Consider the following 115,343-nt stretch of genomic DNA (forward strand, 5'->3'; position numbering starts at 1 on the left):
CCCCCCCCCCCCCCGCGCCCCCGGTGGGGGCCTTGTACCCACCCCCCCGGGGGGCCCCCCCGGTTGTAAAAATCCCCCCCCCCCCACACGGCCCCCCTCTTTTGCTACCACTGCAGCGGGACTAACATTCTCTTGCCCCAGAGCTTCGGTGAGCCTCACCATCATGCAGTCCGTCGGCATCGGCCCACTACGGCCGTAACAGTGCACGTCATTCATCAGAAAGCAGCCGCAGTGTTCTACACCAACGCTCTCATCGGTCTCCGCGAGGGTCTCGAAGCCACCATGGTGGTCATCATCCTCGCCGCGTACCTGAAAAAGACCGGTCAGCGCCGCTCCTACCCCTGGTTGTGGGGAGGTATCGTCGCCGCGCTCGCGGTGACAGTCAGCGTCTTCCTCATCATCCACTTCGGCACGAAGACCCTCACCACCACCGGCCAGGAACTCATCGGCGGCATCGCCTCCCTGGTCACCGTGGCACTGGTGGTCTGGATGCTGATCTGGATGAAGGGCGCGAGCAGGAACATGACCGCCGAGCTCGAGGGGAAGATGGAGAAGGCCGTGTCCGTGGGCCCGTTCGCCGTCGCCACCGTCGCCTTCATCGCCGTCGCCCGCGAAGGCATCGAGACCGCACTGCTGGTCTTCGACTCCTTCAGCCGCTCGCTGGGTGTCCCCTTCGCCGGGCTGATGACCGGCGTCGGCATCTCCATCGTCATCGGCGTCGCCCTGTACCTCGGCGCCGTGAAGATCAACCTGAAGATGTTCTTCCAGATCACCGGGGCGCTGCTGATTCTCGTCGCCGCCGGCATCCTGCGCTACGGCATCACCGACCTCCAGGAGGCCGACGTTCTGCCGGGCCTGTCGAACTACGCCTTCGACATCTCCGACGTCCTGGAGCGCGGTACCTGGTACGCCACCCTGCTGGAGGGCATGTTCAACATCGTCCCGAACCCGACGGTCCTCGCCTTCACCGGCTGGGCGGTCTTCCTCGTCATCGCTCTGCCTGCCTTCTTCCGGCCCACGAAAACCAAAGGATCCAAGTAATGAAGATCTCCCGTATCTCCCGCGCCGCACTCGCCGTTCCGGCGGTGATCGCTCTTCCGCTGGGAATGGTCGCCTGCGCCGACAAGGACGATGACGCCCCTGCGTTCGCCGTCACCGCCGACGACGAGAACTGCGACCTCGACGCCTACGACGCCACCACCGGCAACAACAGCTTCGAGGTGACCAACAACGGCAAGAAGATCACCGAGTTCTACGTCTACACCGACGGTGGACGCGTGGTCGGCGAGGTCGAGAACATCGGCCCGGGTGCCACCCGCAAGCTGCTGGTCTCCATCCCCGAAGCCGGCACCTACCAGGCCACCTGCAAGCCCGGCATGGTCGGTGACGGCATCAGCCACGACCTGAACGTCACCGGCGACGCGGTCGACCTCACCGAAGGCAGCGACACCCTCACCGCCGCCGTGGAGGGCTACCTGCGCTACGTGCGGTCCCAGACCACCGCACTGCAGGAGGCGACCGACACCTTCGTCCAGGCCATCCAGGACGATGACATCGAGACCGCGAAGTCCCTGTTCGCTCCGACCCGTATCTACTACGAGCGCATCGAGCCGATCGCCGAGTCCTTCCCGGATGACCTGGATCCGCGCATCGACCTGCGTGAGGCCGATCTCGAGGACGGCCAGGAATGGACCGGCTTCCACAAGATCGAGAAGGATCTGTGGGAGAAGGGCGAGATCACCGACGAGACCAGGGCGGACGCCGACCAGCTGGTCGAGGACATCGCCGAGCTCGTCGACGGCGTCAACGCCGACGACTTCACCGTCGCCCCAGACCTCATCGCCAACGGCGCCCACGGCCTGCTCGACGAGATCTCCACCTCGAAGATCACCGGCGAGGAGGACATCTTCTCCCACACCGACCTCTGGGACTTCCAGGCGAACCTGGACGGTTCCAGGGCCGCCGTCGCCTCCCTGGAGGACGCCATCGACGAGAAGGACGCCGACCTGCTGTCCGACATCAACGTCAAGTTCGACGCCGTCCAGGAGCGGCTGGACACCTTCCGTGACGGTGACGGCTTCGTCTACTACGACACGGTCGGCGAAGACGACCGTAAGAAGCTGTCCACCGTCCTCGACCAGCTCAATGAGCAGGTCTCCAAGGTCACCGGCGTCATCACGGCAGCGGAGAGCGGCAGGTAATGTCCGACCGGCCCGTTTCCCGCCGTCATTTCCTCACCGGGCTCGGTGTCACCGGGCTCGGTGCGGCCGCCCTCGGCACAGCAGGTGTCGCAGGTGTCGGTACACTGGCCGCCTGTTCCACCGACGATGACAGCCAGGTGGTCCCCTTCCGGGGTGTCCACCAGGCCGGCGTCACCACCGCGCAGCAGGAGCACCTGCACATCGTGGCGTTCACGGTGCTCACCGAAGACCGGGATGAACTGCGGGACATGCTGTCTACCTGGACTTCCATGGCTGAGCGGTTGACGACGGGCGAGCAGACCACCGAGGGCGGTGCCCTCACCGACTCCGACGCCGACATCACCGACGATCCGGACAATCTACTCAACCAGGTTCCGGAAGACACCGGTGAGGCGCTGGACCTGGCGTCCGGAAATCTCACCGTCACCGTGGGTTTCGGACCGTCGCTGTTCGACGACCGCTTCGGTCTGAAGGACCGGAAGCCGGAGGAACTGGAACCGTTGCCGAAGTTCCCCGGCGACCAGCTGCAGGACGCCCTGTGTGACGGGGACATCGTCATCCAGGCCTGCGCAGACGACCCCCAGGTCGCGGTCCACGCGGTGCGCAACCTCACCCGGGCCGGTACCGGCGTGGTCGCGGTGAAGTGGTCCCAGCTGGGCTACGGTGCCGCATCGAAGACCACGAAGGAGGAGGACACCCCCCGCAATCTCTTCGGGTTCAAGGACGGCACCCGCAACATCACCGCCGACGAGACCGACGACATCGAGAAGATGGTGTGGGTCTCCGATGACGGTTGGATGACCGGGGGCACCTACATGTGCGTCCGGCGGATCCGGATGCTGCTGGAGGTGTGGGACCGCCAGATCCTGGACGACCAGCAGCACACCTTCGCCCGCTACAAGGGGTCCGGAGCACCGATCGGGACGGATGCCGAGAACGCCGACGTCCCCTTCGACCTCTACCTCGGTACCGGTGGCCCGGCGATCCCGGAGGACTCGCACGTCTTCCTGGCCCACCCCGACCAGAACGACGGCCAGCGGATGCTGCGCCGGGCCTACAACTTCATCGAGGGCTCGGACTCGATGGGGCACCTGTCGGCGGGGTTGTTCTTCATCGCCTATGTCTCGGCACCGTCGGTGAACTTCACGCCGATCCAGATGCGGCTGTCGCACAGCGACAAGATGAACGAGTACGTCCGCTACGAGTCCAAGGCGGTCTTCGCCTGCCCGCCCGGCCTGGCCGAGGGCGAGGACTGGGGCACGGCGCTGTTCGGCTAGACCGGCTACACCGCGTGGGGGCCGTGTGCCTCCACCGCGTTGCGGGTGAGGAGCATGACCACCACGGCGATCACCGCAGCACCCGCGGCAACGTAGTACGGGGTGGAAAGGTCGGCATGCTCGGCGATCTTCGTGGAGGCGTACGGGGCGATGACGCCGCCCATCCACCGCACGAAGTTGTAGGCGGCGGACGCCACGGGCTGGGGGTGGTCAGAGACGCTCATGGCCATCTCGGTGTACACGGTGTTGTTGATGCCCATCATCGCACCGGAGACGATGACCAGGACGATGACGACGGCCTTGTTGTCGTGCCCGAGACCGAGCGCCACGTAGATGACGAGCAGGCCGATGAGCATGAGCATGGACGTGTCGGCCGCGCCGACCCGGTTCTGGAGCAGCGGGGCGACGAACACCGAGCAGACGGCGAGCGCGCAACCCCAGCCGAAGAAGATCAGACCGATGCCGTACTCCCCCGATTCCTTGATGACCGGGAGGAAGGGGCTGAAGGCCAGCACGGTGAAGAATCCGAAGTTGTAGAACAGGGCCGAGAACGAGACACCGAACAGTCCACCGTGACGCAGGGCCTTGAGGGAGTCGAGGAATCCGGTCTTCGTCGCCGGCTTCGGCACCTCAGGCAGCTTCCACAGCAGCACGACGAGGGCGATGAGCATGAGCACGGCGGTACCGAAGAACGGTCCGCGCCAGTTCATGTGGCCCAGCACGGCACCGACGAGCGGGCCACAGGCCATACCGAGACCGAGGGCTGCCTCGTAGAGGATGATCGCGACGGCACGTCCGCCGGTGGCCACGGCCACGATCACGGCGAGCGCGGTGGCGACGAACAGGGCGTTGCCCAGACCCCAGCCGGCACGGAAGCCGACCAGTTCACCGACGCTGTTCGAGGTACCTGCCAGGCCGGCGAAGATGACGATGAGGGCGAGTCCGGCGAGCAGCGTCTTCTTGCCGCCGATGCGGCTGGAGACCGCGCTGGTGACGAGCATCATCACGGCGGTCACCGCGAAGTAGCTGGTGAACAGCAGCGAGACCTCGGAGGGACCGGCGTCGAGGTTCTCGGCGATGGCCGGGAGGATGGGGTCGACCAGACCGATCCCCATGAAGGCGAACACACACGCCAGGGCGGTGGCCCAGACAGCGACCGGTTGGTGCAGCATGGACTGCTTCTCTGATTCGAGCGTTGCGGCATCCATGCTCGCCGGGCGTTGTTCCTTCACCTGATGTCCGCCCACGCGGTCATCGCCTCCTGTTGTCGTCTCCTGCTGTCAGATCCCGGACGACGTCCTCAGCCAGACTTCCCAGCGGGCTGAGTCCGTCCCGGATGCGTCGCACTTCCTCGTCGGAGAGCCTTTCCAGGTGGACGCCGAGGACGCGGTTGCGCTCCCGGTTGACCCGCTCGAGGGCACTACGCCCCTCGGCCGTGATCTCCACCAATGTGACCCTGGCGTCCTGGTCGGACCTCGTCCGCTGCACCAGCCCGGCACCTTCCAGGCGCGAGACCAGCTGACTCATCCCCGGCTGGGTGACACCGCCGAGAGCGGCGAGGTCACCGATCCTGGCGGGCTCCGAGGACAGCGTGTTGAGGACGCTGACCTGGGGTGTGGAGAGGTCACCGGGATACTCGAGAAGTCGGGTCATCTGGACTGCGGTACGGACGGTGTCACGCACCTGCTGGGCGAGTCCGATACTGGCGTCAGACGGCTCTTCGTCGTTGTGCGACACGATGTAGAATCCTATTATATAAGCGGGTTATTTACAACTCTGGCGGCGGATACGTCAGAACCCGGGCAGACGCTGCGGAAAGTGCGGCGCCCGTCCGGGTTCAGTACGGAACCGTTCAGTTCAGACTATGCCAGGTCCAGCTGGACAGCGCGGGAGGCGGAGAGCGCCTCGCCGATCTGGGAGACCAGCTCGGCCGGGATCTCCTTCTCGACGCGCAGGACGAGGGTGGCGGAATCCTCGTCGAGATCCTGGGACAGGGCGGCGGCGTTGATGTTGATACCCTCGCGACCCAGGAAGGTACCGACGGTACCCAGGGCACCCGGCTGGTCGCTGTAGGTGAGGAAGAGGTTCAGGCCGTCGGCACGCAGGTCGAGACCACGGTCATTGATCCGGACGATCTTCTCGACGTGCTCCAGGCCGGTCAGCGCTCCGATCACGGCGACGGATGTACCGTCACCGGCGACAGCCTTGACCTCGAGGACGGAACGGTGGGTGACGGACTCGTCAGCTGTGCTGACGGACAGCTCCACGCCGCGCTCCTCGGCGATCTGCGGGGTGTTGACGAAGGTGACCTGCTCGTCGACGACGCCGGCGAAGACGCCGCGCAGGGCGGACAGACCCAGGGCGTCGACCGACTCGCTGGACAGCTCGCCGCGGGCCTCGACGGAGACGCTGGTGACCGGGGCGTCCAGCAGGGCGGAGGCGACCTTGCCGAGCTTGGTGGCGAGGTTCAGCCACAGGGCGACCTCCTCGGAGACCTTGCCGCCGGTGACGTTGACGGCGTCCGGCACGAAGTCGCCGGCCAGGGCCTTGAGGACGGACGCAGCGACGTCGGTGCCGGCGCGGTCCTGGGCCTCGACGGTGGAGGCACCCAGGTGCGGGGTCACGACGACCTCGTCGAGCTCGTACAGCGGGGAGTCGGTGCAGGGCTCGGTGGAGTAGACGTCGAAGCCGGCGCCACGGATCTGACCGCCCCTGATGGCGTCCGCGAGAGCCTGCTCATCGACCAGACCGCCGCGGGCGGCGTTGATGATGATCTGACCCTTCTTGGACTTCGCCAGGAGCTCGGCGTTGAACATGCCCGCCGTCTCCTTGGTCTTCGGCAGGTGGATGGTGACGAAGTCGGCGCGGGCGACCAGCTCGTCGAGATCGACGAGCTCGACACCGAGCTGGGCGGCGCGGGCCGGGTTGGCGTAGGGGTCGTAGGCGACGATCTCGGTCTCGAACGCGGCGAGGCGCTGGGCGAACAGCTGGCCGATATGACCGAAGCCGACGATACCCACGGTCTTGCCGAAGATCTCGACACCCTTGAAGGAGGAACGCTTCCACTCGGCGTCACGCAGGGTCTTGTCGGCGGCCGGGATCTGGCGGGCGGCCGACAGCAGCAGGGCGATGGCGTGCTCGCAGGCGGAGTGGATGTTGGAGGTCGGCGCGTTGGCGACCATGACGCCCTTGGCGGTGGCGGTCTCGATGTCCACGTTGTCCAGGCCGACGCCGGCACGGCCGACGATCTGGAGCTTGGGAGCAGCGGCGAGGACCTCGGCGTCGACGGTCGTGGCGGAGCGGACGAGCAGGGCGTCAGCGTCCTTGACAGCCTCCAGCAGTTCCGGGCGGTTCGGACCGTCGACCCACCGCACCTCGACGGAGTCTCCGAGGGCATCCACGGTGGACTGGGCGAGCTTGTCGGCGATGAGAACGACGGGACGGGAATTCTGGCTCACAGGATCTCCTGAAAAGTGTGATGTTCCTGAACCACCCGGCACGACCGCGTCGGATGGCAGGGCCCACGCCTGGACAACCTCCCGGCAACGCGGCCGGGTGGCGGTGGCGTACGACTACGGACAGCTTAGTACGTCGTTCCCCGGCAATGGGATGCGGGCGGGAAAAAGTGACCATCCTGTGGGAATCGTCTCACCCTGACAGTCAGCCGCAGACCGAGTCCTCGTGGTTCTCGTGCCCGGGTACCTCGACCTGGACGGTCGCATGGTCGATGCCGTGGCCCCGGAAGATCTCCTGCACACGGTCCAGCACCGCACACTGTGCCGCGTCCTGCGGTTGCTGCTGCGAAGCACCGTCGGCGACGACGTGGACGGACGCGAGCGCAGACTCCCCGTCCACACTCCACACGTGGAGATCGTGGATCCGCTCCACCCCGTCGAGGCCGACCAGTTCCTCCTGGAGATCGGTCGGATCCACGGCGTCCGGCACCCGCTCCATGAGCACCGCGCCGGCGGTGCGCAGCAGCTGCCATGACCGCGGCAGGATGAGCAGGGCGATGACCAGGGACGCCACGGGATCGACCCAGTGCCAGTCGGTGACGCTGATGACCAGTGCCGCGATGATGACCGCCACCGAGCCGAGCAGATCGGCCAGCACGTGGAGATAGGCGCCGCGCATGTTGAGGGACTCCCCCTGTCCCCCGTTGAGGATGACGGCGGAGACGAGGTTCGCGACCAGACCGACGACCGCGACGACGAGCATCATGCCGGTCTCGACCTCGACCCCCTCCCCCATCCGACGGAATGCGGAGACCGCGATCCACACCGCGATGACGCAGACGGCGCCGGCGTTGACGGCGGCGGCCAGGACCTCGGCACGACGGAAACCGTAGGTGGAGCGGCGGGTGGCCGGGCGGGAACCGATGAGCATCGCCAGAGCGGCGACGATGAGGCCACCGGCGTCGGAGAGCATGTGTCCCGCGTCCGCCAGCAGTGCCAGCGAGCCGGAGATGACGCCGCCGACGACCTCGGCGATGAAGATGACCGAGGTGATGCCGATGACGATCCAGAGCCGCTTCCCCCGGACCTGCGAATGGTCGTGCGGATGATCGTGGGCGTGGTCGTGACCCATCAGGGCCCCTCTCATTTTCATTAACGGTACGAGTCCCAGGATAGATACATAAACGTCGCAGTTCAAGACCTATTTTAGGTAAGGGTAATCGTTTCCATTAGTCAGCTGTCACCGCACAGAAGAATCCCCCGGGCACTGCAGGTGCAGTGCCCGGGGGAAGATCCGCGGAGGGAGAAGACTACGCGGTGGCGTCGAGCGGATTCTTGACCCAGCTCATCATGTCGCGCAGCTTGGATCCGGTGACCTCGATCGGGTGCTTGGCGAAATCGGCGCGCAGACCCTCGAGCTCCTTGTTGCCACCCTCGACGTTGGCGATGAGGCGCTTGGTGAAGGTGCCGTCCTGGATGTCCGTCAGGATGTCCTTCATGCGGGACTTGGTGCCGGCGTCGACGACGCGCGGGCCGGAGAGGTAGCCACCGAACTCGGCGGTGTCGGAGACCGAGTAGTTCATGTTGGCGATGCCACCCTCGAACATGAGGTCGACGATGAGCTTCAGCTCGTGGAGGCACTCGAAGTAGGCCATCTCGGGCTCGTAGCCGGCCTCGGTGAGGACCTCGAAGCCGGTCTTGACGAGCTCCTCGGTGCCACCGCAGAGCACGGCCTGCTCACCGAAGAGGTCGGTGACGGTCTCCGCCTCGAAGGTGGTCGGGATGACACCGGCGCGGGCACCACCGATGGCGGCGGCGTAGGACAGGGCCAGGTCGCGGCCCTCGCCCTTCGGGTCCTGCTGGACGGCGATGAGGCAGGGCACGCCCTTGCCGTCGACGAACTGACGACGGACCAGGTGGCCCGGACCCTTCGGGGCGGCCATGGCGACGGTGATGTTCGCCTCCGGCTTGATCAGCTCGAAGTGGATGTTCAGGCCGTGGCCGAAGAAGATGGCGTTGCCGTCCTCGAGATTCGGGGCGACCTCCTCGGCGTAGACCTTGGCCTGGGTGGTGTCCGGGACCAGGATCATGATGACGTCGGCCCAGGCGGTGGCCTCGGCGTTAGAGAGGACCTTGAAGCCGGCTTCCTCGGCCTTGGGGGCGGACTTGGAGCCCTCACGCAGACCGATGACGACCTCGACACCGGAATCGCGCAGGTTCTGGGCGTGGGCGTGGCCCTGGGAGCCGTAACCGAGAACGGCGACCTTGTGACCCTGGATGATCGACAGGTCAGCGTCGGCGTCGTAGAAAACGTCAATTGCCATGGGAGAACAACCTTTCGTGGGATGTAACGGACTCTGCACTGGATCGTAGCAGAATGTGTACCAGACTGTGAGACGGGGTGTCTCACAAGATGAATACGGGGCGGGTCAGAGCTTGGCGGGGTACATGGCCTTCGGACCACGGCTCAGCGCCGTGAGGCTGGACTCGACGAGCTCACGGATGCCGTAGGGCTCGAGGACCTCCAGCATCGCCTGCAGCTTGGTCGGGGTACCGGTGGCCTCGATGACGAGGGACTCCGGTCCGACGTCCACGACGTGGGCGCGGAAGAGCTTGGCAGCCTCGACGACCTGGGTGCGGTTGGAGTTGTCCGCGCTGACCTTGACCAGCATCAGACTGCGGCAGACGATGCTCTCCGGGTCGTGGCGGGAAACCTTGATCACCGGGATCAGCTTGTTGAGCTGCTTTGTGATCTGCTCGATGACGTGGTCCTCGCCCTCCACCTGGATGGTGAAGCGGTTGACACCCTCGACCTCGGTGCGTCCCGAGGCGATGGAGATGATGCTGAAGGCCCGTCGGGTGAACATTCCCGTGATGCGGGACGCGATGCCGTCGACGTCCTCACACAGCACGCTGAGAGTGTGGATCTGCGACATTAGTTCTGCTCCCCTTCCTGGATGGTGGAGTGGATGGCCTCCGGCGTCTCGGCGGCGGAGTTCTCGTCGTCGAACAGCGGGCGGAGATCGCGGGCGTACTGGACCTCGTCATTGGAGGCGCCGGCGGCGATCATCGGCCACACCTGGGCGTCCTCACCGACGATGAAGTCGATGACGACCGGGCGGTCGTTGATCTCGCGTGCCTGGCGGATGACGTCGGCGACGTCGTCCTTCTCGGTGACGCGGAAGGCGGCACAGCCCATGGACTCGGCCAGACCCACGAAGTCGGGGAGGTAGTTCTCGCCCGGCTTGAGGTTGGTGTGCGAGTAGTGCTTGTCGAAGAACAGGGTCTGCCACTGGCGGACCATGCCCAGGTTGCCGTTGTTGATCAGCGCGACCTTGATCGGCAGACCCTCGACGGCACAGGTGACCAGTTCCTGGTTGGTCATCTGGAAGCAGCCGTCGCCGTCGATGGCCCAGACCTCGGTGTCCGGGCAGGCGGCCTTGGCGCCCATGGCGGCGGGCACGGAGTACCCCATGGTGCCGAGTCCGCCGGAGTTCAGCCAGGTACGCGGCTTCTCGTAGTCCACGAACTGGGCGGCCCACATCTGGTGCTGGCCGACGCCGGCGACGTAGATGGCGTCCGGACCGGCCTGCTGGGACAGGGACTCCAGGACGAACTGCGGGGCGAGCTTGCCGTCCGCCGGCCACTCGTAGCCGCGCGGGAAGTCGTTCTTCAGACCGTCGAGGTAGCTGCGCCAGTCGGTGAGCTTCGGGGACGGAAGGGACGCCATCGCGTCGGTCAGGGCGACGAGGACCTCGCGGGCGTCACCGACGATCGGCACCTGGGCCTCGCGGATCTTGCCGATCTCGGCGGGGTCGATGTCGGCGTGGATGACCTTGGCATTCGGGGCGAAGGAGTCCACGTCACCGGTGACGCGGTCGTCGAACCGGGCGCCCAGGGCCAGGATAAGGTCTGACCTCTGCAACGCCGCGACGGCGGGGACGGTGCCGTGCATGCCCGGCATGCCGAGGAACTGCGGGTGGGACTCCGGGAAGGTACCCAGCGCCATCAGCGTGGTGGTCACCGGGATGCCGGTGGCCTCCGCGAAGGCGAGGAGGGCCTCGGAAGCCTCCGCCTTGAGGACGCCGCCACCGGCGTAGATGACCGGACGCTTCGCCTCGGACAGCAGGCGGGCAGCCTCGTCGATCTGACGGGAGTGCGGTGTGGTGACCGGGTGGTAGCCGGGCAGGCGGTAGCTCGGCGGCCAGACGAAGTCGAGCTCCGCGTTCTGGACGTCCTTCGGGATGTCGACGAGCACGGCACCGGGGCGTCCGGTGCTGGCGACATGGAAGGCCTCCGCGATGGCCGCGGGGATGTCCTCGGGGCGGGTCACCATGAAGCTGTGCTTGGTGATCGGCATCGTGATGCCGCGGATGTCGGCCTCCTGGAAGCCGTCGGTGCCCAGCAGATGGGTACCGACCTGGCCGGTGATGGCGACAACCGGGACGGAGTCCATGTTGGCGTCGGCCAGCGGGGTCACCAGGTTGGTCGCACCGGGGCCGGAGGTGGCGATGCACACGCCGACCCGGCCGTTGGCCTGGGCGTAGCCGGTGGCTGCGTGGCCGGCCCCCTGCTCGTGGCGGACGAGGATGTGGTTGAGCTTCTCCGACCCGTAGATCGCGTCGTACAGCGGCAGGACAGCACCGCCGGGAAGTCCGAAGACCACGTCCGCTCCAAGCTCTTCGAGCGATCGGACGACAGCCTGGGCGCCGTTGATGCGCTCGGGCCGACGGCCGCGTCCGGTGGCGGCGACGGTGGCGGGACTGGGGTGTGAGCGTGAGGTGTCGGTCACAGTCCGTGCACTCCTTTTCGGGTCATGGGTCGTGGAAGTCAGATGCTCCGAAACTGACTGACGCCCCCTGACCCGGCGTGTCGTACGCCGGGCGGGGGCGCCAGAGTGTTCCGCGAAATTACCGCAGGGGCTCTAGCGCCCGGCGGGTACGAGAAGTCGGAACATCGTCATGCCGGTGAGGTTAGCCCACCGCACCCCTCCGGGTCAACGCGTTGGCCACATTGTTCCCACCCGCTGATACCCCTGTTCCCATTCTGTGGTCGCTCTGCGGCGGCTGACGGCGACCGGAACAGCGTCCTCCCAGATTCGACGACTACGGTCGGTGCCCATGAACTGGAAGTACCTTCTGCTCGATTTCTGGAGCTGGATTGTCGACCACGGACTGACGCTCGCAGCGGCGATCATCGTCGGTATCCTCATCCCCCGCATCGGTCGCCTCATCGTCCGCATCGTCACCGAGCGGATGACCCGGGGTGAGGAACAGACCAAGAGCCAGCTCGCGCTGGTGGGTGCACTGGTCTACATCCTCGAGGTCGTCGCCTACTTCTTCGTCGTCTACACGGTGCTCACCAATCTCGGCGTCTCGGCCGTCGGGGCGGCGGTCCCCGCCACCGTGGTCTCCGCCGCCATCGGTTTCGGTGCCCAGACAGTCATCGGGGACTTCCTCTCCGGTTTCTTCATCATCTCCGAACACCAGTACGGCGTCGGCGACACCGTCTCCTTCGACGGGGTCAGCGAGCAGGTCATGGGCACCGTCGTCCGGCTGACCCTGCGTTCCACCCAGATCCGCACCGCCAACGGCGAGCTGATCACCGTGCCGAACAGCCAGGCCAGTGTGACCATCAACTACTCACAGCAGTGGTCGTCCGCGGTTGTCGACCTGGATATCCCGATGACCGACGACGACACCATGACAACACTGTCCGACACGGTCGCAATCGTCTCTGAGCGGGCGATCGACACAGCCGGCGTCCGCGAGGACATCCTCGGAGAGGTCACGGTCATGCCGGCGATGAGCATCACCGCCCCCACTGCCGCAGGTGTGCCGTGGAGCGTGGGCATGCGCGTCACCGTCGATGTCGCCCCCGCCACCCAGTGGAAGGTACAGCGTGCGATCCGCGCCGCCCTCATCAACGAATTCTGGGACCGTTTCCAGGCCCCCGGCGACCGTCCGACCCCCTACGCCGGTCCGCCCACCCAGGAGTTCCCGCCGGTCACTCCCCCGTCCGACAAGGACGCGAAGACCACCACGGACGCCCCGCAGGCCGGCGATCCCCGACCGGCGGACTTCACACCGGCCGCCCTCGAGGACGCAAAGGACGCAGAGGACGCAAAGGACGCAGAGGACTCTGAGGGCACAGCGGAGACGTCGACGGGCGGTCCCGGGGCCACCGACTACGACGCAGTCGCCGCCGATGTCGCCGAGAACGGGATCTGGCGCAACATCGACACGAAGTCGAAGTTCGTCCGGGTGCTCAGTCTCGGCGGGCGGATCCGGCCGTCGTCGACCGTCCTCCTCATCGCCATCATCGTGCTGGCCATCCTCGCGGTGCTGTCCACGAACCCCTCGAGCGGAAGCTCCAACATCCTCTCCCCCGACCGTTGGGCGCCGGCGACGACGACGTCGACGACTGAACCCACCACAGAGGCCCCCGCACCCCAGACCGCGGTCACCACGCCGGAGACCGGGGACGCCACCCCGACCGAACAGGACGGGACCGTCACCGACGACAGCACCCGGGGAACCGGCACGGACACCGGCACGGACACCGGCACAGGCACCGGCGCAGGCACCGCGTCCCCCACCACCACGGGCGGTCAGTCCGGCGACCAGACCGACACCACCGGTGACAGTTCCCCACAGCCTGAGGAGCCCAGCAACCCGGCGTCCCGGTTCGGATTCAACCGCTCCGGCGGTACCGACAGCGGCGACACAGCGTCCCCGACCACCTAGGCCCGGCAGCTGGCCGGGTAGTCGGGAGCCGATGCAGTCGGGACCACCGCCTGCTGCTTAAATGGACGGTTATGAGTTCCACGCACGATGACAGGGAAGACGAGACCTCTCAGGACCGGCTTCCGTACCAGGTCCGGGTGGATCAGGGACATCTGATGGCTGCGGTCGTCATGCTGGTGATGAGCATCGTGGCCATCGCCTACGCACCGTCGGTCCTGTTCTGGCTCCCCGTTCTCCCACTGCTGTTCATCGTCTGGATCCTGCGGTGCCGTACGACCTTCTACGACAAGGGGATCACGGCGCGGTACCTTTTCCGTAAGTCGGCGTCGTTGGCATGGGAGGACTTCGACGCACTACGATTTACCCGAGGAGGCAAGGCCCTTGCCGTCCGGACCGACGGGACATCATTCCCGCTGCCGGGCGTCAGTTTCAACTCGCTGATTGACCTCAGCGAAGCGACGGAGGGCAGAATCCCCGACCCGGTGACCCCGAGTCTCACCGCCATCGACGAGTCGGTCAAGGTGGTCAACCGCGACGGCTACGCCGTGCTCATGGACAAAGACGAGTACGTCGAGTACGAGGCCGCACGGCGGACCGGCCAGATGGCCAGGGAAGAGCTTGAGCGTCGTGACGAGGCGCGACGGAAGAATGATTCCGGCTCCCCGGAAGACAACGACCCCCAGGGCCGTTGAACTGTACAACTGCATCCACTCTGTAAGGACCTGCCCACATGAACACAATCCCGTTCCGTTCCTCTGTCACCACCCAGGGACGCAACGCCTCCGGCGCCCGCTCCCTGTGGCGTGCCACGGGCATGACCGACGATGACTTCGACAAGCCGATCATCGCGATCGCGAACTCCTACACCCAGTTCGTCCCGGGTCACGTCCACCTGAAGAACGTCGGCGACATCGTCGCCGAGGCAGTCAAGGAGGCCGGCGGCGTCGCCCGCGAGTTCAACACGATCGCCGTGGACGACGGCATCGCCATGGGACACTCCGGCATGCTGTACTCCCTGCCGAGCCGTGAGATCATCTCCGATTCGGTCGAGTACATGGTCAACGCCCACCAGGCGGACGCCATCGTCTGTATCTCCAACTGCGACAAGATCACTCCGGGCATGCTCAATGCCGCGATGCGTCTGAACATCCCGGTGGTCTTCGTCTCCGGCGGTCCGATGGAGGCCGGCAAGGCCGTGGTCGTCGACGGTGTGGCCCACGCCCCCACCGACCTGATCACCACGATCTCCGCCTCGGCCAACGACCAGGTCACGCAGCAGGGTCTGCTCACCGTCGAGCAGGCCGCCTGCCCGACCTGCGGTTCCTGCTCCGGTATGTTCACCGCGAACTCGATGAACTGCCTCACCGAGGCTCTCGGTCTGTCCCTGCCGGGCAACGGTTCGACCCTGGCGACCCACGCCGCGCGCAGGAACCTCTTCAGCGAGGCCGGACGTCTCGTCGTCGACCTGTGCCGACGCTACTACGGCGAGGGTGACAACTCCGTGCTGCCGCGCTCCGTCGCGACCAAGGAGGCCTTCCAGAACGCGATGGCCCTCGACATGGCCATGGGTGGTTCCACCAACACTGTGCTGCACATCCTCGCCGCCGCCCAGGAGGGTGGCGTCGACTTCGACCTGCAGGACATCGACGACCTGTCCAAGACCGTCCCCTGCCTGTCCAAGGTCGCGCCGAACGCCGACTACCACATGGAGGACGTCCACCGGGCCGGTGGTATCCCCCGCATCCTCGGTGAACTGTGGCGTGGCGGCAAGCTCAACGAAGACGTCCACACCGTGCACTCCCCGTCCCTCAAGGACTGGCTGGAGCACTGGGACATCTCCGCGGAGAATCCGGCCCAGGAGGCCGTCGACCTGTACCACGCCGCTCCCGGTGGCGTCCGCACCACCGAACCTTTCTCCACGGAGAATGTGTGGGACAGCCTGGACCTCGACGACGAGAACGGCTGCATCCACTCCGTGGAGCACTCCATCACGGCCGACGGTGGTCTGGTCATCCTGCGCGGCAACCTCTCCCCCGACGGCGCGGTGATCAAGTCCGCCGGTATCGACGAGTCCCTGTGGCACTTCTCGGGTCCGGCGCTGGTCGTCGAGTCCCAGGAGGAGGCGGTGCAGGTGATCCTCAAGAAGAAGATCAAGGCCGGCAACGTCATCATCGTCCGCTACGAGGGTCCTGCCGGCGGCCCGGGTATGCAGGAGATGCTGCACCCCACCGCCTTCCTCAAGGGCTCCGGCATGGGCAAGAAGTGCGCCCTGGTCACCGACGGCCGGTTCTCCGGCGGTTCCTCCGGCATCTCGGTCGGCCATGTCTCCCCCGAGGCTGCCGCCGGTGGCCTGATCGGTCTGATCCGTGACGGCGACACGGTCACCATCGACGTCCACAACCGTCAGCTCAACGTGGAGATCTCCGACGAGGAGATCGCCTCCCGTCGCGCGGAGATGGAGGCCTCCGAGAACCCGTGGAAGCCGGCCACCCGCCAGCGCAAGGTCACCAAGGCCCTGCGTGCCTACGCGAAGATGGCCGCCAGCGCCGACAAGGGTGCTGTCCGCGTCGTCGAGGATTAGTTTTTCCCGCGTCATCACGGCCGACGCTGCTGACGAGGCCCGGGGCCGCCGCTCAGAACGTGCCCGGGTATGCCCCACCGTCGAGCAGCAGGTTCTGGCCGGTGATGTAGGACGCCTGCTCCGAGCACAGGTACGCACAGGCCGCCCCGAACTCTGCCGGGTCCCCGAAGCGTCCGGCCGGGATACCCTCCGGTGCCGGTAGATCCTCACCCGGTGCGACCCCGGCGGTCTCCCGGATCCGGTCGGTGGCGAACCTCCCGGGCAGCAGGTTGTTCAGCGTGACACTCGACGAGGCCAGCTGCGGTTGCCGGGCGACACCTGCGACGAAGCCCGTCAGCCCTGAACGCGCCCCGTTGGACAGGCCCAGGTTCGCGATCGGCGCCTTCACCGACCCAGAGGTGATGTTCACGATGCGGCCGAAACCGCGGGACGCCATGTCGTCCACCGTCGCCTTGATCAGTTCCACCGCAGTGAGCATGTTCTGACGCAGTGCCCCGAGCCAGGCGTCCTCATCCCACTCGCGGAAGTCGCCGGGCGGCGGGCCGCCCGCGTTGGTCACCACGATGTCGATCTGTGGGGCGGCGTCCAGGAGTTCCTCACGCACAGCGGCATCCGCCACGGAGCCGACGATCTCGCGGACCTCCACACCGTGGCGACGCAACCGCTCCGCGGACTCACCCAGCGTGTCCGCATTCCGCGCATTGACCACCAGGTTCACACCCTCGGTGGCCAGCGCGTCCGCACATCCGAAGCCCAGTCCCTTACTCGACGCGCAGACCACGGCCCAGCGTCCTGCTATTCCCAGATCCATGGCGCCCACGGTACCGCCTAGACTGGGCGGTCATGTCTGACCTGATCTCCGTGCACGACGCCCACCTGCGCAACCTCCGCCACGTCGATGTGGAACTTCCCCGCAATGCGCTGGTCGCGGTGACCGGGGTGTCCGGATCGGGGAAGTCGTCGCTGGCCTTCGGCACGATCCACGGTGAAGCGCAGCGCCGCTATCTGGAATCCGTCGCCCCGTTCGCCCGCCGTCTGATCGCCGGCGCGGTGGACCCGAAGGTCGCGCGGATCGAGGGACTCCCCCCGACGGTCGCTCTGGAGCAGAACCGGGCCGGCGGCGGTGCGCGGTCGACGGTGGGGACGTTCTCCACCGTGTCCAACTCCGTGCGGCTGCTGTACTCCCGCTGCGGCGACTACCCCGCCGAGCTGCGCGACAGAGTGGGTCGGCTGGATTCAGACCACTTCTCCCCCAACACCGCCGCCGGGATGTGCCCGACCTGCCAGGGCACGGGGACGGTCCACGCACCGACGGAACAGTCGATGGTGCCGGACCCGTCACTGTCCATCGACGAGGGGGCGATCGCCGCATGGCCCGGCGCGTGGCTGGGCAAGAACTTCCATGACATCCTCGTCACCCTCGGCTACCGTACCGACCTCCCCTGGCACGACCTGCCGCAGACCGAGCGCGACTGGATCCTGTTCACCGACGACAGGCCGGTGGTCACGGTGCATCCGGTGCGCGGCGCCGACCAGATTCAACGCACCTACGACGGCACCTGGCGGTCGGTCTCGGTGTACCTGCGCGAGACTCTGGCCGCCACCGGATCGGAGTCGACCCGCAGGCGCGTGCTCTCCTTCATGGACCATGCGGTGTGCCCGGACTGCGGTGGACGCCGCCTCACTCCGGACGCTCTGCATGTCACCTACCGCGGCTACCCGGTGGATGAACTCAATGCCCTCTCTCTGGCGGCCTTGCGGGAACTGCTGGAACAGGGCTCCGTCACCACGGAGGACGCCGCCGACGCAGCGACGGAGGCCGAACGCCTCCTGCTCGACCAGGTCCTGCCGACACTCACCGCCGCCGTCGACCTGGGTCTCGGGCATCTCAGCCTGGACCGCCCGGCGACCACGCTGTCCGCCGGTGAGATGCAGCGGCTACGACTGGCCTCCCAGCTGCACTCCGGCCTGTTCGGGGTGGTCTACGTCCTCGACGAGCCCTCGGCCGGTCTGCACCCGACCGAGCGCACCGCGGTCCGTGAACTGATGGACCGTTTCCTGGGCACCGGCAACAGTGTCATCCTCGTGGAGCACGATATGGCCCTGGTCGCCGACGCCGACCATGTCATCGATGTCGGCCCGGGTGCCGGCGAGCTCGGCGGGGAGGTCCTCTGGTCAGGCCCGGTGGCGGGCCTGGCCGCGCAGGACACTCCGACCGGACGCGCGCTCGCGGCATCCTTCCCCACCCTGAAGGATGCCCCGCGACCCGCGACGGACGGCGTGCCGGTGCGTGCCACCGCGCGCACCCTCGATGTGGACGCCACCCTCGGCCTCGGCCAGTTCACCGCGGTCACAGGCATCTCCGGGTCCGGGAAGTCGACCCTGGTCTCCCAGGTGCTCCCCGGCATACTGGAGGCCACCGGCCTACGTGCGCTGTTGATCACCCAACAACCCATCGGACGGACGCCGCGCTCCACGCTGGCCACCTACACCGGCCTGTTCGACCGGGTGCGCAAGCTCTTCGCGGACACCGACGAGGCGAAGCGACGCGGATGGACGGTCTCCCGGTTCTCCTACAACGTCACACAGGGCCGCTGCCCCACCTGCGACGGAGAGGGGACGATCGAGGTGGAGCTGGTGTTCCTGCCCGGCAGCTACACGACCTGCCCCGACTGCCACGGTGCCCGGTACAACCCGGAGACCCTGGAGGTCACCTGGCACGGGTACACCGTAGCGGAGATCCTCGACCTCACCGTGGCCGAGGCCCGGGGCGTGTTCACCGAGGAGCCGCAGATCGCCGCCGCACTTCAGGCCCTGCACGCGGTCGGTCTGGACTATCTGCGGCTGGGCCAGGGTGCCCCGGAGCTCTCCGGCGGCGAGGCTCAGCGCATCAAGCTGGCGACCGAACTGCAGCGCTCCGGAAAGACGCGACGACGCACCCCGACCGTGCACCTGCTGGACGAGCCGACGACCGGACTCCACCCGGCGGACGTGGACCTGCTGGTCACCGAACTGCACCGCCTGGTGGACGCCGGGGACTCCGTGGTGGTCGTCGAACATGACCTGCGGGTTGTCGCGCAGGCGGACCGGGTGATCGACCTGGGCCCGGGTGCGGGAGCCGACGGTGGCCGGATCATCGCCGACGGAACACCTGCCGAGGTCGCGGCAACGGATACGGCAACCGGTCGGGCGCTGGCGGCGTCCTCCGGTTAATCCAGCCCCACCGCCGCCGCCGCGTGGATCGCGTCGGTCAGCGCCTCCAGCGTGTCCGATTCCAGCCGCCACCGCTGCCAGTAGAGCGGCACTTCGAGGACATCGTCGCTGAGCCGGGCCATGGTGCCGGCGTCCACGAACGGCGTCGCAGCGGGCACGGGGACCACCGTCCAGCCCAGACCTGCGACCACGGCATCGTTGAGCCCCTCGAAACTCGGGATCCGGGAAACCCGCCGTCCCACATCCGGGATGATGCCGTGCAGGTCGAGGATGTCATCGGTCATCCGGTCATGCTCACCGATGATGAGCAGCGGCAGGTTCTCCCATCCGCCGCCGTCCTCGCTGTCCAGACGATCGGCCAGGGCCGGGGATCCGACCGGCCAGTAGCGCAGCACACCGAGTTCCTCGACCTCACAGCCAGGGACCGGATCGGCGGATGCGGTGACCACCCCCATACAGTCGCCCCGGCGCAGCATCTCCAGGGAATGCTGCTCATCCTCCACCGTCAACCGCAGCGCGATCCCGCCCTGTTCCGCGACGGTCCGCAGCACAGGTCGGAACCAGGTACCCAGCGAGTCCGCATTGACGCCGACAGTCACCGGACGCTCGCTGATACGTCCCCGCAACCGGTCATCGGTCTCCTGTTCCAGCAGCCGCAGGCGTCGGGCCGCCTGGACAAGCACCTCCCCGGCCTCGGTCACGCCGACCGGTGAGCCACGCCGCACTACCACCCGGCCGACGTCCGATTCGAGCGCCTTGATCCGCTGGCTGACCGCCGAGGGGCTCACGCCCAGACGCGAGGCTGCGGCGTCGAAACTCCCCTCATCGACGACAAGCAGCAGAGTGTCGAGGTGACGTGGGATCATGAAGCCGATCTTACGTCAGTTCAGAAGTGCTTGGTTGTCTTCATCGGGGGTGGTTCCTAGGCTCATCCGGGTGATGACCGCTACCCTTGCCTCCCAGTTCCATGTCGCCCTCTCCGGACTGCTGTTCCAGCTGACCGTCATCGTCGGTATCGGGCCGCAGAATATCGTCCTGCTCAAGCAGGGTGTGCGACGCTGGGGTGTGGGCCTGGTCGTCTCCGTGTTCATCATCGGCGACATCGTGCTGCTCACCCTCGGCACCGCCGGCGTGGCGGTCGTCGTGGAGAAGATGCCGCTGCTGCTGGAGATCCTGCGCTGGGGCGGCGTGGCCTACCTGCTGTGGTTCGCCACCACCTGCCTGCGTGACGTGCGCAACCCCACCCCGATCGACACCTCCACCGAGCGTCCTTCGGTGGAGACGGTAACTGTGCACTCCCCCGACGCCGGCTCTGATTCCGCCGTGGCCACGCTCACCCGCATTCCGCTGCGCACCCGGGTGACGACCCGGATGCCGGCACTGGCCGCGCTCCCCACCGCACTGGCCGTGACCTTCCTCAACCCGGCGGCCTGGGTCGACGGCATGATCGTCTTCGGCACCATGTCCAACCAGTACGGGAGCGACGGAAAGTGGGTCTTCACCGTCGGCGCCCTGGTCGGCTCGGTGCTCTTCTTCGTCGGGGTCGGCTACGCCGCCCGACTGCTCGCCCGGCCACTGTCGAAGGTGTCCGTCTGGCGGTGGATCAACCTCGGCATCGGCGTCCTCATGCTCGCCATGGCCGCGCGCCTGGCGATGATGGGCTGATCAGAACGGGTTTCCCCCGCCGAGGAGCACCCATGCCGCCGCGGCACCGGCGATGCCGATGACCGCCCACAGCCAGGCGGACGCCCTCGGGCGGGTCGCCCAACCACGGGAGACGTCCGCGCCGTATCGGCCGGGGCCGGTGAAGATGAGCACCAGGCCGAGCAGACCCAGGATCGCCCAGATCTGGACGTCCTTGCTCATCTCATAGGGCCAGTAGCCGGCACCGGACTGCGAGAGCTCGAACAGGGCCATGAAGCCCGCGCCGACCAGTGCGAAAGCACCGCCGACCGGCGTCGCCAGCCCCAGCAGCAGCAGCCCACCACCGACGAGCTGGACCACCGGCAGGGCGATCGCGAGAACATCGGCCGCCGTGAAGTCGAACAGCCGGCTCTCCAGGGCATCGACCCCCGGATCACCACCGAACCCGAAGAGGGTCTGGGCACCACGCAGGATCAGCAGGACGCCGACCACGATGCGCAGGATGAGCAGTCCCAGGTCCAGGGTGCCGCGCGGGGTGGACGTCACCGCGACAGCACCGGCCTCCTGCTCTGCATCCCCGGTACCGTCGAGCTCCTCGGCGTTCACGGCATTCTCTGTGTCAGCGCCGTCGATGTCCCCGACCTGGCGGGTGTCGTCGAAGACGGCGGTCTCGTAGTCGGGACCGTAACCGCTGGCATAGGCGTCGTCTCCGGCCGGCGCATCGGGGGGGACGGCCACCGGATCGAAGACGCGCGTCGCGGCGTCTTCGTCGTCCAGGGCGTCGGAGCTGCCCGACTCGACGGGGCCGCCGATCACCTGTGTGGCCCCGGCGGACTCCTCCGGCGAGGACGCGAAGACGGTGGTCTCCGTGTCCTCCGCCTCAGGCTCCGGTTCGGGTTCAGGTTCCGGTTCAGGAGCCTTGGGCACGATCTTCTGTGGACGGGCGCGCCCGGTGACGTCGTAGATGTCTCGGGCGGGACGCGGGGCTTCCGGGACATCGGTCTCCGGGGCATCTGGCACGTCGATGCCCCCGAGGTCGTCCACGGTCTCGAAATCAGGGTCGGGGTCGGGTCGGCGGGGGTTCTTCGTCTCATCAGTCACATCCCCACCATAAACACCGAATCCCCGCCACAGCGGTAGACACGACCGGCCCACCCGGGGATTCGGCCTAGTCTGGGGAGGAACGGAACAACTACCGAGGAGGACGCAGTGGGATACGTCGAGGCCGGCGGCTACGACCGGGACATGAACTACATCGACGACCGGGTCGTGGAACACCCTGAGGGCGACCGGGAGTGGCCGGTCGAGGCCGGGCGCTACCGGCTCGTCGGATCCCGGGCCTGCCCCTGGGCCCACCGCGCGATCATCACCCGTCGGCTCGTCGGGCTGGATGTCGGACCGGACGCCGGCCCAGGCGGTACCGGTCCGGCCCCGCTGTCGCAGGGGCTGTGCGGTCCCACCCACGACTGGAAGTCCTGGACCTTCGACCTCGACGTGGACTCGGTGGATCCGGTACTCGGCGTCGGCCGACTGCGGGACTGCTACCTGCACCGGTACGCGGACTACCCGAAGGGGATCACCGTCCCCGCTCTGGTGGAGGTCAACTCGAAGGCCGTGGTGACCAATGACTTCCGCTCCATGGTCACTGACCTCGCCACACAGTGGGCCCCGCTGCACCGGTCCGGCGCCCCGGACCTCTACCCCGCTGAGCTCCGTGAAGAGATCGACGCGATGGCGGACCTCAACTTCCGCACCGTGAACAACGGGGTGTACCGCTGCGGGTTCGCCGGGGACCAGGCGTCCTACGAGGACGCCTTCGCCGTACTCTTCGCCCGGCTCGATGAGCTCGAGGAGCACCTGGCCACCCGCCGGTACCTCGTCGGTGAGCACCTGACGCTCGCGGATGTCTACCTCTTCGCCACACTGGTGCGTTTCGACCATGTCTACCACGGGCACTTCAAGTGCAACCGGAACAGGATCGCCGAGATGCCGAACCTCTGGGGCTACCTGCGCGACCTCTTCCAGACCCCCGGTATCGGAGACACCGTCAACCTCGACCACATCAAGCAGCACTACTACCGGGTGCACGCCGACATCAACCCCACCGGCGTGGTCGCGGTCGGGCCGGATCCGGCGGCGTTCTACACCCCGCACGACCGGGAGCGTCTCGGGGGCACGCCGTTCTGGAATGCGGCCGGGAACGCAGAAGCCCCGGCCGCGCCGCGTCCGGAAGATATCCGGGACGGCGACGAGGCCGGGGCTTTCGCCTGAGCGGTCCTGTTGAGAGGGCCGGTTACAGGGCGGAGGTGATCTTCTCGACGGAATCCTTGGCGTCGCCGAGGAGCATGTCGGAGTTCTCGTTGAAGAACAGCGGGTTCTGGACGCCGGCGTAACCGGCACCCATGGAGCGCTTGAACACGACGACGCGGTTGGCGTCCCACACCTTGAGCACGGGCATGCCGGCGATCGGCGAGCCGGGCTCTTCGGCGATGGGGTTGACCGTGTCATTCGCGCCGATGACGAGCACCACGTCGATGTCGGCGAAGTCGTCGTTGACCTCGTCCATCTCGAGCACGATGTCGTAGGGCACCTTGGCCTCGGCCAGGAGCACGTTCATGTGACCGGGCAGACGGCCGGCGACCGGGTGGATGCCGAAGGTGACGTCGACACCCTTTTCGCGGAGCTTGGAGACCATTGCGGCCACCGGGTACTGGGCCTGGGCCACGGCCATGCCGTAGCCCGGGGTGATCATCACGGACTTGGCGTTCTTCAGCAGCTCGGCGGTCTCCTCGGCGGTGACCTCGGTGTGCGTGCCGTAGTCACGGTCGTCACTGGAGGACGCCTCGGTGCCGAAGCCACCCAGGATGACGGAGATGAACGAACGGTTCATCGCCTTGCACATGATGTAGGACAGGTAGGCACCGGAGGAACCGACCAGTGCGCCGGTGATGATGAGCAGCGGGTTTGCCAGCATGAAACCGGCCGCTGCGGCAGCCCAACCGGAGTAGGAGTTCAGCATGGACACGACGACCGGCATGTCGCCGCCACCGATGGCGGCGACGAGGTGCAGACCCAGCAGCAGGGCCAGGACGATCATGATGCCGAGGATCGTCCATGCGACAGCCTTGTTGTCGGCCTCTTCGGTACCGGTGAGGATGAAGAAGACCATGCCGACGACGGAGAGGACGATGATCGCCAGGTTCAGCAGGTTACGACCCGGGAGGGTGAGCGGGGCACCCTTCATACGGGCAGAGAGCTTCAGGTAGGCGATGATCGAGCCGGTGAAGGTGACGGCACCGATGAAGATGCCGAGGTAGACCTCACCGAGGTGGAACTTCTCGTAGCCGGCCTCGGAGGTGTGCTCGGCGTGGATGAAGGAGTTGACACCGATGAGCACGGCGGCCGCACCCACGAAGCAGTGCAGCATCGCGATGAGCTCGGGCATGCCGGTCATCTCGACCTTGCTGGCACGGGCGATACCGATGACGGCACCGATGAGCATGGCGACCGCGACGAGGAGGATGGTGACCCAGGCGTCGTTGTAGTTCTCGGGGTCCGCGTGGGACTGGACGGCAGCCTTGAAGACCGTGGCCACCAGCGCGATGGTCATACCGGCGATGCCGAAGGTGTTGCCCCGGGCGGCGGACTGCTGCTTGGACAGACCGGCGAGAGCCAGGATGAACAGCAGGGCCGCGACGAGGTAGGCGAGAGTGGAGATCCGGTCGGTCCAGTCCAGGAGATCCTGGGACACATCCGGGTTGGTGACCTCAGTGGCGAGGATGAAGGAATTCATCAGTTACCTCCCTGGAACATGGCGAGCATGCGTCGGGTGACGGCGAAGCCACCGAAGATGTTGATCGAGGCGATGACGATCGCGATGAACGCCAGGACCGCGATCGCCGCATTCGACGATCCGACCTGGAGCACGGCACCGACCAGGATGATGCCGGAGATCGCGTTGGTCTCACTCATCAGCGGTGTGTGCAGGGAGTGCGTGACCGCGGTGATGACGTAGAAGCCGACCACGACGGCGAGCATGAGGATCATGTAGTTCGTGGTCACCGACAGCGGGCTGGCGAGCACGAGTGCCACACCGAGCGCACCGGCGACGATCTTCCACCACAGACCGGAACCCTTCGGCTCCTCTTCTTCGGCCTCGGCGGCAGCAGCGGCCGGAGCGGGCGCCGGTGCGGCGGAGACCTTCACGGGCGGCGGCGGCCACAGGATGTCGGACGCCGACCCGGTGGCGGACGCCTGGGTGACCGTGATGCCACGGACGATCTCGTCGTCCATGTCCAGGACCAGCCGGCCGTCCTTGCCCGGGGTGACGAGCTTGAACAGGTTGACGATGTTCTGGCCGTAGAGCTGGGAGGACTGCGCAGGAAGGCGTCCTGCCAGGTCGGTGTAGCCGATGATCTTCACACCGTTGTCGGTCTCGGTCACCTCACCGGGGACGGTGAGTTCACAGTTACCGCCGTTGGCGGCGGCCATGTCGACGATGACCGAACCGGGGGTCATCGCGGCGACGTCGGCCGCGGTGAGCAGCACCGGGGACTTGCGACCCGGGATGTTAGCGGTGGTGATGACGATATCGGCCTGGGCGGCCTGCTCGGCGTAGAGCTTCGCGGCGGCGGCAGCCTGGTCCTGCGTCATCTCCTTGGCGTAGCCGTCGTCGGACTTCTCCGAGGCGGTCGGGATGGCGACGAACTCGGCGCCCATCGACTCGACCTGCTCGGCGGTCTCCGGACGGAGGTCGGTGGCCTTGACGACCGCACCCATGGAGTTGGCGGTACCGATGGCGGCGAGGCCTGCCACACCGGTGCCGATGACGTACACGGTGGCGGGCGGAACCTTACCGGCGGCGGTGACCTGACCGGTGAACAGTCGACCGAAGGTGTTGGCGGCCTCGATGACCGCACGGTAACCGGCGACGTTGGCCTGTGAGCTGAGCACGTCCATGGCCTGCGCACGACTGATGCGCGGGACGGTGTCCATCGCCATGGCCGTGAGGTTCTCCGCCGCGAGATCGGCGACCAGCTCGTCGTTGCGCCCGGGGGCGAGACGGGCGATAAGCGTGGCCTGCGGCTTCATGGCCGCACGCTGCTCGGCGGAGGGAGTGTCGAGCGTGGTGATGATGTCGGCCGTGGACCAGACGTCATCGCCGACGATCCGCGCACCGGCGGTCTCGTACTGGCTGTCGGGGTGGTTTGCCTGGTCGCCGGCACCGGACTGGACAGCGACGTCGTAGCCCAGCTTGATGAGCTTGCCGACGGTGTCCGGGGTGGCAGCGACCAGTGTCTGTGGTTCCCTGGGGATACCAATGAGCAACGGAGGGCTCCTCGAAGAGCGGGGGTCGGTCGCCGGGCTTCCAGGTTCACAGGCACACGGATGGGTGGCCGGGGCGCCGGAAGCTCGCAACGGACCGGTCGTAAAAGGGGTCACGTCTGTAAACGTCTGATTAAGTATGCAGTCTCATGCGACGTACGTCACCGGTTTTCCGTTAAGCACCCTGACACCTCTGTAAGTTCACCCCCACATCACCCCCGAAACGGGTGAAAAACGCCGAAACCCCCGCAGGATTGTTATTTCTTCAAGAAACACTCCTGCGGGGGCTATGATGCCCGGCGGTTCACACGGCAGGCCTAGCCCAGCTTCTCCGCGATGATCTTGTTCACCTGGGCCGGGTCGGCCTTGCCGCGGGTGGCCTTCATGACCTGACCCACGATCGCACCGGTGACCTTCTTGTTGCCGGCACGGTACTTCTCCACGATGTCCGGGTTGGCCGCCAGCGCATCCTCCACGGCCTTCTCGATGGCACCGTCGTCACGGACGACCTCCAGACCGCGGGCGGCGACGACTTCGTCGATGTCCCCCTCCCCCGCGAGGACGCCGTCGACGGCCTGACGGGCGAGCTTGTTGGTCAGCTTGCCTTCACCGATCAGGGCGATCACACGGGCGACCTGGACCGGGGTGATGGCCAGACCCTCGAGGTCGGTGCCGGCCTCGTTGGCCTTCTGGGCGAGGTAGGCGACCCACCAGCTGCGGGATTCGGTGGCACCGGCACCAGCCTCGACAGTGGCGATGATGAGGTCGAGGGCGCCGGCGTTGACGAGGTCACGCATCTCCTCGTCCTTGAGACCCCACTCCTCCTGGATGCGGGCCCGGCGGATCCACGGCATCTCCGGCAGCGTCGCGCGGATCTCCTCGACCCACTCGGCCGGGGCCAGGACCGGAGGAAGGTCCGGGTCGTTGAAGTAGCGGTAGTCCGCCATGGTCTCCTTGGGACGTCCCTTGGCGGTGGTCCCGTCGGCTTCCTGGTAGTGGCGGGTCTCCTGGACGATCTCCACACCGTTGACAAGGCAGGCGGCCTGACGCTGCATCTCGAAGCGCACGGCCTGCTCGACCGACTTCAGGGAGTTGATGTTCTTCGACTCGGTACGGGTACCGAACTCGGTGGTCCCGATCGGGCGCAGCGAGAGGTTGGAGTCCACGCGCATCGAGCCCTGGTCCATACGGACGTCGGAGACGCCGAGGGCCTTGACCAGCTCACGCAGGGCGGTGACGTAGGCGCGGGCGACCTCGGGAGCACGGGCACCTGCGCCCTCGATCGGCTTGGTCACGATCTCGATGAGCGGGATGCCGGCACGGTTGGCGTCCACCAGGGAGGCGGTGGCGCCTCGGATGCGGCCGCCGGCGCCACCGAGGTGGGTCAGCTTGGCTGTGTCCTCCTCCATGTGGGCGCGCTCGATCTCGACGCGCCACGGGGTGCCGTCGTCGAGGACGATGTCGAGGTAGCCGTCGTGGGCGATGGGCTCGTCGTACTGGGAGATCTGGTAGTTCTTCGGCTGGTCCGGGTAGAAGTAGTTCTTCCGGGCGAAGCGGGAGTACGGGGCGATCTCGCAGTTCAGGGCCAGGCCGATCTTGATGGCCCACTCCACACCCTGGCGGTTGACCACGGGCAGGGCGCCCGGCAGACCCAGGCACACCGGGTCGACGTTGCTGTTCGGGTCGTCGCCGAACTCCGCGGACGAGGTCGAGAACATCTTCGACTTCGTCAGCAGCTCGACGTGGACCTCCATACCCATCACGGGATCGAAGCGCTCCAGCACCTCGTCGTAGTCCATCACATCATCGGAGTAATCGTTCACCGCGGCAGTCATGGTCACCTACTCTAGTGCGTCGTCGCGCGTCGTCTGTCGACAGCCCTGCAGAGCATGGCGAACAGCGATCCGGAGATGTTGTGCCAGACCGAGAAGATGGCACCGGGGATCGCTGAGAGCGGTTCCATGTACTGGGCCGCCAGGCCCGCTGCCAGCCCGGAGTTCTGCATGCCGACCTCGATCGCCATGGTCCGCCTGGTCCGTAGCGGTTGACCGGTCGCCGCTCCGGCGCCGAAGCCGAGTGCCATACCGAGCAGGTTGTGGAGGATGACCGCCACCAGGACGGACAGGCCGGCGTCGAGGATGCTGTCGTGCGCGTTGGAGACGACCAGGGCCACCACGACGGCGATGGCGATGACGGACACCCACGGCAGTACAGGCAGGACGCGGGCCACCGCTCCCGGCAGGAACAGTCGGACCACGAGGCCCAGGACGACGGGGACCAGGACGATCTTGACGATGTCCAGGGCCATCCCTCCGCCGTCGAGCGGCATGTACTCCCCCGCCAGCCACAGCGTCAGGACCGGGGTGAGCAGCGGTGCCAGCAGGGTCGATACCGAGGTCATGGCGACCGACAGTGCCAGGTCACCGCGGGCCAGGTAGGAGACGACATTCGAGGCCGTCCCGCCGGGTGCACAGCCGACGAGGATGACGCCGGCGGCGACCGCGTCCGGCAGCTGCAGGACCCACACCACCAGGAGGGCGACCAACGGCATGATGACGTACTGGGCGACCACGCCGATGAGCACCGGCAGTGGGCGCTTGACGACGAGGGCGAAATCGGCGGGCTGCAGGGTCAGACCCATGCCGAACATGATCAGTCCGAGCAGCGGGTTGACCCAGTCACTGTGCCCACCGACGGTGCCGTGACCGAAGAATCCGACGAGTCCGCCGATGATGACGAGGAGAGGGAATCCGAGGGTCGCGACATAGGCGCTGCGGTCGGCGTTCCGCGGAGAGTTGTGTTCCGGTGCATCCATGGTGAACGTCACCTTACGTGACCCCGGGTGGCTCAGGTCACGGAACCCGGGTCAGCACCGTTGTCACCCCAGCAGCGACAGGGCGCTCTCCCACCGGTGGTCCGGAACGCACTTGAGCTGCCCCACGGCGTCGTCGAAACTGACCAGCCGGATGGCCTCGCCGCGCAGGGCGACAACCTGGCCGAAGTCCCCGCGCAGCGCGGCCTTGGTGGCGTGGACGCCGTAGCGGGTGGCCAGCACACGGTCGAAGGCGGTCGGTGTGCCGCCGCGCTGGATGTGGCCGAGGACGGTGGAGCGCACGTCGGCGTCCAGCCGGTTCTGGATCTCGTGGGCGATCAGTGCGCCGACGTTGCCGAATTTCTGGTGGCCGAACTGGTCGACCTCCCGCTCTGCCATCTCCAGCGTCCCCTCCTTGGGTGCCGCGCCCTCGGCGACGACGATGATCCCGTACTTCTCCCCCAGCTGGAAGCGACGGGCCATGCGGGTACAGACGTCCTCGATGTCGAAGGGATGCTCGGGGATGAGGATGTCGTGGGCGCCGCCGGCCATGCCGGCGTGCAGGGCGATCCAGCCGACGTGGCGTCCCATGACCTCGACGATCATCACACGGTTGTGGGATTCCGCGGTGGTGTGGAGCCGGTCGATCGCATCGGTGGCCACGGCCACGGCGGAGTCGAAACCGAAGGTGTAGTCGGTGGCGTTGACGTCGTTGTCGATGGTCTTGGGCACGCCCACCACCGGAACGCCGTGTTCGTGGAGGAACTGTGCCCCCTTGAGCGTCCCCTCGCCGCCGATGGCGATGAGGGCGTCGATCCCGGCGTCCGCGAGATTCTCCTTGACCCGGTCGATCGCCCCGGTGAACTCGTCGACCGGCAGGCGTCCGGTCCCCAGGATGGTGCCGCCGCGGGTGAGGATGCGGTCGATGTCCTCGTCGTCGTAGAGTTGCTTGCGTCGGTCCTCGACGAGGCCCTGCCAGCCGTCCTCGTAGCCGATGACGGTGGCACCGTGGCCCGCCGCCGTCCGAACCACCCCCCGGATGACGGCGTTCAGTCCGGGACAGTCTCCACCACTGGTCAGGGTCGCGATGCGCATGGACCCCAGACTAGCGGCACAGGCTCAGGCGCGCCCGCCGGCTGTCTGTGTGGCGGCCCCGACGTGGTTGTCCCGCGACATCAGTGAGGTGACCGTGCCGATGAGGATCACCGCCGCGGCGAGCAGGATCGCCTCGCCGAAGGCGCTGGCCGGGTCGGTGACGGTGAGGCGCCACTGCATGACCGCGCCGACGGCCGCGGCACCGATGACCGAGCCGAGCTGTCGGGTCTGGTTGTAGACGCCGGAGCCGACACCCATCTGCTCCGGGGCGAGGTCGCGCATGGTGGACGCCGAGTTCGGCGCCCAGACGAAGGAGTTGCCCACACCCAGGCCGATGAGCGGGAGGATGGTCCAGTAGTGGCTGACACCACCGGACATCACCACGGTCATCGCGACGATGGACACCGCCATCATGGTGAAACCGAAGGCACCGAACTTCCGGGCGCTGTGGCGGTCGCTGAGTCGTCCGACGATCGGCGAGAGCATCAGCGAGGTCGCCGCCTGCGGGATCATCATCAGACCCGCGCCCAGCGGCGAGAGTCCGTGCACCTGCTGGTAGTACAGCGTGATCGGCAGCGGGATGGACGCCACGGTGAAGCCCATGCCGGTGATGCCGATATTTCCCAGGCTGAAGTTGCGCACCGAGAACAGGCTCAGCGGCATCAGGGGATCGCGTCCGGCTGCCTCGGCGACGACCTGCTGGCGGACGAAGGCGGCGAACAGTGGCACAGAGACCGCGACCATCACCCAGATCCACCAGGTCCAGTGCTCCTTCTCGCCCTGTTGCAGGGCGAAGACGAGGAGGAAGACCGCGACCATCGACAGCAGGATCGACAGCGGGTCGATCGGCCGGGTGGTGGTCCGCACCCGCGGCACCCACGCCATCACCGCGATGATCGAGAGGACGCCGATGGGCACGTTGACGAAGAAGATCCACTCCCAGCCGACGTACTCGGTGATCACGCCACCGAGGATCGGACCGGTGAGCGTCGACAGGCTCGCAGTCGCACCCCAGGCACCCAGCGCCGCACCGCGACGGTTTCGGGCGAAGACGCGGTTGATCACCGCCATGGTCTGCGGGGTGAGCAGGGCCGCACCCAGTCCCTGGACCGCGCGGGCGGCGATGAGCATCTCGATGCTGCCTGACAGACCGCACCACAGCGAGGACAGGGTGAACACCACCATGCCCACGCAGTAGACGTTCTTCGGTCCGAAGCGGTCGCCGAGGCGTCCGGTGACCAGCAGCGGCACCGCGAAGGTCAGCAGGTACACCGAGGTGACCCAGATGACCTGGTTGTAGTCGGCGTCGAGGTGTTCCTGGAAGTCCGGGGTCGCCACCGCCACGATCGTCTGGTCGAGCAGGATCATGAAGAACCCGGTGCACAGGGCGATCAGCGCCTTCCACGCCTGCGACTCGGGCAGCGGGAGGGCGGGATAGCGGTCGGCGGTCACGGGGGCGGCGTCAGTCACAGAGGGACAGTCTGCCACACCTGTTCACTGTCTTGTTCACTGCTGTGCGAGCAACTCCCGCAGCCCGGGCAGCGCCTCCCGGAAGGGCGGCAGCAGACGGAGTTCCGCGACCTCGTCGACCGGGCACCAGGCGAGATCGCTGCTCTCCGCGGTCGGCGTCAGTTCGAGGGTGTGGGTCGCCGTGCCCAGCACCGTGGTGTAGGTCCACTCCTCCACGGTCGGGTCCGGGACCTCCCAGCACAGCTGGCCGTCGATGGTGGCGACCAGCCGGTGGCCGGTGTCCGGGTGCGTCACCGGGCGGTCCCGCAGCGCGTCGAAGAGCCGCAGGCCGGATGCCACGGCGTCGGTCACCGGGGCCGCGAGCGGAAGCTCAGCGTCCTCCAGCGGGACGCGGCGCAGCACGTGCTCCAGGGCGACGCGGGAGGTGACGGCGGAGGTCGTGACGGTGACATCCGCCGGATCCACCCCGGTCTCCTCCTGCGTCTCACGCAGTGCGGCCTCGGTCGCGGACTCCCCGACGTCCACCGCACCGCCGGGGATGCCCCACGTGCCGCCGAAGTTGGTCCACATCGCACGGTGCTGGACGAGCAGCAGCGTCACACCGTTATCGACGGTGGTGAGGAAGAGTCCGGCCGCGCCGAGGGTTCCCCAGCGTCGGACGCCGTCCGATCCCACCGCCCAACCGTCTCCGTGGATCACCTGTTCAGACATGGGCGCCAGGGTACGCCGACCAGGTGTCCGGGGGCGGTTGCGTAAATCACCGGCTCTCACTTCTCGAAAGTTGTACCGTCCCACAACCCCCAGGCTAGGGTGACATCCATGCACGAGCACCCGACGGCAGTGCCACACACTGTCACCCACTCAGCCCCTCACTCCGTCTCCCGCCCGACCCCTCAGATCGACGGACAGGAGACTCCGGTCCACACGCCCACGGTGTCCCCGATCCCGACCACCCCACGCCGGTCCGGCCGCAAGCCCATGTTCAGTGCCGAGGACGTCGTCCGCGAAGCCTTCGACATGGGTCTGGACCACTTCTCCCTGTCCGCCATCGCACGTCGCCTCGGCGTCGGTGCGTCCGCCCTCTACCGGGTGTACGACTCCCGCGAGGCAGTCCTCGACGCCTGCATGGTGACTGTCGCCGCGGAGTTCCACAACATCGAGGACCTCATCGACCGGGACGCCGACTGGCAGACGGTTCTGCGTAGCTGGGCCGCCGAGTACTGGCGGATCTGTGGTGAATTCCCCGGGTTCCACGGCATCGCCCAGTCCCAGGTCCCCGAGGAAGGGGCGTTCCATCCGGTCTTCCTCCCCTGGCGCGACCGGCTGAACGCCCTGGACGTCAATGACGCGCAGATCTACTTCGCCATGGCGACGCTGCGTGACGCCTTCACCGGCCTGCAGAACCGGATGGACCGGCTGCGCGGCCGGCCCGACGGTGAGGAGGAGTTCGACCGGGCCGAGACCCTCACCGACGGTGAGACCGTCGAACCCGAGGTGGGCGAAGAGCTCGCCGAGGACCAGGCGGAGCAGACCGTGGACTTCGTCATCGCCGGTCTGGAGAACGAATGGCCCGAATGGCAGCCCCCGGCCTACTACCGGCCGGACTCGAACGCAGCGCCGACCTTGTAGAGCCGGTCATCGCCGTGGGCCGGGCCCATGATCTGCAGGCCCACCGGCAGTCCGGTGTCGGTGGCCAGCGGCCCCGGCACGGACATACCGCACACACCGGCCAGATTCAGCGGCAGGGTGCACAGGTCGAAGAGGTACATCGCCAGCGGATCGTCGGCCTTCTCCCCCAGCGCGAAGGCCGTGGTCGGGGTGACCGGGGAAACCAGCACGTCGACGTCCTGGAACGCCTTGGCGAAGTCCTGGGCGATGAGGTTACGGACGCGCTGCGCCTTGATGTAGTAGGCGTCGTAGTAGCCGACCGACAGGGCGTAGGTGCCCAGGATGATGCGTCGCTTGACCTCCGGGCCGAAGCCCTCGGCGCGGGTGATCGCCATGACCTCGTCGGCGGAGTGGTGGCCGTCGTCGCCTCGGCGCTGGCCGTAGCGCATGCCGTCGAAGCGGGCCAGGTTGGAGCTGACCTCACAGGGGAGAATGAGGTAGTAGGCGTTGAGGGCGTAGTCGAAGGAGGGGCAGTCGACCTCGACGATCTCCGCGCCCTGGCTCTTCAGCTGCTCGAGAGAGGCCTTGTAGCTCTCCTCCACACCGGCCTGGAGGCCACGGACGGACTCCAGCTGCTTGACCACGCCGATCTTCACACCGCGCAGGTCACCGTTGGCGCCCTCCTTCGCGGCCGCGACGACCGGGGCGACCGGACGCTGCGAGCTGGTGGCGTCGAACCGGTCGTGGCCGGCGATGACCTCGTGCAGCAGGGCGGTGTCCAGCACGGTGCGGCCGGTGGGGCCGCCCTGGTCCAGGGAGGACGCACAGGCGACCAGGCCGTAGCGGGAGACGGTGCCGTAGGTCGGCTTCACACCGACGGTGTTGGTCAGCGCGGCGGGCTGACGGATCGATCCACCGGTGTCGGTGCCGATGGCCAGCGGGGCCATGCCTGCGGCCAGGGCTGCGGAGGAGCCGCCGCCGGAACCACCCGCTGTGCGGGTGAGGTCCCAGGGATTGTGGGTCGGACCGTAGGCGGAGTTCTCCGTGGAGGAACCCATGGCGAACTCGTCCATGTTGGTCTTGCCGAGGATCGGGATACCCGCGGCACGGATCTTCTTCGTCACCGTGGCGTCGTAGGGGCTCATGTAGCCCTCGAGGATCTTCGAGGCACAGGTGGTCGGTGCATCGGTGGTGGTGAAGACGTCCTTGAGGGCCAGCGGCACACCGGCCAGCGGGGACGCGACATTCCCGGCGGCGATGTCCTTGTCGGCCTGCTCGGCGGCGGCGAGAGCCTCGGTCCCACCGACGTGGAGGAAGGCGTGGACGTCGCTGTCGACGGCGGCGATGCGGTCGAGGTGGGCGCGGGTGACGTCCACCGAGCTGACCTCACCGGCGTGGATCTTCTCCGCCAGGGCGGCGGCGGTCCAGGTGGTGAGGTCGGAATCGTCGCGGGAGCCGACGAGTGCTGTCTGATCAGTCATGTGTTCTTTCTCCTGCTCGTCCGTCTATTCGCCGAGGATCCGGGGGACCTGGTAGCGGTCCTGCGCCTGCTTCGGCGCCTGGTCGAGGGCCTGCTCGGCGGTGAGCAGGGACTCGGGGACATCCTCACGCATGACGGAGACGTCCCCGTCGACGTTCTGGGTCGGGTGGCTCAGCGGGGCGATACCCTCGGTGTCCACCTCCTGGACAGCGGCGACCGTTTCGACGATGCCGTCGATCTGCTCGGCGAAGTGGATGAGCTCCTCCTCCGTCAGGGCGAGGCGGGAGAGCCTGGCGAGGTGCGCGACCTCGTCACGGGAGATCTCTGACACAGGGGATCCCTTTCTGATCAGTGTTCCTGTACCTCAGACACTCTAGTCGCCCGACCGCCGCCGTCGACCGTCGGGACGGAACTGACACGCACTCACCGTGGTTCCCCCGTACGTTCCCCCGTACTTTGACTGCATTCGCCGTGTTTCACCGAGCCGGAGTGACAACCCCTTCGCTACAATCGGGCTGTCCGATCACGTCCACCCCACCCTTTCGAGGTCTGCCTTGTCCTACCTGATGCGCGTCCGACTGCCCGATGTTCCCGGAACTCTCGGCGAGATCGCCGCGACCCTCGGTGCCGTCGACGCAGACATCCGTACCGTTGACGTGGTCGAGCATGACCCCGACGGCACCGTGGTCGACGACATCGTCGTCGACCTGCCCGCAGGACGCCTCGCCGATGCCCTCATCAGTGCCGCCCAGGAGGTTGACGGGGTCTACGTCGACTCCATCCGCCCGTTCTCCGGGACCGTCGACCGTCGTGGCCAGGTCAGCCTGCTCGCCAGCGTCGCCCGCCACGAGGCCCGGACCGAGGGGCTCGAGTCCCTGCTGGAGAAGCTGCCGCAGACCATGTCCGTGCAGTGGGTCGTGGTACTGGAGTCCGTGACCGCCGGGGACGGCTCTGTCGCGGTACGCCGGGTCGCGGCGTCCTCCTCCGCCCCCGAGGACGACGGCCGGATCCTGCAGGCCACGCCGGTGGGCGAGGCACGCGCCCTGACCGACCGGGACACCTGGGTCCCGGAATCCTGGACCGTCATGGACTCCGCACTGGCCGCCACTCCCCTGGACGGCACCGACCTCATCATGGTCATCGGGCGACCGGGTGGGCCGGATTTCCTGCTCTCGGAGATCGACCACCTCGGCGAGCTGGGGCTGATCCTCGGCTCCCTGTTGAGCTGAGGGGGCCGGGGCCACCGCCTGCTCCTGCGAATCACTTCCGCACTGTCCCTTGCCCTCCCCCGCGTAACCATTATGCATGCTGTAACGCACACTACAGGTCGACGAAAATGCTCCTACCAGCATGTTTCCCGATAGTGGACACTGTTGAGAATGCACAATGTGGACGCGTAATGTGCGGAGCTGCATTCTTCCGCCGCGCAGTTCCGTCCTACGTCTCCGGCCGGTAGCGGGAGTACCTGTCCACCGGGACGCCCGGATGCAGCTGCGACCACAGCACCTCGATGCCGGCGTGGCTGACGGAGACCATATCGGAGACCGTGAGCTCACAGTCAAAGTCCGGGGTCGACCACCGGTGAAGCTCCGAGGACGGATCGTTCACACCGGCCTCCCCCAGGCTCTCCACCCGCCGGCTCCGTGTCAGTGAGAATCCTTCCCCGAATGCGTGGAACTCACCCGTGGCATCGTCATGTCGAGGAACGGCTGTAGGTCTGAGTTCCAGCGTCACCGGCACCGGAGAAAGATCGGTGGCGATGTTCTCCAGCATCCGGGTGCGGGCGAGTTCCTGCTTCTCCCGCCTGCTGAGCCGCCACAGTTCCTCAGGTTTCTCGGCCGCTACCGTCGCGTTCCCTCCGTCGAATCGATGACGGAGCAGGTCGCGGAGTGAATCGTCCGGAGCCACAGAACGGTTCTGGAACCACACAGTGGTGCGGAATCCGTCCTCAGTCCAGGTGATGTCATACGAATACCCGACCTCGGATCCGGTGTCTTCGGACCGGACGATGATTCCGTCATTGCCGGCGACAAACGTCCCGTCGTCGCAGAAGACACACTGCCTCGGCGTCAGGTCGACTGTGGCGAAGACCCGCAGGGGCCTGTCCTCGATGTGCGCCCGGAACCAGGCACGTTGCGACACTTCCAGGGCCCGGTGGTCGGCAGTCTGCGCTGCCTCGACCTCCTCTGGGGTCACGGTCGGGCCGTCCCAGACGAACAAGGCGTCGTCGAGGGGGACGCCGATCTCCGGGTCCTCGATCCACGCCCTGGAACACACAGCATCCGGGTGCTCGTTGCCCTCGCCGAGCAGGTACCCGGACTCCTGGTCGATCCACATCCGCAGCGGCCCGATCTTACGGCGGGGCGCTTTCAGCTCCACCGTCCAACAGTCGCGTCCCTGGAAACGCTCAGCGATGATCTTTCCCACGGGTCGGGTGAAGTCTTCCCCTGACCAGTCGCGGTTCTCCCGTGGATGCGCGAATCCGTAGGCGTCCCCGTGGTAGCGGAGCGTTCCTGCCGGTACTGCTACCGGGGTCCCCGCGAGTCCGGTCAGGTGGCGCGTGGGTCCCCAACTCCATGTGGTGACGCCGTCGCTGAGGAATCCAGGGAGCCCGTCGACCTCGACCCTCAGGCGTCTGCCCTGTCGCCAGATCTCGATGTACTGCGCGTTCGGCTCCCTCCCCACACCTCATGTCCGCAGCACGCAGTCTGAGGCTGTTCTGACCCCCTCGCCAACGACCTCAGACTGCGTGATGCCGACGTCCCTTTCTACTCCGCAGAGCCTGGGGCGAGGAAGAGCTGGTACGAGGGATCGTCGGTGATCTCGGCGAACGGGAAACCGAGTTCTGCGAGGTGCTCCTCGAACTCGGTGGACTCGGCGTCCTCGAAACCGGCGAGGACGCGGCCGTAGTCCATACCCTGGCTGCGGTAGTGGAACGCGGTGATGTTCCAGCGGGTGCCCAGGACGTCGAGGAAGCGCACGAGGGCACCGGGGTGCTCCGGAAACTCGAAGGAGAAGACCCGCTCGTTGACCGGTGACGGCGGCACACCGCCGACCATGTAGCGCACATGCTCCTTGGCGGTCTCGTCGTCGGAGAGGTCGACCACGTCGTAGCCGGCGTCGCCGAGGGCGTCCGCGATGGCGGTGCGTTCCTCGACACCTCCCTTGAGCTGTACACCGACGAAGATCCGCGCCCGGTGGTCGGCGTCCTGGCCGCCGCTGCGCTCGTCGACGCGGTAGTTGAACTCGGTGACCATCCGGCCGTCGAGCACCTGGCAGAACCTCAGGAAGGCCCCCTGCTCCTCCGGAATGGAAACGGCGAAGATCCCCTCGCCACCCTCACCGAGCTCGGCGCGCTCGGAAATGTAGCGCAGGGTGTGGAAGTTGAGGTTCGCGCCCGAGAGGATGTTGACTAGGGTCTCATCGTGGATCTCGTGGGAGACCGCGTACTTCTTCAGCCCGGCCAGGGAGGTCGCACCGGCAGGCTCGGCGACGGCGCGGTTGTCGTCGAAGAGGTCCTTGATCGCCGCGGTGATCTCGTCGGAGCTGACCGTGATGACCTCATCGAGGAAGTCACGGCACAGCCGGAAGGTCTCGGCGCCGATGGTCTTCACGGCCACGCCCTCGGCGAAGAGGCTGACGTGGTCGAGGGTTACCGGCTCCCCTGCCTCGAGTGCCGCGGTGAGGCAGGCGGACTCCTCCGGCTCCACCCCGATGACCTTGATCTCCGGGTTGAGCTCCTTGAACAGGACGGCGACGCCGGCGGCGAGTCCACCACCACCGACCGGCACGAAGACGCGGTCGACCGGTCCGGACTGGAAGATCTCCAGGCCGATGGTGCCCTGGCCGGCGATGACAGCCTCGTCGTCGAACGGCGGAACGTACTCCAGGCCCTCAAGCTGAGAGAGCTCCTTGGCCTTGGCCTGGGCGGCGTCGAAGTTCTCGCCGTGGAGGATAACCTCGCCGCCGAAGCCACGCACCGCATTGACCTTGATCGAGGGGGTGGTCACCGGCATCACGATGACCGAGCGCATTCCGAGCTCACGGCCGGAAAGGGCGACACCCTGAGCGTGGTTGCCGGCGGACGCAGTGATCACGCCGGGGCAGCCGACGAGTTGGGACATGCGGTTGAAGGCTCCGCGCAGCTTGAAACTGTGCACCGGTTGCAGGTCCTCACGCTTGACCAGCACCCGGTTGTGAATTCGCTCCGACAGCCCGTCCATCGATTCGATGGGGGTGTGCTTCGCGGCCCGGTAGACCGGCGCGGAGACGATGTCGCGGAGGTATTCAGCAGAAGTCTTTGCCATGGTTGACCATGGTACTCAGCGGTTGACCTCAGGCCTGCAGCGGCCAGGACGTGTTGACGGTCTCGGCCTTGGCGGTCTGTCCCTTGGAGATGAAGTACTCCTTGAGGTGGCTCTTGTCCTCGTAGTTCCAGGTGGCCTGCTTCAGCATGAGGTCGTCGGCGGACATCTCGACGACCTCGGGGTAGACCCGGGCGAGCTTCCAGGCGACCCTGGCGGCCGCCACCGCGTCCGCCGAGGCCTCGTGGGCATTGTCGAGGGCGACACCGTAATGCTCACAGACCTGGGTGAGGCGGCGTCCTCCCTTGCGGTACCGGTCCTTCGCCTTGTCGACGACGAGCGGGTCGAACACCGGGCCGTCTACGGTGAAGGTGGGATCCAGGGCCCGCAGGACGGTGAGATCGTAGGCCGCGTTGTAGATGATGAGGGTCGCCCCCTCCGACCAGCCCCGGCGGATGCGTTCGATCGTCTCGGCGAGGACCTCGTCGTGGGGACGCCCGTGTTCCCGGGCGTACTCGGTGGTGATGCCGTGGATCTTGGTCGCCCCCTCCGGGATCGGGATCCCGGGGTCGGCGAGGATCTCCAGGTCATCCCGCCGGGAACCGTTGATGGTGATCAGCGCACTGGTCACGATCCGTGCAGTCAGGGGGTCCTGGCCGGTGGTCTCCAGGTCGAAGCTGAGCATGTGGGAGGGATCGAAGCGGGTCGCGGTCGTCATGGTGGACCACTCTAGCGGGCGGCCGGACGCCCGACTGACCCCGTGCCGCGAGGGCACGGGGTCAGTCGAATCCTGCGGAGGATCAGGGCAGGATCAGGGCAGGATCAGGGCAGGATCAGGCGAGCACGTCGTCGTACTCGGGGGCGGTCACGGCGAGACCCTCGTCGTCACCGAAGAGGTAGTAGGACGCACCGGCGGAGAGGTCGGCGATTTCTTCACGGCTGAGAAGGTTGAACATCTTGAACTCCTGAGGAATCTCGGGTCTGTGGGTTTTATGTGGTGCGTGGTGCATCTGGTGCAACACGCCCAACGCTATGTTTCGCCGCGGAAGCAGTCCACGGCTTTCCGGGCCATCACCCCCGGCCGTATGACACCCCCGTCGTCCCCACGCAGGGCACAGCTCACAGGGACCGCAGGTTCAGTTGTTTTCAGCGGAGATACCACCACCCCCGACCGGTGTGATCCAGATCATCCGGACCCCGGATACAGTGATATGGAACTCATATCGAGGCAGAAACATCATCGCACGGCGTCCCCGGTGCGCGTCCGCGTCCGCACTACACTGAACCGGGTGAGCGAGCCGAAGCAGACGACGTCCCCCACCGCATCCCCCGACGACCCGGCCGAGCGTTGGTCCACCCTGGCCGCGGAAATCCGTCACCACCGTGACCTCTACTACTACCGCGAGCCGGTGATCACGGACGCCGAGTTCGACACGATGATGCGCGAGCTCCAGGCACTGGAGGCCGAGCATCCCGAGCTCGTCGCCGGACCGAGCCCGACCACCGAGGTCGCACAGCCCCCGGTGAACTCGCCGTTCCGCAATGTCGCCCACCGCGAGCAGATGCTCAGCCTCGACAATGTCTTCGACGGCAGCGAACTCAAGGAGTGGCTCGACCGCACCCCCTCGGAGACCTACCTCACCGAGCTGAAGATCGACGGCGCCTCCATCGACCTGCTCTATCTGGACGGTCGCCTGGAGACCGCCCTGACCCGCGGCGACGGTGTGACCGGTGAAGACATCACCCACAACGCCCGCACCATCTCCGACATCCCCGACCGGCTCAGCGACACCGATGAGTTCCCGGTGCCCGCGGTCGTCGAGATCCGTGGCGAGATCTTCATCACCGTCGAGGACTTCGCGACGATGAACGCCGACCGGCAGGCCGAGGGCAGGAAGATGTTCGCCAACCCACGCAATGCCGCGGCCGGCGCGATGCGTCAGAAGAACCCGGAGGAGACGGCGAAGCGTCCCCTCAAACTGATCTGCCACGGTCTCGGCGCGCGCGAAGGTTTCGAACCTGCCAGCCAGCATGACGCCTACCGTGCGATCGAGGCGTGGGGTCTGCCGGTCAGCCCGTACACGAAGCAGGTCCACTCGGCCGAGGAGGTCATCGCCCAGGTCAGGTACTGGGGAGAGCACCGGCATGACGCCACCCACGAGATGGACGGCCTGGTCGTCAAGGTCGACAGCCTCGACGAGCAGGAGGATCTGGGCGCGACCAGCCGGGCTCCGCGCTGGGCGATCGCCTACAAGTACCCGCCGGAAGAGGCGATGACCACGGTGGAGTCCATCCGGATCGGGATGGGGCGCACCGGACGTGCCACCCCGTTCGCGGTGATGTCCCCGACCTATGTCGCCGGGTCCACGGTCTCCATGGCCACACTGCACAACCCGACCGAGGCGCACCGCAAAGGCATCCGGCTGGGTGACCGGGTGATGATCCGCAAGGCCGGCGAGGTGATCCCCGAGGTCCTGGGCCCGGTGGAGGATGTCCGCGACGGCTCCGAGCGCGAGTTCGTCTTCTCCTCGGTGTGCCCGGAATGCGGCACTCCTCTGGCCCCGACCAAGGAGGGGGACGCCGACTGGCGCTGCCCGAACACCCGCTACTGCCCCGGCCAACTGCAGAACCGGCTGAACTACCTGGCCGGACGCGGCGCCTTCGACATCGACGCCCTCGGCGAGCGTGCCGCCAGTGACCTCATCGCCTCCGGCGTCCTGCCCGATGAAGGACGCCTGTTCTCGCTCAGCGCCGAAGACCTGACCTCCACCAACGCGTACACGACCAAGGCCGGGAAACTGAACAGGCCCGGTGAACTGCTGCTCGACAATCTGGAGGAGGCCAAACAGGTCGACCTGTGGCGGGTGATCACCGCACTGTCGATCCGGCATGTCGGCCCGACCGCGGCAAAGGCCCTGGCCGCGACCCTCCAGTCCATCCCTGCGATCGACGAGGCGTCGGTCGAGGACATGGCCGAGATCGACGGTGTCGGCGGGATCATCGCACAGTCGGTGAAGGACTGGTTCGCGGTGGACTGGCACCGCGAGATCGTGGACGCCTGGGCGGACGCGGGTGTGCGCATGGAGCAGATCATCGAGGCCTCCGACCTGCCGGAGCAGACGCTGGCAGGACTGACCGTGGTGGTCACCGGGTCGCTGGAGAACTTCGACCGGACCAGCGCGAAGGAGGCGGTGGAGTCCCGCGGCGGCAAGGCGGCGGGGTCGGTGTCGAAGAAGACCGACTTCCTCGTCGCCGGAGAAAAGGCCGGCTCGAAGCTCACCAAGGCCGAGGATCTCGGCGTCCCCGTGCTGGACGAGGCCGGGTTCGAGAAGCTCCTGGCAGAGGGGCCGGACGCGGTGAGGTAGAGTGCACCCATGATCATCTGCGACGTCCACCCCGCGCCCCTGTCCGCGTGCTGACATCGTAGAGCCCGCTTTCCCGGCCTTGCTCCGATCAGCACGACCACTGATCACCGGGAGGCCGCCGTGTTATCCACACACCCTTCTGTCGTCCTCGGCGACCTCACCCTCACCTGGCCGGACGGCACGCCTGTCCTCGACCACCTCTCTACCTCCTTCCCCGCCGGATGCACCGGTGCGAACGGGACGGGCAAGTCCACACTCCTCCGCGTCCGCGCCGGCGAGCTCTCCCCCGACTCCGGGCACCTGACCGTGTCCGGCACCGCGGACTACCTGCCGCAACGCCTCACTCTGGTCACCGACGCCACGGTCGCTGACCTCTTCGGCGTCCACGGCATCCTCGATGCCCTGGACCGGATCGAACACGGCACCACCGACCCAGCCGACTTCGCTGCCATCGGCGACGACTGGGACATCGGTGACCGGTGTCTCGCCGACCTCGCAGCCGCCGGGCTCGAGGGGATCCAGCTCACCCGGCGCGTCGGGACGCTGTCCGGTGGGCAGACCGTTCTCACCGCAGTGGTCGGCCTGCGCCGCACCCGCCATGACGTCGTCATCCCCGATGAACCGACGAACAACCTGGACCTCGCCACGGTGGATGCGCTGGTCGACGCGCTGGCGCCCTACCGCGGAGCGCTGATCATGGTCAGCCACGACGAAGTCCTGCTCGACCGGCTTGGCGTAGGCTCGCGACTATGTCAGTCGTGAAGATCAACGCAATCAGTGTTCCCGAAGGCGCCGGCCCTGAGCTGGAGAAGCGCTTCGCCGCCCGTGCCCACACCGTCGACTCCTCCCCCGGCTTCGAGGGCTTCCAGATGCTCCGCCCGACGAAGGGTGACGACCGCTACTTCATCGTCACTACCTGGGCCTCCGAGGAGGATTTCAAGGCCTGGGCGGAGGGCCCTGCCAGGGCCGCACACAGCGGTCCGCACTCCGGTGAGGGCAAGAAGCCGGTCGCCACGGGTGCAGACCTGCTGGAATTCGAGGTCGTCGACCTGGACGCCATCGCCAAGCAGCAGTAACCGCAGTCCCTACCCTCCTTCCGGGGGTGGGCGAGAAACCGGTCCAGATCGGAGACATGGAGTGTATCCGTCGCCCCGATCATGACCGGTTTTTCACGCCGCTCAGTTGCGGTGCAGCAGAGCAGCAGCGCCGCGAACGGTCCGGGCCAGCTCGGCCGCCGCGTTCGGGGTGAGGACGCCCTCTCCCGCAGCCACCAGGTCGATCTGCGGTTCGGGGCTCTCTCCGTCGAAGGTCCACTGCTTCCAGGTCCGCATCACGGTGTGCGCCAGCTCCTCGCTGGTGCGGCCACCGCCGACCCGCCAGGCCACGGAGGTGCCAGCGTCGATCAGCCGGGCGACCTCGTCATCCAGGCGGTCCACCACCAGGGTGGCGTCCAGGGATGCCAGCTCGGGGTACACGCATCCGGCGTCCAGCACGATCTCACGCTCCCCTGTGCCACCCACCTGCCCGAGGAAACGCCGCTCCACATTCGTCGCAATCTCACGGTCCAAACTCATGGTCTCGAAGTCGGTGGCTCCGACCAGTGTGGAGGTCACCTCGGCGAAGCGTCGTTCATGCACGTGCACCACCGAGGCCCCGACAGCGTCGCAGAACTCACGCACGCCCTCGCCGAGTGCCAGAGCGACATCACGGAACGCCGGCCGGTCGAAGCACAGCGGGTGCCCGTGGTACTCCACCGAAGCCCCGAAGGTCCACGGCCCGGTGACATGCACCATCAGCCGGTCAGTCCCCGGCATGACCTCGGCGATGATGTCGGTGAGTTCGTGGCGGCGTCCGAGGAAGGAACGCATGTCGAGGGTCTTGCCCGGCGCGACCTCCCAGCCCCGGGCATGGGAACGCAGGTAGGGACCTCCGACAGTCACACCCATCGCGGCGGTCTCCATGAGCAGACCGTCATCCACGGCAGAGCGGGGCAGGCTCAGCGGTGGCAACACCCCGACGTCTTCGTCGACGTCCCTGGTCCGCCGGGCGACCGCAGCCAGAGCTGCCCGCAGGTCGGTGTGGGTGGTCCGGATATCCTCCCACCAGGCGAATCTGGTCACGCGGACTGTGCTCCGGATTCAACAGCGTCCACCCACGGTGCGGTCGCACTGATCGTGCCGGATCCGATGAGGATGTCCCCCTCGGCGTCCGGCAGGTAGACCACGGCGGCCTGGCCGCGGGCCACGCCCTGCAGCGGCTCGTGGAGCTCCAGCTCCACGGCATCCGAGGTCAGCGTCGCGGTTGCCGGGACCACACCACCGTGGGCGCGGACCTGGACTTCACACCCGAACGTCTCCCCGTGCTTCACCGGGTCGAGCCGCTTGAGCCGGTCGGCGGTGATGTGCCCGATCCTCAGATCCTGCTTGCGCCCGACCGTGACGGTGCCGGTGGAGGCGTTGATGTCGGTGACGTAGCGCGGCTGACCGTCGGCGGCAGGGCCGGTCAGTCCGAGACCCTTACGCTGGCCGATGGTGAAGCCGTAGACACCGTCGTGTTCGGCGAGGGTCTCTCCCTCCACCGACTGCACGATGCCTGGGCGCATCCCGATCTTCGCGCCGAGGAAGGCCTGTGTCCGCCCGTCGGGGATGAAGCAGATGTCGTGGCTGTCCGGCTTGGACGCCACGCCCATCCCCAGGTCCTTCGCCTCGGCGCGGATGTCGGGCTTGACGGTGTCCCCGACCGGGAACATGCAGTGGGCCAGCTGCTCGTCGGTGAGGACGCCGAGAACGTAGGACTGGTCCTTGTTGTCGTCGATGCCACGGCGCATGACACCGTCGTGCAGCCGGGCGTAGTGGCCGGTGACCACGGCATCGAAGCCGAGGGCGATGGAGCGGTCGAGCAACGCCTCGAACTTGATCTTCTCGTTGCAGCGCAGGCAGGGGTTGGGGGTCTCCCCGATCTCGTAGGACTCGACGAAGTTGTCGATGACGTCCGCCTTGAAGCGGTCGGAGAAGTCCCAGACGTAGAAGGGGATGCCGAGGGAGTCGCAGACGCGGCGGGCGTCGGCGGAGTCCTCCAGGGAGCAGCAGCCGCGCGAGCCCGCACGCACCGCCTCCGGGGACTGTGACAGCGCCAGGTGGACGCCGATGACCTCGTGACCTTCCGCCAGCGCACGCGCCGCCGCCACCGAGGAATCGACGCCACCGCTCATCGCCGCGACTACCCGCATTCTTCCTGTCACACTCCTGATGTACCGCCTGCAGAACAGCCCTTCACCCTACACCGTGGCTGCACCACCGGTCATCTCTGTTCAGTACGCCGTGCCCGCGGCCCGCGCCTGCTCGACCACACCGGACAGCAGGGCACAGATGCGGTCAATGTCGGCGTCTGTCGTCGCAGGTCCGGTGGTCAGCCGCAGTGCACCGCGGGCGGTGTGCACGTCGACGCCCATCGCGGTGAGCACGTGGGAGGCCCGGTTCACCCCGGCCGAGCAGGCGGAACCGGTGGAGGCGTCCACACCGGCGACATCGAGCAGCATGATGAGGCTGTCGCCTTCGGCACCGGGGAAGCTCATGTGGACATGTGACGGCAGCGCTCCGGGACCAGCCGGAGCAGGGTCGGTGTAGACCACCGCATCCGGGATCGACCGGACCACGTCGAGCAGCCGGGCCTGGTAGCCGGCGAGTCGGGCGTGCTCGGCGTCCATCTCCGCGACGGCCGAGGCCAGTGCCGCCGCCGTCGCAGCCGCTCCCTGCGGGTTGACGGTGCCGGAACGCAGTTTGCGCTCCTGTCCGCCGCCGCGGACCGGAGTGTCTACGACGGCATCGCGACGCGCCAGCAGCAGGCCGACGGACTTCGGCCCGCCGAACTTGTGCGCGCTCGCCGCCAGGGTAGAGACACCGAGGCGGTGGAAATCAACCGGCAGATGGCCGACGGCCTGCACCGCATCGACATGGGTCGGGATCCCGACATCCACCGCAGGTCCCACCACAGCCGGCAGATCACTGATGTTGCCGGTCTCGTTGTTGACCCACATGGCAGTGACAAGGGCATCAGACGCCGGGTCCAGCCGCCCCACCGGGCCCGGGCGACCGTCGGGATCCACCGGGATCCCCACCCGCTCGAACAGTGGACCGCCGGGAACGGGAAGGCCGTGCTCGTTATCGCACAGCCAGTCGACCGACTCCCCCACCGCCGGATGTTCGACCGCCGTGACATGGATCCGCCGGGCGCCACGGGTACGCAGCGCACCGAAAGCGAGACCCTGGACGGCGATATTGTCCGCCTCAGTCCCCGATCCGGTGAACAGCACCTCGGCCCGGTCAGCCCCGAGCAGACCGCCGATCTGCTCCCGGGCGTCCTCCACGATGCGGGACGCCTCACGACCGGACGCGTACTGGCCGGCCGGGTTCAGCAGGGACGCGGTGTGCTCCAGCGCCTCCACAGCTTCCGGACGCAACGGGGCGGACGCCGCGTGGTCGAGATAGATGCGGGATGTCCCTGACATCACTCCTCCTCGTGGGGCAGTGCCAGCAGACGGCGGTCGATCTCGTGCATCTTCTCGGCGACCGCTGTGGGGTCCACGCCTTTGCGGTAGCGGCTCGCAGCAAGACTGCGTTGGGCCTCGTTGAGGGACCTGCGCCGGATCTCGAGAGCCCTGCGGGCGGCCTTCTGCCGTCGCTCACGGCGGATCCGCGCGTGTTCGTCAGCGTCCTCGACACCGTCGTCACCGTCGTCGAGAGCCGAGGTTGAACGGATCACCTGGAGACGTTCGTTGATACGGGCCGCAGCCTCCGGGGTGAGATTCGCACTGGACAGTTCCTTGCTGACCACGGCGACGGCGGCGCGGTAGGCGTCGTCGAGAGCTTCCTCGGTGGCGTGGTCGGCGGTGTCGTGGAGGTCGTAGTTGCGCTTGAGATACGCGGTGAGCTTCGGCAGGGTGAGCCCGGGAATCACCATGGTGCAGAGCAGGACGACGAAGGCGACGATGGTGAACTCGTCACGCATCGGGAAGTCGGTCGGGCTCAATGACAGCACCAGGGCGAAGGTGACCAGACCGCGCATACCGGCCCAGGTCAGCAACAGGACATCGGTCCAGCGCACCGGCGCACGGTATCTCCCCCTGTTCCGGGCGTTCGCCCACAACAGCCCACTCATCCACAGTGCGCGGACCGCGATGAGCACAAGAGAGATGACCAGACCCCACAGCACCGGCTTGAGGTGCTCCACCTCGTCGTCGAAGATCGACTCGCGGACGTTCATGCCCATCAGACCGAAAGCCATACCGGTGACGAGGAGCTCAATGACCTCCCAGAACGCGGAACCGGCGAGTCGGGCGTCGGCGGCGGTGGCGTCCAGCCGGGAGCTGAGCTCCACGGCGGCGACGACCACGGCGATGACGCCGGAGATGTGGATCTCCTCGCACACCAGGTAGAGGATGAACGGCAGCACCCACGTGAAGGCGTTGCCGGCGACCGGGGAATCGAGCCACTCGACGACCTTGGCGGAGTAGCGTCCGACACCCCAGCCGAGAGCGACCGCACCGAGGGCGCTGTAGATCATGGTTCCGCCAGCCTCGAACCAGTGGATGTCGTCGTGGAACTGCGCGGCGGTGACCGCCGCACTGAAGATGACGAGGGACGCGGCGTCATTGAACAGTCCCTCGGACTGCAGGGTGCCGATAATGCGTCGTGGGATGCCGGCGGGCTCCGCCACCGCCTCGACAGCCACTGGATCCGGCGGGGCGACAGCCGCGGCCAGCGCCAGGGCACCGACGAGGGTGAGCCCGGGGATCATCCACATGGACACGCCCACGACCGCGGCCACGGTGACAATGACGAGGATCACCGACAGGCTGAGAATGGACCGCCACTGGTCCCGGAACATACCCCAGGAAGTCCGTCGTGCCAGCGCCCACAGCAGCGGGGGCAGGGCCAACGGGAGGATGAGGTGCGGATCCACGTCGACGGTGGGCATCCCCGGGAGAAACATCGCGCCGGTGGTGACCAGCAGCAGCAGGACCGGCCAGGGCAGACCGACCCGGTCGCCTACTCCCACCGTGAGCACGGTCAAGAGCATGAGAGCCAGAACGATGATCAGGGTTGTCATCCAGTCGGATCCTTCCCAGGGGTCGGAGTGGTCGGTGGTCGCTGTCGCCAGCGGTGTCAGTGGCGGATTCCCCGGCAGAAAAAGACTCAGGGTCCGCACCCCGTCGGGGTGCGGACCCTGTAGTCCGGTGGTCACCGTGCCTGCTCAGACGGAATTCTCCGTCCAGTGTACCGCGTGGCTCCCACCGGTTCTTCCCGGTGTTCACCTGCGGCGGCGGGAACTACTTGCGCTTGGCGAGTTCCTCGGTGGCCTGCGGGGCGACCTTGAACAGGTCGCCGACGACGCCGAAGTCGGCGATCTCGAAGATGCCGGCCTCCTCGTCCTTGTTGACGGCGACGATGGTCTTGGAGGTCTGCATACCGGCCTTGTGCTGGATGGCACCAGAGATACCGAGGGCGATGTACAGGTTCGGGGAGACCGTCTTACCTGTCTGGCCGACCTGGAACTTGCCCGGGTAGAAGTCGGCGTCCACTGCGGCGCGGGAAGCACCGACGGCGGCACCGAGGGTGTCGGCGAGAGGCTCCACGACGTCGTGGAAGCCTTCCGGACCGGCGACACCGCGGCCACCGGAGACGATGATCTTCGCCTCGGTGAGCTCGGGGCGGTCGGCCTTCTCGGCCGGCGCGAAGGAGTTGATCTTCACCGCGGTCGGACCCGGGGCGGGCAGCTCGACGGCCTGGACGGTACCGGCGGCTGCCTGGTCCTCCGGGTCGACGGCGCCGGCGCGCAGGGTGTAGACCGGCGAAGTGCCACCGGCGGTGGACTCGACGGTGAAGTCACCACCGAAGATGGAGCCGGAGGCGGAGCGGTCGGCGTTGATGCCGATCACGTCGTAGAGGACACCGGAGGCGACGCGGGCGCCGACGCGGCCGGCGATCTCGTTGCCGTTTGCACCGGCGGCGATGACGACCGGGACCTGGAGGGCGGCGGCCAGACCGGCGACGGCGTCAACCTGCGGGGTGACGACATACTCGGCGGCGAAGTCGGCCTCAGCGGCGTAGATGTTCTCGGCTCCGGCGGCGGCCAGGCCTGCCTGCAGCTTCTCGGTGGTGCCGGGGGCGCCGACGACGACGGCACCGACGGTGCCGAAAGCGCGGGCGGCGGTGATGAGCTCACGGGTGCTGTTCTTCAGCTCACCCTCGGAGTGCTCAACGAGGACCAGGACGTTGGTCATGGTTTCAGTAGTCCTTTCCGTGTGTGGGGTGAGTTAAATGAGCTTCTGCTTGGCGAGGAACTCGACCAGCTGAACGCCGCCGTTGCCCTCGTCGGTGACGATCTCACCGGCGGTCTTCGCGGCCTTCGGGGCAGAGGCGGTGACCTTGGTCGCGGCGGCACCGAGGCCGACGTTCTCAGCGGCGACACCGATCTCGGCGATACCCAGTTCGCGGATGGTCTTCTTCTTCGCGGCCATGATGCCCTTGAAGTTCGGGACGCGCGGGGTGTTCGCCTTCTCGGTGACGGACACGATCGCCGGGGTCGGGGCCTCGACGGTGAAGATGCCGTCTTCGGTGACGCGCTCACCGGTCACCTTGCCTCCCTCGACCTCGAGGGAACGCAGGTTGGTGACGGCCGGGATCTGGCGGTACTCGGAGAGCAGACCCGGCACAGCACCGGCACCACCGTCGGTGGAGGCGTTGCCGGCGAGGATGATCTCGATGTCCTCGACCTGGTTGAGGGCGTTGGACAGGGTCCAGGCGGTACCCAGGGCGTCCGAACCGGCGAGGGCGTCATCGGTGACGAGGATTCCCTCGTCGGCACCGAGGGACAGTGCCTTGCGCAGGGCGGAGGTGGCGCCCGCCGGGCCCACGCTCAGCACGATGATGTTGCGGGACCCGTCAGCTTCCTTGAGCTTCAGGGCCGCCTCGACGGCGTTCTCGTTGATCTCGTCCAGGATAGCGTCGCTGTTCTCCCGGTCGAGCGTGAAGTCGTCATCGGTCAGCTTGCGCTCGGAGTAGGTGTCCGGCACCTGCTTGACCAGAACCACGATGTTCGACATTCGTTGGCCTTCCTGCCTTGGGTTCGATGTGATCGTCGGTAATTCTACCCGGATTCTGCCGTGACCTACCCCACAATCACGTGAAAATAGACCTATCTGCCACAAAATCACCGTTTCTACGGGCTCATGACCTGCGACGTTGCAAACATGCTACAAAAAAATATCTTTCCGGCCTCACCCCCGGGGGTGCCGCGTTTCACGTTGGGATAGGTCGTTTCATAAGACTGAACGGCATACCGCAGCCACCGGTGATCCACCGATGCGTGCGATGACGACCGTCAGCGGGGTACTCCCCTTGAGCGCCCCACCGGAACGCATCTTCCTACGCAGCGCATCGGGATCCACGTCCGCACCGCGCACCAGGATCTCCAGTGCACCGCAGTCATGGGCCGACAGTACAGACTTCAGCTTCTTCACCGGTACTGTCTCGAGCACCTCGAAGACCCGCTGGCCGGGTAGCAGTGCGTCCCGTACCGCGTCATCCCACCGGTCACCGGAGAGATAGGCGATGTGCGGGTCCACCCGCCACCAGCCGAGTCGGGCGGCATACTGACGGACCAGTCCGGCACGGACCACCGCACCGTCCGGATCGAGCATGTAGCGGCCCACCGGCCCGACCTCCTCGGATTCCGGGGCCGAGGTCGTCAGCACGTCGGTTGCGTCCTGCCCCACCACCACGGCGCGCCGGCCCTGGTCGTGCTGCCCACCCCTCCCCGGGACGGTGGCCAGCCCCGGAGTGTAGAGGCACGCCTCCTTGACTCCCGGTGCACCGGGACCGCCGGGCGCGATACTGACGACATCCACCTGCCCCTCCCACTCCGAGTAGTCGATGCCCGGCGCACACTTCACCGCCAGTTCCGCTCCGGCCGCCTGCCACACCGACAGCAGATCCGGCAGCGGAGGCAGCAGGTCACGGGGATCACGGATGCGTCCCCGCGCGGTCCGTCGTGCCGGATCGGCGACAATGACGTCCGCCCGCAGCGCAGGAACGACCGCATCCGCACGGACCAACGGGACCTCGGGGAGGTTGATCCGTGCCATGGCCAACCGGGCGGCGTCCAGGTCACCGCCGACGACGGTGCCGAAGCGTCCACGGACGCCGGGTGCGGTCAACTCCGCCAGTTCGGTGCCGACCGAACAGGTCACGTCGGCGATACTGCGCCCCTCGGCCACGGTGAGCAGATGCTGCACCCGGACCCCGGCCACGGCAGCCGGGGTGGCCTGCTGGGCGGAGTCCGTGCAGGCCATCCAGTCCGTGCGTGGAGTTCCGTCGGCGTTGACCGGGACCTTCGCACCACGCACCGCGGCACGACGGGCACTGACGAGTTCCGCCAGCGCACGGGCCGTCGCGGCCGGGTCTGAGGCACCGGCGTCATCGGCGATCTGCCGCAACCGGGTCAGGTCAGACAGCTGGCTCGAGGAGGTGAGCTCCAGCTGCCCGGCGGCCTCCACCGCCCTGGGGTGCGTCGCCAACCACCGGATCTCGGCGACCGTGAAGCTCACGAGAAGGGGCTGGGAGGGAGATCCTCCGGGTCGACGGCGAACTTCATCCCCGGGGCGAAGACGCGCTCAGGGTAGCCGTACATACGGGTCTCCATGAGGTAGTACTCCGCCATGTACGGCAGATCGACCGGCTCCTTGACCACCGGGTCGACGGTCAGCTGGGCGGCGAAGTCCATGACCTCCTCGACGCTGCGGAACGTGTCCAGCATCTTCAGCTGCGACCACGTCGGCGGCATGAGGTTGATTTTCCGGTTGCGCCAGCCGTCGAGCAGGGTCCCGGGACGGAACCACCCCGTGGAGGTCGCCTCACGGGTGTCGCCGTAGGCGTTCTGTCCCTCGGGCATCGAGGCGACGAAGAAAGCCGTGTCATAGCGGATCGGCTGCCTTTCCGGGGTGACCCAGTTCGCCCAGGGACGCAGCAGATCACCACGCAGCACCAGATCATGCTGATCCATGAAGTCGGTGAAGGCCAGGCGGTGGTTCTCCAGGTCTGCACGGAACGGCAGGTAACCGGTGGTGTCCTTCACCGTGCGGCCGTCCGCGTGGCCGGCCAGCAGCGTGCCGGTCTCCTCGAAGGTCTCACGCACCGCGGCACAGACCAGTGCCCGAGCGATGTCCGGGGAGGTCCGTAACCGGCCCGCCCACCACTCGGTGGACGGCCCCTGCCAGCGGATGTCCGGGGAACTCACCCCGTCGCCGTCGACGTCGCCGGGCATGTCGCGTTCATCGACGCCACCGCCGGGAAACACCGTCATCTCCGCGCAGAACCGCATCGTGGACGCCCGCTCCTGCACGTACACCTCCGGCCCGCTGAGCGTGTCTCGCAGCAGCATCACCGTGGAGGCGTGCCGGGGTTGCACCGACCCCGGCGCAGACCCTGGGTTCCGTGAACGACTGTCAACCATGTTCCCCACCCTAGTCAGTTCTGTCGGTGACGCGACCGGCCGGTCCTCGGTGTGCGGCGTGCGAAGTACCGTCCGTCCTCCTCGACCCGCAGCTGGATCGGCTGGTGGTAGGCACGGGTGAGGTTCTCCGAGGTCATCACGTCGGTGATAAGCCCCTGGGCGACAACCTGCCCCTCGTCGAGGATCAGACCGTGGGTGAATCCCGGGGGGATCTCTTCGACATGGTGGGTCACCAGGACCATCGCCGGAGCGTCGGGATCCACCGCCATCTCCGAGAGCAGACCGACGAGATCCTCGCGTCCGCCCAGATCCAGACCGGCACCGGGCTCGTCGAGCAGCAGAATCTCCGGGTCGGTCATCAGCGACCGTGCGATGAGGACGCGTTTACGCTCGCCTTCGCTGAGCGTCCCCCACTCATGGTCGACCAGGTGCAGTGCGCCGACGGTCTCGAGAATCTCCAGCACCCGGTCGCGGTCGCTGTCGTCGTACTCCTCCTTCCACCGGCCGAGCACGTCATAGCCCGCGGAGATGACCAGATCGACGACCTTCTCCTTCTCGGGGACGCGGTGGGCGAAGGCCGCCGAGGACAGGCCGACGGCGGTCCGCAGTTCACGGACGTCCACCTTGCCCAGGGTCTCCCCCACGATGCGCACCGTGCCGCGGGTCGGGAAGAGCATCGCCGAGGCGATGGACATCAGTGTCGTCTTCCCTGCCCCGTTGGGGCCCAGTACGATCCACCGCTCATCCACCTCGACCTGCCAGCTGACCTGGTCGAGCAGGGCCCGACCACTCCGGATAACGCTGACATCACGGAAGTCGATCACCAGGTCCTCATCGAGGGCCTCAGCGGTGGCGGGAGTGGAGATGAGAGTGGGATCGTTCACTCCCCCATGGTGCCACACGGCCGATCAGAACAACGCGCTGGCCATCCGGGTACGGGCGTCTATGACCTCGGGGTCCGCCGGGTCGTAGAGGGTGAACAGGCCGAGCAGTCGGGTACGTGCGGCGTCCTTCTCCTCGCCGGCAGACATACGCATCCGGTCGATGAGGACGTCGAAGGCCTCGCGGCGGCGTCCCTCCAGCAGCATCCGGTCGATGTCGTCGGCCGACCCGTCGGCGGAGCGCCCCAACAGGACGGCGGTCGCACGGGCGGCCTTGGCTTCGTTGACGGCCTCTGCGGAAGCACCGGTGTCACCGATGACGGCGTCGTACAGGGCGACCGCGCTGACGTAGTCCTCGCGGTCCAGGGCGTCGGCGGCCTCGGCGAAACGGGGGTCGGCCGGGGGCTCCTCGTCCTCGGTCCCGCCACCGGCGGCCGGCAGGCCCGGAAGCTTGCCTGCCGTGGCCTGCAGCACCGCGGAAATGAAACGGTCGGTCTGCTCCGGCTGCTGGACGCCCTCGAAGCTGGTCAGCGGACGCCCCGCAGCCAGTGCGAGCACGGTCGGCACCGACTGCACGCCGAAGGCCTGGGCGATCTCCGGGATGGTGTCCACGTCGACGTAGCGGAAGACCCAGGACGCCGGCTCGGTCTGCCCGAGGGCGGAAGACGCGAAGGCCTGGGACATCTCGTCGGATCCCGGAGCCCGCGAGCTGCCGAGCTGGACGATGACCGGGACCTGGGTGGAGCGGACGACGAGATCCTGCTCGAAACTCTCGGCGGTGACCGGGCCGGCCAGGGCGACCGGTGCCCCGGAGGCGGCCTCCTCCTTCGCCCGGTCCCGGGCGTCCGCCGCCTCCTTCACGGCACCGAGGTCCACGGCGCGGGCGGCGAAACGGTTGGGGGCGGAATCGGCCGGTCCGGCCGGACGGGGTGAAGTCATGTCATCCACTCTAACGCCACTCCGACACGGACGACACGGACGACACGGACGGCACAGGCGGCACAGGCGGCACAGGCGGCACGGACAGGTCCGGCACTCAGCGCCGGTCCCAGCACCCCGAGTGCCAGTGCCTGCGGTCCTCCGCACCACGGTGACCGTCCGGCCAGGCGACGACATGGGCGACCCCGGGCGGGATGTTCTGGTTGCATCCCGGGCAGACGTAGAACTTCACCGCGGAGCCCGCACCCATGTGGCGGACGAACCAGTCCTCCCCCGTCGCCCAGCCCGGACCGGGCTCGCGACGGGTACCCCAGTAGGTCGCGCCATCGCGTGGCAGATCGGCCCGTCCGCGGGGCACCGGGGTGGCGCGTCGGTTGTGTCGTGGCACGGGATCAGAAGAGCCGGAGCTCGGTCGGGTCCGCGCCGCGCATCTCCTGGTAGTCCAGCGTGACGCAACGGAAGCCCCGGTCCTCGGCCAGGGTCCGGGCCTGTGGCTTGATCTCCTGGGCGGCGAAGACACCCTGGACCGGGGCCAGCAGTTCATCACGGTTGAGCAGCTCAACGTAGCGGGTGAGCTGCTCGACACCGTCGATGCCGCCGCGGCGCTTGATCTCCACGGCGACGGTGGCGCCCAGGTCGTCCCGGGAGAGGATGTCCACCGGGCCGATGGCGGTCGGGTACTCCCGGCGGATCAGTGTGTAGCCGTCACCGAGAATCTCGATCTGCTCGGCGAGCAGCTCCTGCAGGTGTGCCTCAACACCGTCCTTCACCAGACCGGGGTCCTCACCCAGCTCATGGGTGGTGTCCGAGTAGACCTCGAAGATCCGGATGGTGAGCTTCTCCCCCTTGGGATTCTGCACCGACCACTGCTCGACGACTCCGGCATCGGCCTGCTCCGCGGTCGGCTCCTCCTCACGCAGGGTGCACGGCGGGGTCATCCAGTTCAGCGGCTTGTAGGCACGGTCGTCGGCGTGGATACTCACCGACCCGTCCGCCTTGACCATCACGAGGCGGTCGGCCTCGGGCAGGTAAGCCTCGAGACGGCCTTCGTATTCCACGGAACAACGGCAGATCACCAGACGCATGGGTGACAGGCTAGCAGGCGTGCCCCGCGGACCGGATCAGGGCCGCTCGAGCCCGTGGCGACGGTCCACCCGGACCTGGGAACGCACCATCCGCGTCGAGGGGGCGGACTCCAGCCAGGCCACCAGGGCGGTGTCTCCGGCGTCGTCGATGGCGACCTCCCAGCCGGCGGTGCCGTCGGTCAGTGACAGCACATGGAGGTCGTCCTCCAGGAATGCCGCCTCACGGGAGGAGATGGGACGGCGTCCGGTGATCTCGGTGCCCTGCCGCGAGAAACTGAGGTCCGACTCCGGACGCAACGACCGTAGCTTGAAGACCTTCGCCTGCATCCCCCCGTAAACGAGAACCCCGTGGCGCCAGTGCCTGCCGTCGGGATTCGGCACGCTTCTGACCACCACGGGGATTCCGCGACTGCGCAGGGTGAGGAACCTGCCCCCTGCCAGGAGTGCCCCGAAGGCCACCACGCATACGGCCACGATGATGAGGATGGTCCAGAGCACCAGCCACGTCCCTTCGTCAGTGTCGTCACTGTCGTCACTAGTCGTCGTGCCCTGTCGACGGTTGTCATCCGTCCGCTCTCTGCAGGGCTTTTCGACGAGCATACCGGGGGTCGACGGGGCCACCAAAAGCTGTTGCCGGAGGGACGCGGGGGACACAGGGGGTGCTGCGAGAACGCCGACGGGCGGTTCCCCCGAAAATTCAGGGGAACCGCCCGTCGGTGGTGTCAGGCGCTACTACGGCGTCAGGAACTACTTCTCCTGCAACCGCTTCACGGCGCGCAGCTCGGAGACCGCAGTCTCACGCTCGAGCTCGGACGCCGAGGCGTCCTTCGCCCGGGCCTCGGCCTCGGAGGTGTTGACCTCGGAGGCCCAGACAGCGGAATCGGCGAGGATGGTGACCTTGGACGACGACACGGACAGGAAACCGCCCTGCACCGCCGCGACAAGCTTCTCACCCTCGGCCGTCCGGATGACGACCACGCCGTTCTCGACCAGCTGGCCGAGCAGCGGCTCGTGGCCGGGGAGCACGCCGATCTCGCCCTCGGTGGTCTGTGCGGTGACGGAGCTGGCCTTTCCGGACCAGAGCATCCGCTCGACAGACACGAGTTCAGTGGCAATCTCAGCCATGTGCGTGACCCCTTACTTTCCGGTGAGCTTCTGGTAGGCGGCCTCGACGTCGTCGAGTCCACCCAGACCGTCGAAGCACTTCTCCGGGTAGGCGTCGAACTCACCGTCGCAGATGCGCTCGAAGGCGTCGATCGTGTCGGCGAGCGGCACGAAGGAACCCGGGATATCGGTGAACTTCTGGGCCACGAAGAAGTTCTGGCCCAGGAAGCGCTCGATACGACGGGCACGCTGCACGACGATCTTGTCCTCCTCGGACAGCTCGTCCATACCCAGGATGGCGATGATGTCCTGCAGTTCCTTGTTCTTCTGCAGGATACCGATCACGCGCTGGGCGACAGCGTAGTGACGCTCGCCGACGATACCTGGCTCCAGGATGCGGGAGGTCGAGGTCAGCGGGTTCACCGCGGGGTAGATACCCTTCGAGGCGATCGCGCGGTCGAGCTCGGTTGTCGCATCCAGGTGGGCGAAGGTGGTCGCCGGGGCCGGGTCGGTGTAGTCGTCCGCAGGCACGTAGACGGCCTGCAGCGAGGTGATCGACCGGCCCTTGGTGGAGGTGATGCGCTCCTGGAGGACACCCATCTCGTCGGCCAGGGTCGGCTGGTAACCCACGGCGGAGGGCATGCGGCCCAGCAGCGTGGAGACCTCGGAACCGGCCTGGGTGAAACGGAAGATGTTGTCGATGAAGAGCAGCACGTCCTGGTTCTGGACATCGCGGAAGTACTCCGCCATGGTCAGACCCGACAGAGCGACGCGCATACGGACTCCCGGGGGCTCGTCCATCTGGCCGAAGACGAGGGCGGTGTCCTGGAGGACGCCCATCTCCTCCATCTCCAGACGGAGGTCAGTGCCCTCACGGGTGCGCTCACCGACACCGGCGAACACGGAGGTACCGGAGAACTCACGGGCGATACGGGTGATCATCTCCTGGATGAGCACGGTCTTGCCCACACCGGCGCCGCCGAACAGGCCGATCTTGCCGCCCTTGACGTACGGGGTCAGCAGGTCGATGACCTTGATGCCGGTCTCCATGAGCTCGGTGCGACCCTCGAGCTGGTCGAAGGCGGGGGCGTCACGGTGGATACCCCACTGCTCGCCGTCCCGGCCGAGGCCGGGCTCATCGAGGCAGTCGCCGAGTGCGTTGAAGACGTGGCCCTTGACGACGTCGCCGACCGGAACGGAGATCGGCTTGCCGGAGTCACGGACTTCCTGGCCGCGGACGAGGCCGTCGGTCGGGGCCATCGAGATGGCACGGACCACGTTGTCGCCGAGGTGCTGGGCAGTCTCGAGGGTGATGGTCTTGGCGACAGCTTCGAGCGCCACATCGACCTGCAGGGCGTTGTACAGTGCCGGCAGCTCGCCGCGCGGGAACTCCACGTCGACGACCGGGCCGATGACACGGACAACGCGCCCGGCAGCAGTCGATGCGGCGTCTTCACGCTGCACCTGAGTAGCTGTAGTCATTAGTTAGTCACTTTCTCCACTGTCGGACAGCGCGTCAACGCCACCGACAATCTCTGAGATTTCCTGGGTGATCTTCGCCTGGCGCAGCTGGTTGGCGACCCGGGAAAGGTCGTTGACCAGAGCGGTCGCGTTGTCGGTCGCGGCGGACATCGCGGTCCGTCGGGCCGCGGACTCACTGGCGGCGGACTCGAGCATGAGCGCGAAGATGCTGCGGGAGACGTACTGCGGAAGCAGTGCGGCCAGCAGGGTGTCCGGGTCGGGCTCGAAGTCGAAATCGGCGGACGCGGTGTCCGGACCGTTCGACAGGAGGTCCTCACCGGTGTTCACTTCGCCTTCGACGCGGGTCTCGATCGGCAGCATGCGGAAGGCCTGCGGGGTCTGGGTGAGCATCGACTCGAAGCGCGTGTAGACCACGTGCAGCTCGTCGAAGCCGGGGACACCCTCACCTTCCGGAGCGCTGACACCCTCACGGTACTGGGCCACACCGTCAGGTCCGGCGTTGAAGCCGTCGATGAGGTGGTGACGCAGCTGATGGGTCAGCTTGAACTCGGGATCCTGGGAGAACCCGGTCCATGCGCCGGCCAGCGGCTCGCTACGGAAGTTGAAGTAGTCCACGCCCTTCGAACCGGCGATGTAGAGGACGACGTCCTTACCCTCGTTCTGCAGCTTCTTGCGAAGCTCGACCGTGGTCTTCAGCACGTTGTGGTTGTAGCCGCCACACATGCCCCGGTCACTGGTGATGACGAGGATCGCGGCACGGCGTGCCTCGGCCTCGGTGTCCAGCATCGGGTGATCCAGGGAGGAGGCGGACGCCAGTCGCTGGATGACCCGCGTGATCTCGTCGGCGTAGGGCTGGGATGCGGTCACCCGAGCCTGTGCCTTCGTGATCTTCGAGGTCGCAATGAGCTCCTGCGCCTTGGTGATCTTCTTCGTCGAGTTGACCGACTTGATGCGGTCTCGCAGCTCGCGAAGTGTAGCCATCTTCCTACCTCCCTTCTTCGGTGTACTTGGACTTCTCGGTCATAGTCGCCGCCTACTTCTTGGCGGAGACGGTGATCTGGTGCTTGTCCAGGTCACCCTCGGCCAGGGCCTCGGGCTCCGGCTCGTTGACGACCGTGCTGCCGTCGGTGGTCTGGAAGCCCTTGGCGAACTCGGTGTTGGCGGCCTTGAGGGCCTCCTTCGCCTCGTCCGACAGCGGCGTGCCACCGGCGATACCGGCGTAGATGTCCGCGTGGTTGGCGTGCAGGTTCTCCCACAGCTCAGCCTCGTAGCGGCGGACGTCCTGCACCGGCACGTTGTCCAGCTCACCCTCACCGGCAAGGTAGATGGAGACCATCTGGTCCTCGACGGCCTGCGGCTCGGTCTCGTTCTGCTTCAGCAGCTCGACGAGACGCTCACCACGGTCCAGCTGGGCCTTGGAGTACTCGTCCAGGTCGGAGGCGAAGGTGGCGAAGGCCTCGAGATCGCGGTACGCGGCCAGGTCGAGACGGAGGTTACCGGCGACCTTCTTCATGCCCTTGGTCTGCGCGTCGCCGCCCACACGGGAGACGGACACACCGACGTTGATGGCCGGGCGGACGCCCTGGTTGAAGAGGTCGGACTCGAGGAAGACCTGACCGTCGGTGATGGAGATCACGTTGGTCGGGATGAAGGCTCCCACGTCGTTGGCCTTGGTCTCGATGATCGGCAGGGCCGTCATGGAACCGGCGCCGTACTCGTCGGACAGCTTCGCCGCACGCTCCAGCAGACGGGAGTGCAGGTAGAAGACGTCACCCGGGTAGGCCTCGCGTCCCGGCGGACGACGCAGCAGCAGGGAGATCGCACGGTAGGCCTCGGCCTGCTTGGTGAGGTCGTCGAAGATGATCAGGACGTGCTCGCCCTGGTACATCCAGTGCTGGCCCAGGGCGGCACCCGCGAAGGGTGCCAGCCACTTGAAGCCGGCGGAGTCGGAGGCCGGCGCCGCGACGATCGTGGTGTACTCCAGCGCACCCTGGTCCTCGAGGGTCTTGCGGACCGACGCGATGGTCGAGCCCTTCTGACCGATCGCGACGTAGATGCAGCGGACCTGCTTGGTCTTGTCGCCGGTGGCCCAGTTCTCACGCTGGTTCAGGATGGTGTCGATGCAGACGGAGGTCTTGCCCGTCTTGCGGTCGCCGATGATCAGCTGGCGCTGACCGCGACCGATCGGGGTCATCGCGTCGATGGCCTTGATGCCGGTCTGCATCGGCTCGTGGACCGGCTGGCGCTGCAGCACGGAGGGCGCCTGGAGTTCCAGGACGCGGTCCTCCTCGGCCTCGATGGTGCCCAGGCCGTCAATCGGCTGGCCCAGGGGATTGATAACTCGACCGAGGAACTTGTCCCCGACCGGAATGGACAGGACCTCGCCGGTCCGCTTGACCTCGTCGCCCTCCTTGAGGGTCTCGAAGTTACCCAGGACCACGACGCCGACAGAGTCGGTGTCGAGGTTCTGCGCGACGCCGATAACGCCGCCCGGGAACTCAAGCAGCTCATTGGTCATCACGGAAGGCATGCCCGAAACCTGGGCAATGCCGTCCGCAGCCATGGTGACCACGCCGACCTCCTCACGGGAGGCCTCCGCGGAAGTGCTCGAGGTGTAGTTCGCAATCGCACTACGGATCTCATCGGAGGAGATCGTCAGCTCCGCCATGTTCTTCCTGCTCTCGGTTTGTCTTCCAGCTTCTTACGTTGAATATTCTGTCGATCCAGGCTCTACGCGAGATTGCGACGGAGCTTGTTCAGCCGACCGGCCGTGCTCCCGTCGATGATCTCGTCGCCGACCCGGATGACCGCTCCACCGAGGAGGCTGGTGTCAACCTCGGAATGGACGGACATCGCGGAACCGTAGATCTTCTCCAGCTTCTGCCCGAGGGCCTCCGACTGGGCGTCGGACAGGGGCGAGACGGAGCGCACGCGGGCGACCGTCTTCCCGTCCAGGGCGGCTGCGAAATCGCAGACCGCGTCAAGTCCTTCGACCGGACGGTCGCCAAGTCGGCTGACCACCTGAAGCGCAAGCGCCTCGGTGACGGAGCTGACCTTGCCGTAGAGGACCTTCGCGAACAGGTCGCGACGGCTGTCCGCGGACGCGAGACGGTCGGCCAGCAGCATTTCCAGCTGCGGCTCCTTCTCGAGCAGGCGGGCGAGCTGGTAGAGCTCGCTGCCGACGCGATCCTTCTGTCCCTGGGCACCGGCGGCACGCAGCAGGGCGCGGCGGCCCAGCTCGACCAGGCCGTTACGCAGGTCACGGGTGTTCGACCAGGTGGCACGGACCGCGGCGGAGACAAGCTCCAGGGCGGTACCGGACACCTTGCCGGACAGCAGGCTCTCGGCCAGCTGGACACGACGGTCGTCCGGGATGGTCTGGTCAACCAGGGCCATGCGCAGGGTCCGGTCTCCGTCGAGGAGCTCGGCGACCTCGAAGAGGTCTGCACCGGTCTGAGCGCCGAGGCCGGCGGCCTCGGTTGACCCGGTCAGGGCGCTGTCCAGGCTCGCGGACAGCTGGTCCAGGGTTGCTCGGCTCGCTGCGTGCACGGGCGTCACTTCCCCGAACCGACGCTGTCGAGACCAGCGAGGAAGGAGTCGATGGTTCCGGACTTCTTGGTGCTGTCGGCCAGGTCCTCACCGAGCAACTGCTCGGCCAGGTTGATGGACGCGGCACCGAGATCCTTGCGCAGGTCGGAGACGACGGCGTCGCGCTGCGCGAGCAGAGCCTTCTCGCCGTCGGCGGCCTTGCGCTTGACCTCGGCCTCAGCCTTGGCGTTCGCCTCGGCGATGATCTTCTGACCCTGGGCACGGGCGTCGTCCCGGATCTGGGATGCCTCGGTACGGGCCTCGGCGAGCTGGGAGTTGTACTTCTCCAGCGCGGCCTTGGCCTCTTCCTGTGCTGCCTCGGCACGCTGAATGCCACCCTCGATCTGCTCCTCACGCTCGGCGAGGACCCTCTTGAAGGTCGGAAGAACGAACTTCCAGAACAGCACGAAGATGATGATGAAGCAGATCAGGGACCAGACGATGTCGTAGCCCGCAGGCATCAGCGGGTTAGGGTTGTCGGTCCACTGCTGTGGATCGTCATCCCCTGCCGCCAGAATGAAGTAGTTCGTCATAGTCTCAGCTTTCGCTCTTGTGCGTGGTGATGTGTATCAGATGCCTGCCTGTTCCCGGTGGGATTCCCACCGGGACCGGCGGGCGCCACACACTAGAACAGGAAGCCGGCGACCAGGCCGATGAGGGCGAGGGCCTCGGTGAAGGCGATACCCAGGAACATGGTGGTGCGCAGCTGGCCGGCCATCTCGGGCTGGCGGGCCATGGCCTCGGCGGTCTTGCCGGCGACGATACCGATACCGATACCGGGGCCGATCGCAGCGAGACCGTAACCGATGGCACCGAGGCCGGTGACCTCGGAGGAGGTGTCCTGGGCCAGGATGAGCAGCTCGTTCATTGTGTTTCCGTTCCTTTTCGTGAATCCGTACCGGGGCTGTGTAGTTGTTGTGCCCGGTACCGGGGTCAGGGATTGTGCTTAGTGCTCGTCCGCGTGCAGCGAGAGCTCGATGTAGACCGCCGCCAGCAGGCTGAAGATGTACGCCTGGAGGAAGATGATCAGCATCTCGAAGAGCATGAACGCCAGGCCGAAGGCCAGGGTTCCCGCCGAGAGGACGGTCCAGCCGTTCATCTGCCAGAAGAAGAAGTTCGTGGCAGAGAAGAGCAGGACGAGGATGATGTGACCCGCCAGCATGTTGGCCATCAGACGGATGGTCAGCGTGACCGGGCGGAGGACGAAGGTGGAGAAGAATTCGATCGGCACCACGAGAATGTGGAGCGCCGGGGGCAGGTTCGGAATGACCAGCGAGGACTTCATGAACTTGCCGAAGCCGTAACGCTTGACACCCGCGTAGATCATCGCGATGTACGCCACGGCCGCCAGCACGATCGGCATGCCGATCCTGGCGTTGGGCGAGACATTGAGGAACGGGATCACGGACGGGATGTTCCCGACCAGGACCACGAAGAAGATGGTGGCGATGACCGGCAGGAACCGGCGCCCCTCCTTCTTCCCCAGGATGTCTTCTGCGATGTGGATCCGGACGAAGTCGAGGAGGTACTCCCCGAGATTCTGGATGCCACGGGGGACCAGCTTGGGCTTGCGCATCGCGATAACGAAGAACACGACCAGCAGGAGGATCATCAGCAGACGGATGAGCATCAGTCGGTCGAGTGCGAAGAAACCGTTCGCGAAATCGTAGAACCAGAGACCTTCCCGGCCGGGAACGTCTTCGGTAGGTGCCTTGTCTCCACCCGGGAAGAATTCGTGCCCCATTGAGGGTGTGTGGAATTCACCCTCCAGGGCCAAGGTTGTAACGCTCAGCGTTCTCTCCCGAGTTTGAGCCGCGTGACCTGTGCGTCAGGCGGTGCGATGGAGGTCGTCAGGTGGTACCCGGTCACCGTGGACTCCGTCGCACATCCGCACGATGCCGGGGGCGTAGATCCAGGACTGTTCCTGACCGCGCAGACGCGCCAGGCCAGTCGCCTGATTACCCGCACTGAACAATAGCAGCCCCGTTGCTCACACGCGAACGGGCACCCCCTGCGTCCCCCACCTGCGGTTTAGGGGGAGGTCGGCCCCAGTCCCGCACTCCCCCGTTCGAATAACCGGTACCCCCGGAAACGTCCCCCGACCCGGCTTTTTCAGCCCACGTTGGTCGTCGTGGTCCGCAGGATCCCCAGCGTCTCCGTCGCGAGGCCCACCACCATCGCGAGAATGATCGTCACCCCCAGGGCCGTGGTGTCGTAGAAGTCGTAGCCCTTGAGCACGCCCAGGATCACGAGCACCACGACGATCTTGAGGATCCAGCTGCCGAGGATCACGATCAGCGTGTTCTGCGGCGTCGTATTCGCGGTGAGCAGCACCACCCCGACGGTCGCCAGGACGAAACCGCCGCCGACGGCCGCACCGATGAGCACGCCCCAGATGCCCTCGATGTCCCGGACACTCCCCCACACCATCAGCGAGATGACGGTGAGCACGGCGACCCCGATGCCACCGAGCCTGGCCGCCCGCAGCAGCGGACGCCGGTGGTCGGCGATGTCGCCGTCCTCGGAGACGTTGATGTCAGGGAGCTCGGTGGGGTCGGTGATGGGGTCCTGGTTCTGGTCAGTCACCCGCCCAGGGTATCCCGCCTGCCACCGCGCACCGCAATCGGTGCCCTATCCCCGGTCCGGCACCACGTCCCTGCGCCGGTTGCGCATCAGCGGTACCCAGGTAACCATTCCCACGACGAGGAACGCCAGCAGGAAGATCACCAGGGCGACCATCGGCGGGAGCACCGTCGCCCCGACAGCGCCGAGGGCGACGACCCCGACCCATGAGTAGAGCACCAGCACGACCTGTCGTTGGCCGTGGCCGAGCCGCAGCAACCGGTGGTGCAGGTGCTTCTTGTCCGGGGCGAAGGGACTCTTACCGGCAGCCATTCGACGGCAGACGGCGAGCACCAGGTCCAGCAGCGGGATGAACAGGGCGGCGAGCACCACCAGAAGCGGGGACAGCAGAGCGACCACGTCCGCGGTGCCGTAGAGGGACATGGTGATCCGGCCCGAGGCCGAGACACAACCCGCCGCCAGCAGCAGGCCGATGAGCATGGAGCCGGAGTCCCCCATGAAGATCCGGGCCGGGGCGAAGTTGTGCGGCAGGAAGCCTGCGCAGACTCCGACCAGCACCGTGGAGATAATCGCGGGCGGGTAGGCACTCACCGTGCCGCCCTGGTCGTGCAGGATCGTCAGCGAGTAGATGAGCAGCGTCCCGCCGCCGATCATTCCCAGCCCCGCCGCCAGCCCGTCGAGACCGTCGACGAAGTTCATGGCGTTGATGATCGCGACCGTCAGCACCGCAGTCAGGATCGTGGACTGGACCTGGTCGAGAACCAGGGTGGTCCCGCCGTCGCCCCACGGGACCCAGATGAGGTACCAGCTCAGCCCCGCCAGACTCATCACGACCGCACCGACCACCTGCCCGCCGAGTTTGATCACCCAGGAGATGTCGTAGAGGTCGTCGATGATGCCGACGACCACGATGACCGCCGCGGCGAACAACACGGCCATCATATCCGGTGTCACCGGCGGGAATCCCCGGTTGAGCGCGGGAAGCTGACCGGCGGTGGCGATCGCGACGACCAGACCGGTGAACATCGCCACCCCGCCGAGCCGCGGCGTCGGCACCGTGTGGACGTCACGGGCGCGTGGGGCGCTCATCGATCCGAAACGGACCATGAGCATCCGGGCGATGCCGGTGGTGAGGTATGTGGTGACACAACCGATGAGCAGCACAAGTGCCAGCTCCCGGAAGGGAATGCCTACGCCGGCGTTGCCGGACGCGGCGAGAACCATCGTCACCTCACCCATCCGCATCTCACCCCTTGGTCAGGGACTCTTCGGAGACGCCGAGGACCTCGGCCACCCGGGCAGCCTCGATCGCCCCCTGGCGCAGGATGCGGGGCCGGTGACCGGAGAGGTCGATGATCGTCGAGGAGGTGCCGATGGTGGCCGGACCGCCGTCGAGGTAGACCGAGACCGAGTCCCCCAGCTGCTCACGTGCCTGGGCCGCGGACAGTGCCGAGGGCTGACCGTGGACGTTGGCGCTCGACAGTGCCATCGGCCCGGTCTGCTGAAGCAGTTCGATCGCCACCGGGTGCAGCGGCATGCGCAGGGCGACGGTGCCGCGGGTGTCACCCAGGTTCCAGGGAAGGCTCGGGGCCTGGTGCGTGACGATGGTCAGTCCCCCGGGCCAGAAGGCCTCGACGAGTGCCTTCATCCGGGCGTCGGCGTCCCTCACCAGGCCGGTGACCGTGTCCCAGGAGCCGACGACGACCGGGGTCGGGTAATCCGGACCGCGGTGTTTGGCCGCGAGCAAGGCCGCGACGGCGTCATTGTCGAAGGCATCTGCGCCGATGCCGTAGACCGTGTCGGTCGGCATGACGATGAGGCGACCACCCTTGACGGCGGCGAGCGCGGCGGCGAGGCCGGCCTCGTGGCCCTCGGGTCGTGTGCAGTCATAGGTCTGCGACACTCTGGTGCTCCTTGGGGGAAGTGACGGTAGGTAAGGGTCTTTCAGATGATTCACTGTAGCCGGTCCGGCTCAGCGCCGCGGTCACCGGGATCACGGCGTACCGTGCCGGTGACGAACCGGTCACGACCGGCGTAGTCACGGTGCTGTACCGGATCGACGATACCGGCATCCGCCAGCAGTTCCCGGACCTGCGGCCCGGTGGCACCATCGTGCTCGACGGCAATCTCCGCGTGCGGGGCACAGGCCATGGCGATGATCGGTGCCAGCGGGCGCATGAGCTCCAGGCCGTCGGCGCCGGAGTAGACCGCCTCATGAGGGTCCGCCCCGACCTCCGGATCGGCCGCGGCAACATGCTCATCGTGGTCGCCTTCGGGGACGTAGGGCGGGTTCGACAGCACGAGGTCCGCACCGGCGACCAGGCCGAGTCCGGTGACCAGTGCGGCATCCGCGACGTCCCCGCGGTGGAACCCGACGGCGATCCGGGCGTCGATGTCTCCCCTGGCCCGCCAGTCGGCGAGGTTGCGCCCGGCGTAGTCCAGCGCGGTCGGCGAGAGCTCGATGCCGATGATCCGCAGGTCGAGACGGTCAGCCAGTCCGGCACGGGTCAGCAGGTGGGCGAGCCCGAGGCTGATCGTGCCGGGCCCGGAGCAGAAGTCCACCACGGTGAACCGCGGCGGAACCAGCGACGCACGCAACGGTGAACTACGGCGTCGCTGCTCCCAGTCGACCACCCGGGACGCCGCCCAGTCGATGAGCAGGTCGGTCTCCGGCCGGGGGATGAACACCCCTGGTCCGACAGCGAGGTCGAGACCCACCACCGGCGCGGTACCGAGGATGAACTGCAGCGGTTCACGGGCGGCCCGACGTTCCACCAGGGACATGTAGGACGCCGGGACCGGGTCTCCCCCACGCAGGACGAGATCCATCGGGGTGACCGTGGAGCCGGAGTCGGCGGTCAACGCTGCAGCCATGAGCTCGCGGGCGTCATGGGCCGCCGACGGCACCCTGGTGTCGGTCAGGATCTTCACCGCCGAGCGCAGCGCGGCCGAGACGGTCTGTGGACCGGTCTCAGTCATCGGCCTCGAGCCGTGCGGTACGGTCGGCGTCGTGCAGCGCACCGAACAGTGCCTCCAGATCACCGTCGAGGACGGCGTCGAGGTTGTTGGCCTTGTAGCCGATGCGGTGGTCGGAGACGCGGGACTCCGGGAAGTTGTAGGTCCGGATGCGCTCCGAGCGGTCCATCGTGCGGATCTGCGCGGCGCGGCCCTCCGCGGCGGCGGCGTCCGCCTCCTCCTCCTTCATCTGCTGGAGGCGGGCGGCGAGCACCTGCATGGCGCGGGCCTTGTTCTGGATCTGCGAGCGTTCCTTCTGACAGGTCACCACGATGCCGGTGGGCAGGTGGGTGATGCGCACGGCGGAGTCCGTCGTATTCACTCCCTGACCGCCCTTACCGGAGGACCGGTAGACGTCGACGCGCAGGTCCTTGTCATCGATCTCGACGTCCTCGACCTCGTCGGGTTCCGGGTAGACCAGCACGCCGGCGGCGGAGGTCTGGATGCGTCCCTGCGACTCGGTCACGGGGATACGCTGCACCCGGTGGACGCCGCCCTCGAACTTGAAGACGCTCCACGCGCCGTCGCGGGTCGGCTGCTTCGACCGGATCGACATGGTGAGGTCTTTGACGCCACCCAGATCGGTCTCGTTGGTGTCCAGCACCTCACAGGTGAAACCGTGCTTCTCCGCATAGCGCTGGTACATGCGCACCAGCTCGCCGGCGAACAGCGCGGCCTCTTCTCCGCCGGCACCGGACTTGACCTCCATGACCACGTCATCGGAGTCATGGGGGTCACGCGGGGCCAGCAGGTCGGTCAGCTTCTCCTCGAGCTCCGGGATCTCCGCGGCGAGGCGGTCTGCCTCGGCAGCGAACTCGGCGTCTTCGGAGGCCATCTCCGCGGCGACCTGGTGGTCCTCGCGGGCCTGGGTGAGTCGGTTGTACGTCTGGATGACCGGCTGGAGCTCACTGAACCGCTTGGCGACGCGACGGGCGGCCGCGGCGTCATTGTGCAGCTCCGGGTCGGAGAGCTGCATCTCAAGGCCCTGGTACTCCGAGAGGATGTCGTCGACCTTGGACGGCGAACCTGCCAGATCACTCATCGTCGTCACCTGCCAGCGGAGCGGAGGACGCGATCTGCATCATGAACTCGCCGTTCGTCCTGGTCTTGCGCAGCTGCTTGATCATCAGGTCGATGGCCGCCTGCGGATCCAGCGCGGAGAGGATGCGGCGCAGCTTGTGCATGAGCCGTGCCTCCTCCGGACCGAGCAGGAGGTCGTCCTTGCGGGTGCCGGAGGGGTTGACGTCCACGGCCGGGAAGAGGCGCCGCTCGGCGATCTTGCGGTCCAGCTTGAGCTCCGCGTTACCGGTGCCCTTGAACTCCTCGAAGATGACCGTGTCACCGGCGGAACCGGTCTCCACCATGGCGGTGGCGATGATGGTCAGGGAGCCTCCGTTCTCGATGTTGCGCGCGGCACCGAGGAAGCGCTTCGGCGGGTAGAGGGCGTTGGAGTCCACACCACCGGACAGGATGCGTCCGGATGCCGGGGAGGAGTTGTTGTAGGCACGGCCTAGACGCGTGATCGAGTCCAGCAGGACGACGACATCCTGGCCCTGCTCCACCAGACGCTTCGCACGCTCGATGGCGAGCTCAGCGACAGCGGTGTGCTCGTTCGGCGGACGGTCGAAGGTCGAGGCGATGACCTCGCCCTTCACCGAACGCTGCATGTCGGTGACCTCCTCGGGACGCTCGTCGACGAGGACGACCATGAGGTGGCACTCGGGGTTGTTGACCGCGATCGCATTGGCGATGTCCTGCAGGATCGTCGTCTTGCCGGCCTTCGGCGGAGAGACGATGAGGGCGCGCTGGCCCTTACCGATCGGCATGATGAGATCGATGACGCGGGTGGTCAGGATCTTCGGGGTGGTCTCCAGACGCAGCCGCTGGTTCGGGTACAGCGGAGTGAGCTTGTGGAAGCTCGGACGCTTGGCGGCGTCCTCCGGGCTGAGACCGTTGACCGTGTCCACGCTGTGCAGCTGGGTGTACTTGCCGCGGTTGCGGTTGCGGCCCTGACCGTTGTTCGCGGTCTGCTGCTTGCCCGGGCGGATGGTGCCGGTGATCGCGTCACCGTGGCGCATGCCGAACCTCCGGACCATCTGGATCGGGACGTAGATGTCGGTGGAACCGGCGTGGTAGCCGGTGGTGCGGATGAAGGCGGTGTTCGCGTCGACGAAGTCGAGGATGCCGGCGACGGGGGTCGGCGGCTCACCCTGGTTGTTCTGGTTGCCGCCCTGGTTACCGCTGTCCTGGTTGCTGCGGTTGCGGTTGCGCTCGCGGCGGGAATTGCGCTCGGAGCGTCCACCACCCTGCTGGTTCCCCTGGCGGTTGTCCTGGCGTGCGCCCCGGCCATCCTGCTGGTCAGCGTCCCCCTGGTTGTTCTGCTGCCCCTGGTTGCCCTGGTTGTTCTGCCGGTCGTCGCCACGGCCACGGTTACGACGGTTACGACGGTTACGGCGACTGCGGCGTCCCCCGCCCTCGCCGTCCTGCTGGTCGTTGCGATCGTTCCGGTCGTTTCGGTCGCTGTGCTCGTTCCGGTCGGTGCTCTCGGTACGGTTCTCAGACACGGTGTCGCCCCGGTCAGCCTTCTCTGTGGTCGTCGGAGCGGCCTGTTCCGGCGCCTTCTCCGGTGCGGTCGTCTTCTTCGCCCCCGCGGTACGGCCCCCGCCGAAACCCGCGGAACTGATGGCGTCGATGAGCTCGCCCTTGCGCAGACCCGAGGTGCCACGCAGGCCCTGGGAGGCGGCGATCTGCTTCAGCTCCGTCAGCTTGAGGCTGGCGAGTCCGTCGTTCTGTGCCCTGGAGACGATGTCAGGCAAAGTCACAGGTGTCCTTTCGGTCCACCCCCCGGAAACGGACGGCCACGGTCATGGACGGCACTGTCGTGCTGCGCGGGGCCGGGATTGTCTGACCTGGCCGGGACACGGCAGGAGACCGGGGGGCGACGTGCTCTCGTTGAGTCGTCGGATTGTGAGGTGCGGAGACCGGGGTCGACGTCGTCCGGACGGACCGCGAGGCGGCTCGTCAGGCGGACCCGGGAATCCTGATGACCGGGCACTGCACGACCGGATGTGGCGGTCTGTGGTGGCAGTGATCGATTCTCGGACGCGATGTTACCACCCTCAGGCGGTCCCACCGCCAATCAAGGCACCGGCATGCCTATCCTGGAGACCATGGAGGACCACTCGCACGACGCACCGTCCACGCCGTCACCCGCACCCGTCGCATCAACGATGCAGGTGTTCCCGTTTTCCCTCGCCCGTATCCTGGAGTACGGTCGTAAGGTCCACGCCGCCTCGACAGTGACCACCTACCGTGGAATGAGTTCCGAGCAGTGCACCTTCGCCGCACTCGGATCACGCGCCGCCGCCTTCGCCCATGCCCTGCACGACCTGGTGGGCACCGGTATCGGAGAACGGGTCGGCACCATGATGCCGAACACCGCCGAGCACCTGGAGGTGCTCTTCGGCGCAGGGTCGATGGGTGCGGTGTTCCAGCCGCTCAACCCTTTCCTCATGCCCGACCAGATCGCCCACGTCATCAACCACGCCGACGACCGGGTCATCGTCCTGGACCCCGACCTGGCCGACGTGCTGCTGCCGCTGCTGCCCGACTGCCACGGCGTCCACACCCTCATCGTCACCGGCGACGCTGAGGAAGTGCAGGCTGTCGACACCGCCACCCCCGACCGCATCCGGGTGCTCGGCTACGAGGCCTGTCTCGACGGTCGCCCCACCCGCTACGACTGGCCCGAACTGCCGGAGACCGCCCCGGTCGCCATGTGCTACTCCACCGGCACCACCGGGGCACCCAAGGGCGTGGTCTACTCCCACCGGTCGGTGTGGACCCACGCCATGAGCATCCGTTCCGTCGACTCTCTGGCGGTACGCAACGGTGAACGGTTCCTGTGCTGCGTCCCCGTCTTCCACGTCCTGAGCTGGGGTGTACCGATTGCCGCGATGATGGCCGGCACCCGGCTGGTCATGCCCGGCGGAGACTCCTCCCCCGACCACCTCGCCTACGTCATCGCCGACGCCATGCCGTTACGCGCCCACGGGGCCCCGACCGTGTGGACGCAGCTCATCGTCCACTACGAGAAGAACCCGCCCGAGAAGATGAGCCTGCGGGAGATCATCTCCGGTGGTTCGACCGTTCCCCCGGCACTCATCGCCGCCTGGGAGGAGCGCTACGGCGTGGACATGACGCACACCTGGGGTATGACGGAGACCGGCCCGGTCGGTACCGTCGCGCGCCCTCCCGCCGGTGTCGGTGGTGCCGCCCGCCAGAACTACCGGGAGAGCCAGGGCCGGTTCCCGGTCGGTATGCTGTACCGGGTGGTCGACGAGGACGGCGTCCCGCTGACCGCCAACGACCGGTCCACCGGAGAGATCCAGGTCAAGGGCAACTACGTCACCGGGTCGTACTATCACTCCCCCGCGGAAGACACCGAAGGGCCTGTGGCCACCTTCCGCGGCGATCCCGTCGAGGACGCCACGGACCGCTTCACCGACGACGGCTGGCTGCGCACCGGGGATGTCGGCACCATCACCCGCGACGGCTTCCTCACCGTCCACGACCGGCAGACCGACATCATCCGCTCCGGCGGTGAGTGGATCTACTCCGCCACCCTGGAGAACCTGGTCATGGCCTCGACGCTCGTGGCCGAGGCTGCGGTCATCGGCATGCCTGACCCGGACTGGGGTGAGCGCCCGCTCGCGGTGGTGGTCGTCGTCCCCGGTACCCCGACGACGAGGGAGACCGCCGAAGCGATCTCGGAGACGGTCGCGGCCCGCGCGCCGCGCTGGATGGTGCCGGAGTACTGGACCTTCGTCGACACTCTCGACCACACCTCGGTGGGCAAGTTCGACAAGAAGGACATGCGCACCCGCCTGCGCCGCGGCGAGTTCCAGATCATCCGGCTGCCCCGGGGCGACGAAGTCTGATCAGTTGGTGACCTCGACGGTCGCGCGACCGCCGGCGCGGGTCTCCAGGACCCGCAGCCCCCGGGACCGGGCCTCGTCGAGCAGAGCCGGGTCGACCGGCTCGGTGGAGAGCACCATCACGGTCGGGCCGGCACCTGAGAGGAACGCCGGGTAACCCAGGTTGCGCAGCCGGTTGACCCACTCGGACGACACCGGCAGCACCTCTGCCCGGTAGGGCTGGTGGAGCCGGTCGCGGGTGGCCTCCCACAGCAGCTCCGGCTGGCGGGACAGTGCCACCGGCAGCAGGGCTGCCCGGGACACGTTGAACCGGGCGTCCACGTGGGAGACGTCGCTGGGCAGGACGCGGCGCACCGCCTCGGTGGAGGCGTGGAAGTCCGGGATCAGGGCGGTGGCCAGCACCGACCCGGCCACCGGCACGCCGACGGCGCGGTACTCGGGCGCACTGCGACCGTCGACCGGGATATTGGTCCAGGAGATCACGCCGCCGCCGAGCACGCTGGCTGCGGCATTGTCCGGGTGGCCCTCGAAGGACGCCGCGAGCTGGATCACCGTGTCATCGTCGAGCGCACCGGAGGGACGCTCCGGTGTCGGATCACCGGCCAGTCCGGATGCGGCGACCACACCGGCCACCGCTGCGGCTGCCGAGGAACCTAGACCGCGGGAGTGCGGGATGACGTTGTGGCAGGTGATCTTCAGGCCACGGACGGTCGCACCGGCCTCACGCAGACCGGCGCGCACCGCACGGACGACGAGGTGACGCTCGTCGAGCGGGACCTCCCCCTCCCCCTCGCCGTGGACAATGACCTCGAGACCGGAGTCGGTGGCCTCGACCTCGACGACGTCGGTGAAGTCGACGGCCAGACCGAGGGTGTCGAAACCTGGCCCCAGGTTCGCCGAGGAGGCGGGAACGGTGACCTTGACGGCACGCCCCACAGCGACGTCGGACATCAGTTACCTTCCATCCGGATGACGCTACGGACATTCTTGACCGCCTCGAGCTGCACGAGCGCGTCCACGGTCGCCTCGAGCGCCTGCTCGGTGGCGTGGTGGGTGATGACGACGAGACGGGCGCCGTCGACGTTCTCCTCCTGACGGACGGTCTTGATGGACACACCGTGGGCGGCGAAGGTCGAGGCTGCCTCGGCGAGGACGCCGGGACGGTCCTGGACGGTCATGTCGACGTGGTAGCGGGTCCGCACCGCACCGAAGTCGGCGATCGGCAGGTTGGCGTAGGTCGACATGCCCGGGGCACGACCACCGTGGACGACATTGCGGGCGGCGGCGACCACGTCACCGAGGACGGCGGAGGCGGTGGGGGCACCGCCGGCACCGTTGCCGTAGAACATCAGTCGACCGGCGTGCTCGGCGACGACGAAGATCGCGTTGAAGGACTCGGAGACCGTCGCCAGCGGGTGGGACAGCGGCACCAGAGCCGGGTAGACGCGCGCGGAAATCGACTCGTCACCGGTCTCCTCGTCAACCAGTCGCTCACAGATGCCGAGCAACTTGATCGTGCAGCCGGCCGCCTTGGCCGCGGCAATGTCGTCGGCGGTGATGTTGCGGATGCCCTCGCAGTGCACATCGTCGAAGCCCACCGGCGAGTGGAAGGCGAGGGAGGCGAGGATGGCGGCCTTCGAGGCGGCGTCGTAGCCGTCGACGTCGGCGGAGGGGTCGGCCTCGGCGTAGCCCAGCTCGGTGGCCTCGGCAAGCATCACGTCGTAGGACGCACCTCGCTTGTCCATCGCGTCGAGGATGAAGTTCGTGGTGCCGTTGAGGATGCCCATCACGGCGTTGACCTTGTCACCGGCCAGGGAGCGACGCAGCGGGCCGACGACCGGGATGGCGGCGGCGACGGCGGCCTCGAAGAAGAGATCGGCACCGGAGGCGTCTGCTGCGTCCGCCAGTTCCAGGGCGTGGGCGGCGACGAGGGCCTTGTTCGCGGTGACGACGGACTTGCCGGCGTTCAGTGCGGACATGACGATCGTACGCGGGTAGTCGATACCACCGATGACCTCGATGACGAGGTCGATGTCGTCGCGCTTGACCAGGCCGAGGGCGTCGTCGGTGAGCAGGGCGGGGTCCACGCCCTCGCGCGGCTTGGACAGGTCGGAGACGGCGACGCCGCGGACCTCGAGCCGACCACCGATACGGGCGGTGAAGTCTTCCTCCGCCTCGCCGAGAATGCGCAGCACCTCGCGGCCGACAGTTCCCATACCGAGCAGGGCGACGCCGACGGTCGGGGTGGTGGATTCCGTGTTCAGTTCAGCCATAGTCTCTTCCCGTTGTCTCTTCCCGTGGATTGTGGTTGCGGGTGTGCGGAATGGTGGAGTTACTCGGACCCGATCATAAACGACGTCTCACCGGGGAGTTTTTTCGAGGTCGATGTTCTCCAGGGCGAGGACGTCGGCGACGCTCTCCCGCCGGATCATGACGCGGGACTGTCCGTCGCCGACGATGACGACCGGCGGACGGGTCAGCATGTTGTAACGCGAGGCCATCATGTAGCAGTACGCGCCGGTGGCGGGCACCGCGAGAATGTCACCGGCGGCGATGTCGTCGGGCATCAGTGCATCATTGATGAGGATGTCACCGGACTCACAGTGGCTGCCCACGACGCGGGTGTGGACCAGCGTTCCGGTGGCATGGCGGTTGGCCAGGCGGCAGTCATACTCGGCCTGGTAGAGGGCCGGACGGATGTTGTCGCTCATACCTCCGTCGACCGAGAGATACCGGCGGACCGTGTCATCGGAGGTGTGGACGTCCTTGACGGTGCCGACGCGGTAGAGGGTCACGGTCGAGGGGCCCGCGATCGCCCGGCCCGGCTCGACGTTGAGCAGCGGAGCGTCGAGACCACGCTCAGCTGCGGTCTGCCGGACCCGGCGCAGCAGGTCGGACGCCACGGTCTCGACGTCGAGCTCCTCCTGGTCGGGGGTGTACGCGATGCCGTAGCCGCCGCCGAGGTCGAGGGTGTCCAGGGCAGCGGCCTCGTCGGACTCCTCCCCCAGCTCGTCGATGAGGCGGGCCCACAGGCCCAGCAGCCGGTCAGCGGCGAGACCGAAACCGTCGGCCTCGAAGACCTGGGAGCCGACGTGGCAGTGCAGGCCGCGCAGCCGCATGCCCTCGGCGTCCACCACGGCGAGGCAGGCCCGCTCAGCGGAGCCGGAGGCCAGCGAGAATCCGAACTTCTGGTCCTCATGGCTGGTGGCGATGAACTCATGGGTGTCGACGTGCACACCGGGCTTGACACGGACGAGGACGTCCTGGGTCACGCCGTGGTCGGCGGCGACCGTCGCGAGCCGTCCGATCTCCTCGACGGAGTCGATGACGATGAGCTCCACACCGGCGCGCACGGCGACGGTGAGGAAGTCCGCGGACTTGTTGTTGCCGTGCACCGTGATGCGGTCGGCCGGGAATCCGGCGGTCAGCGCGATTTCCAGTTCACCCTGGCTGGCGACGTCGAGGGCCAGGCCTTCTTCAGCGACCCAGCGGGCGACGGTGACGGACAGGAAGGCCTTCGAGGCGTAGTGGACGTGCTCGCCACCGCCGAACGCGGCGGCGAGGCGACGGCAGCGCCCCCGGAAGTCCGCCTCGTCCATGACGAAGACGGGGGTCCCGTACTCACCGACGAGATCGGTGACCGGGACGCCGCCCAGCTCGATCTCGCCGTCCTTCCGGACCCGGGTGTTCGTGGGGAACACGTGGGACGGGAGGGTGTTGAAGTTCTCCAGGGTCGCCGTGCGCTGACGCAGCGGGACCTGGGGCAGGTGCACCTCGGGATCCACGGTCACATCCTTTCAGGGGCGGAGACGCCGACCATGCGCAGAGCGTTGGCCAGGGTCACCCGGGTTGCCTTGGCCAGGGCGAGACGGGCGAGGAAGACCGGGGCGATGTCATCACCGGTGGCATCGTCACCCTTGGGCAGGATCTGGCAGGAATCGTAGAACCGGTGGAAGGTTCCGGCGAGCTGCTCAGCGTAGCGGGCGACGCGGTGCGGCTCACGCAGCTCCGCGGCCGTGGCCAGGACGTCCGGGAACTCGCCCAGGGTGCGGATGAGGTCACCCTCGCGGTCGTGGGTGAGGGTGCCGAGGTCCAGGGTGGAGAGGTCCTCCGGCAGGCTGACACCGTTGTCTGCGGCCTTACGGGCCAGGGAGCACAGCCGGGCGTGGCCGTACTGGACGTAGAAGACCGGGTTGTCACTGGTCTGGCTGGTCCACAGGTCCATGTCGATGTCCAGGGAGGAGTCGACGGAAGAACGGATGAGGGCGTACCGGGCGGCGTCCACACCGATGGCCTCGACAAGATCGTCGAGGGTGATGACGGTACCGGCACGCTTGGACATCCGGACGGCCTTGCCGTCGCGGACGAGGTTGACCATCTGACCGATGAGGACCTCGACCTGTTCCGGGTTGTAGCCCAGAGCTGCGGCTGCGGCCTTGAGGCGGGCGATGTAGCCGTGGTGGTCGGCACCGAGCATGTAGATGCACAGGTCGTGACCGCGGTCGATCTTGTCGGCGATGTAGGCGATGTCGCCGGCGATGTAGGCGGCATTGCCGTCGGACTTGATGACGACACGGTCCTTGTCGTCCCCGAAGTTGGAGCTGCGCAGCCACCAGGCGCCCTCGGCCTGGTAAAGGTTGCCGTTGTCCTTGAGGGTCTGGATGGCCTTGTCCACGGCGCCGGACTCGAACAGGGCGTTCTCGTGGAAGAAGACGTCGAACTCGGTACCGAACTCGGCGAGGGTCCGCTTGATGTGGGCGAACATGAGGTCCACACCCTGGGCGCGGAAGATCTCCTGGATCTCCTCGTCGGAGTGGTCCGCCCAGTCCGGGGTTGCTTCGATGACCTGGGCGGCGATATCGGCGATGTAGTCTCCGCCGTAGCCGTCCTCCGGGGCAGGCCCGCCCTTGGCCGCGGCGACGAGCGACCGCGCGAAACGGTCGATCTGGGTGCCGTGGTCGTTGAAGTAGTACTCGCGGGTGACCTGCGCGCCGCGGGCGGCGAGGACGCGACCGAGTGAGTCGCCCACGGCGGCCCACCGGGTACCGCCGAGGTGGATCGGGCCGGTCGGGTTGGCGGAGACGAACTCCAGGTTGATGCGCTGGCCTGCGTAGTCGTCACCGGTGCCGTAGGCGTCGCCGGCGGAGAGGATGTCGGTGACGAGGCGTCCCTGCGCGTCCGCGGCGAGGCGGATGTTGATGAAGCCCGGGCCGGCGACGGTCGCTTCGTCAATGCCGTCGGCGGCGGCGAGGGCCTCTGCCAGCCAGGTGCCGAGTTCGCGGGGGTTGGTGCCGGCCTTCTTCGCGGTCTGCAGCGCGATGTTGGTCGCGTAGTCACCGTGCTCCGGATTGCGCGGTCGCTCAACGACTGCCTGGTCCGGGACGACGGCAGGGTCGAAGCCGTGGTCGGTGAGCACGGTGCGCGCAGCACCGGAGATGAGGACGGAAAGATCAGCAGGAGTCACAGTGGACGAGAGTACCAACGAGCCGGACGTGGAACGTAGGCGACCACGGGGAACCGGCGGGTCTGCCTGTACCGCGGTCTTACACCGTTGTCATGCGGGTGGTTTGCGGTGGTGGGGTTGCGCGGTGCTATAGTCGTCGTCATTGCCTCCGTAGCTCAGGGGATAGAGCACTGGTTTCCGGTACCAGCGGTCGGACGTTCGAATCGTCTCGGGGGCACATCGAAGATAAACCGCACCTCATCTGAGGTGCGGTTTTCTCGTGGCTCCGGTGTCCTCGCAGGTTGAATGTCAATGGGCCCGACGTCTGGGCCGTCTCGTACATGATCATGACGTTTCCGGCTTTCGCGTCGTAGCGTACGGCATGAAACGTGACGATCGTGTACAGTGCCCGGCGAGCGCCGGCGGGCACCAGCCAGTTACCTGTCGTCAGCCGGCGAGCACCTGCTGCATCGGGACCAGGGTCGCACCGGCGATCCCGTCGAAGCGGTCGAGGTCACAGGTCAGGACGATGATCTGGTGGTCCCGGCCGAGCCTGTCCAGCACGACGTTCATCCGGTCGATCCGGCCGCGGTCCGAGAACCCCAGGGCGTCGTCGATGATCACCGGTACCGCGTCTCCCCCGCCGACGAGATCCGCGACGGCCAGCCGGGTCAGTACGGAGAGCTGCTCACGGGCGCCGCCGGACAGCTGGTCGGTGTCGAGGGTGACGTTGTCCAGGGTCCGGCGGGACGGACCGAGGTCGTCACTGAACTCGAAGTCCACCTGCGAGCCGTAGAGGGTGCGGGCGAGCCGCTCAACGGTGGCCCGCAGCGGCGCCTCGTATCGTCGCCGGGCCCGTGCGAGCGCCTCCTGGACCTCGCGGTACAGCAGGGCCGCGGCCTCCGCCTGTGCCGACACCCGCTCATGCTCACGCATAGCACGCTTCAGTACGGTACGTGCGTTCGCCACATCTTCGGCGACACCCGCGTGCTCGCCGAGCGCGCCGGTGACCCTTGCCACGGAGTGGCCGGCCTCCTCAGCCCGCTCGCGCAGTCGCCGGACGCGGGATGCCGCCCCCTCCGCCAGGCTTGTGATGGTCTCCAGGTCGATGTCGCCGGTGCGCTCTTCCACCTCGGCGAGATCAGCCTGGGCCTCAGCCAGCGCAGTGACGGCCTCGGTGACCGCTGTCTCCAGGGCAGCGTCATCCCGCTCCTCACGGTCTGCGGCCAGTGCGGCGGCAAGCCGGTCATGCCCGGCAGTCACCCGCTCCAGTTCCGCCTTCCGGCCTTCGAGCCGAACCGCCGCACCGGCACGGGTGACGCGGGTGATGTCCTCCTGGATCCGCTCCGCCTCACGCCCCGCCGCGGCCGCGGCATCGGTCAACTCCGTGACAGTGGCGGTGGTCCCGTCGTCGGAATCACTACCGGAAACACCGGGCAGTTCAACGGCCCCTCCGGGGTCCTCTGCCCGGATCTGTTCCAGTGCCTCGTCGGCACGGGTTGTGAGCGCCTCCACCTCGGCGGACACCCGGTCGTACTGTGTACGTAGGTCATCGACAGTGTCGCTGCCGGTGATCTGGGCCAGCCGGAGCACCGCCTCCCGGTGTTTCTCGACCGCGACCTGACGTGCCGCCGCCGCGTCCTCGGCCGCTGCCAGGTCCTCGGTACCGGCAGCCGCCAGAAGTCGGTCGAGTTCTGCGCCGGCACGGGTGACGTCCTCGGACACCTCGCTGACCTCCCGTGCCGGGGTGACGGTGACCGTCCAGTCCCCGAGTCCGATCTTCTGGCGTCCGGTGACGTGCACGGTAGTCACCCCGTCGACCAGGTCACGGGATTCCTCATCGACAGTGACGGCCCCGTCGGCCGGACCGGCGACTTCTACGGTGGTGGCGACCGCGTCACGGACAGTGACGGCCTGACGCAGGGCGGCGTCCGCCGCACGCAGTGACGCGAGGACCTTGTCGGTCACCGGATTATCGTCCACCGACTTCTTCAGTTCACGGACCTCGTCGGAGATACCTGTGGCCCTGGCGATCCGGTCCGCCAGTTCCTTGACCCGGGTCTCGGCCCCCTGTCGCCGGGACAGTGCCTCCACGCGTGCCGCCCAGGCTGTGGCCACCCGGGACCGGCGCCGTGCGCCACTGAGCTTCTTCTGCAGATCCCCGGTGGTCTGCGTCTCCTGCTCAGCGGCCTTCTCCGCCTCCTGCACCTCGACGGTCAGGTCGGCGACGGTCTTCTCGGCGTCCGCCAGGGCGGAAACCCGGTCGGCGCGGGCGCGGGCCCGCTGGTCGGCGAGGTCCCGCACTCCGGCGGCGGCGACGACGGTCTTGCGCAGCTCGTCGAGTTCCGCGACCGCCGCGCGCCCCTCGGCCAGGGTCTTCTCCGCCTCCACGGCAGCCTCAGCAGCGACGGGCTCCTGCTTCGCCAAGGCCGCCTTCTCCGCGGTGAGCCGCTCGAGCTCGGCGATGAGACTCTGCGCCTGGGTGTAGCGGGCCTCCGCCGCGTCCTCCGCGTCCTTCGCCGCGGCCAGCGCCTTCTCTGCCCTCTGGAGTTCACCGGTGGTCTTCCCGGTGCGCGTGAAGTACTTCAGGTACTCGTCGGTGATCCTGCCGATGAGGGCACCGGCCCCGTCCGCGGTACCCGTTCCGGCACCGGCACCACCACCGGATGCCTCGGTATCAGCCGGCGAGTCCCCACCCAGTGCCTGCTCCAGGCTGGGGATCCCGGTGGCGGCGAGAATGTCCAGGCTCGCGCCCTGCTCGATGGTGAGGGCGTCGATGAGACTGCTGTCCACCCCCTCGGCCAGCAGCTCGGCAAAGCGTTCTGCGGCCTGCCGTCCGGTGAGGTTCTCCCGCCGCGGGGAGGTGACGGTGAGTTCGCAGCGTCCGCTGCCCTTGTTGAAGCTCTTGAGGACGGTCAGCCGGTGCCCGGCGACCGTCATGTCGGCGGAGACCGTGGTCGCGACGTCCTCGGTCGCGCTCTTCAGTGCCTTGACCTTGGCTGCCTTCGAGTTCACACCGACCTCGGACAGCAGCAGGCCGAAAGCGGTGAGCAGGGTCGTCTTGCCCATCTCGTTGGGTCCGTGGACGACGACCACCCCGTTGTCCGGCAGGTCCAGGTGTGCGTGGTCGACTCCGGCGACATGGTCGAGGGTCAGGGAATGGAGGGTCAGCATCGGTCAGTTTCCTTTCCCGGTCGTGGTTCCGGCGGGTTCGGCCGACAGCCGGTAGAGCAGCCGCAGCGCGTCGCGGGCGGTGGCGTCCCCCTCGGTGGTGCGGGACGCCAGGACGCGCGAGGCCTCGCCGACGGCACCCGGCCACCGGGCTTCGGCGAGTTCCCCGTCGTCGGGCACGGTGTGCAGGTCCATCAGACGTTCCCGTGGGTAGAGCGCGGCGAAGGACGGGACCACCTCGGCGATCTCCCGGTCCAGCCGCGCCCCGGTCGCCAGGTCCACGGTGCCGGTCAACGCGTACTTCACCACGGTGGTGCGCTTGTCCGGCAGGTCCCCGAGCCGACGGATCCAGTCGGTGACCTCCTCGTCTGAATCGATGCGGGCGGACAGCGCCAGAAAGTGCCAGGTACCGACGGGTACCTCGTCGACGGTGACCGTTGCCGGCGACTCCGGTGACTCCGGGTCAAGGGCGATGTCGACGACGAGGGCGAATCCGGAGCGTCCCTCTCCCCCGCCGTCCTCCTCGCGGAAATCGGTGGGTTCGGGACTACCGGAATAGCGGACGGTGCCGTCCCCGTGGAGGTTCACCGCGGAGTGGGTGTCCCCCAGAGCGACATAGTCCACGATACGGTCACGGCAGGCCTGCGCCGCAGCGTCCACGTCAATGACGGCGGGATCACCGGCCGACGACCTCGAGGAGGTCGCACCGTGACCGACGAGGACGCGGACCGTCGCGGCATCCCGATCAGCTGAGCTCTCCGTGCCACGCAGGCCCTGCAGCGCCCCGCCCACCGGATCGGCACTCATGTACTTCGACAGCAGCGGTGCACCGACGATCTCCAGCGCGGGTCTGCCGTCAGCGGCATCCAGCACCCGCTGCGGAGTGGTGTCCGTGAGGACGCGGACCGTCGGCGACAGTCGCTCGAACACCGGATCCCGGTAGATACTCGCCGGATCGTAGGGATCGTGGTTGCCGGGCAGCAGGAACACCGGCACCGGTGACCCACGGAGAATATCGACCGCCCGGCGCCAGGTACGCCTGTCGACGAGATTGTCGTCGAAGACGTCTCCGGCGACGACGACCGCGTCACAGGACCTCTCGACGGCCAGGTGAAGAATCCGCTCGATAACGGCGAGGCGGGCCTCCTGGTAGCGGGGGCCGGCTTCCTTCCCGAGGAACCAGCGCTTCATCCCCAACTGCCAGTCCGAGGTGTGGAGGATCCGGACAGTATGTGGTGACGGGAGTGGTGTGTCAGTCATGCTCACCGATTCTTCCGGACGGATCGGACAGCCAAGGTTCCCTGTCGAACACAGTATCGTATTCTTCCTTATCTTCCCCGGTCAGCAGCCGGTAGCAGCTTTCCAGCTCATCGAGGACGCGCAACTGGTCCACCGTGTTCCAGCTGACCTTGCGTATCACCGCGTTCCTGGTGTCCCGGTCGCCGAGTTCCAGCCCGTGCCGGACGTCCATCGGCTCCCACTCCGGCAGCCGGGACAGATCACCCCAGAACTCCCCGGCACTGTAGCGGACATCCTCGGGTTCCCGTCGTACCTCGCCGGAACTGCCGGAACTGCCGGAACTGCCGGAACTGCCGGAACTGCCGGAAGATTCCGTCTGCACTGCACGACGCTGCAGATCCACCACCTGCGGATGACGCTGCCTCTCCTTCTCACCGACCTCCTCGATGAGCCTGCGGGTGTCCATCCCCCGCCAGTCGAGGAAGGCCACCGGATCGGTGGTGAACTGTTCCGCCACGGCATGTGCCACCGCGATCCGGTGCTTGCACATCCCGGCGCGGTCCGGACAGGTGCACCAGGAATCGCGGAAATCCGACGGGCTCAGCAGCACAGCCACCACCTCCCGGAGCGGCTTACGTCCCGCCAGCAGCCGACTGAGGTTCTCGGGGTGCTCGAGACATTCACCGTGGATGTACGTCACCTGGTTCTCCGACAGCGGACGCCACCGCAGCGACACCTCGAAGGGCTCCAACTGTGACCCGGTGACCAGTGCACTCGCCGTGCCCAGTTCGAGGTCGAGATTCCGTACCTTGCCCTCGCGGGCGTACGCCAGTCCCCGTTGCCGGCGTGCCGTGTCCGCCCCGGCACCGACTGTGTCGAGGATGACGCTTCCCGCCCAGCCCTCGGTGGTGGACGCCGCCCGTTGTTCGCGCTGACGGGTCTGCCTCGTCCGCCGCTTCTCCGCCTCCTCGGCAGCGGTCTGCACGGCCCGACGCTCAGCGACCGCTCGCCCGAGACGACTGCCCGGGTCGAAGAAACCTCTGGTGAGGTCGGGGCCGTCCGTGGCGTCCTTGTCGGCGGCGCGTCGTCCGCGGGAACCGAAGTCCGCCTCGATGACATTGTCGCCCCACTCCGGCTTCGGGGTGCCGAGCCGCCGGCGGCGTCCACCCTTCCTGTCCTCACTCATGGTCGTCCTCCTCTCCGTCGCCGCTGTCACCGCTGCCGTCAACCGGGTACTTCTCCAGCAGGCCCGCCTGGAACTCCGCCCAGTTGTCCGAGATCCTGTCCATCGCCTCCTGCAACGCCGCCTCACCTTCCGCTCCGCCGGTACCGAAACGACGGTCGGAGGTGGAGGTGCTCAACCGCCACAGGTCCTTCAGGGACGCATCGTCCATCCTCGTCAGCCAGCTCTCGCCTGCACTGACGACGTCTCCGGCGAGGTCTCGCTTGGCGCCGAGAATGTCGTTGATCCTCTCGTCGAGCGTACCCACGGCAATGAGTTTGTGGACCCGGACATCCTGCCCCTGACCGATCCGGTAGGCACGGTCGGTGGCCTGGTCCTCCACCGCCGGATTCCACCAGCGGTCGATGTGCACGACCACGCTGGCCCGGGTCAGCGTGATGCCGGTGCCCCCGGCCCGGGTCGACAGGATCATCACCTTCGGCCCGTTCTCCGACTGGAACCGGCTCACCAGGCCCACACGCGCCTTCCGGCTCAGTCCACCGTGGAGCATCGGCACCTCGATGCCGAACACCTCCTCCATGTCCGGGGCGAGCATGCGTCCGAACGACGGGAACTGGGTGAAGACCAGCACCCGACGGTCCTGCTCGAGTGCCTCTGAGACGATCCGGTAGAGCCTCTCGACCTTGCCGGAGCGGTGACGGCCGTCCTTGCGGATCCCGGACCCGTCGCCGCTGAAGTGGGCCGGATGGTTGCAGATCTCCTTGAAGTGCGTCAGCGCGGTGAGCACCAGGCCGCTGCGACGGTCACTGCGGCTGTTGGCCAACCGGTCCTCGACATCCGCGGCGTAGGCCTGGTACAGCGCCGCCTGTTCGGTGGTCATGGTGACCGAGTCGATGTACTCGCGCTTCTCCGGCAGCCCCAGATCCAGCGACTCATCGGTCTTCTCCCGCCGCAGGATGAACGGGTCGACGAGTCGGTGGAGCCGCTCGACATCTTCCGGGTCACGGTCACGCTCGATGTGGGAACCGATTGCGTTGTGGAAAGCCTTGGCCGAACCCAGCAGCCCCGGGTTACAGAAGTCCATGAGGGTGTGCAGCTCCGACAAACGGTTCTCCACCGGGGTACCGCTGAGCGCGATGCGGTGATCGGCCGGGATCGCCCGGACCGCCCGGGACTGCGCCGTGCCCGGGTTCTTGATGTTCTGCGCCTCATCGGCGACCACCCGACCCCACCGCAGACCGGCGTAGCGGGCGGGGTTGCGCCCCACCGTCCCGTAGGTGGTCAGCACCAGATCAACCGCCTCGGCAGCTGCCGGGAACTGCTCCTCCGGTACCTTGCCCGAGCCGTGGTCCACCAGGACGCGCAGCGACGGCACATGCCGGGCGACCTCCGAGTTCCATGCCTCCAGCACCGAGGTCGGGGCTACGACGAGGGTGGGGCCGGTGGCCTCACCGTGCTCACGCTCCCAGGCCAGCAGGGCGAGTACCTGCAGGGTCTTCCCCAGGCCCATGTCATCGGCGAGGATCGCGCCGAGTCGGTGGCGGAACATCCACACCAGCCAGTTGAGACCCCGCTGCTGGTGGTCGCGCAGCGTGACCGTCAGCGAGGACGGTGGCTCCACCCGCTCCGGCGGGGCGAGGGCCGGCATCTCGCCGTCGCTCTCCCGCGGGTGCTGGGCGGCGATCATCCGCCCGACCCAGCCCTCGGCGTCGATCTCGAGGTCCTCATCGGCGTTCCAGGTCCGGTCCTGCGAGGCCAGTTCGGCGGAGAGAAGATCGCCGAGCGTCACCAGCGGATGCGGGTCGTCGGCAGCGCCGATCGACGCAGCGTCCTTGGCGTCCTTGGCGTCCTTGGTGTCCTTCGCCTCAGCCGCCTGCTGCGCCTCCGTCACCGTGCGGAAGTAGCTGCGTGCCCGCGACAGCGAATCCCCGTCGAGGCGCACATAGCGGCCCTTGACCTGCACCACGGAACGCGCGGAGGTGAGCAGGTCATGCTTCTGCAGCGGACTGAGCTGTTCACCGTCGACCGAGATGTCCCAGTCGAAGGACAGCACCTGCTCCATACCCATGCGCCCCTCCGCCGGTCCGGCACCGACCGGTGAGACCCGCACCTTCACCGCAGGACGCACCGTGGACCAGCCACGCGGCACGAGCACGTCGATCCCTGCCATCGTCAACGCCCCCACCCCCTCGGACAACAGTGCCTCGACATCGGCCAGTGTCAGCGCCAGCGACAGGACACGGTCCTCGGCGGGACGCCCGGTCAGTGCCGAGGAGTCGGGGAACCACACCCCGGTGCGCAGCCACCCCTCCACCGCTGTGGCTGTCTCGCGCAACGGCGGCCACGCCCGGTAGGCGGCCTCCAACCCGGGACGCAGCACCCGCTTCTCCCGGTCGCCGGCCTCGGACGCGGAGAGCTCGGCGGCCGGGGCGTCATCCACCGACAGACGGACGCCGAGGCGCCAACGCCGGGCCTCGGGGTCGACAGGTCCGGCGCCGGAGTCGGCACCGTCATCGTCACCGTCATCGTCACCGTCATCCGCCGCCGCACCCCGGGGCTCCTGCAGCACCAGAACGAGCCGGGTGGAATCCTCGGTGGCCGACCTGCGCCACGCGGCCAGTCCGTCGGCGACGACCGGGGTGAGCCGACGGTCGGCGTCCCCGGACACCAGCGCCGAAACGAAATGGTTGTCGAAGGTCGCACCGGTCGCCGCTGACCTGTCCTGCAACCGGGCGACACACATCCAGTGGACGAGCTCATCGGCGGCGCGCAGCAGGACGTCGTCACCGCCGTTGAGTGTCAGCACAACCGGGCAGGACGCCTGGAACTGCCGCAGGATCCGGTTGTGCACCCCGGAGGAGGACATGCACCAGACCGGGAACCACTGGCCGTCGGCGAAATGGAGTTTCATCATCACCCGGCCGGTGTCCACGATCTCCAGGAGGAGTTCGTAGACTCGCACGAGCCACACCGTTTCCGCGCTGAGCTGGGAGGCGTCCCCACCCCTACGCAGGTAGGCCGCGAGTGTGCCGAGCACGACGAGCGCCTGCTCCGGCGTCCACGCCTGGGTGTACAGGGAGATCTCCCGGACCTGCCCCTTAGGGGTCGCCACCTGCATCCCGTCCCGACGCCGCAGCGCCCGGCTCTTCACCAGATCGAGCAGCGGCCCAGCCAGGTCATCGAGACCTAGCGTGGCGCTGTCCACCACCACGGCATGGCCGTCGGTCCGCTCGACCCAGAGGTGGAGCCCCCGGCCGGCGAGCCACAGCAGATGTACCCGGTGTTCAGTCACTCTCCTTGTGTACCACGGGGACCGGACAGCCTCTGCCGTGCCCGTGCCGAACCACTGTTCGACCCGTCCACCGGACAGCTGACCCCAAAACATCTAGTGTAGTTCTCAATGACTTTTCATCGACTGAAACCTGTACCGACGACACACGAGGAGTTCTGCCATGAGTGACCATACGTGGTTCATCATCGCCATGGTGATCTATCTGATCGCCATGCTCGGCATCGGTGTCTGGAGTTACTTCCAGACTGACGAATACGAGGATTACATGGTGGGAGGTCGTGGCCTCCACCCGTTCGTGGCCGCCCTGTCCGCCGGAGCCTCGGACATGTCAGGCTGGCTCCTCATGGGCCTGCCCGGAGCGTTGTTCGTCAGCGGCTTCTCCGAGATCTGGATCGCGGTCGGCCTGCTCATCGGTTGCTGGTGCAACTGGAAGCTGGTCGCTCCACGTCTGCGCAGCTACACGGAGATCGCGAACAACTCGATCACGATCCCGTCCTTCCTGGAGAACCGCCTGCGCGACAAGAGCCACACGCTGCGCATCCTCTCCGGCGTCATCATCCTTGTCTTCTTCGTCTTCTACGTCGCCTCCGGCATGGTCGCCGGTGGCCGCTACTTCGAGTCCAGCTTCGACGGCGAGTACCTCACCGGTCTGGCCATCATCGGTGCGGTGACCGTGATCTACACCTTCGTCGGCGGATTCCTCGCGGTCTCCTACACCGACGTCGTCCAGGGCTCAATGATGTTCCTGGCGCTGATCCTCGTGCCGACCTTCGCCGTCCTCAACATGGACAACCCGGGTGACATCTTCACCTTCCAGCTGGACAACACCTACGGTGACGCGGCAAACGAGATCGCGGCGAACTCCAGCTGGTTCAACCCGGTCAGCGGCGTCGGCTTCATCACCATCATCTCCGGTCTTGCCTGGGGCCTCGGCTACTTCGGCCAGCCGCACATCATCGTCCGCTTCATGGCGATGCGGAAGCCCTCTGACGCCACCGCCGGTCGTCGCTGGGGTGTCGGTTGGATGTTCCTCTGCCTGGTCGGCTCGGTGTTCATCGCGATCATCGCCCCCGCCTTCTTCGCGCAGAACGGGGACGCCTCGTTCTCCGACATCACGAACTACGAGACGAACTTCCTGGACATGGCGAAGGTGGTCTTCCATCCGCTGATCGCCGGTCTGATCCTCACCGCCGTTCTCGCGGCGATCATGTCGACGGTCTCCTCCCAGCTGTTGGTGGTCGCCTCCGCACTGGTCGAGGACATCTACGCAGGACTGATCAACAAGTCCGCGACGGACAACACACTGAAGAACCTCTCGCGTGCGATGATCATCGTTGTCGCGATCATCGCCGCCCTGGTAGCCCTCGACCCGGATTCCGCCATCCTCGGCCTGGTCGAGTTCGCCTGGGCCGGATTCGGCGCCTCCTTCGGTCCGGTGGTCGTCGCCGCACTGTTCTGGCGCAGACTCAACGTGCCGGGCGCCGTCGCCGGTATGGCCGCCGGTGCGGCCGTCGCCTTCATCTGGGGTGGCCTGCCCCAGTTCGACGTCATGGACAAGCCCTGGGGCCTCTACGAGATGATCCCGGGTGTCCTCATCAACGTCCTGGTGATGGTCATCGTCACCCTGAACACCAAGGAGCCGGACGACGAGGTCGTCACCGAGTTCGACGAGGCCACCCGCCTGGCGCGCCTCGCCGAGTCCGACAAGAACCTCGACATCGCCACCGCCCGCGAGCAGATCCTCGCCGAGGACGGGAACACCGTCACCGGCTGATCGACGTCCTACCGTGAACCGGAAGGCCGGTCGTGGAGTCCAACAGAGTATGCGACTCCCACGACCGGCCTTCGTCATTTCCGCGGTCTGCGCCACCCTCGCGGGCGCGCTTCTCCTCCTTCGCCCCGGGGAGGACACCCCGCTGCCCGCTGATGAGGACAGGCGTCTCCTCGACTCGCTGCTGGACGAGGTGCGGACCGTCCCCCGTCGGGTGCACGTCGTCGGCTACGACCGCAGTCACTTCGGCGGATGGGAGACCGGGGTCACCGCCGAGGGTGCACTGTGCACCACCCGGGAACGGGTGATGCTGGACGTTTTCGACGCCGCCACCCCGGCGGACAGTGGTCGCACCACCTGTCCTCGGGCGGAGGGGTCGGCGACCGACGTCTACACCGGAGACCTGATCTCCCCGTCGGACGTCGAGATCGACCATGTCGTCCCGCTGGCCGCGGCCTGGGACCACGGGGCACATGCCTGGGACCGCACCGCGCGGGTCGCCTTCGCCAATGACCTGCGCCTGAACCTCCTGGCGGTCTCGGGGAGCGCGAACCAGGCCAAGAGCGACGGGACGCCGGCCGAATGGCTTCCCCCGTTGTCCGGTGCCGCCCCGTGTGCCTATGTCGCCCGCTACCTGACGGTCTCGGTCGACTACGGGCTGAGCGTCAGCGAGGCTGACGCCTCGGCCGCCCGCCGCGCCTGCCGGCTGTGACCGGGCCAACCACCGCTCCCCCACCGATACAGAAATCCACCACCCCTCAGGTCAGTTCCGGGGTCTCCCGGTGACATGAGGGGTGGTGGATCTGGTGGTCTGTCAGACCTGACTAGTCGCGGTCACGACGACCCCGGTAACCGCCACGGTCCCCACGGCGGTCGTTACGGTCGTTACGGTCGTACCGGTCGTTTCGGTTGCCGCGCCAGCTGCTGCGTCCACCGTGGTCACGGTTGCCGTGGTCGCGGTTGCCCTTGTCGCGGTCGAAACGCCCGCGGTCGGAGTAGCCGCCACGGTCGTTGCGTCCACCGCGTCCGCCGTGTCCGCCGTGTCCGCCGTGTCCGCCGTATCCACCGCGACCGCCGCCACGACGGTCACCGTCACGGTCGTCACGGTCGCGCCGGTTGCGGGCGGGACGTCCGGCCGGGGCACCCGGGTCCGGCTCGATGTTGATCAGCTTGCCGGAGATCCGGGTCTGATCGAGCTGCTCGAAGACCTCCTTCGGCAGATCCGCCGGCAGCTCCACGAGCGAATGCTCAGAGAAGATGCTGATCCGGCCGAAGTCGCGGGAGTTCAGTCCGCCCTCGTTGGCCAGCGCACCGACAATGGCGCCCGGACGGACGCGCTGACGGTGTCCGACGCTGACGCGGTAGACAGCCAGCTCCTTGCCGTTGCGGTCGGTGACCTTCGGGGCGTCCCGGTTGAAACGCTCGGAGAAGGGACGGTGCACGCCCGGGTTCTCCTCGCCGCGGTCCCAGTCGTCCCGGCTGCGACGCTCACGACGCTGCGGCTCCTGGATCTCCTGGACGTAGAAGGCCTCGCGGCCCTGGATCTTCGCTGCCAGGGCGGCGGCGATATCCGTCGGGGTGACCTCGTTGGCCTCGGCGTACCCGGTGATGAGATCGCGGAAGAGGTCGACCTGCTTACCGTTGCGGGCCTCGGTGATCGAGGTGAAGAACTTGTTCTTCCGGGCCTCGTTGACCTCGTCGACACCCGGCAGCTGGATCTCGTTGGGGTGGGACTTGGTCGCACGCTCGATGTTCTTCAGCAGACGACGCTCACGCGGGGTGACGAAGAGGATCGCCCGACCGGTGCGGCCTGCGCGGCCGGTACGACCGATACGGTGCACGTAAGACTCGGTGTCCCGCGGGATGTCGTAGTTGAAGACGTGGGTGATGCGGTCGACGTCGAGGCCACGGGCAGCGACGTCGGTGGCCACGAGAATGTCGAGCCGGCCGTCCTTGAGCTGGTCGACGGTGCGCTCACGCTGGTTCTGCGCGATGTCACCGTTGATGGCGGCGGCCTCGAAACCACGGGACCGCAGCTTCTCCGCGAGTTCCTCTGTGTCGCTCTTGGTGCGCACGAAGATGATCATCGCGTCGAACTCGGTGACCTCGAGGATGCGGGTCAGCGCGTCGAGCTTGTTGCGGTGCGACACCATCAGGTAGTCCTGCGTGATGTTGTCACCGGTCCGCTGCTCGGACTTGACGGTATATTCCTCGGCGTCGTTGAGGTACTGCTTCGACAGACGACGGATCGCCGAGGGCATGGTCGCGGAGAAGAGGGCGACCTGGCGGGAGTCCGGGGTGTCGGCGAGGATGCGCTCGACGTCCTCCTGGAAGCCCATGTTGAGCATCTCGTCGGCCTCGTCGAGAACGAGGAAACGCAGGTGGGACAGGTCCAGGCTGCCCTTCTCCAGGTGGTCGATGATACGACCTGGGGTACCCACGATGACCTGTGCGCCACGACGAAGGCCGGACAGCTGTGCGCCGTAGGGGGCACCGCCGTAGATCGGGAGGATGCTCACGCCACCGATGTGGCTGGCGAAGGACTCGAAGGCGTCGGCCGACTGGAGCGCGAGCTCACGGGTCGGGGCCAGCACGAGCACCTGCGGGCGGCGCTCGGTGGTGTCCAGGCGGGACAGGGCCGGCAGCGCGAAGGCCGCGGTCTTGCCGGTACCGGTCTGGGCAAGACCGACGACGTCGCGCCCGTCCATCAGAGCCGGAATGGTGGCCGCCTGAATCGGGGACGGCGTGACATAGCCGACCTTCTTCACTGCGGCGAGGATACGGTCGGGCAGGCCGAGGCCCGCGAAACCGGATTCAGTCTCAGTATTGTCGTTGTCTGCAGGATTTTCTTCGGTGACATCCCTGTCCGCGGTGTTCTCGGAATCATCTGCGCCCACAATGTCACCGACGCTCAGGGGGGCTTCCCCCGAGGTCTCGAGCAGATCGTTCTGAGTAACCGTCGACTGGGAGGTGTCCGGCTGGTTCTCGTCGCCGGAAACGTTCTCAGTTTCAGTCATTACCCCCATCATAGGTGTCCGGGACTCCAAAAGCGATTCGGCGTATTCTACTCCAGATTGAACCCATGATGTGGGACAAGGGACATCACGATCTAGGATGACCTGCGTGACTGACCCAGCTTCCCCTTCCCCGTCCTCGCCGTCCGGTACGCCCACCCCGCACGGACCGTCGGCGAGCACCACCCGCCAGCTGCACCGGGCCCTGACCCACCGGCACATCCACTTCATCGCCCTCGGGTCCGCCATCGGCACCGGTCTGTTCTACGGGTCCTCCGGCGCCATCGGCGCCGCCGGTCCCGGCGTGGTCTTCGTGTACCTGCTCGGCGGCGCGGTCGTGTACTTCATGCTCCGCGCCCTCGGCGAGATGTCCGTCGCTGAACCGGTCGCCGGATCCTTCGCAGAGCACTGCCGTCGGTACCTCGGCGGCTGGGCCGGGTACATCACCGGCTGGATGTACGCCTTCGAGATGATCATCGTCTGTCTGGCAGACCTCACCGCCGTGGCGCTGTACATGAAGTTCTGGTTCCCGGACACCGCCAGCTGGGTCTGGGTCGCGGTCGCCCTGATCATTGTCGCCGCCGCCAACCTCGCCTCCACCCGCTGGTACGGCGAGCTGGAGTTCTGGTTCACCATCGTCAAGGTCACCGCCGTCGTGGCGATGATCGTCGGCGGCGCGGTCATCCTCGTGTTCAACGTCGACACCGGCGGATCCGCGGGTATCGACAACCTGTGGAATGACGGGGGCCTGTTCCCCAACGGCGCCACCGGCGTCCTCAGTTCCCTGATTCTCGTGCTCTTCGCCTTCGGCGGCACCGAGGTCATCGGAGTGACCGCCGGGGAGGCCAAGGACTACAAGACCGCCATCCCCAAGGCGATCAACACCGTTCCAGTGCGCATCCTGCTGTTCTACGTCCTGGCCATCCTCGTCATCGTCTCGGTGACGCCGTGGCGTGAGATCACCGGCGAGGAGTCCCCCTTCGTCCAGATCTTCAGCACCCTCGGCGTCGGTTGGGCGGCGGCGCTGCTCAATGTCGTGGTACTCTCCGCGGCACTCTCGGCGATCAACTCGGACCTCTACGGTGCCGGACGCGTCGTCTTCGGCATGGCGCGCGAACACCTCGCCCCCTCGGTCTTCGCGAAGCTGAGCAGGAACGGCGTCCCCGTGACGACCGTGAGCGCGATGCTCTGCGTCCTCGTCACCGGTGTCGCCCTGCAGCTGTGGAACGCGACCGCGGCGGATCTCTTCGAGTCCATCGCAGCACTGGCGACCTTCGCCACCGTCTTCGTCTGGCTGATGATCCTGCTGGCCCACCTCGCCAGCCGCTACGGCTGGGGTGGCCGGGAGAAGGTCGACCCCGGTTCCCTGTCATTCCGGGTGCCGTTCTGGCCCTGGGGACAGTATTTCGCCATCGCCGTCATCCTCATCACCTTCGGCACGATGTTCTGGCTGGCCGAGTACCGGTCGGCGCTGCTTGCCGGTGTCATCTTCACCGTCGGCATGAGTGTGCTCTATCCCCTCACCCGACGCCGCGCACGGGCCCTGGACCAGGAACCCACAGGGCACCAGGGGGAGCCGGAGTCACCGGTAACCCCGTAAACAGACACGCGACTAGGACGCCATGTGGGGTCTGAACTACCGTAGGGGTGAACCGGCACCCCACCCGGGAGCACACCCGGAACCCGACGCGTCCGGACATGCCCGTCAGATACCGTCTCCACGACTTCGAACAGGACCCCCATGACTGCACAGGCCCCCGCAAACCAGAGCGACTGGAGCAACCGCATCGCCCTGGCGCAGGAGATCCTCCCGCTGATCACCCGGCTGCACAACGAGCACAACGTCGTCACCTCAGTGTTCGGCCGCCTGCTCGTCAATGTCACCGACATCGACATCATCAAGAGCCACCGGTACGCCCGTCTGGTCACCGACCGCGAGCTGCCGTTGAGCTCCACCTTGCCGATCCTGCAGGAACTGGTGGAGATGAACCTCGGCACCGCCTCCATCGACCTGGGCCGGCTGGCCACCGGGTTCGAGGCCGAAGGCGGCAGGAACCTGCGCGAGTACCTCGAGCGTGAGCTCACCGACGTCATCAACCAGCACTCCGAGAAGGACCCGGCGGATATCGTCCTCTACGGCTTCGGCCGCATCGGGCGTCTGCTGGCCCGCATCCTCATCTCCCGCGAGGCCACCTACGGGGGTGTCCGGCTCCGCGCTGTCGTGCTGCGCAAGAAGAGCTCCGACGACATCGAGAAGCGCGCCAGCCTGCTGCGCCGCGACTCGATCCACGGCGCCTTCGACGGTGCGATCACCGTCGACGAGGAGAACGAGATCATCTGGGCCAACGGCACCGCCATCCAGGTCATCTACGCCTCCGATCCCTCGGGCATCGACTACACCTCCTACGGCATCAACGACGCCATCATCGTCGACAACACCGGCGCCTGGCGTGACCGGGACGGCCTGTCCCGTCACCTGGAGTCCAAGGGAGTGTCCAAGGTCCTGCTCACCGCCCCGGGCAAGGGCGACGTGAAGAACATCGTGTACGGGATCAACCACGAGGACATCGTGCCGGAGGACCGCGTCCTGTCCGCGGCGTCCTGCACCACCAACGGCATCACCCCGGTGCTCAAGGTCATCGACGACCGCTACGGCATCGTCCACGGCCACGTCGAGACGGTCCACTCGTTCACCAACGACCAGAACCTCACCGACAACTTCCACAAGGGCCCGCGCCGTGGCCGCTCCGCCGGTCTGAACATGGTCCTCACCGAGACCGGTGCCGCCAAGGCCGTCGCCAAGGCCCTCCCGGACCTCGCCGGCAAGCTCACCGGTAACGCGATCCGCGTCCCCACCCCGGACGTGTCGATGGCCGTGCTGAACCTCAACCTGGACACGGAGACCACCCGTGACGAGGTCAACGAGTACCTCCACAAGGTGGCCCTGCATTCCAACCTGCGTCAGCAGATCGACTACATCAAGTCCCCGGATGTCGTCTCCTCCGACTTCGTCGGTTCCACCCACGCCGGCATCGTCGACGGCCTGGCGACCATCGCCGAGGGGAAGAACCTCGTACTCTACGTCTGGTACGACAACGAGTTCGGCTACTCCAACCAGGTGATCCGCATCGTCGAGGACATCGCCGGCGCCCGCCCGAAGGTGTATCCGGCCCGTATGGAGCCCGCCGAGCTGGCGTAGGCCCCCGCTCCACAGCGCCGGGACAATACGACGCCCACCCGTCCGGGGTCCGGACCGGGTGGGCGTCGTGCTGTCAGGGACGGCCGGGAGGGGGCTCAGTCGTCGGCGTCGTGAGCGTCGTCTGCTTCCTCGTCCTCCCACAGCTCCTCCAGGGGCACCAGGAGTTCCTCCCAGGCCGAGGCCTGCTCCTGCGCAACGAAGAGAACGTCGAAGAGCCGGTCGAAGTCCCGGTAGGACCCGAGCTCGAGGATCTCCTCGGTCATGTCCGCGATATCGTGGACGAGGCCCTCCAGGATCCGCTGCCGGTCGACCTCGGAGGCATGGGAGGCCCCGTCGGCGTCGTCCTCCGGATCCGGGTCCTCCTCCTCGTCCCAGATCTCGGCGACCGCCTGGTCCATGAGGTCCTCGAAGTCCTCGCCGAGGGTCACGAACTGCACCCGTGCGGTGGGGGTCCCCTCCTCCCCCTCGAAGGTCACGACGATCTCCGAACTCTCCCCGACCTCAGCGCTGACGGTCAGCGCCTCCACCGGATCCTGGACGAACTCGAGATCGACGACGCGGGGGTCGGTCCCCTCGATGAGATCGCGGACCGTGCCGACCACCAGGTCGGTGGCGACATGGCGGGCTACCGTGGCGACGGCGTCCTCCACCGAGAAGACGACGCCGACGAGGGCCGCCTCGAACTCCTCGTCATCCTCGGCGACATCGGCCATGGCAAGGAAGACGTTCGCACCGGGGATCCCCGTCCCCCCGGTGATGTCGACGAACTGGACCTCCAGATCCTCCGACACCGGAACGAAGAGGGTGCCGTCATTGACACGGGACTCTATCCCCTCCGCGTCGAGCGCTTCAGCGATGTCCACATAGAAACCCACGAGGGGAACCTCCTACGGTCCACTCCGAACGGGTCTCGCCCCGGGCACATCACCCGGGTACGCCGTCGGAACCGTCACCCATGCTAGCCGACACCGGACAGATCGGGCGTGCCCCCCGTTCGGGAAACAACTGAAAATATATGGTTTGTCGATGGTTCCGCGGACAGCCCCTGCGACATCGTGGTAAAGGCCACATGTAGTAGGGTGGTTGGTCGAGATTGACAACATCATGAAATGAGGCGAGGACCTGCTGTGAACAGCTCCAATTTCGGTTCCAACGAATGGCTGGTCGACCAGATGCACCAGCAGTTCAAGGAGGACCCGCAGTCCGTGGACAAGGAATGGCGGGACTTTTTCTCGGAGGGGAAGACCACCGGTGACGCGACTCCGGCAGCCGCTCCGAAGGACGCGACCGTGACGGCCCCGGCGGCCACCCCTGCCGCCGCCACGTCGACCGCCCCCGCGACCTCCCCGGCCGCTGTCCCGTCCGCCCCGACCACGGGGCGTCCGGTCAGTGCCGCAGCCTCCATCGGCAGCAATGTCGCACCGTCTGCCAACCCGATCCCGACCCGCGTCGCTCCCCCGGCACCGAAGGGTGCCGCCGAGCCGCTCACCCCGGGCGAGGCGAACCTCAAGGGCGCCCAGCGCGCGATCGCCAAGAACATGGACGCCTCGCTGACCATCCCGACGGCCACCACCGTCCGGGACATGCCGGCCAAGCTCATGTTCGAGAACCGGGCGATGATCAACGACCACCTCCGGTCCCAGGGTCGCGGCAAGATCAGCTTCACCCACATCCTCGGGTGGGCGCTGATCAATGCCGTCAAGGCGCATCCGACAATCAACAACAGCTACAAGGTCATCGACGGCAAGCCCGCCGTGGTCACCCCCGAGCACATCAACCTCGGACTGGCCATCGACCTCGTCTCCAAGAACGGCAACCGCAACCTCGTCGTCGCCGCCATCCGCGAGTGCGAGACCCTCTCCTTCGAGGGCTTCGTCGACGCCTACGAGGACATCGTCGTCCGCGCCCGCCAGGGCAAGTTGACGATGGACGACTTCTCCGGTGTCACCATCCAGCTGACCAACCCCGGTGGGATCGGCACCCGCCACTCGGTGCCCCGACTCACCAACGGCCAGGGTGCGATCATCGGTGTCGGTGCCATGGACTACCCGGCCGAGTTCGCCGGCGCCTCCGAAGACCGTCTCGCTGATCTGGGCGTCGGCAAGCTCGTCACCGTCACCTCGACCTACGACCACCGGATCATCCAGGGTGCGGAGTCCGGCGAGTTCCTGCGTGACATGAGCCGCCAGCTCATCGACGACGGCTTCTGGGACGATATCTTCATCTCCCTGCGTGTCCCCTACGCCCCGACCCGCTGGTGCCAGGACATGCCGGCCTCCGGTGTGGACAAGTCCACCCGCGTCATGCAGCTCATCGAGTCCTACCGCTCCCGCGGTCACCTCATCGCCGACATCAACCCGCTGCACTGGGCCCAGCCCGGACTGCCGGTGCCGGATCACTCCGACCTGGACATCGAGAGCCACGGCCTGACCCTCTGGGACCTGGACCGTAAGTTCAACGTCGGCGGCTTCGCCGGTCGCGAGACCATGACCCTGCGTGAGGTCCTCGCGACCCTGCGGAAGGCCTACACCCTCAAGGTCGGCTCCGAGTACACCCACATCCTCGACAAGGACGAGCGCCTCTGGCTGCAGGAGCACATCGAGGCCGGTCAGCAGAAGCTGTCCAACCCCGAGCAGAAGTACCTGCTGCAGAAGCTGAACTCCGCCGAGGCCTTCGAGAACTTCCTCCAGACCAAGTACATCGGCCAGAAGCGCTTCTCCCTCGAGGGTGCCGAAGCCCTCATCCCGATGCTGGACGCCGCCGCGGACCAGGCCGCCGAACAGGGTCTCGAAGAGGTCGTCATCGGTATGCCCCACCGTGGCCGCCTCAATGTCCTCGCGAACATCGTCGGCAAGCCGTACTCCACCATCTTCGGTGAGTTCGAGGGCAACATCGAGCCCGCCGCCGCCGGTGGCTCCGGTGACGTGAAGTACCACCTGGGTACCGAGGGTGTCTACACCCAGATGTTCGGCGACAACGACATCAAGGTCACCCTGACCGCGAACCCGTCCCACCTCGAGGCCGTCAACCCGGTCATGGAGGGTCTGGCCCGCGCCCACCAGGACCTGTCGCCGAACGCCGAGCAGCGTCCGATCATGCCGATCCTCATGCACGGTGACGCGGCCTTCACGGGTCTGGGCATCGTCCAGGAGACCATCAACATGGCCCAGCTGCGCGGTTACACCGTCGGCGGTACGGTCCACGTCGTGGTCAACAACCAGATCGGTTTCACCACCACCCCGGACCGTGGCCGTTCGACCCACTACGCCACCGACATCGCCAAGGGCTTCGACGCCCCGGTCTTCCACGTCAACGGTGACGACCCCGAGGCATGCGTCTGGGTCGCCCGGCTGGCTGTCGAGTACCGCCGTCGGTTCGGCAAGGACGTCTTCATCGACATGGTCTGCTACCGACGTCGCGGTCACAACGAGTCCGATGACCCGTCGATGACCCAGCCGGAGCTGTACAGCATCATCGAGGACCGCCCGACCGTGCGTTCCATCTACCACGACACCCTCGTGGGACGCGGTGACATCACCGCCGAGGACGCCCAGCGCGCCGCCGATGACTTCCACGGCCAGCTGGAGGCCGTCTTCAACCAGGTCAAGGAAGGCATCACGGGCGCCTCCCCGGCCGCCCAGACCGGAATCGCCGGTGGTCAGGCCCTGACCACCGGGCTGGACACCTCCATCACCCCGGACGTCATCGCCGAGATCGGCGACAGCTTCTCGGTGGACGCCCCGGAGGGCTTCAGCATCCACCAGCGCGTCCGCTCCGTGGTCAAGCGTCGCCACCAGATGTCCCGCGAGGGCAAGATTGACTGGGCCTTCGGTGAGCTGCTCGCCTTCGGTTCCCTCGCCCGTGAGGGACGCCTCGTGCGTCTCGCCGGTGAGGACTCCCAGCGTGGCACCTTCACCCAGCGTCACGCGATTCTCTTCGACTCGGAGACCAACCAGCCCTTCAGCCCGCTGGAGGAGGTGGCCCGGAAGGCCGGCAACGGCGGTTCCTTCCGTGCCTTCAACTCCCCGCTGACCGAGTACGCCGGTATGGGCTTCGAGTACGGTTACTCCGTCGGTAACCTCGACGCGGTCGTCGCCTGGGAGGCACAGTTCGGCGACTTCGCCGACGGCGCCCAGACCATCATCGACGAGTACATCTCCTCCGGCGAGGCCAAGTGGGGCCAGCTGTCCAGCGTCATCCTGCTGCTGCCGCACGGTTACGAGGGCCAGGGCCCGGACCACTCCTCGGCCCGTATCGAGCGCTACCTGCAGATGGCTGCCGAAGGTTCGATGACCATCGCCCAACCGTCCACCCCGGCAAACCACTTCCACCTGCTGCGCCGCCACGCACTGGGCACCATGCGTCGCCCGCTGGTCGTCTTCACCCCGAAGTCGATGCTGCGCAACAAGGCCGCGACCTCCACGGTCGAGGACTTCACCACGGTGACGAAGTTCCGGTCGGTGCTGGACGACCCGCGGTTCGCCGACGGCACGAAGGACCGCGCCGGAGTCAAGAAGGTGCTCATGTGCACGGGCAAGATCTACTACGACCTGGAGAAGAAGCGCGCCGACGAGGGCCGCGACGATGTCGCCATCGTCCGCGTCGAGATGCTGCACCCGATCCCGCACAACCGAATCCGCGAAACCGTCGCCGAGGGTTACCCGGGCGCCGAGGTCCGCTGGGTCCAGGATGAGCCGGCCAACCAGGGCGCATGGCCCTTCCTGGCCCTCAACCTGCCGGAGCGGATCCCGGGCTTCACCATGAAGCGCATCTCCCGCCGCGCCCAGTCCTCCACCGCCACCGGCGTCGCCAAGGTCCACCACCTTGAGCAGGAAGCTCTCCTCAACGAGGCCTTCGCCGACTGACACCCGGCAGACTCCCGGAGAACGACAGACAGAGACCCCCGTACCGGATGCTCCGGTGCGGGGGTCTGTGTCTGTCTCCGCCGGCCTAGTCCGCCGCGGCGCGCAGGTCCTCGGTCGTCACTCCCCCGGCGACGTCGTTGAGGGCCTTACGATCCTTGCGGTCCATGGTCGGCTTGGCGAACAGGGCGACGGTGTTCTGCGGCAGCGAATCATCCTCACAGGCCACCGACTGGCCCGGATCCGCGGCCTGCAGGTCGGTCGGCAGAGCCGACACCATCGTGGAGTGGGTGATGTCGCGCCACATGTCACGGTCCACGTCCCCGGCCTCCTGAGCCTCCGCGTAGAGCCCCCGCAGCTCCTGCCCCTTGGCGGCGTCAAGGGTGTCCAGCAGCTCGCCGACGCATCCGGTGACCACGGTGAGTTCGCCGTCGCGCACCTGCGCGATGCGGTCACCGGCGTCCACCGTGGTCACCTCGACGCTGCGTCCGGCGCTCTCGAGCTTCGAGCTGATCTTCTCCGCCAACGCCTGCTGCAGCGGAGCGTCGGTCGCTCCGACGGTCACCGGCCCCTCTGTCGAGGCGGCGACGGCCGCCTGCTGCGGTACCGTGGCCGTGGAACTGCAGGCCGCCAGCGGCACCGTGAGAGCCGTCAGTGCGGCGAGCGCGACCACTGTCTTCCTTCCGGCGGGGCCCATCAGAACCACACCGCCATGATGAGTACGACCAGGGCGATCCACGGGATCAGTCCCCACCACCGGTTGTGGTCGCTGGCCAGTGCCCCGGCCGCCGCCACCGCGCCCGCCACGGCATGCGGGATCCACAGGGAGTTCCCCGCGATGACGAGTATCACGGCGAGGCCGCAGAGGCCGCCGGCGATCAGTCGGGTCATGGTTGTCAGTCACCCGGTCCTTCCCTCGGTTCGGTGCTGTCCGTCCCGACCAGAGTAGTCACTGACGCGGGGGTGCACCGTAACGCCCCGCCACATCACGCACTGATCTGGTTGACTGTCAGCATGAGCAGTCCCCTCTCTGTCGCAGAAGCACACTGCACCGTCTACCGCGCCGAGTACCGGAGCAGTACACCCGGCAGGATCGCCGACGAGGGCACCGCCGAACGCTTCGACCTCGGCACCACCGCCGATGACATCGAGGCACTGCGCCACGCCCACGAGTCACTGGGCGACGGGGACTTCTGCTGGGTCCATGTGACGGAACCTGACGAGGCCTTCATGCACCGGATCGCCGGGGTCTTCGGCATCCACGAACTCGTCGTGGAGGATGCGGTCTGCGCACACCAGCGGGCGAAGTTCGAGCGCTACAGGAGTCAGATGCTGTTCGTGCTGCGTACGGTGAACTACACCCCGGGCGGCACCGACACGGACCTCACCCCGGACGTCACCACCGGCGAGGCGCAGGTCATCCTCGGCCGAGATTTCGTCGTCACCGTCACCCACGGGGACACCCCGGACCCCACCGACCGGGTCACGGAGAACCTCGAGCGGGTCTTCATGCCTCAGACCGTGCTCTACTCCCTGGCCGACGCGATCGTCGACCACTACCTCGATGTGACACTCCAGCTGGAGGACGACGTCACCGCAATGGAGACCACCGTATTCGCACCGTCGGTCTCCTTCTCCATCGAGGAGGTCTACCTGCTGATGAGGGAGGTTCTCGAGATCCGCCACGCCATCGACCCCCTCACGGTGGCACTGAAGCTCCTGGTCTCCGACCACGACAGCATCGTCGACGAGAGCCGTACCTACATCCGCGATGTGCTCGACCACCAGATCCTCGCCGCGGACCGTACCGGCAACTTCGCCGAACGCCTGGCTTCCCTGGTGGACGCCGCGGCCGCGAAGATCTCACTGCAGCAGAACACCGACATGCGCAAGATCTCCGCCTGGGCGGCGGTGGCGGTGGTGCCGACGATGATCGCCGGCATCTACGGGATGAACTTCGAGAAGATGCCCGAACTGGACTGGACCTTCGGCTACCCCCTTGTCATCTGTCTCATGGTGGCGATCTGCACCGGCCTGATCGTCCTGTTCCGCCACAACCGCTGGCTCTGAGTGCTGCCCCGGCCCCGTCACGTATCCTCTGGTCTATGAGTGCTTCCCGAGTTTTCGCCGGCCGACTGGCCGGCATGATCCTGCTCGGCGCCGACGGGGAGTCCGTCGGCCGGGTCAGGGACGTAGTCGTGAGTATCGGCGCCCGTCGTGCCCGCGCCCTCGGACTCGTTGTCGAGGTCGCCGGGAAGAGACGGATCTTCCTCCCCATGCTCCGGATCGCCTCCGTCGATCCGAAGGAGGTGACGATGAACACCAGCTCGGTGAGTCTGCGTCCCTTCAAGTCGAGGTCCGGCGAGGTCTCGGTGATGGACGATCTCATCGGTGCCCGTGTCCACATCGACGACCCCGAGCACGAACACCTCACCGGTCGCGCAGTGGAGATCTCCGATGTCGAACTGGAGCTCACCCGCACCCGCGAGTGGGACATCAGCCGCGTCGCGGTGATCACCCGTGGCCGTCTCGGTCGGCGGTCCACTCCGGCGATCGTCCCCTTCTCACACGTCCACGGTCTCTCGGCCTCCGGCGCGGGGCCGCAGGACGCGGACGCCGAGCTCATCGCCGAATTCAAGGAGATGCGCAACGCCGATGTCGCGCAGACCCTCCACGACCTGCCTGTCGACCGCCGCTACCGGGTCGCCGGAGAGCTCGCCGACGAACGGCTGGCCGATGTCCTCGCCGAACTGCCCGATGACGAGCAGACCGCGATCCTGGAAACCCTGACCATCGAGCGTGCCGCGGACATCCTCGAGGAGATGGACCCGGATGACGCCGCAGATCTGCTGGGCGAGTTGCCCGACGACAAGGCCGACGTCCTGCTGGAGCTCATGGACCCGGAGGAGTCCGAGCCGGTCCGTCGTCTGATGAGTTTTTCACCGGACACGGTGGGTGCCCTGATGACCCCGGAGCCCATGGTCCTCACCCCGCAGGCGACCGTGGCCGAGGCACTGGCCCATGCACGCAACCCCGAGCTCCCGCTCGCGTTGAGCTCCCTGGTGTTCGTCGTACGCCCGCCGCAGGCCACCCCGACCGGCCGCTACCTGGGCTGTGTCCACCTACAGAAGCTGCTGCGCGAGCCGCCGTCAACACTGATCGGCGGTATCCTCGACCTGGATCTCCCCGCTCTGCGCACAGATGACTCGATCGAGACCGCCGCGCGCTACTTCGCGACCTACAACCTGGTCTGCGGCCCGGTGCTGGACGACAACCAGCACCTGCTCGGCGCCGTGGCAGTCGACGACCTGCTCGATGACCTCCTCCCCGAGGACTGGCGTGACGACGACTGGCGGGAACTCCGCTCCCCCGCCTGACCGGCGGACAACCCTCTGCACAACTGCTGCCCCGACCACCGCTCGAAGGAGGAACCGTGCCGGACAACTACGCCCGCACCGACCTGGACACCCCCACCGGGGCACGACGGAAGAAACTGTTCTCCCTTGACGGGGACGCCGTCGGCGTCGGCGCAGAGCGGGTGGCCCGCTTCCTCGGTACCGGAAGCTACCTGCTGTGGCAGACCGTCTTCGTCATCATCTGGATCCTGCTCAACATCGGCGGCATGTGGTGGAACTGGGATCCGTACCCGTTCATCCTTCTCAACCTGGCGTTCTCGACGCAGGCTGCCTATGCGGCGCCGCTGATCCTGCTCGCCCAGAACCGGCAGGACGACCGCGACCGTGTCTCCCTCAACGAGGACCGACGCCGCACCGCCGAGACCAAGGCGGACACCGAGTTCCTCGCCCGCGAGCTCGCCGGTCTGCGCATCGCCGTGGGTGAGAACGTGACCCGCGACTACCTGCGTCACGAACTTGACGACCTCACCGATCTGCTCCACCGCATCGAGGACAAGCTCGAGGACCGCGAGCACGACGACAATGACGGCCAGGACGGCCCCTCTGACCGGCCTCGGTGATCCGGCCGGCCGGGTGTAACATACCGGGCGATGTCTACTGTCACTGAAGAGGCTGTCCGCAGCGCACTGTCGTCGGTTGAGGACCCGGAGCTCAACCGCCCCATCACCGATCTGGGCATGGTGAAGTCCGTGACCGTCAACGGGGACGAAGTCGCGGTCGAGATCTATCTCACCATCGCCGGATGCCCGATGAAGACCACCCTGACCGACCGCACGCGGGAGGCCACGGAAAGTGTCGACGGGGTCACGAAAGCCACCGTCACCACCGACGTGATGACCGACGAGCAGCGTCGTGAGCTGCGCCTGAAGGTCCGTGGCACGACCACGGAGCCGGTCATCCCCTTCGCCCAGCCCGATTCTACGACCCGTGTCTACGCCGTCGCGTCCGGCAAGGGCGGTGTCGGCAAGTCCTCCGTCACCGTGAATCTGGCGACCGCACTCGCGGCGCGCGGGCTCAATGTCGGCATCGTCGACGCCGACATCTACGGTCACTCCGTGCCCCACCTCATGGGTTCCACCGCCATGCCGAACCAGGTGGACGACATGATCATCCCGCCGCAGTCACACGGCGTGAAGATGATCTCCATCGGACACTTCCTCGAGGGAAACTCCCCGGTCATCTGGCGTGGACCGATGCTGCACCGCGCGATCCAGCAGTTCCTCTCCGACGTCTTCTGGGGCGATCTGGACGTGCTGCTCCTCGATCTCCCGCCCGGCACCGGCGATGTGGCGATCTCGGTCGCTCAGCTGGTCCCGAACGCCGAACTGCTGATCGTGACGACCCCGCAGGCCGCGGCCGCCGAGGTCGCCGAGCGTGCCGGCTCGATCTCCCAGCAGACCCGCCAGCGCATCGGTGGTGTCATCGAGAACATGTCCGGCATGGTGCTGCCCGACGGGACCGTGATGGACGTCTTCGGTTCCGGTGGTGGCCAGCATGTCGCCGACCGGCTCACCGAGATCACCGGTTCCCCGGTGCCCCTGATGGGCTCGATCCCGCTGGATCCGGATCTGCGCGTCGGCGGCGACGTGGGTAACCCGATCGCCGTGTCCCAGCCGGACTCCCCCTCCGCGGTCGCCCTCGGGGAGCTCGCTGACCAGCTGGTCACCCGCCGTCAGTCGCTGGCGGGGCGTCCGCTGAACCTGGGCGTCACACGGAACTGATCCCCCGCCTGGCCCCACCTCGGTGAGGCAGGTCGGCCCTCCTAGAGGACGTCGCCCTCGTCCATGTCGCCCCAGTCCGCTCCGCCGCCGGTCTTCTTCTGATCGGCGGCGGTGGTGTCTCCGGCACCGGAGGACACAGCGGGCCCGGCGGGCGCTGCAGGTGAAGGAGCCGGAGGAGTGGCGGGCGCGGGAGCGGACGGAGCGGGTGCCTGCCTCCCGGCCGCGGAGGTCGTCTCCCCACTGCCCGTGACCGCGTCACTGACCCCGCGTGCCGAGGCCTCGATGTCGCGGAAGAACTCGGGGTCGTCGTCGAGCAGGGCCTTACTGACGAGACCCCGCGCACCCATGCGCCGCATGTCGTTGATCTGCGACAGCGGCTTGCGGAAGTCCTCGAAGTCCTCCTTGAAGTCGTCCCCCAGCTCCTCCTTCGCCGAGCTGATCGCACCACGTGCGGCGTGGATCATCGCCTTGATGTCCGTGATGATCCGGGGCAGCCGCTCCGGGCCGACCACGATGATGCCGACGATGACCAGGACGAGGACCTCGCCCCATCCGACGCTGGAGAACACCGTGTTCCACCTGACTTCCTGCTCTGTGCCCTGACCCGGGTGATTCTACCGCCGACCCCGCCCAGTCTGCGACACACGCAGCATGCGACGCACGGAGGTGGACAGCCGGTCCCCCAGTGACTCGGGTCGCCGGCACCCGTCGACCCCCACCGCGTCATGGCCGTCCAGGTCGTCCGACGCAGCGACCTGCTCCCCGCAGGACGTCGGGATCCCGGTCAACCGGTCGAGCAACGCCCCCGGGGCATGCACCTCCGACATGGTGCCGGCCTGGTCCCGCATCCGCGCCGCGGCCTGGCGCTGTGCCCGAACCTCCTCGCGGCAGTCACTGCAGTGCACCAGGTGCACCTTCGCCCGGCTCTCCGCACCCCGGGACAGCTCTCCGTCCACCAGGGCTGCGACGGCCTCGGTCGTCAAATGCCCGACATCATTCCCCGGCCACATAGCTCAGCTCCCCGGCCGTCCGGTCCAGTGCCGCCCTCAGCTGGGCACGGGCCCGGTGGATCCGGGAACGCACGGTACCCATCTTCAGTCCGAGGGTGTCGGCGATCTCCTCGTAACTGAGGTCCAGTCCGTCACAGAGCACGACGGCCACGCGGAACTCCGGGGAAAGATCGTCCAGTGCCCGGGCGAGAGCCGGATCGAGGTGGTTGAACTCGAAGACCCGCTCGGGACCGGGGTGCTCGCCGGCGACCCGCTCGTAGTCCTCGGGCAGGGCCTCCATACGTACCGTTGCCCGGTGGCGGACCATGTCGAGGAAGAGGTTGGTGGTGATGCGGTGCAGCCAGCCCTCGAAGGTCCCGGGCCGGTAGCTCTTCAGCGACCGGAAGACGCGCATGAAGGTGTCCTGGGTGAGGTCCTCGGCGTCCTGCCGGTTGCCGGAAAGGCTGTAGGCCAGCCGGTAGACACCGTCCGCATGCTCGGCGACGAGATCCCCCCATGCCGGCATGTCCGCTTCACCGCGGTCGAATGCACCGGTGCCGGTGCCGGGGTCACCGTCAGGGTGGGGATCGGGGGACACTGCGGAAGTCATGTGTTCCATTCTGGGTCACCGGGGTTGAAATGCGGTCCGCACCGGCTGGAAGTTCGCTGTGAACCACCGGCGTGCACCGCGGAGAGCGCTGTTTCCACTGACAAATATACATGACGGGACCACGGGGCGGGCAGCGGGTTCCCCGACTCGCCGGGACCTCCTGCACCGGTCGGGGGTGACCTCCCCCTAAGCTGGATCCTGTGAATGTCAACACCGGATCCGCCCTCGACGCCGTGCGTACCTACATCAACGGCACCGCCGCCTCCGACGACAACCTTGACCGGGCACAGACCGCCGCCGACGAGTTCGGCCTGCTGAGCCCGGACGCCGCGACCGGCGAGTTCCTCTCGTTCCTCGCCGCCCGTGCCACCGGCTCCGCCCAGCCCAGCGCCGTGGTCATGTCCCCGGCCTGCGGCGTGATCGGCCTGCATCTCTTCGCCGGGTTCCGCGGTGCCGGCACGGAGCCGGTCGGCCACGTCACCTGCATCGACCCCGAGGCCCAGCACCAGAAGCTGGCGAAGGAGGCCTTCACCTCCGTGGGGCTGCGTCCCACCGCCTTCCGCTTCGTTCCCTCTGCCCCGCTCGACGGCATCGGCCGTCTGGCGACCGACTCCTACGACATCATCGTCGCCGACGTGGATCCCGAGCTGCTCTCGGCCGCGGTCGACAACGCGCTCCCGGCACTTCGCACCGGCGGCGTCCTCGTCCTGCTCGACGCCCTCCTGGACGGCGCGCCCGGCGACCCGGCCCGGACCGACCGGCAGACCGAGGCGGCCCGTGCCGCCGAGGTCCACCTGCGGGAACTGGTGGACGCCGGCACCGTCTCCACCTCCCGACTGCCGCTAGGCGCCGGCATGACGGTAATCACCCGGCGCTGAAGGGTGCTATCGTTCTTCCGGTGAATTCCATCACCGACTTCTACAACAGCGTCACCGACGTCGAGCACATCGTCTCGGCCTTCGGACTGGTCGGCATCGCCCTGGTCCTCTTCGCCGAGACGGGCCTGCTCGTGGGTTTCTTCCTGCCCGGTGATTCCCTGCTCTTCGTCGCCGGCCTGTTCACCGGTGGCGACGACCCCGTGTTCCCGCTGTGGCAGCTGCTTGCCGTCGCCGTCGTCTTCGCCGTCATCGGAGACCAGACCGGCTACCAGATCGGACGGTGGGCCGGCCCACCGATCCTGCGCTCCCGGGCCGCCCGGATGATCGGTGAGGAACGGATCGGCAAGGCGCAGGACTTCTTCGTCACCCGCGGCCCGCACGCGGTCATCCTCGCCCGGTTCGTCCCGGTGATCCGCACCATCGTCCCGGTACTCGCCGGGATCAGCGGCATGGAACGCCGCCGCTTCGTGCCCTACAACATCATCGGCGGCGCCGCCTGGGCCTGCATCATCCCCGTCGCCGGGTACTTCCTCGGCGGGGTCGACTTCATCCGGGCCCATGTCGACCTCATCATCGTCCTGCTCGTGGCTCTGTCGGTGATTCCGCTGGCCGTGGAATGGTGGCGGGGCAAGCGTCAGGGGACGGACGCCACTACCGGAACGGCCGATTCGACCGGCGTACACGGCGCGGACACCCTCGCCTCGGCTCCGGTCCCGCCACCCGCCTCCTGACCGCTGGTATACAGGGGTTCGTGAATCGCTTTCGACCTGAACTCCATGTGACTGCGGAAACCGGTGTCCTCGAGGCACCGGCCGGAGCCGTCAGGCAGGGTAGCAACCTGCATGTCTTCCACCAGTTCCGCCCCACCCCGGACTCCGGCGCACGCTGGGCACACCAGATGGCGACCGGCCTCCCCTACGGCTGGGACGTCTGTGACGACGTCCTCGCCCCCGAGGGTGATGAAGTCGACTGCCTGGCCGGATCCTCCGTCCTGGTCAGTGACGGCACCGTGGAACTGTTCTTCGTGACCACCACCCCCTCCGACGGCGAGGCTGTGCGGGGTTCCGATCTACCCCATGACCGGCGCGGCGCCCGGAACTTCCGGATCCATCGTGCCCGGATCTCCGACCTGGACGCCATCTCCGCGGAGATCTCCGACGACCCGAGCATCGTGAGCAGGGAGGTCGAGCGCCTCGGTCCGGTGGAGATCGACGACGACGACCACCCGGTCACCGCGCTGGTGACCCCGAGCGTCATCCGGCACGACGACGGCTGGCTGATGATCGCTCTCGACCTCGTCGACGAGACCGCCGCCGACATCGTCGTGCTCACCTCCGACGACCGGCAGCACTGGACCGCCCTCGGATCGCTGGAGATCACCGGAGGTTCGACCGACACCACTGTGCCCCGGGGACGTCCCTTCGCACCGCGCATCGTCACCATGACCGATGAGCTCACCGACGAGACCAGCGACGTGCTGTTCATCACCTACCCGGCCGACGACGAGGGCAGCAGCGGCGGGGAGAGCGCCGGCTATCTCGTCGGTACCCTCTCCGGGACGACGTTCACCGTCGAGACCGGGTTCCAGCTCTTCGACAACGGTCACGACTTCACCCGACCCCGGGTCGTCCAGGGCATCCAGCCGGTCATCGTGGGACTGGTCGGGACATTCCCCGGAAACGGTACGGGTACCTGGGCGAACTGTCTGTCAGTGCCACGCTTCCTCACCCTGCGTGGCGGCCACCTGCACCAGGACATCGTCGGTGTGCCCTCGGCGGTGCGTTCCTACACCGACCGTGCGGCGGTGTTCACCGCCCAGCTCGACGTCTCACGTGGTGCCGTGACCGTCTCCCTGCTCGACGAGGAGGACGGGCTGCTGGCCACCGTGCGCCATTCCGGCGACCGGATCGAGGTAACCCGCCCCACCCGCGACGGAGTCGGAGACGTCCGCACCGCGGAGCTGGCCGACGGTGACTCGGACACCCTCACCATCCTCGTCGACGGTCCGGTGTGCGAGGTCTTCGCCGACGGTGGACTGGTCTCGCTGACCAGTTCACTGCACGGGGACGCCCCCTTCGCGAAGTTCCGGGTGGACACCACCGCCGGGGCCCGCGTCCTGTCGGCGATGGAGTCACTGGGACGCCGGCTGCAGCGTCGGCTGGCGCAGCTCGACAACCCGGAGGAGCAGGAGCGGCTCATCGCCGAGGCAGCCCTGGCCGACCGGGACCTCGCCGCCGACGACTAGGACCCGTTGAAGCCCAGCGTACGGGGGTCGCGGGCGAGACGGGTCACAGTCGCACGGGCCGTGACCTGCATGACCTTGGGGAGGCCGGCGATCCGCTCGGCCAGCACCTTCGGGTGGATGTGGCGGGCAGAGGGGCTCATGCCGATCTGAGCGGCGATGGACGCCTGGTCGAGGTTCATGACGAACTCTACATGCTCCGGTTCCCCGACCGGCACAAGGTAGCCGGAGGCCTGGGTGATCATCCGGTCGACCTTGCCCTCCTCGACGTCGATGATGCCCAGTGGGGCGCGCAGCTCGGCGAGGTGGCCGGCGTCCGGGGTGAGCACGACGACCTGGCCCTCCGGAGTGAGGACGCGGGCGAACTCCGCGGCATTGCGCGGGGCGAAGATGACGGTCATGACGTCGATGCTGTCATCCCGCAGCGGCAGTCGGGCCCAGGCGTCCGCGACGATCGCCCCGACCCGCGGGTGGCAGTGCGCCAGTCGCTTGGCCGCGGGCACGGAGACGTCGACTCCGATGCCCCGGGAGCCGGGGACCGCGTCGAGCGTGTGGGCCAGGTAGTACCCGGTACCTGCCCCGATCTCCACGACCGAGGGCCGGTCCTCCTCGGAGACGTGGTTGTCGTCGAGGACATCGGCGACGGCATCGGACACCGCCTCGACGAATGGGGCGAAGTGTCCACCGGAGAGGAAGGCCTCGCGCGCGGTGATCATGTCGGCATCGTCACCGGTGTAGCGCAGGCCTGCGCCTCCGACGAGGGTGACGTATCCCTGACGGGCGACGTCATAGCTGTGACCGGAGTCGGAGACGACGGTCCGCCAGGACTCGTCCCCGGCGCGCAACAGGGTCCCGTCGACCGGATCGGCGAGCAGATCGATGACATCGGACAGCACGGTTCGAAATTCTCCTCGGGAAGAAAAGGGCGGTAACGCGGGTGGGTCAGCGGAGTGACCCCTATTTACGGAGCCACTCTACAAGGGTACGGGCCGGGAACCCGGAGACGCCGCTCACGGTGTCCCCGGCCGGCGTGGTGGCCGCGGCGGGCCCGGCGGTGTCGAGGTGGATGTGGGTGACATCCCCGGTGAATCCGCGCAGGTACAGCGCGGAGTTCAGCAGGTCGGGACCACCGGGCTCCGGTGCGACCTCGGTCGGCAGCGGCATCGGCCACCACCGCTCCCCCACCTTCGCACCGCGCAGGGTGAGTCGTCGGGCGAGAACCGGGTCTCCGGTGAACAGGGCACCGGTGCGGGTACCGAGGGCGACCCTGGCCCCGGTGGACGTCGGACCGGCACTGATGATCCGGCGCGGCCGGTGGCGCTGCACCCCGTAGGCCAGCGTGTCTGCGGTAGCCAGCCGGGCCACGGTCTCGGCCCGTCGGGTCCCGTCCCCGGTGATGTGCAGGGTGGTGGTCTTCCCGCCGACATGGGTGACGACCTCCTCGGGCCGTCCGGTCAGCGGAGGTCTCAGGTCGGAGAGCAGGCCGGTGACCGGCACCAGTCCGATGACCTTCTGCGGGGAGTGCAGGCGGGACAGGGCGCTGAGCACCGCCGGGACCACAGCCCCACCGACGAGCACGGCATCGGGCCGGTCATCGGTCAGTTCACCGTCGGCGGCGGCGGGGTCCCAGGTGATCTCGACGAGCCCGGCGGTGTGCGCCGGGTCCGCGCTGGCGGCGAGCACTCCGCCGAGGCCCTTGCGTTCCAGCCAGTCACCGGTCCGGACCTTCACCCGGACGCCGGGGCGCCCGTGGAACAGGGCCCGGGTCTGCTGCCGCCACCAGTCCAGGGTCATGGACCCGTCCGGCACCGCACCGAGCACGTCGGTAAGTGCAGCGGCAGCACCGAGCTCGGCCCCGAGCCGGAGTTCGCGCCCAGCGGCGGAGGCGGTGTCGCCGGTGACGGCGGAGAGGTCGATCCGGATGTCCCGCACCACAGGGCCGGCAGGGTCAGCGTCCGGGGCTCCGACGAGGGGCGTGGGACCGGCACCGACCAGTCCCTGTGCCAGGTTGCGCAGGTTTCGACGGGTGGTGGACGCCGGGACGCTGACCTGGACAAGGTGCCTTTTCGCCTTCACCGGATGCACGGCGACCAGGTCGGTGAGACGGCGGACGAGTCGGCCCCCCGCATCGCGCCACCCGTCATCTCCGAGACGGGGCTCCGCCGGGAGCTCCGCGAGGTCGGTCAGCGGGACTGGATGTTCCGGGACGTGGACCTCCCAGATCCCGTCAGCGGCCGGCCGGACGACGGTGGAGGGACGGTCGCGGACGATGATGCGGCAGTCGATGACCTCTGAACCACTGGCGGGCGCACCGGAGGTGAGGGTGGGGATCGTGGTGCTCATTCCTGCGTCATGCTCCTGTCATGGCCCCTGTCCTGCAGGGTGTCGAGGTACCGGTCGACCTCGGCGATGTCGTAACCGCGGCGCACCACCCGGAAGCGGGGGCCGTCGCTGTCCTCCGTGCTCTCCGCCGCCTCCTCAGGTCGGCCGAATGTGGTCTGGACCAGCGACACGAGGACGAGACCCACCAGCAGAGCAGCGATGACGGTGATGAGCAGGTACATGCCGGTCAGCCTACCTCACCGGACAGTCACCCGAGCCGGCGTCGGGCGTGGGCGGCGACCACCCGGTTCACGGCGTCCTCCGGATCGTCGGTGACGTACAGCAGATCCGGGTCGGACTCACTGATGAGCCCCTCGTCGAGCATCCGTGCCCGGATCCAGTCCACCAGCCCGCCCCAGTAGTCGCTGCCGATGAGGATGATCGGGAACTCGCTGACCTTGCCGGTCTGGACGAGGACGAGGGCCTCGAAGAGCTCGTCGAGGGTGCCGAAGCCGCCGGGAAGGCAGATGAACGCCTGGGCGTACTTGACGAACATCGTCTTGCGGACGAAGAAGTAGCGGAAGTTCAGGCCCAGGTTGACCCATTCGTTGAGCCCCTGCTCGTGGGGGAGCTCGATGCCCAGGCCCACGGACAGTCCACCCGACTCGGAGCAGCCACGGTTCGCGGCTTCCATCAGGCCTGGACCGCCACCGGTGATCACGGCGTAACCGGCCTCGCGGAGCAGGCGTCCGGTATCCACGCCGAGCCAGTACCACGGGTGGTCCTCCGACGTCCGGGCCGAACCCCAGACGGTGACGGCGTGACCGATGTCCGCCAGGGCACCGAAGCCCTCGACGAACTCCGACTGGATCCGCATCACCCGCCAGGGATCGGTGTGCAGCCAGTCCGAGTTCGGCTGTTCACCGAGCAACCGCTGGTCTGTGGTGGTGGCCGGTCTGATACGCCGGCCTTCGCCGCGTCGCAGGACCGGACCTTCGTAGAAGCAGGAAGGGTCGTTCGGTCGGATCGGAGCCATGGTGAGGTCCTCTCTGTCAGGCCGGGAGCTCCGGCGGGGTGGTGAGGTAGCTGATGAGCTGGTCACTGACGGTCGTGATCATCTCGACCGGGCAGTTCTCCTGCGGGGTGTGACACAGTCCGGGGTCACCGGGGCCGAAGTTCACCGCGGGAATGCCCAGCACGGAGAAGCGGGCGACATCGGTCCAGCCGTACTTCGCCCGGACGTTGCCGCCGGTGGCGGTGACCAGTGCGGCGGCGGCCGGACGGCGCAGCCCGGGCAGGGCGGCCGGGGACAGGTCGTCGATCTCCAGGGAGAATCCGTCCACCGGATCCTCCGGGGTCCCGACGCCCAGGACGTCGAGGGTGTGGGACAGGGCCTCCTCCCCCGACCGGTCCGGGGCGAAGCGGAAGTTGACGAACAGCCACGCCTCGTCCGGGATGGTGTTGGTCGCCACCCCGGACTCCAGGTGCACCACGTTGAGCCCCTCGCGGTAGAGGCAGCCGTCGATGTCGACGTCGCGGGGCTCGTAGGACGCGATCCTGGCGATCACCGGGGACAGCCGGTGGGCGGCGTTGTCGCCGAGCCAGGCACGGGCGGAATGGGCACGGGTGCCGTGGGCGGTGACCTTCAGCCGCAGCGTACCCTGGCAGCCGGCCTCGATGACGGCGCCGGAGGGCTCCCCCAGCAGGGCGACGTCACCGGCCAGCAGGTCCGGCTCGGTGTCCGCGACCATCTTCAGGCCGTTGTAGCGTGAGGCGACCTCCTCGCCGTCGTAGAGCACGAGCGTGAGGTCCTGGGCCAGGTCATCGGACTGTGCCAGGGTGACGAACGCGTGGATGTACACGGCGTCCCCGGACTTCATGTCCACGGAACCGAGCCCGTGGATGCAGTCGGCGCCCGCGGTGTCCGGACCCCGTCGTGACGGCAGGTTGTCGGCCGGGGGGACGGTGTCGATGTGGCCGGCGAGGACCACGCGGGAGGGCAGTCCACGGTGCGTCCGGGCGATGACCGTGTTACCCCGACGGTCGACCGTGACACCGGGCAGGGCGAGCCGGACGAACCCGGATTCCAGGGCGTCGGCGATCACGGTCTCCTCGTGGGACCGGCTGGGAATGTCGACCAGCGCGGCGGTGAGCGCCACCGGATCGAGGGTGAGATCGAGTTGTGCAGTCTGTTCGTTCATCGTGACCCCCATCGTAGAGGTGCCAGAGGTGCGGCAGGTCGCTGGCACTGTGCCAGAATAAGTGTTCATGAGTAGTTCACTGGGCGGTTCCGCAGCATCACCTGCGTCCGAGGCCGCGACCACAGAAGAGACGCGGGGCGAACTGGGCCACGGGCTCAAGACCCGCCACCTGACGATGATGGGGCTGGGTTCCGCCGTCGGTGCGGGTCTGTTCCTCGGCACCGGTGTCGGCATCAAGGCGGCCGGCCCGGCGGTCCTCGTCTCCTACATCGTCGCCGGTATCGTCGTCGTCTTCGTCATGCGGATGCTCGGTGAGATGGCCGCCGCCCGTCCCGCCTCCGGCACCTTCGCCACCTACGCCCGCCAGGCGTTCGGCGGTTGGGCCGGCTTCTCCCTGGGCTGGATGTACTGGTTCATGCTCATCATGGTGATGGGTACCGAGATCACCGGCGCCGGTGCGATCATGGGCAAGTGGTTCGGCGTGGAGGGCTGGATCCCCGGCCTGGTCTGTGTGGTCCTGTTCACCGTCGTGAACCTCTTCGCCGTCCGCGGCTTCGGCGAGTTCGAGTACTGGTTCTCCTTCGTCAAGGTCGCCGTCATCATCGCCTTCCTCATCATCGGTGCCCTGCTCATCCTCGGGTGGCTGCCCGGTCACGGGTCCGTCGGCACAGACAACCTCACGCCGTTCGCCCCGGAGGGTATCTCCGGCATCTCCGCCGGCCTGCTGGCTGTCGCCTTCGCCTTCGGCGGTATCGAGATCGTGACCATCGCCGCCGCCGAGTCCGAGAAGCCGACCCAGGCCATCACCTCCGCGGTCCGCGCGGTGGTCTGGCGCATCATGATCTTCTACCTGGGCTCTGTCGCGGTGATCACCACGTTGATCAACTACACGGATCTCGCCGAGGAGGAGGACGCCTCCAACTCGCCGTTCACCCGCGTGCTCAGCATGGCCGATGTTCCGGCGATCGTCGGGATCATGGAGGTCGTCATCGTCCTGGCGCTGCTCTCCGCGTTCAACGCGCAGATCTACGCCACCTCACGGCTGATGTACTCCTTCTCCTGGCAGGGCAACGCCCCGAAGGTCTTCC

The 115,343-nt window shown here is 67.4% G+C and carries 98 protein-coding genes and 1 tRNA gene (1 of these 99 running past the window's edge); 29 read left to right on the forward strand and 70 right to left on the reverse strand.

Annotated features, from left to right (window positions below; translation table 11 throughout):
• Window positions 1-231: 231 nt before the first annotated feature.
• From efeU to efeB, 3 genes are read left to right on the forward strand one after another with little or no spacing between them, the layout of a single operon-like run.
• Window positions 232-1,041 (forward strand): iron uptake transporter permease EfeU, encoded by an 810-nt coding sequence (gene efeU / locus Q0A27_RS13935; protein ID WP_291476338.1) that lies wholly within the window; start codon window positions 232-234, stop codon window positions 1,039-1,041.
• On the forward strand, window positions 1,041-2,201 hold the full coding sequence (gene efeO / locus Q0A27_RS13940) for an iron uptake system protein EfeO (protein ID WP_291476339.1): 1,161 nt from the start codon (window positions 1,041-1,043) through the stop codon (window positions 2,199-2,201). Before efeU ends, efeO begins: the two co-directional genes overlap by 1 nt.
• Window positions 2,201-3,478 (forward strand): iron uptake transporter deferrochelatase/peroxidase subunit, encoded by a 1,278-nt coding sequence (gene efeB / locus Q0A27_RS13945; protein ID WP_291476340.1) that lies wholly within the window; start codon window positions 2,201-2,203, stop codon window positions 3,476-3,478. The genes efeO and efeB overlap by 1 nt, the downstream gene beginning before the upstream one ends.
• A gap of 5 nt (window positions 3,479-3,483) precedes the next feature.
• On the opposite strand, the gene Q0A27_RS13950 is transcribed toward efeB, so the two are convergent.
• The 7 genes from Q0A27_RS13950 to Q0A27_RS13980 all read right to left on the reverse strand — a co-directional run bounded on the left by Q0A27_RS13950 (window position 3,484) and on the right by Q0A27_RS13980 (window position 11,725).
• The gene (locus Q0A27_RS13950; protein WP_291476341.1) at window positions 3,484-4,725 is read right to left on the reverse strand and encodes an MFS transporter; all 1,242 of its coding nucleotides are present in this window, start codon (window positions 4,723-4,725) and stop codon (window positions 3,484-3,486) included.
• A 4-nt stretch (window positions 4,726-4,729) separates the two neighbouring features.
• A complete protein-coding gene (locus Q0A27_RS13955) occupies window positions 4,730-5,215 on the reverse strand; it encodes a MarR family transcriptional regulator (RefSeq protein WP_291476342.1) in 486 nt (161 codons plus the stop codon).
• 125 nt (window positions 5,216-5,340) lie between these two features.
• Complete coding sequence (serA, locus tag Q0A27_RS13960) at window positions 5,341-6,936, reverse strand: phosphoglycerate dehydrogenase (protein ID WP_291476343.1); 1,596 nt, start codon at window positions 6,934-6,936, stop codon at window positions 5,341-5,343.
• 202 nt (window positions 6,937-7,138) lie between these two features.
• The gene (locus tag Q0A27_RS13965) at window positions 7,139-8,080 is read right to left on the reverse strand and encodes a cation diffusion facilitator family transporter (RefSeq protein WP_291476344.1); all 942 of its coding nucleotides are present in this window, start codon (window positions 8,078-8,080) and stop codon (window positions 7,139-7,141) included.
• Window positions 8,081-8,243: 163 nt separating this feature from the next.
• Entirely contained in the window at window positions 8,244-9,257 is a 1,014-nt protein-coding gene (gene ilvC / locus Q0A27_RS13970) for a ketol-acid reductoisomerase (RefSeq protein ID WP_291476345.1), read from the reverse strand.
• Window positions 9,258-9,362: 105 nt separating this feature from the next.
• Window positions 9,363-9,869, reverse strand: coding sequence for an acetolactate synthase small subunit (gene ilvN / locus Q0A27_RS13975; RefSeq protein WP_291476346.1), 507 nt, complete (start codon window positions 9,867-9,869; stop codon window positions 9,363-9,365).
• On the reverse strand, window positions 9,869-11,725 hold the full coding sequence (locus tag Q0A27_RS13980) for an acetolactate synthase large subunit (protein WP_291476347.1): 1,857 nt from the start codon (window positions 11,723-11,725) through the stop codon (window positions 9,869-9,871). The genes ilvN and Q0A27_RS13980 overlap by 1 nt, the downstream gene beginning before the upstream one ends.
• 328 nt (window positions 11,726-12,053) lie before the next feature.
• Here Q0A27_RS13980 and Q0A27_RS13985 point away from each other — a divergent pair, with 328 nt between their 5' ends.
• The 3 genes from Q0A27_RS13985 to ilvD all read left to right on the forward strand — a co-directional run bounded on the left by Q0A27_RS13985 (window position 12,054) and on the right by ilvD (window position 16,260).
• Complete coding sequence (locus Q0A27_RS13985; protein WP_291476348.1) at window positions 12,054-13,679, forward strand: mechanosensitive ion channel domain-containing protein; 1,626 nt, start codon at window positions 12,054-12,056, stop codon at window positions 13,677-13,679.
• 155 nt (window positions 13,680-13,834) lie between these two features.
• Entirely contained in the window at window positions 13,835-14,371 is a 537-nt protein-coding gene (locus Q0A27_RS13990; protein ID WP_291476349.1) for a PH domain-containing protein, read from the forward strand.
• Between the two features lie 38 nt (window positions 14,372-14,409).
• The gene (gene ilvD / locus Q0A27_RS13995; protein ID WP_291476350.1) at window positions 14,410-16,260 is read left to right on the forward strand and encodes a dihydroxy-acid dehydratase; all 1,851 of its coding nucleotides are present in this window, start codon (window positions 14,410-14,412) and stop codon (window positions 16,258-16,260) included.
• Between the two features lie 52 nt (window positions 16,261-16,312).
• On the opposite strand, the gene Q0A27_RS14000 is transcribed toward ilvD, so the two are convergent.
• The gene (locus Q0A27_RS14000) at window positions 16,313-17,071 is read right to left on the reverse strand and encodes an SDR family oxidoreductase (RefSeq protein ID WP_291476351.1); all 759 of its coding nucleotides are present in this window, start codon (window positions 17,069-17,071) and stop codon (window positions 16,313-16,315) included.
• Between the two features lie 32 nt (window positions 17,072-17,103).
• On the opposite strand from Q0A27_RS14000, the gene Q0A27_RS14005 reads away from it, so the two are divergent.
• Window positions 17,104-19,473, forward strand: a complete 2,370-nt coding sequence (locus Q0A27_RS14005; protein WP_291476352.1) for an excinuclease ABC subunit UvrA — start codon at window positions 17,104-17,106, stop codon at window positions 19,471-19,473.
• Here the strand turns inward: Q0A27_RS14005 and Q0A27_RS14010 are convergent.
• The gene (locus Q0A27_RS14010) at window positions 19,470-20,339 is read right to left on the reverse strand and encodes an ArgP/LysG family DNA-binding transcriptional regulator (RefSeq protein WP_291476353.1); all 870 of its coding nucleotides are present in this window, start codon (window positions 20,337-20,339) and stop codon (window positions 19,470-19,472) included. The genes Q0A27_RS14005 and Q0A27_RS14010 overlap by 4 nt on opposite strands.
• 73 nt (window positions 20,340-20,412) lie before the next feature.
• Between Q0A27_RS14010 and Q0A27_RS14015 the strand changes: the two genes are divergently transcribed.
• On the forward strand, window positions 20,413-21,138 hold the full coding sequence (locus Q0A27_RS14015) for a LysE family transporter (RefSeq protein WP_291476354.1): 726 nt from the start codon (window positions 20,413-20,415) through the stop codon (window positions 21,136-21,138).
• On the opposite strand, the gene Q0A27_RS14020 is transcribed toward Q0A27_RS14015, so the two are convergent.
• Window positions 21,139-22,218 (reverse strand): DoxX family membrane protein, encoded by a 1,080-nt coding sequence (locus Q0A27_RS14020; RefSeq protein WP_291476355.1) that lies wholly within the window; start codon window positions 22,216-22,218, stop codon window positions 21,139-21,141.
• Between the two features lie 108 nt (window positions 22,219-22,326).
• Here Q0A27_RS14020 and Q0A27_RS14025 point away from each other — a divergent pair, with 108 nt between their 5' ends.
• Window positions 22,327-23,388: a glutathione S-transferase C-terminal domain-containing protein gene (locus Q0A27_RS14025; protein WP_291476356.1), complete on the forward strand. Its 1,062-nt coding sequence runs from the start codon at window positions 22,327-22,329 to the stop codon at window positions 23,386-23,388.
• A 22-nt stretch (window positions 23,389-23,410) separates the two neighbouring features.
• On the opposite strand, the gene pntB is transcribed toward Q0A27_RS14025, so the two are convergent.
• From pntB to Q0A27_RS14060, 7 genes are all read right to left on the reverse strand, one after another.
• Window positions 23,411-24,910, reverse strand: coding sequence for a Re/Si-specific NAD(P)(+) transhydrogenase subunit beta (pntB, locus tag Q0A27_RS14030; protein ID WP_291476357.1), 1,500 nt, complete (start codon window positions 24,908-24,910; stop codon window positions 23,411-23,413).
• Window positions 24,910-26,445: a Re/Si-specific NAD(P)(+) transhydrogenase subunit alpha gene (locus tag Q0A27_RS14035; RefSeq protein ID WP_291476358.1), complete on the reverse strand. Its 1,536-nt coding sequence runs from the start codon at window positions 26,443-26,445 to the stop codon at window positions 24,910-24,912. Before Q0A27_RS14035 ends, pntB begins: the two co-directional genes overlap by 1 nt.
• A gap of 314 nt (window positions 26,446-26,759) precedes the next feature.
• Window positions 26,760-28,277 carry an Asp-tRNA(Asn)/Glu-tRNA(Gln) amidotransferase subunit GatB gene (gene gatB, locus Q0A27_RS14040; RefSeq protein ID WP_291476359.1) on the reverse strand — a complete coding sequence of 506 codons (1,518 nt, stop codon included), beginning with the start codon at window positions 28,275-28,277 and terminating at the stop codon, window positions 26,760-26,762.
• An 11-nt stretch (window positions 28,278-28,288) separates the two neighbouring features.
• Window positions 28,289-29,257: a bile acid:sodium symporter family protein gene (locus Q0A27_RS14045; RefSeq protein ID WP_291476360.1), complete on the reverse strand. Its 969-nt coding sequence runs from the start codon at window positions 29,255-29,257 to the stop codon at window positions 28,289-28,291.
• Window positions 29,258-29,320: 63 nt separating this feature from the next.
• Window positions 29,321-30,349: an ATP-dependent 6-phosphofructokinase gene (locus Q0A27_RS14050; RefSeq protein ID WP_291476361.1), complete on the reverse strand. Its 1,029-nt coding sequence runs from the start codon at window positions 30,347-30,349 to the stop codon at window positions 29,321-29,323.
• Between the two features lie 24 nt (window positions 30,350-30,373).
• Window positions 30,374-31,819 (reverse strand): DHA2 family efflux MFS transporter permease subunit, encoded by a 1,446-nt coding sequence (locus Q0A27_RS14055; RefSeq protein WP_291476362.1) that lies wholly within the window; start codon window positions 31,817-31,819, stop codon window positions 30,374-30,376.
• Between the two features lie 36 nt (window positions 31,820-31,855).
• Entirely contained in the window at window positions 31,856-32,530 is a 675-nt protein-coding gene (locus Q0A27_RS14060) for an NUDIX domain-containing protein (protein ID WP_291476363.1), read from the reverse strand.
• A gap of 108 nt (window positions 32,531-32,638) precedes the next feature.
• Here Q0A27_RS14060 and Q0A27_RS14065 point away from each other — a divergent pair, with 108 nt between their 5' ends.
• Entirely contained in the window at window positions 32,639-33,448 is an 810-nt protein-coding gene (locus tag Q0A27_RS14065; RefSeq protein ID WP_291476364.1) for a TetR/AcrR family transcriptional regulator, read from the forward strand.
• Here the strand turns inward: Q0A27_RS14065 and gatA are convergent.
• Both gatA and gatC read right to left on the reverse strand, forming a co-directional pair.
• A complete protein-coding gene (gene gatA / locus Q0A27_RS14070; RefSeq protein WP_141327705.1) occupies window positions 33,412-34,908 on the reverse strand; it encodes an Asp-tRNA(Asn)/Glu-tRNA(Gln) amidotransferase subunit GatA in 1,497 nt (498 codons plus the stop codon). The two genes, Q0A27_RS14065 and gatA, sit on opposite strands and share 37 nt — an antisense overlap.
• Window positions 34,909-34,932: 24 nt before the next feature.
• Window positions 34,933-35,238 (reverse strand): Asp-tRNA(Asn)/Glu-tRNA(Gln) amidotransferase subunit GatC, encoded by a 306-nt coding sequence (gene gatC, locus Q0A27_RS14075; protein ID WP_291476365.1) that lies wholly within the window; start codon window positions 35,236-35,238, stop codon window positions 34,933-34,935.
• Between the two features lie 223 nt (window positions 35,239-35,461).
• On the opposite strand from gatC, the gene Q0A27_RS14080 reads away from it, so the two are divergent.
• Window positions 35,462-36,136: an amino acid-binding ACT domain protein gene (locus Q0A27_RS14080; protein ID WP_291476366.1), complete on the forward strand. Its 675-nt coding sequence runs from the start codon at window positions 35,462-35,464 to the stop codon at window positions 36,134-36,136.
• 208 nt (window positions 36,137-36,344) lie between these two features.
• On the opposite strand, the gene Q0A27_RS14085 is transcribed toward Q0A27_RS14080, so the two are convergent.
• The 4 genes from Q0A27_RS14085 to Q0A27_RS14100 form a co-directional block, all read right to left on the reverse strand.
• Entirely contained in the window at window positions 36,345-37,592 is a 1,248-nt protein-coding gene (locus Q0A27_RS14085; protein ID WP_291476367.1) for a hypothetical protein, read from the reverse strand.
• 83 nt (window positions 37,593-37,675) lie between these two features.
• Window positions 37,676-39,214: a threonine ammonia-lyase, biosynthetic gene (gene ilvA / locus Q0A27_RS14090; protein ID WP_291476368.1), complete on the reverse strand. Its 1,539-nt coding sequence runs from the start codon at window positions 39,212-39,214 to the stop codon at window positions 37,676-37,678.
• Between the two features lie 28 nt (window positions 39,215-39,242).
• Window positions 39,243-39,929 carry a 3'-5' exonuclease gene (locus Q0A27_RS14095; RefSeq protein WP_291476370.1) on the reverse strand — a complete coding sequence of 229 codons (687 nt, stop codon included), beginning with the start codon at window positions 39,927-39,929 and terminating at the stop codon, window positions 39,243-39,245.
• A gap of 115 nt (window positions 39,930-40,044) precedes the next feature.
• Window positions 40,045-40,167 carry a hypothetical protein gene (locus Q0A27_RS14100; protein WP_291476371.1) on the reverse strand — a complete coding sequence of 41 codons (123 nt, stop codon included), beginning with the start codon at window positions 40,165-40,167 and terminating at the stop codon, window positions 40,045-40,047.
• A 333-nt stretch (window positions 40,168-40,500) separates the two neighbouring features.
• On the opposite strand from Q0A27_RS14100, the gene ligA reads away from it, so the two are divergent.
• From ligA to Q0A27_RS14115, 3 genes are all read left to right on the forward strand, one after another.
• On the forward strand, window positions 40,501-42,576 hold the full coding sequence (ligA, locus tag Q0A27_RS14105; protein WP_291476373.1) for an NAD-dependent DNA ligase LigA: 2,076 nt from the start codon (window positions 40,501-40,503) through the stop codon (window positions 42,574-42,576).
• A gap of 120 nt (window positions 42,577-42,696) precedes the next feature.
• Window positions 42,697-43,338, forward strand: a complete 642-nt coding sequence (locus tag Q0A27_RS14110; protein WP_291476374.1) for an ATP-binding cassette domain-containing protein — start codon at window positions 42,697-42,699, stop codon at window positions 43,336-43,338.
• The gene (locus Q0A27_RS14115; protein WP_291476375.1) at window positions 43,326-43,652 is read left to right on the forward strand and encodes an antibiotic biosynthesis monooxygenase; all 327 of its coding nucleotides are present in this window, start codon (window positions 43,326-43,328) and stop codon (window positions 43,650-43,652) included. Before Q0A27_RS14110 ends, Q0A27_RS14115 begins: the two co-directional genes overlap by 13 nt.
• Before the next feature lie 102 nt (window positions 43,653-43,754).
• Here Q0A27_RS14115 and Q0A27_RS14120 read toward each other — a convergent pair whose 3' ends face one another.
• The 27 genes from Q0A27_RS14120 to rho form a co-directional block, all read right to left on the reverse strand.
• Window positions 43,755-44,696 (reverse strand): hypothetical protein, encoded by a 942-nt coding sequence (locus Q0A27_RS14120; protein ID WP_291476376.1) that lies wholly within the window; start codon window positions 44,694-44,696, stop codon window positions 43,755-43,757.
• On the reverse strand, window positions 44,693-45,805 hold the full coding sequence (mnmA, locus tag Q0A27_RS14125) for a tRNA 2-thiouridine(34) synthase MnmA (RefSeq protein WP_291476377.1): 1,113 nt from the start codon (window positions 45,803-45,805) through the stop codon (window positions 44,693-44,695). Before mnmA ends, Q0A27_RS14120 begins: the two co-directional genes overlap by 4 nt.
• Window positions 45,806-45,886: 81 nt before the next feature.
• Complete coding sequence (locus Q0A27_RS14130) at window positions 45,887-47,083, reverse strand: cysteine desulfurase family protein (protein WP_291476378.1); 1,197 nt, start codon at window positions 47,081-47,083, stop codon at window positions 45,887-45,889.
• Window positions 47,083-48,684, reverse strand: coding sequence for a cation:proton antiporter (locus Q0A27_RS14135; protein ID WP_291476379.1), 1,602 nt, complete (start codon window positions 48,682-48,684; stop codon window positions 47,083-47,085). Before Q0A27_RS14135 ends, Q0A27_RS14130 begins: the two co-directional genes overlap by 1 nt.
• A 220-nt stretch (window positions 48,685-48,904) precedes the next feature.
• Window positions 48,905-49,858, reverse strand: a complete 954-nt coding sequence (locus Q0A27_RS14140) for an electron transfer flavoprotein subunit alpha/FixB family protein (RefSeq protein WP_014010332.1) — start codon at window positions 49,856-49,858, stop codon at window positions 48,905-48,907.
• A 33-nt stretch (window positions 49,859-49,891) separates the two neighbouring features.
• On the reverse strand, window positions 49,892-50,680 hold the full coding sequence (locus Q0A27_RS14145) for an electron transfer flavoprotein subunit beta/FixA family protein (protein WP_291476380.1): 789 nt from the start codon (window positions 50,678-50,680) through the stop codon (window positions 49,892-49,894).
• 216 nt (window positions 50,681-50,896) lie between these two features.
• Window positions 50,897-52,183: a hypothetical protein gene (locus Q0A27_RS14150; protein WP_291476382.1), complete on the reverse strand. Its 1,287-nt coding sequence runs from the start codon at window positions 52,181-52,183 to the stop codon at window positions 50,897-50,899.
• The gene (locus tag Q0A27_RS14155; protein WP_291476384.1) at window positions 52,180-53,088 is read right to left on the reverse strand and encodes an NUDIX hydrolase; all 909 of its coding nucleotides are present in this window, start codon (window positions 53,086-53,088) and stop codon (window positions 52,180-52,182) included. The genes Q0A27_RS14150 and Q0A27_RS14155 overlap by 4 nt, the downstream gene beginning before the upstream one ends.
• A 14-nt stretch (window positions 53,089-53,102) precedes the next feature.
• A complete protein-coding gene (locus Q0A27_RS14160) occupies window positions 53,103-53,972 on the reverse strand; it encodes an ABC transporter ATP-binding protein (protein ID WP_291476386.1) in 870 nt (289 codons plus the stop codon).
• Window positions 53,973-53,996: 24 nt separating this feature from the next.
• Window positions 53,997-54,908, reverse strand: a complete 912-nt coding sequence (locus Q0A27_RS14165; RefSeq protein ID WP_291476388.1) for a tetratricopeptide repeat protein — start codon at window positions 54,906-54,908, stop codon at window positions 53,997-53,999.
• Window positions 54,909-55,005: 97 nt separating this feature from the next.
• Window positions 55,006-55,296 (reverse strand): hypothetical protein, encoded by a 291-nt coding sequence (locus Q0A27_RS14170; RefSeq protein ID WP_291476390.1) that lies wholly within the window; start codon window positions 55,294-55,296, stop codon window positions 55,006-55,008.
• A 4-nt stretch (window positions 55,297-55,300) separates the two neighbouring features.
• Window positions 55,301-55,993, reverse strand: a complete 693-nt coding sequence (gene nucS / locus Q0A27_RS14175) for an endonuclease NucS (RefSeq protein ID WP_291476392.1) — start codon at window positions 55,991-55,993, stop codon at window positions 55,301-55,303.
• Between the two features lie 36 nt (window positions 55,994-56,029).
• The gene (locus tag Q0A27_RS14180; protein WP_291476394.1) at window positions 56,030-56,491 is read right to left on the reverse strand and encodes a DUF2550 domain-containing protein; all 462 of its coding nucleotides are present in this window, start codon (window positions 56,489-56,491) and stop codon (window positions 56,030-56,032) included.
• A gap of 249 nt (window positions 56,492-56,740) precedes the next feature.
• Complete coding sequence (locus Q0A27_RS14185; RefSeq protein WP_291476396.1) at window positions 56,741-57,118, reverse strand: F0F1 ATP synthase subunit epsilon; 378 nt, start codon at window positions 57,116-57,118, stop codon at window positions 56,741-56,743.
• A gap of 12 nt (window positions 57,119-57,130) precedes the next feature.
• Complete coding sequence (gene atpD / locus Q0A27_RS14190) at window positions 57,131-58,579, reverse strand: F0F1 ATP synthase subunit beta (protein WP_291476398.1); 1,449 nt, start codon at window positions 58,577-58,579, stop codon at window positions 57,131-57,133.
• A gap of 3 nt (window positions 58,580-58,582) precedes the next feature.
• The gene (locus tag Q0A27_RS14195) at window positions 58,583-59,560 is read right to left on the reverse strand and encodes a F0F1 ATP synthase subunit gamma (protein WP_291476400.1); all 978 of its coding nucleotides are present in this window, start codon (window positions 59,558-59,560) and stop codon (window positions 58,583-58,585) included.
• A 52-nt stretch (window positions 59,561-59,612) separates the two neighbouring features.
• Complete coding sequence (gene atpA / locus Q0A27_RS14200) at window positions 59,613-61,247, reverse strand: F0F1 ATP synthase subunit alpha (protein WP_291476402.1); 1,635 nt, start codon at window positions 61,245-61,247, stop codon at window positions 59,613-59,615.
• Between the two features lie 62 nt (window positions 61,248-61,309).
• Window positions 61,310-62,128: a F0F1 ATP synthase subunit delta gene (locus Q0A27_RS14205; protein WP_291476404.1), complete on the reverse strand. Its 819-nt coding sequence runs from the start codon at window positions 62,126-62,128 to the stop codon at window positions 61,310-61,312.
• Window positions 62,129-62,133: 5 nt separating this feature from the next.
• Entirely contained in the window at window positions 62,134-62,700 is a 567-nt protein-coding gene (locus tag Q0A27_RS14210; protein ID WP_291476405.1) for a F0F1 ATP synthase subunit B, read from the reverse strand.
• Window positions 62,701-62,792: 92 nt separating this feature from the next.
• A complete protein-coding gene (locus tag Q0A27_RS14215) occupies window positions 62,793-63,035 on the reverse strand; it encodes an ATP synthase F0 subunit C (RefSeq protein ID WP_291476407.1) in 243 nt (80 codons plus the stop codon).
• A 78-nt stretch (window positions 63,036-63,113) separates the two neighbouring features.
• The gene (atpB, locus tag Q0A27_RS14220) at window positions 63,114-63,938 is read right to left on the reverse strand and encodes a F0F1 ATP synthase subunit A (RefSeq protein WP_291476522.1); all 825 of its coding nucleotides are present in this window, start codon (window positions 63,936-63,938) and stop codon (window positions 63,114-63,116) included.
• A gap of 341 nt (window positions 63,939-64,279) precedes the next feature.
• A complete protein-coding gene (locus tag Q0A27_RS14225) occupies window positions 64,280-64,753 on the reverse strand; it encodes a hypothetical protein (RefSeq protein ID WP_291476409.1) in 474 nt (157 codons plus the stop codon).
• A gap of 45 nt (window positions 64,754-64,798) precedes the next feature.
• Window positions 64,799-65,989, reverse strand: a complete 1,191-nt coding sequence (locus Q0A27_RS14230; protein WP_291476411.1) for an MraY family glycosyltransferase — start codon at window positions 65,987-65,989, stop codon at window positions 64,799-64,801.
• Window positions 65,990-65,996: 7 nt separating this feature from the next.
• A complete protein-coding gene (locus Q0A27_RS14235; RefSeq protein ID WP_291476413.1) occupies window positions 65,997-66,653 on the reverse strand; it encodes an L-threonylcarbamoyladenylate synthase in 657 nt (218 codons plus the stop codon).
• 50 nt (window positions 66,654-66,703) lie between these two features.
• Window positions 66,704-67,729: a HemK/PrmC family methyltransferase gene (locus Q0A27_RS14240; RefSeq protein ID WP_291476415.1), complete on the reverse strand. Its 1,026-nt coding sequence runs from the start codon at window positions 67,727-67,729 to the stop codon at window positions 66,704-66,706.
• On the reverse strand, window positions 67,722-68,798 hold the full coding sequence (gene prfA / locus Q0A27_RS14245; RefSeq protein WP_291476524.1) for a peptide chain release factor 1: 1,077 nt from the start codon (window positions 68,796-68,798) through the stop codon (window positions 67,722-67,724). The genes Q0A27_RS14240 and prfA overlap by 8 nt, the downstream gene beginning before the upstream one ends.
• Window position 68,799: 1 nt before the next feature.
• Window positions 68,800-70,587, reverse strand: a complete 1,788-nt coding sequence (rho, locus tag Q0A27_RS14250; RefSeq protein ID WP_291476417.1) for a transcription termination factor Rho — start codon at window positions 70,585-70,587, stop codon at window positions 68,800-68,802.
• 348 nt (window positions 70,588-70,935) lie between these two features.
• Here rho and Q0A27_RS14255 point away from each other — a divergent pair, with 348 nt between their 5' ends.
• Window positions 70,936-72,705 (forward strand): long-chain fatty-acid--CoA ligase, encoded by a 1,770-nt coding sequence (locus Q0A27_RS14255; RefSeq protein ID WP_291476527.1) that lies wholly within the window; start codon window positions 70,936-70,938, stop codon window positions 72,703-72,705.
• On the opposite strand, the gene thrB is transcribed toward Q0A27_RS14255, so the two are convergent.
• From thrB to argS, 4 genes are all read right to left on the reverse strand, one after another.
• Window positions 72,706-73,656: a homoserine kinase gene (thrB, locus tag Q0A27_RS14260; protein ID WP_291476529.1), complete on the reverse strand. Its 951-nt coding sequence runs from the start codon at window positions 73,654-73,656 to the stop codon at window positions 72,706-72,708. It abuts the gene before it with no gap.
• Window positions 73,653-74,975, reverse strand: coding sequence for a homoserine dehydrogenase (locus Q0A27_RS14265; RefSeq protein ID WP_291476420.1), 1,323 nt, complete (start codon window positions 74,973-74,975; stop codon window positions 73,653-73,655). Before Q0A27_RS14265 ends, thrB begins: the two co-directional genes overlap by 4 nt.
• Window positions 74,976-75,062: 87 nt before the next feature.
• A complete protein-coding gene (gene lysA / locus Q0A27_RS14270) occupies window positions 75,063-76,487 on the reverse strand; it encodes a diaminopimelate decarboxylase (RefSeq protein WP_291476424.1) in 1,425 nt (474 codons plus the stop codon).
• A 2-nt stretch (window positions 76,488-76,489) separates the two neighbouring features.
• Complete coding sequence (argS, locus tag Q0A27_RS14275) at window positions 76,490-78,166, reverse strand: arginine--tRNA ligase (RefSeq protein WP_291476426.1); 1,677 nt, start codon at window positions 78,164-78,166, stop codon at window positions 76,490-76,492.
• A 144-nt stretch (window positions 78,167-78,310) separates the two neighbouring features.
• On the opposite strand from argS, the gene Q0A27_RS14280 reads away from it, so the two are divergent.
• Window positions 78,311-78,383, forward strand: a tRNA-Arg gene (locus tag Q0A27_RS14280).
• Window positions 78,384-78,592: 209 nt separating this feature from the next.
• Here the strand turns inward: Q0A27_RS14280 and Q0A27_RS14285 are convergent.
• From Q0A27_RS14285 to Q0A27_RS14300, 4 genes are read right to left on the reverse strand one after another with little or no spacing between them, the layout of a single operon-like run.
• On the reverse strand, window positions 78,593-81,319 hold the full coding sequence (locus Q0A27_RS14285) for an AAA family ATPase (RefSeq protein ID WP_291476428.1): 2,727 nt from the start codon (window positions 81,317-81,319) through the stop codon (window positions 78,593-78,595).
• Window positions 81,320-81,322: 3 nt separating this feature from the next.
• The gene (locus Q0A27_RS14290) at window positions 81,323-82,576 is read right to left on the reverse strand and encodes an exonuclease SbcCD subunit D (protein WP_291476429.1); all 1,254 of its coding nucleotides are present in this window, start codon (window positions 82,574-82,576) and stop codon (window positions 81,323-81,325) included.
• Window positions 82,569-83,741 (reverse strand): SWIM zinc finger family protein, encoded by a 1,173-nt coding sequence (locus tag Q0A27_RS14295; RefSeq protein WP_291476430.1) that lies wholly within the window; start codon window positions 83,739-83,741, stop codon window positions 82,569-82,571. The genes Q0A27_RS14290 and Q0A27_RS14295 overlap by 8 nt, the downstream gene beginning before the upstream one ends.
• Entirely contained in the window at window positions 83,734-87,030 is a 3,297-nt protein-coding gene (locus Q0A27_RS14300) for a DEAD/DEAH box helicase (protein ID WP_291476431.1), read from the reverse strand. The genes Q0A27_RS14295 and Q0A27_RS14300 overlap by 8 nt, the downstream gene beginning before the upstream one ends.
• A gap of 160 nt (window positions 87,031-87,190) precedes the next feature.
• On the opposite strand from Q0A27_RS14300, the gene putP reads away from it, so the two are divergent.
• Together putP and Q0A27_RS14310 are read left to right on the forward strand one after the other, a co-directional pair.
• Window positions 87,191-88,804 (forward strand): sodium/proline symporter PutP, encoded by a 1,614-nt coding sequence (putP, locus tag Q0A27_RS14305; RefSeq protein WP_291476433.1) that lies wholly within the window; start codon window positions 87,191-87,193, stop codon window positions 88,802-88,804.
• Between the two features lie 49 nt (window positions 88,805-88,853).
• Window positions 88,854-89,513, forward strand: a complete 660-nt coding sequence (locus Q0A27_RS14310; RefSeq protein ID WP_291476435.1) for an HNH endonuclease family protein — start codon at window positions 88,854-88,856, stop codon at window positions 89,511-89,513.
• A gap of 112 nt (window positions 89,514-89,625) precedes the next feature.
• On the opposite strand, the gene Q0A27_RS14315 is transcribed toward Q0A27_RS14310, so the two are convergent.
• Window positions 89,626-91,818 carry a DEAD/DEAH box helicase gene (locus tag Q0A27_RS14315; RefSeq protein ID WP_291476437.1) on the reverse strand — a complete coding sequence of 731 codons (2,193 nt, stop codon included), beginning with the start codon at window positions 91,816-91,818 and terminating at the stop codon, window positions 89,626-89,628.
• A 106-nt stretch (window positions 91,819-91,924) separates the two neighbouring features.
• Here Q0A27_RS14315 and Q0A27_RS14320 point away from each other — a divergent pair, with 106 nt between their 5' ends.
• A complete protein-coding gene (locus Q0A27_RS14320) occupies window positions 91,925-93,415 on the forward strand; it encodes an amino acid permease (protein ID WP_291476439.1) in 1,491 nt (496 codons plus the stop codon).
• A gap of 141 nt (window positions 93,416-93,556) precedes the next feature.
• A complete protein-coding gene (locus Q0A27_RS14325; protein ID WP_291476442.1) occupies window positions 93,557-95,014 on the forward strand; it encodes a glyceraldehyde-3-phosphate dehydrogenase in 1,458 nt (485 codons plus the stop codon).
• Window positions 95,015-95,109: 95 nt separating this feature from the next.
• On the opposite strand, the gene Q0A27_RS14330 is transcribed toward Q0A27_RS14325, so the two are convergent.
• Window positions 95,110-95,889, reverse strand: a complete 780-nt coding sequence (locus Q0A27_RS14330; protein ID WP_291476444.1) for a hypothetical protein — start codon at window positions 95,887-95,889, stop codon at window positions 95,110-95,112.
• A gap of 234 nt (window positions 95,890-96,123) precedes the next feature.
• On the opposite strand from Q0A27_RS14330, the gene Q0A27_RS14335 reads away from it, so the two are divergent.
• Window positions 96,124-99,879: a multifunctional oxoglutarate decarboxylase/oxoglutarate dehydrogenase thiamine pyrophosphate-binding subunit/dihydrolipoyllysine-residue succinyltransferase subunit gene (locus Q0A27_RS14335; protein ID WP_291476446.1), complete on the forward strand. Its 3,756-nt coding sequence runs from the start codon at window positions 96,124-96,126 to the stop codon at window positions 99,877-99,879.
• Between the two features lie 85 nt (window positions 99,880-99,964).
• Here the strand turns inward: Q0A27_RS14335 and Q0A27_RS14340 are convergent, their stop codons facing one another.
• A complete protein-coding gene (locus Q0A27_RS14340) occupies window positions 99,965-100,573 on the reverse strand; it encodes a hypothetical protein (protein ID WP_291476531.1) in 609 nt (202 codons plus the stop codon).
• A complete protein-coding gene (locus tag Q0A27_RS14345) occupies window positions 100,573-100,767 on the reverse strand; it encodes a hypothetical protein (RefSeq protein ID WP_291476447.1) in 195 nt (64 codons plus the stop codon). The genes Q0A27_RS14340 and Q0A27_RS14345 overlap by 1 nt, the downstream gene beginning before the upstream one ends.
• Before the next feature lie 123 nt (window positions 100,768-100,890).
• On the opposite strand from Q0A27_RS14345, the gene Q0A27_RS14350 reads away from it, so the two are divergent.
• Genes Q0A27_RS14350 through Q0A27_RS14365 form a run of 4 tightly spaced genes read left to right on the forward strand, consistent with a single transcriptional unit; the run spans window position 100,891 to window position 105,013 of the window.
• Window positions 100,891-101,946 carry a magnesium and cobalt transport protein CorA gene (locus Q0A27_RS14350; protein WP_291476449.1) on the forward strand — a complete coding sequence of 352 codons (1,056 nt, stop codon included), beginning with the start codon at window positions 100,891-100,893 and terminating at the stop codon, window positions 101,944-101,946.
• A gap of 35 nt (window positions 101,947-101,981) precedes the next feature.
• Window positions 101,982-103,253, forward strand: coding sequence for a CBS domain-containing protein (locus Q0A27_RS14355; RefSeq protein ID WP_291476451.1), 1,272 nt, complete (start codon window positions 101,982-101,984; stop codon window positions 103,251-103,253).
• Between the two features lie 56 nt (window positions 103,254-103,309).
• On the forward strand, window positions 103,310-103,852 hold the full coding sequence (locus Q0A27_RS14360; protein ID WP_291476453.1) for a DUF1003 domain-containing protein: 543 nt from the start codon (window positions 103,310-103,312) through the stop codon (window positions 103,850-103,852).
• A gap of 30 nt (window positions 103,853-103,882) precedes the next feature.
• Window positions 103,883-105,013 carry an Mrp/NBP35 family ATP-binding protein gene (locus Q0A27_RS14365; protein WP_291476455.1) on the forward strand — a complete coding sequence of 377 codons (1,131 nt, stop codon included), beginning with the start codon at window positions 103,883-103,885 and terminating at the stop codon, window positions 105,011-105,013.
• A gap of 41 nt (window positions 105,014-105,054) precedes the next feature.
• Here Q0A27_RS14365 and tatB read toward each other — a convergent pair whose 3' ends face one another.
• From tatB to sigE, 3 genes are read right to left on the reverse strand one after another with little or no spacing between them, the layout of a single operon-like run.
• Window positions 105,055-105,582, reverse strand: a complete 528-nt coding sequence (tatB, locus tag Q0A27_RS14370; RefSeq protein WP_291476456.1) for a Sec-independent protein translocase protein TatB — start codon at window positions 105,580-105,582, stop codon at window positions 105,055-105,057.
• Between the two features lie 45 nt (window positions 105,583-105,627).
• The gene (locus Q0A27_RS14375) at window positions 105,628-106,023 is read right to left on the reverse strand and encodes a zf-HC2 domain-containing protein (RefSeq protein ID WP_291476458.1); all 396 of its coding nucleotides are present in this window, start codon (window positions 106,021-106,023) and stop codon (window positions 105,628-105,630) included.
• On the reverse strand, window positions 106,007-106,621 hold the full coding sequence (gene sigE / locus Q0A27_RS14380) for an RNA polymerase sigma factor SigE (RefSeq protein WP_291476461.1): 615 nt from the start codon (window positions 106,619-106,621) through the stop codon (window positions 106,007-106,009). Before sigE ends, Q0A27_RS14375 begins: the two co-directional genes overlap by 17 nt.
• 191 nt (window positions 106,622-106,812) lie before the next feature.
• On the opposite strand from sigE, the gene Q0A27_RS14385 reads away from it, so the two are divergent.
• The 3 genes from Q0A27_RS14385 to Q0A27_RS14395 are packed head-to-tail and all read left to right on the forward strand — an operon-like array spanning window position 106,813 to window position 109,735.
• Window positions 106,813-107,490 (forward strand): O-methyltransferase, encoded by a 678-nt coding sequence (locus Q0A27_RS14385; protein ID WP_291476462.1) that lies wholly within the window; start codon window positions 106,813-106,815, stop codon window positions 107,488-107,490.
• A 20-nt stretch (window positions 107,491-107,510) separates the two neighbouring features.
• The gene (locus Q0A27_RS14390; protein ID WP_291476463.1) at window positions 107,511-108,221 is read left to right on the forward strand and encodes a DedA family protein; all 711 of its coding nucleotides are present in this window, start codon (window positions 107,511-107,513) and stop codon (window positions 108,219-108,221) included.
• Between the two features lie 47 nt (window positions 108,222-108,268).
• Window positions 108,269-109,735, forward strand: a complete 1,467-nt coding sequence (locus Q0A27_RS14395; protein WP_291476464.1) for a hydrolase — start codon at window positions 108,269-108,271, stop codon at window positions 109,733-109,735.
• Here the strand turns inward: Q0A27_RS14395 and Q0A27_RS14400 are convergent.
• From Q0A27_RS14400 to dapE, 5 genes are all read right to left on the reverse strand, one after another.
• Window positions 109,732-110,628, reverse strand: a complete 897-nt coding sequence (locus Q0A27_RS14400) for a methyltransferase domain-containing protein (RefSeq protein ID WP_291476466.1) — start codon at window positions 110,626-110,628, stop codon at window positions 109,732-109,734. The two genes, Q0A27_RS14395 and Q0A27_RS14400, sit on opposite strands and share 4 nt — an antisense overlap.
• A gap of 61 nt (window positions 110,629-110,689) precedes the next feature.
• Complete coding sequence (locus Q0A27_RS14405) at window positions 110,690-112,075, reverse strand: aminopeptidase (RefSeq protein ID WP_291476468.1); 1,386 nt, start codon at window positions 112,073-112,075, stop codon at window positions 110,690-110,692.
• Window positions 112,072-112,296, reverse strand: a complete 225-nt coding sequence (locus tag Q0A27_RS14410; protein WP_291476469.1) for a DivIVA domain-containing protein — start codon at window positions 112,294-112,296, stop codon at window positions 112,072-112,074. The genes Q0A27_RS14405 and Q0A27_RS14410 overlap by 4 nt, the downstream gene beginning before the upstream one ends.
• A 26-nt stretch (window positions 112,297-112,322) precedes the next feature.
• Complete coding sequence (locus tag Q0A27_RS14415; RefSeq protein WP_291476471.1) at window positions 112,323-113,090, reverse strand: TIGR00730 family Rossman fold protein; 768 nt, start codon at window positions 113,088-113,090, stop codon at window positions 112,323-112,325.
• Between the two features lie 16 nt (window positions 113,091-113,106).
• A complete protein-coding gene (gene dapE, locus Q0A27_RS14420; protein ID WP_291476473.1) occupies window positions 113,107-114,255 on the reverse strand; it encodes a succinyl-diaminopimelate desuccinylase in 1,149 nt (382 codons plus the stop codon).
• Window positions 114,256-114,322: 67 nt separating this feature from the next.
• On the opposite strand from dapE, the gene Q0A27_RS14425 reads away from it, so the two are divergent.
• Window positions 114,323-115,343, forward strand: partial view of an amino acid permease gene (locus tag Q0A27_RS14425; protein WP_291476476.1) — the 5' portion only. It continues 434 nt past the right edge of the window; the window shows 1,021 of its 1,455 coding nt (coding positions 1-1,021); its start codon is at window positions 114,323-114,325; its stop codon lies off the right edge, out of view.

This window comes from Corynebacterium sp. (assembly GCF_022712275.1).
Classification (GTDB): domain Bacteria; phylum Actinomycetota; class Actinomycetes; order Mycobacteriales; family Mycobacteriaceae; genus Corynebacterium.

Coding starts and splice junctions, on each gene's coding strand:
- efeO (WP_291476339.1), top strand. CDS start 1,041: ATGAAGATCTCCCGTATCTCCCGCGCCGCACTCGCCGTTCCGGCGGTG.
- efeB (WP_291476340.1), top strand. CDS start 2,201: ATGTCCGACCGGCCCGTTTCCCGCCGTCATTTCCTCACCGGGCTCGGT.
- Q0A27_RS13965 (WP_291476344.1), bottom strand. CDS start 8,080: ATGAGAGGGGCCCTGATGGGTCACGACCACGCCCACGATCATCCGCAC.
- ilvC (WP_291476345.1), bottom strand. CDS start 9,257: ATGGCAATTGACGTTTTCTACGACGCCGACGCTGACCTGTCGATCATC.
- ilvN (WP_291476346.1), bottom strand. CDS start 9,869: ATGTCGCAGATCCACACTCTCAGCGTGCTGTGTGAGGACGTCGACGGC.
- Q0A27_RS13985 (WP_291476348.1), top strand. CDS start 12,054: ATGAACTGGAAGTACCTTCTGCTCGATTTCTGGAGCTGGATTGTCGAC.
- Q0A27_RS13990 (WP_291476349.1), top strand. CDS start 13,835: ATGGCTGCGGTCGTCATGCTGGTGATGAGCATCGTGGCCATCGCCTAC.
- ilvD (WP_291476350.1), top strand. CDS start 14,410: ATGAACACAATCCCGTTCCGTTCCTCTGTCACCACCCAGGGACGCAAC.
- Q0A27_RS14000 (WP_291476351.1), bottom strand. CDS start 17,071: ATGGATCTGGGAATAGCAGGACGCTGGGCCGTGGTCTGCGCGTCGAGT.
- Q0A27_RS14005 (WP_291476352.1), top strand. CDS start 17,104: ATGTCTGACCTGATCTCCGTGCACGACGCCCACCTGCGCAACCTCCGC.
- Q0A27_RS14010 (WP_291476353.1), bottom strand. CDS start 20,339: ATGATCCCACGTCACCTCGACACTCTGCTGCTTGTCGTCGATGAGGGG.
- Q0A27_RS14015 (WP_291476354.1), top strand. CDS start 20,413: ATGACCGCTACCCTTGCCTCCCAGTTCCATGTCGCCCTCTCCGGACTG.
- pntB (WP_291476357.1), bottom strand. CDS start 24,910: ATGAATTCCTTCATCCTCGCCACTGAGGTCACCAACCCGGATGTGTCC.
- gatB (WP_291476359.1), bottom strand. CDS start 28,277: ATGACTGCCGCGGTGAACGATTACTCCGATGATGTGATGGACTACGAC.
- Q0A27_RS14045 (WP_291476360.1), bottom strand. CDS start 29,257: ATGGATGCACCGGAACACAACTCTCCGCGGAACGCCGACCGCAGCGCC.
- Q0A27_RS14050 (WP_291476361.1), bottom strand. CDS start 30,349: ATGCGCATCGCGACCCTGACCAGTGGTGGAGACTGTCCCGGACTGAAC.
- Q0A27_RS14060 (WP_291476363.1), bottom strand. CDS start 32,530: ATGTCTGAACAGGTGATCCACGGAGACGGTTGGGCGGTGGGATCGGAC.
- Q0A27_RS14065 (WP_291476364.1), top strand. CDS start 32,639: ATGCACGAGCACCCGACGGCAGTGCCACACACTGTCACCCACTCAGCC.
- gatA (WP_141327705.1), bottom strand. CDS start 34,908: ATGACTGATCAGACAGCACTCGTCGGCTCCCGCGACGATTCCGACCTC.
- ilvA (WP_291476368.1), bottom strand. CDS start 39,214: ATGGCAAAGACTTCTGCTGAATACCTCCGCGACATCGTCTCCGCGCCG.
- Q0A27_RS14095 (WP_291476370.1), bottom strand. CDS start 39,929: ATGACGACCGCGACCCGCTTCGATCCCTCCCACATGCTCAGCTTCGAC.
- Q0A27_RS14100 (WP_291476371.1), bottom strand. CDS start 40,167: ATGTTCAACCTTCTCAGCCGTGAAGAAATCGCCGACCTCTCCGCCGGT.
- Q0A27_RS14115 (WP_291476375.1), top strand. CDS start 43,326: ATGTCAGTCGTGAAGATCAACGCAATCAGTGTTCCCGAAGGCGCCGGC.
- mnmA (WP_291476377.1), bottom strand. CDS start 45,805: ATGCGGGTAGTCGCGGCGATGAGCGGTGGCGTCGATTCCTCGGTGGCG.
- Q0A27_RS14130 (WP_291476378.1), bottom strand. CDS start 47,083: ATGTCAGGGACATCCCGCATCTATCTCGACCACGCGGCGTCCGCCCCG.
- Q0A27_RS14135 (WP_291476379.1), bottom strand. CDS start 48,684: ATGACAACCCTGATCATCGTTCTGGCTCTCATGCTCTTGACCGTGCTC.
- Q0A27_RS14140 (WP_014010332.1), bottom strand. CDS start 49,858: ATGACCAACGTCCTGGTCCTCGTTGAGCACTCCGAGGGTGAGCTGAAG.
- Q0A27_RS14145 (WP_291476380.1), bottom strand. CDS start 50,680: ATGTCGAACATCGTGGTTCTGGTCAAGCAGGTGCCGGACACCTACTCC.
- Q0A27_RS14155 (WP_291476384.1), bottom strand. CDS start 53,088: ATGGTTGACAGTCGTTCACGGAACCCAGGGTCTGCGCCGGGGTCGGTG.
- Q0A27_RS14165 (WP_291476388.1), bottom strand. CDS start 54,908: ATGACTTCACCCCGTCCGGCCGGACCGGCCGATTCCGCCCCCAACCGT.
- nucS (WP_291476392.1), bottom strand. CDS start 55,993: ATGCGTCTGGTGATCTGCCGTTGTTCCGTGGAATACGAAGGCCGTCTC.
- Q0A27_RS14185 (WP_291476396.1), bottom strand. CDS start 57,118: ATGGCTGAGATTGCCACTGAACTCGTGTCTGTCGAGCGGATGCTCTGG.
- atpD (WP_291476398.1), bottom strand. CDS start 58,579: ATGACTACAGCTACTCAGGTGCAGCGTGAAGACGCCGCATCGACTGCT.
- Q0A27_RS14195 (WP_291476400.1), bottom strand. CDS start 59,560: ATGGCTACACTTCGCGAGCTGCGAGACCGCATCAAGTCGGTCAACTCG.
- atpA (WP_291476402.1), bottom strand. CDS start 61,247: ATGGCGGAGCTGACGATCTCCTCCGATGAGATCCGTAGTGCGATTGCG.
- Q0A27_RS14210 (WP_291476405.1), bottom strand. CDS start 62,700: ATGACGAACTACTTCATTCTGGCGGCAGGGGATGACGATCCACAGCAG.
- Q0A27_RS14215 (WP_291476407.1), bottom strand. CDS start 63,035: ATGAACGAGCTGCTCATCCTGGCCCAGGACACCTCCTCCGAGGTCACC.
- Q0A27_RS14230 (WP_291476411.1), bottom strand. CDS start 65,989: ATGGGTGAGGTGACGATGGTTCTCGCCGCGTCCGGCAACGCCGGCGTA.
- Q0A27_RS14240 (WP_291476415.1), bottom strand. CDS start 67,729: ATGACTGAGACCGGTCCACAGACCGTCTCGGCCGCGCTGCGCTCGGCG.
- Q0A27_RS14255 (WP_291476527.1), top strand. CDS start 70,936: ATGGAGGACCACTCGCACGACGCACCGTCCACGCCGTCACCCGCACCC.
- Q0A27_RS14265 (WP_291476420.1), bottom strand. CDS start 74,975: ATGGCTGAACTGAACACGGAATCCACCACCCCGACCGTCGGCGTCGCC.
- Q0A27_RS14285 (WP_291476428.1), bottom strand. CDS start 81,319: ATGCTGACCCTCCATTCCCTGACCCTCGACCATGTCGCCGGAGTCGAC.
- Q0A27_RS14290 (WP_291476429.1), bottom strand. CDS start 82,576: ATGACTGACACACCACTCCCGTCACCACATACTGTCCGGATCCTCCAC.
- Q0A27_RS14295 (WP_291476430.1), bottom strand. CDS start 83,741: ATGAGTGAGGACAGGAAGGGTGGACGCCGCCGGCGGCTCGGCACCCCG.
- putP (WP_291476433.1), top strand. CDS start 87,191: ATGAGTGACCATACGTGGTTCATCATCGCCATGGTGATCTATCTGATC.
- Q0A27_RS14310 (WP_291476435.1), top strand. CDS start 88,854: ATGCGACTCCCACGACCGGCCTTCGTCATTTCCGCGGTCTGCGCCACC.
- Q0A27_RS14315 (WP_291476437.1), bottom strand. CDS start 91,818: ATGACTGAAACTGAGAACGTTTCCGGCGACGAGAACCAGCCGGACACC.
- Q0A27_RS14325 (WP_291476442.1), top strand. CDS start 93,557: ATGACTGCACAGGCCCCCGCAAACCAGAGCGACTGGAGCAACCGCATC.
- Q0A27_RS14335 (WP_291476446.1), top strand. CDS start 96,124: ATGAGGCGAGGACCTGCTGTGAACAGCTCCAATTTCGGTTCCAACGAA.
- Q0A27_RS14340 (WP_291476531.1), bottom strand. CDS start 100,573: ATGGGCCCCGCCGGAAGGAAGACAGTGGTCGCGCTCGCCGCACTGACG.
- Q0A27_RS14345 (WP_291476447.1), bottom strand. CDS start 100,767: ATGACCCGACTGATCGCCGGCGGCCTCTGCGGCCTCGCCGTGATACTC.
- Q0A27_RS14350 (WP_291476449.1), top strand. CDS start 100,891: ATGAGCAGTCCCCTCTCTGTCGCAGAAGCACACTGCACCGTCTACCGC.
- Q0A27_RS14355 (WP_291476451.1), top strand. CDS start 101,982: ATGAGTGCTTCCCGAGTTTTCGCCGGCCGACTGGCCGGCATGATCCTG.
- Q0A27_RS14365 (WP_291476455.1), top strand. CDS start 103,883: ATGTCTACTGTCACTGAAGAGGCTGTCCGCAGCGCACTGTCGTCGGTT.
- Q0A27_RS14375 (WP_291476458.1), bottom strand. CDS start 106,023: ATGTGGCCGGGGAATGATGTCGGGCATTTGACGACCGAGGCCGTCGCA.
- sigE (WP_291476461.1), bottom strand. CDS start 106,621: ATGGAACACATGACTTCCGCAGTGTCCCCCGATCCCCACCCTGACGGT.
- Q0A27_RS14405 (WP_291476468.1), bottom strand. CDS start 112,075: ATGAGCACCACGATCCCCACCCTCACCTCCGGTGCGCCCGCCAGTGGT.
- Q0A27_RS14410 (WP_291476469.1), bottom strand. CDS start 112,296: ATGTACCTGCTCATCACCGTCATCGCTGCTCTGCTGGTGGGTCTCGTC.
- Q0A27_RS14415 (WP_291476471.1), bottom strand. CDS start 113,090: ATGGCTCCGATCCGACCGAACGACCCTTCCTGCTTCTACGAAGGTCCG.
- dapE (WP_291476473.1), bottom strand. CDS start 114,255: ATGAACGAACAGACTGCACAACTCGATCTCACCCTCGATCCGGTGGCG.